The 115,343-nt window shown below is 40.2% G+C and carries 111 protein-coding genes, 1 other RNA gene, 1 pseudogene and 1 riboswitch (1 of these 114 cut by a window edge); of the genes and pseudogenes, 47 read left to right on the top strand and 66 right to left on the bottom strand.

What is annotated here, in order from left to right:
- Positions 1-973 carry the 3' portion of an ATP-dependent RNA helicase RhlB gene (gene rhlB / locus HMPREF2732_RS01550; RefSeq protein WP_049384600.1) on the top strand. 287 nt of this gene lie to the left of the window's left edge, so 973 of the gene's 1,260 nt are visible here — the last part of the coding sequence; its start codon lies off the left edge, out of view; it ends in the stop codon at positions 971-973.
- A 41-nt stretch (positions 974-1,014) separates the two neighbouring features.
- Here rhlB and mreD read toward each other — a convergent pair whose 3' ends face one another.
- The 4 genes from mreD to HMPREF2732_RS01530 all read right to left on the bottom strand — a co-directional run bounded on the left by mreD (position 1,015) and on the right by HMPREF2732_RS01530 (position 5,671).
- Positions 1,015-1,503, bottom strand: coding sequence for a rod shape-determining protein MreD (gene mreD, locus HMPREF2732_RS01545; protein WP_049384525.1), 489 nt, complete (start codon positions 1,501-1,503; stop codon positions 1,015-1,017).
- On the bottom strand, positions 1,503-2,567 hold the full coding sequence (mreC, locus tag HMPREF2732_RS01540) for a rod shape-determining protein MreC (protein ID WP_049384526.1): 1,065 nt from the start codon (positions 2,565-2,567) through the stop codon (positions 1,503-1,505). Before mreC ends, mreD begins: the two co-directional genes overlap by 1 nt.
- Before the next feature lie 86 nt (positions 2,568-2,653).
- Complete coding sequence (locus HMPREF2732_RS01535) at positions 2,654-3,709, bottom strand: rod shape-determining protein (protein WP_070590492.1); 1,056 nt, start codon at positions 3,707-3,709, stop codon at positions 2,654-2,656.
- Between the two features lie 171 nt (positions 3,710-3,880).
- Positions 3,881-5,671 (bottom strand): ABC transporter ATP-binding protein/permease, encoded by a 1,791-nt coding sequence (locus HMPREF2732_RS01530; protein WP_049384527.1) that lies wholly within the window; start codon positions 5,669-5,671, stop codon positions 3,881-3,883.
- A gap of 165 nt (positions 5,672-5,836) precedes the next feature.
- On the opposite strand from HMPREF2732_RS01530, the gene HMPREF2732_RS01525 reads away from it, so the two are divergent.
- From HMPREF2732_RS01525 to lipA, 10 genes and pseudogenes are all read left to right on the top strand, one after another.
- Positions 5,837-7,489 (top strand): putative transporter, encoded by a 1,653-nt coding sequence (locus tag HMPREF2732_RS01525; RefSeq protein ID WP_070590490.1) that lies wholly within the window; start codon positions 5,837-5,839, stop codon positions 7,487-7,489.
- Between the two features lie 153 nt (positions 7,490-7,642).
- Positions 7,643-7,951: a ribosome silencing factor gene (gene rsfS / locus HMPREF2732_RS01520; protein ID WP_070582552.1), complete on the top strand. Its 309-nt coding sequence runs from the start codon at positions 7,643-7,645 to the stop codon at positions 7,949-7,951.
- Between the two features lie 39 nt (positions 7,952-7,990).
- Positions 7,991-8,458, top strand: coding sequence for a 23S rRNA (pseudouridine(1915)-N(3))-methyltransferase RlmH (gene rlmH, locus HMPREF2732_RS01515; protein ID WP_070590487.1), 468 nt, complete (start codon positions 7,991-7,993; stop codon positions 8,456-8,458).
- A gap of 15 nt (positions 8,459-8,473) precedes the next feature.
- The gene (mrdA, locus tag HMPREF2732_RS01510) at positions 8,474-10,450 is read left to right on the top strand and encodes a penicillin-binding protein 2 (RefSeq protein WP_049364924.1); all 1,977 of its coding nucleotides are present in this window, start codon (positions 8,474-8,476) and stop codon (positions 10,448-10,450) included.
- A complete protein-coding gene (gene rodA, locus HMPREF2732_RS01505; protein ID WP_049364923.1) occupies positions 10,450-11,565 on the top strand; it encodes a rod shape-determining protein RodA in 1,116 nt (371 codons plus the stop codon). The genes mrdA and rodA overlap by 1 nt, the downstream gene beginning before the upstream one ends.
- A 53-nt stretch (positions 11,566-11,618) precedes the next feature.
- Positions 11,619-12,480, top strand: a pseudogene (locus HMPREF2732_RS01500) (septal ring lytic transglycosylase RlpA family protein).
- Positions 12,481-12,498: 18 nt separating this feature from the next.
- Positions 12,499-13,686: a D-alanyl-D-alanine carboxypeptidase family protein gene (locus HMPREF2732_RS01495; RefSeq protein WP_049369508.1), complete on the top strand. Its 1,188-nt coding sequence runs from the start codon at positions 12,499-12,501 to the stop codon at positions 13,684-13,686.
- A 108-nt stretch (positions 13,687-13,794) separates the two neighbouring features.
- Positions 13,795-14,073 (top strand): DUF493 family protein YbeD, encoded by a 279-nt coding sequence (gene ybeD / locus HMPREF2732_RS01490; protein ID WP_070590485.1) that lies wholly within the window; start codon positions 13,795-13,797, stop codon positions 14,071-14,073.
- A 1-nt stretch (position 14,074) separates the two neighbouring features.
- Positions 14,075-14,716: a lipoyl(octanoyl) transferase LipB gene (lipB, locus tag HMPREF2732_RS01485; RefSeq protein WP_070590482.1), complete on the top strand. Its 642-nt coding sequence runs from the start codon at positions 14,075-14,077 to the stop codon at positions 14,714-14,716.
- Positions 14,717-14,777: 61 nt separating this feature from the next.
- Complete coding sequence (gene lipA / locus HMPREF2732_RS01480; protein ID WP_005695484.1) at positions 14,778-15,740, top strand: lipoyl synthase; 963 nt, start codon at positions 14,778-14,780, stop codon at positions 15,738-15,740.
- A gap of 70 nt (positions 15,741-15,810) precedes the next feature.
- Here lipA and HMPREF2732_RS01475 read toward each other — a convergent pair whose 3' ends face one another.
- The 4 genes from HMPREF2732_RS01475 to galE all read right to left on the bottom strand — a co-directional run bounded on the left by HMPREF2732_RS01475 (position 15,811) and on the right by galE (position 21,047).
- Positions 15,811-17,835 carry a hypothetical protein gene (locus HMPREF2732_RS01475; protein WP_070590478.1) on the bottom strand — a complete coding sequence of 675 codons (2,025 nt, stop codon included), beginning with the start codon at positions 17,833-17,835 and terminating at the stop codon, positions 15,811-15,813.
- A gap of 97 nt (positions 17,836-17,932) precedes the next feature.
- Positions 17,933-18,577 (bottom strand): adenylate kinase, encoded by a 645-nt coding sequence (gene adk / locus HMPREF2732_RS01470; protein WP_005695482.1) that lies wholly within the window; start codon positions 18,575-18,577, stop codon positions 17,933-17,935.
- Positions 18,578-18,675: 98 nt separating this feature from the next.
- The gene (locus HMPREF2732_RS01465) at positions 18,676-19,950 is read right to left on the bottom strand and encodes an MFS transporter (RefSeq protein ID WP_070590475.1); all 1,275 of its coding nucleotides are present in this window, start codon (positions 19,948-19,950) and stop codon (positions 18,676-18,678) included.
- A gap of 80 nt (positions 19,951-20,030) precedes the next feature.
- Complete coding sequence (galE, locus tag HMPREF2732_RS01460; RefSeq protein ID WP_014064082.1) at positions 20,031-21,047, bottom strand: UDP-glucose 4-epimerase GalE; 1,017 nt, start codon at positions 21,045-21,047, stop codon at positions 20,031-20,033.
- A 204-nt stretch (positions 21,048-21,251) separates the two neighbouring features.
- Here galE and HMPREF2732_RS01455 point away from each other — a divergent pair, with 204 nt between their 5' ends.
- Positions 21,252-24,485, top strand: a complete 3,234-nt coding sequence (locus HMPREF2732_RS01455; protein WP_070590472.1) for a S8 family serine peptidase — start codon at positions 21,252-21,254, stop codon at positions 24,483-24,485.
- A gap of 177 nt (positions 24,486-24,662) precedes the next feature.
- Here HMPREF2732_RS01455 and HMPREF2732_RS01450 read toward each other — a convergent pair whose 3' ends face one another.
- From HMPREF2732_RS01450 to HMPREF2732_RS01440, 3 genes are all read right to left on the bottom strand, one after another.
- Positions 24,663-25,136, bottom strand: coding sequence for a hypothetical protein (locus HMPREF2732_RS01450; RefSeq protein WP_070590469.1), 474 nt, complete (start codon positions 25,134-25,136; stop codon positions 24,663-24,665).
- A 291-nt stretch (positions 25,137-25,427) separates the two neighbouring features.
- Positions 25,428-26,255 carry an S-formylglutathione hydrolase gene (fghA, locus tag HMPREF2732_RS01445; RefSeq protein WP_070590465.1) on the bottom strand — a complete coding sequence of 276 codons (828 nt, stop codon included), beginning with the start codon at positions 26,253-26,255 and terminating at the stop codon, positions 25,428-25,430.
- An 8-nt stretch (positions 26,256-26,263) separates the two neighbouring features.
- Entirely contained in the window at positions 26,264-27,373 is a 1,110-nt protein-coding gene (locus HMPREF2732_RS01440; protein WP_197542873.1) for an S-(hydroxymethyl)glutathione dehydrogenase/class III alcohol dehydrogenase, read from the bottom strand.
- Between the two features lie 148 nt (positions 27,374-27,521).
- Here HMPREF2732_RS01440 and HMPREF2732_RS01435 point away from each other — a divergent pair, with 148 nt between their 5' ends.
- Positions 27,522-27,929: a MerR family transcriptional regulator gene (locus HMPREF2732_RS01435; RefSeq protein ID WP_049367164.1), complete on the top strand. Its 408-nt coding sequence runs from the start codon at positions 27,522-27,524 to the stop codon at positions 27,927-27,929.
- 540 nt (positions 27,930-28,469) lie between these two features.
- On the opposite strand, the gene HMPREF2732_RS01430 is transcribed toward HMPREF2732_RS01435, so the two are convergent.
- Complete coding sequence (locus HMPREF2732_RS01430) at positions 28,470-29,000, bottom strand: inorganic diphosphatase (RefSeq protein ID WP_005695476.1); 531 nt, start codon at positions 28,998-29,000, stop codon at positions 28,470-28,472.
- Positions 29,001-29,202: 202 nt separating this feature from the next.
- Here HMPREF2732_RS01430 and HMPREF2732_RS01425 point away from each other — a divergent pair, with 202 nt between their 5' ends.
- The 9 genes from HMPREF2732_RS01425 (at position 29,203) to secF (ending at position 38,695) form a co-directional block, all read left to right on the top strand.
- The gene (locus HMPREF2732_RS01425) at positions 29,203-30,519 is read left to right on the top strand and encodes an NCS2 family permease (protein ID WP_070590458.1); all 1,317 of its coding nucleotides are present in this window, start codon (positions 29,203-29,205) and stop codon (positions 30,517-30,519) included.
- A 179-nt stretch (positions 30,520-30,698) separates the two neighbouring features.
- Positions 30,699-32,078 (top strand): prephenate-dependent tRNA uridine(34) hydroxylase TrhP, encoded by a 1,380-nt coding sequence (gene yegQ / locus HMPREF2732_RS01420; protein ID WP_070590453.1) that lies wholly within the window; start codon positions 30,699-30,701, stop codon positions 32,076-32,078.
- A gap of 193 nt (positions 32,079-32,271) precedes the next feature.
- Positions 32,272-33,363 (top strand): tRNA preQ1(34) S-adenosylmethionine ribosyltransferase-isomerase QueA, encoded by a 1,092-nt coding sequence (queA, locus tag HMPREF2732_RS01415; protein ID WP_070590447.1) that lies wholly within the window; start codon positions 32,272-32,274, stop codon positions 33,361-33,363.
- Between the two features lie 112 nt (positions 33,364-33,475).
- A complete protein-coding gene (tgt, locus tag HMPREF2732_RS01410; protein WP_014064085.1) occupies positions 33,476-34,648 on the top strand; it encodes a tRNA guanosine(34) transglycosylase Tgt in 1,173 nt (390 codons plus the stop codon).
- A gap of 52 nt (positions 34,649-34,700) precedes the next feature.
- Entirely contained in the window at positions 34,701-35,213 is a 513-nt protein-coding gene (locus HMPREF2732_RS01405) for a hemerythrin domain-containing protein (protein ID WP_070590444.1), read from the top strand.
- 3 nt (positions 35,214-35,216) lie between these two features.
- Positions 35,217-35,444 carry a sulfurtransferase TusA family protein gene (locus HMPREF2732_RS01400; protein WP_014064087.1) on the top strand — a complete coding sequence of 76 codons (228 nt, stop codon included), beginning with the start codon at positions 35,217-35,219 and terminating at the stop codon, positions 35,442-35,444.
- Positions 35,445-35,545: 101 nt separating this feature from the next.
- Positions 35,546-35,836: a preprotein translocase subunit YajC gene (yajC, locus tag HMPREF2732_RS01395; protein ID WP_070590440.1), complete on the top strand. Its 291-nt coding sequence runs from the start codon at positions 35,546-35,548 to the stop codon at positions 35,834-35,836.
- Between the two features lie 23 nt (positions 35,837-35,859).
- Positions 35,860-37,710 carry a protein translocase subunit SecD gene (secD, locus tag HMPREF2732_RS01390; RefSeq protein WP_070590434.1) on the top strand — a complete coding sequence of 617 codons (1,851 nt, stop codon included), beginning with the start codon at positions 35,860-35,862 and terminating at the stop codon, positions 37,708-37,710.
- 10 nt (positions 37,711-37,720) lie between these two features.
- Positions 37,721-38,695 (top strand): protein translocase subunit SecF, encoded by a 975-nt coding sequence (gene secF, locus HMPREF2732_RS01385; protein ID WP_070590428.1) that lies wholly within the window; start codon positions 37,721-37,723, stop codon positions 38,693-38,695.
- Between the two features lie 82 nt (positions 38,696-38,777).
- Here the strand turns inward: secF and HMPREF2732_RS01380 are convergent, their stop codons facing one another.
- The 7 genes from HMPREF2732_RS01380 to HMPREF2732_RS01350 all read right to left on the bottom strand — a co-directional run bounded on the left by HMPREF2732_RS01380 (position 38,778) and on the right by HMPREF2732_RS01350 (position 45,250).
- Complete coding sequence (locus HMPREF2732_RS01380) at positions 38,778-39,818, bottom strand: AI-2E family transporter (RefSeq protein ID WP_070590424.1); 1,041 nt, start codon at positions 39,816-39,818, stop codon at positions 38,778-38,780.
- Positions 39,818-40,156 (bottom strand): nitrogen regulatory protein P-II, encoded by a 339-nt coding sequence (gene glnB, locus HMPREF2732_RS01375; protein ID WP_005697836.1) that lies wholly within the window; start codon positions 40,154-40,156, stop codon positions 39,818-39,820. The genes HMPREF2732_RS01380 and glnB overlap by 1 nt, the downstream gene beginning before the upstream one ends.
- Position 40,157: 1 nt before the next feature.
- A complete protein-coding gene (mog, locus tag HMPREF2732_RS01370) occupies positions 40,158-40,751 on the bottom strand; it encodes a molybdopterin adenylyltransferase (RefSeq protein WP_049362318.1) in 594 nt (197 codons plus the stop codon).
- Between the two features lie 112 nt (positions 40,752-40,863).
- The gene (gene clpB, locus HMPREF2732_RS01365) at positions 40,864-43,434 is read right to left on the bottom strand and encodes an ATP-dependent chaperone ClpB (protein WP_070590420.1); all 2,571 of its coding nucleotides are present in this window, start codon (positions 43,432-43,434) and stop codon (positions 40,864-40,866) included.
- Positions 43,435-43,569: 135 nt separating this feature from the next.
- On the bottom strand, positions 43,570-44,142 hold the full coding sequence (locus HMPREF2732_RS01360) for a 5-formyltetrahydrofolate cyclo-ligase (protein ID WP_070590682.1): 573 nt from the start codon (positions 44,140-44,142) through the stop codon (positions 43,570-43,572).
- Between the two features lie 26 nt (positions 44,143-44,168).
- Positions 44,169-44,366: non-coding RNA, 6S RNA (gene ssrS, locus HMPREF2732_RS01355), on the bottom strand.
- Positions 44,367-44,458: 92 nt separating this feature from the next.
- Complete coding sequence (locus HMPREF2732_RS01350; RefSeq protein WP_070590416.1) at positions 44,459-45,250, bottom strand: outer membrane protein assembly factor BamD; 792 nt, start codon at positions 45,248-45,250, stop codon at positions 44,459-44,461.
- 109 nt (positions 45,251-45,359) lie between these two features.
- Between HMPREF2732_RS01350 and rluD the strand changes: the two genes are divergently transcribed.
- Positions 45,360-46,334: a 23S rRNA pseudouridine(1911/1915/1917) synthase RluD gene (gene rluD / locus HMPREF2732_RS01345; protein WP_070590409.1), complete on the top strand. Its 975-nt coding sequence runs from the start codon at positions 45,360-45,362 to the stop codon at positions 46,332-46,334.
- A gap of 1 nt (position 46,335) precedes the next feature.
- Positions 46,336-47,073, top strand: coding sequence for a peptidoglycan editing factor PgeF (gene pgeF, locus HMPREF2732_RS01340; protein ID WP_070590406.1), 738 nt, complete (start codon positions 46,336-46,338; stop codon positions 47,071-47,073).
- Between the two features lie 48 nt (positions 47,074-47,121).
- Here the strand turns inward: pgeF and ruvX are convergent, their stop codons facing one another.
- The 4 genes from ruvX to fadR are packed head-to-tail and all read right to left on the bottom strand — an operon-like array spanning position 47,122 to position 49,621.
- The gene (ruvX, locus tag HMPREF2732_RS01335) at positions 47,122-47,541 is read right to left on the bottom strand and encodes a Holliday junction resolvase RuvX (protein WP_070590403.1); all 420 of its coding nucleotides are present in this window, start codon (positions 47,539-47,541) and stop codon (positions 47,122-47,124) included.
- Positions 47,541-48,101 (bottom strand): YqgE/AlgH family protein, encoded by a 561-nt coding sequence (locus tag HMPREF2732_RS01330; RefSeq protein ID WP_070590400.1) that lies wholly within the window; start codon positions 48,099-48,101, stop codon positions 47,541-47,543. The genes ruvX and HMPREF2732_RS01330 overlap by 1 nt, the downstream gene beginning before the upstream one ends.
- On the bottom strand, positions 48,101-48,835 hold the full coding sequence (gene rsmE, locus HMPREF2732_RS01325) for a 16S rRNA (uracil(1498)-N(3))-methyltransferase (RefSeq protein ID WP_049384563.1): 735 nt from the start codon (positions 48,833-48,835) through the stop codon (positions 48,101-48,103). Before rsmE ends, HMPREF2732_RS01330 begins: the two co-directional genes overlap by 1 nt.
- Positions 48,836-48,892: 57 nt before the next feature.
- Positions 48,893-49,621 (bottom strand): fatty acid metabolism transcriptional regulator FadR, encoded by a 729-nt coding sequence (gene fadR / locus HMPREF2732_RS01320; protein WP_070590678.1) that lies wholly within the window; start codon positions 49,619-49,621, stop codon positions 48,893-48,895.
- 134 nt (positions 49,622-49,755) lie between these two features.
- On the opposite strand from fadR, the gene nhaB reads away from it, so the two are divergent.
- Both nhaB and dsbB read left to right on the top strand, forming a co-directional pair.
- A complete protein-coding gene (gene nhaB / locus HMPREF2732_RS01315) occupies positions 49,756-51,294 on the top strand; it encodes a Na(+)/H(+) antiporter NhaB (RefSeq protein ID WP_070590397.1) in 1,539 nt (512 codons plus the stop codon).
- A gap of 19 nt (positions 51,295-51,313) precedes the next feature.
- A complete protein-coding gene (gene dsbB / locus HMPREF2732_RS01310) occupies positions 51,314-51,847 on the top strand; it encodes a disulfide bond formation protein DsbB (protein ID WP_070590393.1) in 534 nt (177 codons plus the stop codon).
- A gap of 75 nt (positions 51,848-51,922) precedes the next feature.
- Here the strand turns inward: dsbB and HMPREF2732_RS01305 are convergent, their stop codons facing one another.
- The 9 genes from HMPREF2732_RS01305 to HMPREF2732_RS01265 all read right to left on the bottom strand — a co-directional run bounded on the left by HMPREF2732_RS01305 (position 51,923) and on the right by HMPREF2732_RS01265 (position 61,608).
- Positions 51,923-52,198 carry a DUF1294 domain-containing protein gene (locus HMPREF2732_RS01305; RefSeq protein ID WP_049372809.1) on the bottom strand — a complete coding sequence of 92 codons (276 nt, stop codon included), beginning with the start codon at positions 52,196-52,198 and terminating at the stop codon, positions 51,923-51,925.
- Positions 52,198-53,460, bottom strand: a complete 1,263-nt coding sequence (gene glyA / locus HMPREF2732_RS01300; protein WP_070590391.1) for a serine hydroxymethyltransferase — start codon at positions 53,458-53,460, stop codon at positions 52,198-52,200. The genes HMPREF2732_RS01305 and glyA overlap by 1 nt, the downstream gene beginning before the upstream one ends.
- A 115-nt stretch (positions 53,461-53,575) precedes the next feature.
- On the bottom strand, positions 53,576-54,148 hold the full coding sequence (locus HMPREF2732_RS01295; protein ID WP_261673757.1) for a hypothetical protein: 573 nt from the start codon (positions 54,146-54,148) through the stop codon (positions 53,576-53,578).
- A gap of 79 nt (positions 54,149-54,227) precedes the next feature.
- A complete protein-coding gene (locus tag HMPREF2732_RS01290; RefSeq protein ID WP_070590383.1) occupies positions 54,228-54,773 on the bottom strand; it encodes a hypothetical protein in 546 nt (181 codons plus the stop codon).
- Between the two features lie 63 nt (positions 54,774-54,836).
- On the bottom strand, positions 54,837-56,060 hold the full coding sequence (locus HMPREF2732_RS01285) for a DUF711 family protein (protein WP_070590380.1): 1,224 nt from the start codon (positions 56,058-56,060) through the stop codon (positions 54,837-54,839).
- Positions 56,061-56,089: 29 nt separating this feature from the next.
- Positions 56,090-57,373 carry a phosphoribosylamine--glycine ligase gene (gene purD, locus HMPREF2732_RS01280; protein ID WP_070590376.1) on the bottom strand — a complete coding sequence of 428 codons (1,284 nt, stop codon included), beginning with the start codon at positions 57,371-57,373 and terminating at the stop codon, positions 56,090-56,092.
- A 183-nt stretch (positions 57,374-57,556) separates the two neighbouring features.
- Positions 57,557-59,155: a bifunctional phosphoribosylaminoimidazolecarboxamide formyltransferase/IMP cyclohydrolase gene (gene purH, locus HMPREF2732_RS01275; RefSeq protein WP_070590373.1), complete on the bottom strand. Its 1,599-nt coding sequence runs from the start codon at positions 59,153-59,155 to the stop codon at positions 57,557-57,559.
- A 171-nt stretch (positions 59,156-59,326) separates the two neighbouring features.
- The gene (locus tag HMPREF2732_RS01270; protein ID WP_070590369.1) at positions 59,327-59,725 is read right to left on the bottom strand and encodes a DoxX family protein; all 399 of its coding nucleotides are present in this window, start codon (positions 59,723-59,725) and stop codon (positions 59,327-59,329) included.
- A gap of 116 nt (positions 59,726-59,841) precedes the next feature.
- On the bottom strand, positions 59,842-61,608 hold the full coding sequence (locus HMPREF2732_RS01265; RefSeq protein ID WP_070590366.1) for a protein-disulfide reductase DsbD: 1,767 nt from the start codon (positions 61,606-61,608) through the stop codon (positions 59,842-59,844).
- A gap of 179 nt (positions 61,609-61,787) precedes the next feature.
- Between HMPREF2732_RS01265 and arcA the strand changes: the two genes are divergently transcribed.
- The 4 genes from arcA to ykgO all read left to right on the top strand — a co-directional run bounded on the left by arcA (position 61,788) and on the right by ykgO (position 63,670).
- Positions 61,788-62,501, top strand: coding sequence for a two-component system response regulator ArcA (gene arcA / locus HMPREF2732_RS01260; protein ID WP_070582579.1), 714 nt, complete (start codon positions 61,788-61,790; stop codon positions 62,499-62,501).
- Positions 62,502-62,613: 112 nt separating this feature from the next.
- On the top strand, positions 62,614-63,096 hold the full coding sequence (smpB, locus tag HMPREF2732_RS01255; protein WP_070590363.1) for an SsrA-binding protein SmpB: 483 nt from the start codon (positions 62,614-62,616) through the stop codon (positions 63,094-63,096).
- A gap of 160 nt (positions 63,097-63,256) precedes the next feature.
- On the top strand, positions 63,257-63,523 hold the full coding sequence (locus tag HMPREF2732_RS01250; RefSeq protein WP_005695437.1) for a type B 50S ribosomal protein L31: 267 nt from the start codon (positions 63,257-63,259) through the stop codon (positions 63,521-63,523).
- A 9-nt stretch (positions 63,524-63,532) separates the two neighbouring features.
- Positions 63,533-63,670, top strand: a complete 138-nt coding sequence (gene ykgO, locus HMPREF2732_RS01245) for a type B 50S ribosomal protein L36 (protein WP_005695435.1) — start codon at positions 63,533-63,535, stop codon at positions 63,668-63,670.
- Positions 63,671-63,720: 50 nt separating this feature from the next.
- Here the strand turns inward: ykgO and cgtA are convergent, their stop codons facing one another.
- The 4 genes from cgtA to rplU all read right to left on the bottom strand — a co-directional run bounded on the left by cgtA (position 63,721) and on the right by rplU (position 66,604).
- Positions 63,721-64,893: an Obg family GTPase CgtA gene (cgtA, locus tag HMPREF2732_RS01240; protein ID WP_005697855.1), complete on the bottom strand. Its 1,173-nt coding sequence runs from the start codon at positions 64,891-64,893 to the stop codon at positions 63,721-63,723.
- Positions 64,894-64,920: 27 nt separating this feature from the next.
- A complete protein-coding gene (locus HMPREF2732_RS01235; protein ID WP_070590360.1) occupies positions 64,921-65,838 on the bottom strand; it encodes a DMT family transporter in 918 nt (305 codons plus the stop codon).
- A gap of 176 nt (positions 65,839-66,014) precedes the next feature.
- Positions 66,015-66,272, bottom strand: a complete 258-nt coding sequence (gene rpmA, locus HMPREF2732_RS01230; RefSeq protein WP_005539872.1) for a 50S ribosomal protein L27 — start codon at positions 66,270-66,272, stop codon at positions 66,015-66,017.
- Positions 66,273-66,292: 20 nt separating this feature from the next.
- Positions 66,293-66,604 (bottom strand): 50S ribosomal protein L21, encoded by a 312-nt coding sequence (rplU, locus tag HMPREF2732_RS01225; protein ID WP_005695431.1) that lies wholly within the window; start codon positions 66,602-66,604, stop codon positions 66,293-66,295.
- Between the two features lie 229 nt (positions 66,605-66,833).
- Between rplU and ispB the strand changes: the two genes are divergently transcribed.
- Complete coding sequence (gene ispB, locus HMPREF2732_RS01220; protein ID WP_070590356.1) at positions 66,834-67,823, top strand: octaprenyl diphosphate synthase; 990 nt, start codon at positions 66,834-66,836, stop codon at positions 67,821-67,823.
- 1 nt (position 67,824) lies between these two features.
- A complete protein-coding gene (locus HMPREF2732_RS01215) occupies positions 67,825-68,565 on the top strand; it encodes an epoxyqueuosine reductase QueH (RefSeq protein ID WP_070590353.1) in 741 nt (246 codons plus the stop codon).
- 48 nt (positions 68,566-68,613) lie between these two features.
- Here the strand turns inward: HMPREF2732_RS01215 and HMPREF2732_RS01210 are convergent, their stop codons facing one another.
- The gene (locus HMPREF2732_RS01210) at positions 68,614-68,919 is read right to left on the bottom strand and encodes a cell division protein ZapA (protein ID WP_005695425.1); all 306 of its coding nucleotides are present in this window, start codon (positions 68,917-68,919) and stop codon (positions 68,614-68,616) included.
- 160 nt (positions 68,920-69,079) lie between these two features.
- On the opposite strand from HMPREF2732_RS01210, the gene polA reads away from it, so the two are divergent.
- The 5 genes from polA (at position 69,080) to HMPREF2732_RS01185 (ending at position 74,967) form a co-directional block, all read left to right on the top strand.
- Positions 69,080-71,878, top strand: a complete 2,799-nt coding sequence (gene polA, locus HMPREF2732_RS01205) for a DNA polymerase I (protein WP_070590349.1) — start codon at positions 69,080-69,082, stop codon at positions 71,876-71,878.
- An 11-nt stretch (positions 71,879-71,889) separates the two neighbouring features.
- Positions 71,890-72,204, top strand: coding sequence for a cupin domain-containing protein (locus HMPREF2732_RS01200; RefSeq protein ID WP_005695423.1), 315 nt, complete (start codon positions 71,890-71,892; stop codon positions 72,202-72,204).
- 18 nt (positions 72,205-72,222) lie between these two features.
- A complete protein-coding gene (locus HMPREF2732_RS01195; protein ID WP_070590343.1) occupies positions 72,223-73,527 on the top strand; it encodes an L-cysteine desulfidase family protein in 1,305 nt (434 codons plus the stop codon).
- A gap of 165 nt (positions 73,528-73,692) precedes the next feature.
- The gene (locus HMPREF2732_RS01190; RefSeq protein WP_049369552.1) at positions 73,693-74,736 is read left to right on the top strand and encodes a YeeE/YedE family protein; all 1,044 of its coding nucleotides are present in this window, start codon (positions 73,693-73,695) and stop codon (positions 74,734-74,736) included.
- A 9-nt stretch (positions 74,737-74,745) separates the two neighbouring features.
- Complete coding sequence (locus HMPREF2732_RS01185; protein WP_005631077.1) at positions 74,746-74,967, top strand: sulfurtransferase TusA family protein; 222 nt, start codon at positions 74,746-74,748, stop codon at positions 74,965-74,967.
- A 67-nt stretch (positions 74,968-75,034) separates the two neighbouring features.
- Here the strand turns inward: HMPREF2732_RS01185 and nanQ are convergent, their stop codons facing one another.
- Positions 75,035-75,502 carry an N-acetylneuraminate anomerase gene (gene nanQ, locus HMPREF2732_RS01180; protein ID WP_014064125.1) on the bottom strand — a complete coding sequence of 156 codons (468 nt, stop codon included), beginning with the start codon at positions 75,500-75,502 and terminating at the stop codon, positions 75,035-75,037.
- Positions 75,503-75,744: 242 nt separating this feature from the next.
- On the opposite strand from nanQ, the gene pnp reads away from it, so the two are divergent.
- The 5 genes from pnp (at position 75,745) to HMPREF2732_RS09830 (ending at position 82,505) form a co-directional block, all read left to right on the top strand.
- Positions 75,745-77,883, top strand: coding sequence for a polyribonucleotide nucleotidyltransferase (gene pnp / locus HMPREF2732_RS01175; RefSeq protein ID WP_070590340.1), 2,139 nt, complete (start codon positions 75,745-75,747; stop codon positions 77,881-77,883).
- Positions 77,884-77,947: 64 nt separating this feature from the next.
- Entirely contained in the window at positions 77,948-78,889 is a 942-nt protein-coding gene (gene nlpI / locus HMPREF2732_RS01170) for a lipoprotein NlpI (protein WP_070590338.1), read from the top strand.
- Positions 78,890-78,965: 76 nt separating this feature from the next.
- On the top strand, positions 78,966-80,810 hold the full coding sequence (locus HMPREF2732_RS01165; protein ID WP_070590334.1) for a DEAD/DEAH box helicase: 1,845 nt from the start codon (positions 78,966-78,968) through the stop codon (positions 80,808-80,810).
- Positions 80,811-80,911: 101 nt separating this feature from the next.
- On the top strand, positions 80,912-82,306 hold the full coding sequence (gene mltF / locus HMPREF2732_RS01160; RefSeq protein ID WP_070590331.1) for a membrane-bound lytic murein transglycosylase MltF: 1,395 nt from the start codon (positions 80,912-80,914) through the stop codon (positions 82,304-82,306).
- Positions 82,307-82,361: 55 nt separating this feature from the next.
- Positions 82,362-82,505 carry a hypothetical protein gene (locus HMPREF2732_RS09830; protein WP_005697833.1) on the top strand — a complete coding sequence of 48 codons (144 nt, stop codon included), beginning with the start codon at positions 82,362-82,364 and terminating at the stop codon, positions 82,503-82,505.
- A gap of 46 nt (positions 82,506-82,551) precedes the next feature.
- Here the strand turns inward: HMPREF2732_RS09830 and hpf are convergent, their stop codons facing one another.
- From hpf to HMPREF2732_RS01140, 4 genes are all read right to left on the bottom strand, one after another.
- Positions 82,552-82,875: a ribosome hibernation-promoting factor, HPF/YfiA family gene (gene hpf, locus HMPREF2732_RS01155; RefSeq protein WP_005695412.1), complete on the bottom strand. Its 324-nt coding sequence runs from the start codon at positions 82,873-82,875 to the stop codon at positions 82,552-82,554.
- Positions 82,876-83,117: 242 nt separating this feature from the next.
- Positions 83,118-84,488 (bottom strand): alanine/glycine:cation symporter family protein, encoded by a 1,371-nt coding sequence (locus tag HMPREF2732_RS01150; RefSeq protein ID WP_070590327.1) that lies wholly within the window; start codon positions 84,486-84,488, stop codon positions 83,118-83,120.
- Between the two features lie 87 nt (positions 84,489-84,575).
- Positions 84,576-84,701, bottom strand: a riboswitch (glycine riboswitch).
- A 310-nt stretch (positions 84,702-85,011) separates the two neighbouring features.
- On the bottom strand, positions 85,012-87,009 hold the full coding sequence (tkt, locus tag HMPREF2732_RS01145; protein ID WP_070590323.1) for a transketolase: 1,998 nt from the start codon (positions 87,007-87,009) through the stop codon (positions 85,012-85,014).
- Between the two features lie 85 nt (positions 87,010-87,094).
- Positions 87,095-87,772 carry a YtjB family periplasmic protein gene (locus HMPREF2732_RS01140; protein ID WP_032804031.1) on the bottom strand — a complete coding sequence of 226 codons (678 nt, stop codon included), beginning with the start codon at positions 87,770-87,772 and terminating at the stop codon, positions 87,095-87,097.
- A 68-nt stretch (positions 87,773-87,840) separates the two neighbouring features.
- Here HMPREF2732_RS01140 and serB point away from each other — a divergent pair, with 68 nt between their 5' ends.
- Genes serB through HMPREF2732_RS01125 form a run of 3 tightly spaced genes read left to right on the top strand, consistent with a single transcriptional unit; the run spans position 87,841 to position 89,778 of the window.
- A complete protein-coding gene (gene serB / locus HMPREF2732_RS01135; RefSeq protein WP_070590317.1) occupies positions 87,841-88,785 on the top strand; it encodes a phosphoserine phosphatase in 945 nt (314 codons plus the stop codon).
- Between the two features lie 20 nt (positions 88,786-88,805).
- Positions 88,806-89,297, top strand: a complete 492-nt coding sequence (locus tag HMPREF2732_RS01130; protein ID WP_049384590.1) for a YajQ family cyclic di-GMP-binding protein — start codon at positions 88,806-88,808, stop codon at positions 89,295-89,297.
- Between the two features lie 4 nt (positions 89,298-89,301).
- Positions 89,302-89,778 (top strand): hypothetical protein, encoded by a 477-nt coding sequence (locus tag HMPREF2732_RS01125; protein WP_261673756.1) that lies wholly within the window; start codon positions 89,302-89,304, stop codon positions 89,776-89,778.
- Positions 89,779-89,837: 59 nt separating this feature from the next.
- On the opposite strand, the gene argH is transcribed toward HMPREF2732_RS01125, so the two are convergent.
- Complete coding sequence (argH, locus tag HMPREF2732_RS01120) at positions 89,838-91,211, bottom strand: argininosuccinate lyase (RefSeq protein ID WP_070590312.1); 1,374 nt, start codon at positions 91,209-91,211, stop codon at positions 89,838-89,840.
- 230 nt (positions 91,212-91,441) lie between these two features.
- On the opposite strand from argH, the gene rho reads away from it, so the two are divergent.
- Entirely contained in the window at positions 91,442-92,704 is a 1,263-nt protein-coding gene (gene rho / locus HMPREF2732_RS01115; protein WP_005695393.1) for a transcription termination factor Rho, read from the top strand.
- Between the two features lie 60 nt (positions 92,705-92,764).
- Here the strand turns inward: rho and rplS are convergent, their stop codons facing one another.
- The 23 genes from rplS to HMPREF2732_RS01000 all read right to left on the bottom strand — a co-directional run bounded on the left by rplS (position 92,765) and on the right by HMPREF2732_RS01000 (position 114,370).
- Positions 92,765-93,115: a 50S ribosomal protein L19 gene (gene rplS / locus HMPREF2732_RS01110; protein WP_005697898.1), complete on the bottom strand. Its 351-nt coding sequence runs from the start codon at positions 93,113-93,115 to the stop codon at positions 92,765-92,767.
- Between the two features lie 36 nt (positions 93,116-93,151).
- Positions 93,152-93,892: a tRNA (guanosine(37)-N1)-methyltransferase TrmD gene (trmD, locus tag HMPREF2732_RS01105; RefSeq protein WP_070590309.1), complete on the bottom strand. Its 741-nt coding sequence runs from the start codon at positions 93,890-93,892 to the stop codon at positions 93,152-93,154.
- 37 nt (positions 93,893-93,929) lie between these two features.
- A complete protein-coding gene (gene rimM, locus HMPREF2732_RS01100; protein ID WP_070590304.1) occupies positions 93,930-94,457 on the bottom strand; it encodes a ribosome maturation factor RimM in 528 nt (175 codons plus the stop codon).
- Between the two features lie 44 nt (positions 94,458-94,501).
- Entirely contained in the window at positions 94,502-94,747 is a 246-nt protein-coding gene (rpsP, locus tag HMPREF2732_RS01095) for a 30S ribosomal protein S16 (RefSeq protein WP_005697005.1), read from the bottom strand.
- Positions 94,748-94,973: 226 nt separating this feature from the next.
- Entirely contained in the window at positions 94,974-96,323 is a 1,350-nt protein-coding gene (gdhA, locus tag HMPREF2732_RS01090; RefSeq protein WP_070590301.1) for an NADP-specific glutamate dehydrogenase, read from the bottom strand.
- A gap of 233 nt (positions 96,324-96,556) precedes the next feature.
- A complete protein-coding gene (gene hemB / locus HMPREF2732_RS01085) occupies positions 96,557-97,579 on the bottom strand; it encodes a porphobilinogen synthase (RefSeq protein ID WP_070590298.1) in 1,023 nt (340 codons plus the stop codon).
- Positions 97,580-97,635: 56 nt separating this feature from the next.
- Positions 97,636-98,418 carry a twin-arginine translocase subunit TatC gene (tatC, locus tag HMPREF2732_RS01080; RefSeq protein WP_070590294.1) on the bottom strand — a complete coding sequence of 261 codons (783 nt, stop codon included), beginning with the start codon at positions 98,416-98,418 and terminating at the stop codon, positions 97,636-97,638.
- Between the two features lie 9 nt (positions 98,419-98,427).
- Positions 98,428-99,033, bottom strand: a complete 606-nt coding sequence (gene tatB / locus HMPREF2732_RS01075) for a Sec-independent protein translocase protein TatB (RefSeq protein ID WP_070590291.1) — start codon at positions 99,031-99,033, stop codon at positions 98,428-98,430.
- A gap of 2 nt (positions 99,034-99,035) precedes the next feature.
- Positions 99,036-99,266, bottom strand: a complete 231-nt coding sequence (gene tatA / locus HMPREF2732_RS01070) for a twin-arginine translocase TatA/TatE family subunit (RefSeq protein WP_005695386.1) — start codon at positions 99,264-99,266, stop codon at positions 99,036-99,038.
- Positions 99,267-99,432: 166 nt separating this feature from the next.
- On the bottom strand, positions 99,433-101,352 hold the full coding sequence (locus HMPREF2732_RS01065; RefSeq protein WP_070590670.1) for a BCCT family transporter: 1,920 nt from the start codon (positions 101,350-101,352) through the stop codon (positions 99,433-99,435).
- Positions 101,353-101,416: 64 nt separating this feature from the next.
- Complete coding sequence (locus HMPREF2732_RS01060) at positions 101,417-103,444, bottom strand: BCCT family transporter (protein ID WP_070590288.1); 2,028 nt, start codon at positions 103,442-103,444, stop codon at positions 101,417-101,419.
- 273 nt (positions 103,445-103,717) lie between these two features.
- Positions 103,718-104,539: a hypothetical protein gene (locus HMPREF2732_RS01055; RefSeq protein ID WP_014064151.1), complete on the bottom strand. Its 822-nt coding sequence runs from the start codon at positions 104,537-104,539 to the stop codon at positions 103,718-103,720.
- Between the two features lie 81 nt (positions 104,540-104,620).
- Positions 104,621-105,772 carry a tRNA 2-thiouridine(34) synthase MnmA gene (gene mnmA, locus HMPREF2732_RS01050; protein ID WP_070590285.1) on the bottom strand — a complete coding sequence of 384 codons (1,152 nt, stop codon included), beginning with the start codon at positions 105,770-105,772 and terminating at the stop codon, positions 104,621-104,623.
- A 168-nt stretch (positions 105,773-105,940) separates the two neighbouring features.
- Positions 105,941-106,378, bottom strand: a complete 438-nt coding sequence (locus HMPREF2732_RS01045; protein ID WP_070590280.1) for a hypothetical protein — start codon at positions 106,376-106,378, stop codon at positions 105,941-105,943.
- Between the two features lie 4 nt (positions 106,379-106,382).
- Complete coding sequence (gene nqrM, locus HMPREF2732_RS01040) at positions 106,383-106,643, bottom strand: (Na+)-NQR maturation NqrM (RefSeq protein ID WP_049379890.1); 261 nt, start codon at positions 106,641-106,643, stop codon at positions 106,383-106,385.
- Positions 106,644-106,645: 2 nt separating this feature from the next.
- On the bottom strand, positions 106,646-107,686 hold the full coding sequence (locus HMPREF2732_RS01035) for an FAD:protein FMN transferase (RefSeq protein WP_070590276.1): 1,041 nt from the start codon (positions 107,684-107,686) through the stop codon (positions 106,646-106,648).
- 132 nt (positions 107,687-107,818) lie between these two features.
- Positions 107,819-109,054, bottom strand: a complete 1,236-nt coding sequence (gene nqrF / locus HMPREF2732_RS01030) for an NADH:ubiquinone reductase (Na(+)-transporting) subunit F (protein WP_005698140.1) — start codon at positions 109,052-109,054, stop codon at positions 107,819-107,821.
- A gap of 10 nt (positions 109,055-109,064) precedes the next feature.
- Positions 109,065-109,661 carry an NADH:ubiquinone reductase (Na(+)-transporting) subunit E gene (gene nqrE / locus HMPREF2732_RS01025; protein ID WP_049362633.1) on the bottom strand — a complete coding sequence of 199 codons (597 nt, stop codon included), beginning with the start codon at positions 109,659-109,661 and terminating at the stop codon, positions 109,065-109,067.
- A gap of 3 nt (positions 109,662-109,664) precedes the next feature.
- Complete coding sequence (locus HMPREF2732_RS01020) at positions 109,665-110,294, bottom strand: NADH:ubiquinone reductase (Na(+)-transporting) subunit D (RefSeq protein ID WP_049379887.1); 630 nt, start codon at positions 110,292-110,294, stop codon at positions 109,665-109,667.
- On the bottom strand, positions 110,294-111,085 hold the full coding sequence (locus HMPREF2732_RS01015) for a Na(+)-translocating NADH-quinone reductase subunit C (RefSeq protein ID WP_005695373.1): 792 nt from the start codon (positions 111,083-111,085) through the stop codon (positions 110,294-110,296). Before HMPREF2732_RS01015 ends, HMPREF2732_RS01020 begins: the two co-directional genes overlap by 1 nt.
- Positions 111,078-112,313, bottom strand: a complete 1,236-nt coding sequence (locus HMPREF2732_RS01010) for an NADH:ubiquinone reductase (Na(+)-transporting) subunit B (RefSeq protein ID WP_070590272.1) — start codon at positions 112,311-112,313, stop codon at positions 111,078-111,080. The genes HMPREF2732_RS01015 and HMPREF2732_RS01010 overlap by 8 nt, the downstream gene beginning before the upstream one ends.
- Positions 112,314-112,315: 2 nt before the next feature.
- Positions 112,316-113,659 (bottom strand): Na(+)-translocating NADH-quinone reductase subunit A, encoded by a 1,344-nt coding sequence (locus HMPREF2732_RS01005; protein WP_070590268.1) that lies wholly within the window; start codon positions 113,657-113,659, stop codon positions 112,316-112,318.
- 399 nt (positions 113,660-114,058) lie between these two features.
- Positions 114,059-114,370, bottom strand: a complete 312-nt coding sequence (locus tag HMPREF2732_RS01000; protein ID WP_070590264.1) for a BolA family protein — start codon at positions 114,368-114,370, stop codon at positions 114,059-114,061.
- A gap of 84 nt (positions 114,371-114,454) precedes the next feature.
- Here HMPREF2732_RS01000 and HMPREF2732_RS00995 point away from each other — a divergent pair, with 84 nt between their 5' ends.
- Positions 114,455-115,054: a YajG family lipoprotein gene (locus HMPREF2732_RS00995; RefSeq protein WP_070590260.1), complete on the top strand. Its 600-nt coding sequence runs from the start codon at positions 114,455-114,457 to the stop codon at positions 115,052-115,054.
- Positions 115,055-115,343 lie beyond the last annotated feature (289 nt).

The following is a 115,343-nucleotide window of genomic DNA, read 5'->3' as shown; positions in this document are numbered from 1 at the left end:
ACAAATTAATCATGATGCAGAATTATTAGCAAAAACAAGTGGATTACGAACCGCACTGGCTTATGGTGGTGATGGCTATGATAAACAACTTAAAGCGATTGAAGCCGGTGTGGATATTTTAATTGGTACCACTGGTCGTGTAATTGACTACGTGAAACAAGGGATCATCCGTTTAGATGATATCCAAGTCGTAGTATTGGACGAAGCGGATCGTATGTTTGATTTAGGTTTCATTCGTGATATTCGTTATTTATTACGTAAATGTCCTTCTCCGCAAGAACGACTCACCATGCTCTTTTCTGCAACGCTCTCTTACAAAGTACGAGAACTTGCCTTTGAAGATATGAATTCCCCAGAATACATTGAAATTGAACCAGAACAAAAAACGGGGCATCGAATTAAAGAGGAACTGTTCTATCCGTCAAATGAAGACAAAATTCCTCTCTTGCTCACGTTAATGGAAGAGGAATGGCCAGAGCGTTGCATTGTTTTTGCGAATACTAAACATAAATGTGAAGAAATTTGGGGCTATTTAGCCGCAGATGGTCATCGAGTGGGATTGCTCACGGGTGATGTAGCACAGAAAAAACGTCTTTCATTGCTCAAACAATTTACCGATGGGGAACTCGATATTCTTGTCGCAACCGATGTTGCCGCACGTGGGTTACATATTCCAGATGTGACACACGTCTTTAACTTTGATTTACCTGATGATCGAGAAGATTACGTTCACCGTATTGGCCGTACTGGTCGAGCGGGTGAAAGTGGTGTATCTATCAGCTTTGCTTGTGAAGAATATGCGATGAATTTACCGGCAATTGAAGAATACATTGGGCATTCTATTCCCGTCAGTCAATATGACCCGAATTCATTGATTACTGATATTCCAAAACCTTATCGTTTAAAACGCAATCCTACGCCTCAAACGAGAAATACTACGACAAGAAAAACAAACTATCGTCGTAAAAACTAAAAAGAAAAGCTGATGAATATCTTCATCAGCTTTTTTTATGATTAATGCAATCCGACTCGTCGGCGTGCAGTGCGCATCAATAAGAATACCCACGGCCATAATACGCCTGATGCAATGGCACCAAAGATTTCCTGCCAGTTAAAAAATGCCCCATGTAAAGAGAATTCAACCAAGAAAATAGCCACTCGAATGGCAAAAACGAAAAGAAGGACCAATAAACTTTGAAACCAAAGGGAAAGATTGCGCAACATTAAGTAATATTTGGAAACAAAATAGAAGGCGACAGAAAGCACTAATCCATGCACGCCTAGAATAGAGCCTAGCACAATATCCCATAAAACCCCGAGTAAAAACGCCCAACCAATGCTTACTCTATCAGGTAAAGCAAGAGTCCAGTAAAGCAAGACTAAAATCAACCAAGAAGGTTTAAAGGCTTGAAAGCCTGCTGGCCATGGTGCTAACTCCATCACTAATGCTACAACAAAGAAGCATAAAATGGTCGCCCATTGAAAAATAAAACGCCCTTGCATTAGTCTTCATCCCTATGTTCTTGTTGATCTGGAGAAACCGGTTCCTCTTGTTGAGGCATTGTGGTTGGAATTTCAGGATCCAAGATTTCTTTTCCTGTATGCGGTTGAGTGCTATCCGCTTGGTCATCCGTAATCTTGGTTTTACTCACAGAATGTGTCGCTTCATGGGCTTGGCTTTCTAAACGTTGCTGTACTAAACGACGCACTTCTTCTGGTGACATGGATTTCACTTTCGACATATCAAGATTGCTCGGCCAAAGTAAAAGCAAATAACGTAAACGATCTAATTCGGCCAAAGGTTTCGCTTTTACCGTCGCAAAATAATTAGAACCATCACGAGACACACTTTGTACCACTGCCACTGGATAGCCTTCCACAAAACGGCCGCCCAAACCTGAAGTTACTAATAAATCGCCTTTTTCAATATCTACGGAACGAGGCACATTATCTAAGGTAAGTTCATCAGAATGCCCCGTACCACTCGCTATCACACGCACATCATTACGTAAAACTTGTACTGGAATTGAATGGGTTACATCCGTTAAAAGCAATACGCGACTCGTATTTTCACCCACAGATATAATCTGCCCAATCATTCCTTTTTCATCAATCACAGGCTGACCAACATAAGCGCCATCACGTTCCCCTTGATTAATCACCACTTGTTGACGATAAACATCAGTTTCAGCGGTAAGCACTTCGGCAATTTTTTTGTATTCATCGGTGCGTAAAGGCGAATTAAGCAGTAAACGAAGACGTTGGTTTTCTACTTTGAGTTGATCCAATAATAAAAGATCAGCATTTTTCTCACGCAATTGCTCACGCAATACTTTATTTTCAATAAGCAGTTTATTGGTATCAACCAAGTTGCTTGATACACCATCTAGAACTGTTCTTGGCCCATTCGCAAGGTAATACAATCCGCCAACGGCAGTTTCCATGACACTACGCGCCTTCGTCATTGATGAAGTTTGTCCATCAACTAAAATGAGCGTCATCGAAGCAATCACCGCTAATGCGAGTCGGATACCTAATGGTGGTGCTTTACCAAAAATGGGTTTCATTCACTGTCCTAGGGTTGAAAGGAAAAGTGCGGTCAAAAAATCAGACGAATTAAAAACGCCGATTTTTCTGACCGCACTTTTAGAGATTAAATTTCGTCGCTAAAAATATCGCCGCCGTGCATATCGATCATTTCGATTGCTTCACCGCCGCCACGAGCCACACAAGTCAATGGTTCTTCTGCAATGATTGCCGGTACGCCACATTCTTTTGATAACAATACATCAATGTTGCGTAATAAGGCACCACCACCCGTTAACACCATACCACGTTCAAAAATATCCGCTGCGTGTTCTGGTTGGCATTCTTCAAGCGCTGTGCGTACCGCTGCAACAATACCATTTAATGGTTGTTGAAGAGCTTCTTGTACATCACGAGAGGTTAATTTGAATGAGCGAGGCGCACCTTCAGCAAGGTTATGACCGTGCACTTCCATTTCTAAAATTTCATCACCTTCTTGAATGTAAGCTAAACCAATTTCGTGCTTGATACGCTCTGCAGTTGGTTCACCAATCACAGAACCAAAAGTACGACGAACATAAGAAATGATTGCTTCATCAAAACGGTCACCACCAATACGTACCGAAGAGGAGTACACGATACCGTTTAAAGAAATCACTGCGACTTCAGTGGTACCACCACCGATATCAATGACCATTGAACCGATCGCGGTAGAAACCGGCAAGTTTGCACCGATTGCTGCCGCCATTGGCTCTTCAATTAAATAGACCTCACGCGCACCTGCACCTAATGCTGATTCTTTGATTGCACGACGTTCAACTTGAGTTGCACCAGCCGGCACACAAACGAGTACACGCGGGCTAGGACGCATGAAGTTACCGCTATGTACTTGTTTAATAAAATATTGCAACATTTTTTCAGTCACAGAGAAATCGGCAATTACACCATCTTTCATCGGACGAATAGCTACAATGCTTTTTGGTGTACGACCAAGCATTTGTTTTGCTTCTTTACCTACTGCCGCAATGCTTTTGTATGCGCCCATACGATCTTGACGAATTGCCACCACAGAAGGCTCATCAAGTACGATACCTTGGCCTTTCACATAAATTAATGTATTTGCTGTACCTAGATCGATAGAAAGATCGTTTGAAAATAAACCACGAATTTTTTTGAATAACATAAGAATTCCGTCATTAGTTTGGTGAAAAATTACTCATTTCTGAGCATAGAAAAAAATTGTGCTAAATGTACCAAAAAATCGAGCTTGATAACAGGATTTTTTGCCTTGATCCTCTACACTTACCTCGCTATTTTTTCTAACAAGGTAAGTGCAGTCAATTTTAGTGGTATTTTATACCTGATTTTGATCAGTGAATTGCCACTTACCGTTACCTAAAATCATCAATTGTTGCTGATGGAAAGCCTGCAAGGTTGAACGATGCCCTACGCTAATAACCGTTGTATGAGGTAAGCGTTCTTTTAATAGACGATACATCGTATCTTCTAAACCTTCATCCATACTCGCCGTGGCTTCGTCCAGAAAGGCGACTTTCGGCTTATGTAATAGCAAACGAGCAAAAGCCAAACGCTGTTGCTCACCTAGCGAAAGAATACGTGTCCAATCTTGTTCTTGATCTAAACGATCTTGTAAATGCCCTAAAGACACTTGTTTTAATACCTCAATCATCTCATCACAATTAAAGTCCTTTTCTTCATTCGGATAAGCCAGTGCCGTTAACAAACTACCTTGCGGTAAATAAGGCTTTTGCGATAAGAACAGCTGATGAGTAGGACAATACACATCCCCTTTAGAATATGCCCAAAGCCCTGCCACAGTTCTCAACAACGTGGTTTTACCCACGCCTGAATTACCTTGAATTAATAGAGTTGAACCTTGTGGCAACGTCAAATTTAAATTCTCAATTAAGGTTTTTCCAAATGGATTACTGATGGTTAAATTCTTAAAGATCACGTCAGTTTCATGTTCGTGTAAATGGGAAGTAGATTGACGATTTGCCATATCAATCGCATAACTAAAGCCCGTTAAACGATCTAATGTGGCTTTGTATCCGGCAAAACCATCGTAAGAATTACGGAAGAAGGAAAGATTTGAATGCAACTTACCAAATACTTGTAGCGTTTGCATCAGATCGCCGAGTTTAATTTGCTTCTCGAAATAACGCCCCACTTGAATTAACAAAGGGAACACAACAGAAACTTGGCTTACTACTAGGTTAAAACCAGAGAATTTTAAGGTTCGATAAACAATATCCCACATGTTATTGATCACTGCGCCAAATTGTTTATAAAGTTGGCTACTCTCAACTTTCTCACCCGCATAAAATGCCACACTTTCCGCATATTCTTTGATGCGAATTAAAGAATAACGATAGTTAGCGTTTAAGCGTTCGTTGACAAAATTCAACATAATTAACGGACGCCCTAAACGGAATGCAATCGCGGTAGTGATAATCACATAAGCAAATACCAAGAACACCATCATGCGTGGAATTTCAGTACCAAATACCATCATTGGTCCCGCTAATCCCCACAATAAGATCGTATAAGAAATCATGGAGGTGACGGCATCAATCACCCCAGTACTTAAAGAGAGCGTAGTTCGCACATAGGATTGCACATCTTGTTGAATACGTTGATCAGGGTTGTCTAAGTTAGCGGAAACATACTGCGTTTTGTAGTACGCGCGATTATTCATCCATTTATCGACTAGCTGACCATTCAACCATTCTATCCAATCAATAGAAAAACGTTGCTCTAAATAATAGCTCAGCAATGCAGCAATCACTGAGCTTGTCGCAATCACACAAAACAGCACCATTTGATCCCAAAACACAGGTTCATTAAATTCCTGCAAGGATGTGTACATATTGTTATACCACTCAGAATGCACTAAGCTAATACGCACACTGACTAATGTCATCGCCACAATTAATAAGAAAAATAGCAAAGGTTTAATACTTCGGCGTGGTGAAAGATACCCACCCGCAAATTGCCAAAATTGTTTTCCCCAATGGGTAAAACGGACTAATAAGAAAATACCAAAGCTAAACACAATAGCCGTCATCGCTAATGTTTTTGCTATCCATAAAAGCGAATTAATGGCCTCTTGAGCGTAATCCATAATCAACCTATAAAATCAAAAAAGTGCGGTCATTTTAGGCGGTGTTTATTTTTAAGCAAGAAAAAATGTGATGGAGATAACATTTTTTGACTTTGTCACAAGCGGGTAAGAAATCTAATTGATATAATCCGAAATAGTTAAATTTTTAATAAATTAGAGGTCGGTATGAGTGAAACTGCGATTACCATTAGTTTGCTTGCCCTCGTTGCCGTGATTGGCCTATGGATCGGGCATTTTAAAATTAAAGGTGTAGGACTGGGTATTGGGGGTGTGCTATTTGGTGGGATTTTAGTTGCCCATTTTACCACTCAATATGGCATAAAATTAGATAGCCATACATTACATTTCGTGCAAGAGTTCGGCTTAATTCTGTTTGTTTATACGATTGGTATTCAAGTGGGGCCGGGCTTTTTTGCTTCCTTACGAAAATCAGGCTTAACCTTAAATGGATTAGGCATTTTAATCGTTGCACTTGGTGCAGTAGTGACAATTCTCATTTATAAGCTTGCGGATATTCCTCTTGATGTCGCACTTGGTATTTACTCCGGTGCGGTAACCAATACCCCCTCTCTCGGTGCGGGTCAGCAAATTCTTTCTGAATTAGGTATGTCGCAAACGACATCTAACATGGGGATGGCCTATGCAATGGCTTATCCTTTTGGAATTTGTGGCATTTTACTTTCTATGTGGCTTATTCGTCTTTTCTTTAAAATTAAAGTGGATGAAGAAGCAGCAAATTTTGAAAAAGAAAGTGGTCATGACAAAGAAGCACTCAAAAGCATGTCTCTGAAAGTCACCAATACTAATCTCAATGGTATCCATTTGATTGAAATTCCAGGTTTTGATGATGAGGATGTCGTCTGCTCTCGCTTGAAACGGGGCGAGCTTGTTATTGTGCCGAAAGCGGATACCGATGTTCAACTTGGGGATATTTTACATTTGGTCGGCAATCCTGAAGGCTTGAAAAAAATGCACCTTATCATTGGGGAAGAGGTTGATATCCCGGTAGCAAGCTTGAGTGGCGAAATTCGTTCTGAGCGCGTGGTCGTCACCAATGAAAAAGTATTAGGAAAACAAATTCGTCATCTTGGCATTCATCAAAAATACGGTGTCGTCATTTCACGTTTAAATCGTGCGGGCGTGGAACTGGTACCAACTGCACATACAACACTTCAATTTGGTGACGTATTACACATGGTGGGAAAAACTGACATTCTCAACCAAGCTATTTCAGTGATCGGGAATGCCAAACAGAAACTGCTACAAGTGCAAATGCTGCCGGTATTTATTGGGATTGGCTTAGGGGTATTACTCGGCTCTATTCCTTTCTATATTCCAGGCTTCCCTGTGGCATTAAAATTAGGGCTAGCAGGTGGACCATTAGTCGTCGCATTGATCTTGGCTCGAATTGGCTCTATCGGTAAACTCTATTGGTTTATGCCGCCAAGTGCGAACTTGGCGTTGCGTGAAATTGGTATTGTGCTCTTCCTTGCTGTAGTCGGGTTAAAATCTGGCGGTAGCTTTGTGGACACACTCACCAATGGTTCAGGTCTCGAATGGATGGGATACGGTATTTTTATCACCCTTGTACCATTAATGATTGTAGGTATCATTGCACGTTTATATGTAAAATTAAATTATCTTTCTCTTTGTGGCCTGTTAGCTGGTTCGATGACGGATCCACCAGCGCTTGCTTTCGCCAATGAACTGAAAGAAGGAAGCGGTGCCGCTGCACTCTCCTATGCGACAGTCTATCCGCTCACCATGTTCTTACGGATCATTTCACCACAATTATTAGCCATTCTTTTATGGGCTTAATACCCTCTAAAACTTGGGGCAGAATAACTGCCCCAAGTTTTATTACTAAGCAGCATTACGACCATAAAACAATTCAAATAAAATCAGCCCCAAGCCTACCCCTTTCCCTCATTCAATGATAGAATTCATCGCTTCATTTAGATAGGAAAAGAAATGTCATTAATTGAATTTGTAATTGATAAACTCGATGATTTAAAAGGCACCGAAATTGTGCATTTTGATGTAAAAGGTAAATCATCGATTACTGAAAATATGATTATTTGTACCGGCACATCTAGCCGCCAAGTCGCAGCTATGGCCGATAACCTTATTGCAGAATGTAAAAAAGCCGGTTATGAAACCTTTGGTGAAGAAGGTCGTAATACAGCTGATTGGATCGTGGTGGATCTCGGTCAAACCATCGTACATATTATGCAACGTGATGCACGTGAAATGTATCAGTTAGAAAAACTTTGGGCATAAAGTGCGGTCAATTTTGACTGTGTTTTAAAAGGGAAAAGGATGAAAATCACATTAATCGCTGTAGGCACAAAAATGCCGGCTTGGGTGACAACTGGATTTGAAGAATACCAACGTCGTTTTCCTAAAGACATGCCTTTTGAACTCATTGAAATTCCTGCAGGCAAGCGTGGCAAAAATGCGGATATTAAACGCATCTTAGAACAAGAAGGCAAAGCGATGCTCGCAGCTTGCGGAAAAGGCAAAGTTGTCACATTAGATATCCCTGGCAAACCTTGGACAACGCCACAACTTGCTGAGCAATTAGAGGGTTGGAAAAATAATGGTCGCGATGTGTGCTTGCTTATTGGGGGGCCCGAAGGCTTATCCCCTGAATGCAAAGCGGCAGCAGAACAAAGTTGGTCACTTTCACCACTCACACTTCCCCATCCGTTAGTGCGAGTTGTCGTGGCAGAAAGTTTATACCGCGCGTGGTCACTAACGACAAACCACCCTTATCACAGAGAATAACGTATTACATTACCGATGAATTTAAAAAAATTCTTTTCTGCACCAACCAATGAGCCGATCCGCGATAAAAAAGCGGAACGGAACTTATTTGCACGTCGAACATTGGTGGCATTCATCGGTATTTTAGCCCTAAGTGGCGTGCTATTTGCCAATATTTACCATCTTCAGGTGGTGAATTACGACATGTATCAAACTCGCTCTAATGGTAACCGTATTAAATTGCTTCCGCTTCCTCCTACTCGCGGATTAATTTACGACCGTTACGGCGAATTACTGGCTGAAAACCTCACTTTTTTCGGTTTATATATCGTGCCGGAAAAAACGGAAAATTTAGACCGCACTTTTGAAGAATTGCGCTATGTTGTGGGACTCACTGATGAAGACATTGAACATTTCAAAAAAGAGCGTCGTCGTGGTACTCGCTATACGCCGATTTTACTCAAGCCTAGCCTAACGGAAGAACAAATTGCCCGTTTTGCGGTAAATCAATATAAATATCCAAGCCTTGATGTACGTCCTTATTTCAAACGAAATTACCTATATGGCGAAGCCATGACTCATATATTGGGTTACGTTGGACGCATTAATGACCGAGATGTTGAGCGCCTAAAAAAAGAAGAAAAATTTGCTAACTATTCCGGTTCTACGGACATGGGGAAACTGGGTATTGAACGTTATTACGAAGAACAACTCCATGGTACAACCGGTTTCGAAGAGGTTGAAATTAATAACCGTGGTAAAGTTATTCGTAAACTACGTGAACAACCAGCCACTGCGGGTAAAAGTATTCATCTGACTATCGATTTTACCCTTCAACGCTATATTATGTCGCTCCTTTCAGGTCAAAAAGGCGCTGTTGTCGTGCTTGACCCGAAAGACAACAGCGTATTAGCGATGGTTTCAACACCAAGCTATGACAATAATTTATTCGTCGATGGCATTTCTTCTAGTGATTACAAACGTTTACTCGAAGATCCAACTCGACCACTTTATAGTCGTGCGACACAAGGTGTGTACCCGCCTGCCTCTACTGTAAAACCATTCGTTGCTGTTGCGGCATTAACTGAAGGGGTGATTACGCCTAATACCACAATTTTTGACCCTGGTTACTGGACATTGCCAAACTCAACAAAACGTTTCCGAGATTGGAAAAAAACGGGGCATGGTTATACAGATTTAAACAAAGCTATTACTGAATCATCGGATACTTTCTTCTATCAAACCGCTTTTAATTTAGGTATTGATCGTTTCTCCATGTGGATGAAACGTTTTGGGTTTGGTATGCCAACAGGTATTGAAATTCAAGAAGAAGCCACGGCTAATATGCCAAGTAAAGAATGGAAACAAAAACGTTACAAAAAACCGTGGGTGCAAGGCGATACAATCTCAGTGGGGATTGGTCAAGGTTATTGGACAGCGACACCATTACAAGTGGCAAAAGCAACCTCTATTGTGGTCAATAACGGTAAAATTCATACGCCACATTTAATGAAATCCGTTGAAGGTGCCACCATTGAACCATATCAAGACCCACTTTTATATGAAGATATTACCGATCCCAAACAAGCTTATTGGGATGCGGCTAAGCGCGGTATGTTTAATGTGGTAAATTCAGGTGCAGGGACAGGACGAAAAGCCTTTATCGGCACGAATTACCACGTAGCGGGGAAATCCGGTACCGCACAAGTGTTCAGCTTAAAGGAAAACCAAAAATATAATGCAGCGGGATTGAAAAAAGAATTACATGACCATGCTTGGTTTACGGCTTATGCGCCTTATGAAGATCCGAAATTAGTTGTGACGATTATTTTAGAAAACGCGGGTGGTGGTTCAAGTAATGCAGCACCAATTGCACGTCAAATTATGGATTTCTATTTGAATAAACGCTTGCCACAAATTGAACGTCAAGAAAATGCTGAAAAAGAGAAAAAGACGGACCAAACTGATTTAGATGCGCCAGCACTAGAATCTCAACCAAGTGAGAATGAATAATGGAAGAAAAAGTGCCTTTATGCTTGCGATTATGGCAACGCTTACATATTGATTTTTTATTATTTATTGGATTAGCCGCTATTACGGCTTATGGCATGCTTGTGCTTTATAGTGCATCAGGCGCCAGTGAAGTCATGTTCCAAAATCGTATTATTCAGGTCATATTAGGTTTTGCCGTGATGATGATTATGGCGCAACTTCCTCCTAAATTTTATCAGCGACTCGCCCCTTACTTATATTTGGTGGGTTTTATCATGCTGATTTTGGTTGATGCTATCGGTACAACCAGTAAAGGGGCACAACGTTGGTTAGATCTTGGATTTATTCGCTTTCAGCCTTCTGAAATTGTCAAACTCGCGGTACCATTAATGGTCGCGGTATATTTAGGTAACCGTCCATTACCACCGAAAATGAGCGAAACCTTTATTGCTATCGCCATGATTATTGTGCCAACTTTACTTGTGGCTATTCAACCAGACTTAGGTACATCAATTCTGGTTAGTGCATCAGGCTTATTCGTGGTATTCTTAGCAGGGATGAGTTGGTGGCTTATTCTTGCTGCAGTAGTTGGCTTAGCGGCATTTATTCCTATCATGTGGATGTATTTAATGCATGACTACCAACGTATGCGAGTATTAACCTTACTTGACCCTGAGAAAGATCCACTTGGGGCGGGTTATCATATTTTGCAATCTAAAATTGCTATCGGTTCAGGCGGTATATCTGGCAAAGGATGGATGCAAGGGACACAATCCCAATTAGAATTTTTGCCTGAACCACACACTGATTTTATTTTTGCCGTGATGAGTGAAGAACATGGAATGGTCGGTTTTCTTATTCTGATGGCAATTTATTTGTTTATTATTATCCGTGGCTTAATAATTGCGGTAAATGCAGAAACCTCTTTCGGGCGTATTCTTGCTGGTGCAACCACACTGATATTCTTCGTTTATGTCTTCGTGAATATTGGTATGGTGAGTGGCATTTTGCCTGTTGTAGGGGTGCCTTTACCACTCTTTAGCTACGGCGGTACCTCATATGTCGCCATCATGGCAAGCTTTGGTTTAGTGATGTCCATTCATACTCACAAACCTCGCTTTATGAAAGGGAACTAATTTCCCTTTTGGCTTTCTTATGAAGAGCACCGATAATCTTGAAAGTAATAAGTATGACATTAAAAAACATCTTAAAAACGACCGCACTTTTTACCTTGATAAGCAGCTCAAGTTTTTCTGCTTTTGCCGATACGCAAAAAATGTATGGTATTCAAGGGGATTCGCTGTCGATTACTACGACCGTTCAAGCGCCACAAAGCTATGAAGTGAATGGTAAAACATACACCACACAAGGTGATGAGGCAAAGTCCTATTCAAAAGAAGGGACAGCAAGTTATTACCACCATAAATTTAATGGTCGTAAAACAGCTAATGGTGAACGCTATGATTCGGCACTTTTCACTGCCGCACATAAAACCTTACCTTTGAATTCTTATGCGGTTGTTACAAACTTACATAACAATCGCAAGGTGATTGTGCGAATTAATGATCGTGGTCCGTTTAGTGAGAAACGTATCATTGACTTATCTCATTCTGCCGCAAAAGAATTAGGCCTTATTGCTCGTGGTACAGGGCAAGTAAGAATTGAAGCTTTACATGTGGATCACAAAGGTCAAATTTCAGGTGCGGGAGCAAAAACGCTTGCCAAGCATGCTAAAACGCAAGAAGCCAGTGAGCGTTTAGTCGTCAATAAAAATAGCGAAAAAAAAAAATCAAAACTTAGACAGCACAAACGATGCAAAAACTGTTTTCAAGCTAAAACTACTCGCGCTGTCGTCAAAAAGCCAAGCAGAAAGCATCATCACAAAACTCGCGTTAGATGACATCAAAACGGAAATTAACCAAAATGGGCAAAACTATGAAATCCATTTTGGCCCATTAGCGGATCAAGCGGATATTAATCAATTAAAAACAAAATTACAAAAAACGATCAATGGGCAACCCGTAATCGTTTATACTTATAAAAACCAATAAGCTATTAAAGGAAATGCTATGTTAAAACAATCTGCAAAATTGAAAAAAATTGTACTCTTCTCGGGATTAATAGCAGCGTCAACATTTGCTGCCGCTGAAGATATTCAATACGGTATCGCTGTACCGGAAGTGAATGCGCAAACTTATGTTTTAATGGATTACAATTCTGGTGCGGTACTTGCATCACTTAACCCAGACCAACGCCAATACCCTGCCTCATTAACAAAAATGATGACTAGCTATGTGGTTGGTGCTGCATTAAAACAAGGTAAAATCCATAATGAAGATATGGTGACAATTAGCGAAAGCGCTTGGGGTAGAAATTTCCCTGATTCATCAAAAATGTTCTTAAATTTAAATCAACAAGTGTCTGTGGGTGATTTAAACAAAGGGATTATCATTGTTTCTGGTAATGATGCCTGTGTTGCTGTAGCTGAACATATTTCGGGTACCGTGGCTAACTTCGTTGATACCATGAATAAATACGTTCAACAATTTGGCTTAAAAAATACTAACTTCACCACACCACATGGTTTAGATGATCCAAACCAATATTCGACTGCACGTGATATGGCGATTATTGGTGCGCATATTATTCGTGATTTACCGGAAGAATATAAAATCTACGCAGAAAAAGACTTTACTTTCAACAAAATCAAACAACCTAACCGTAATGGCTTATTATGGGATAAAACCATTAACGTGGATGGTATGAAAACCGGTCACACAAGCCAAGCAGGTTATAACCTTGTCGCATCAGCAACAAGTCCAAACAATATGCGTTTAATTTCTGTTGTAATGGGTGTACCAACCTATAAAGGTCGTGAAGTAGAAAGTAAAAAACTCTTACAATGGGGTTTTGCTAACTTTGAAACCTTAAAAACTCAAAAAGCAGGTGAAGAAATTTCAAAACAATCTGTTTACTACGGTGATAAAGGTGACGTTAAACTTGGTGTCTTAGAAGATGGCTTTATCACTGTGCCAAAAGGTAAACAAACTGACTTAAAAGCACGTTATGAATTAGATAACAAATACTTACAAGCACCTTTAGCAAAAGGCCAAGTGGTAGGTAAAATCGTTTATCAATTAGACGGCAAAGATGTCGCTACCGTAAATCTTCAAGCATTAGAAGATGTACAAGAAGGCGGTTTCTTAGGTAAAGGTTGGGACTGGTTAGTATTAACAGTTAAAGGATTATTTGACTAAACACCTTGAAAATTAACCGCACTTCCCCATTTATATCACATCAATAAATCCGTAAGGTGTATGAATTTAACTGATTCACGCACCTTATTCTTAAATTAAGGAAACAACATGGCAACCGAAAACGATTATGAAAAACTAAAAGAAGTAATGGAATTCCCTGCTGCAATGACATTTAAAGTCGCAGGTGTTAACCGTGAAGGTTTAGCGCAAGACATCGTAGCAGTGATACAAAAATATTTACCGGGTGATTATATTCCAAAGGAAAAATGCAGTAGTAAAGGCACTTATAATTCAGTTTCGATTGATATCGTCGCGCAAAACTTTGAGCAAGTAGAAACACTTTACAAAGAACTTGCAAAAGTTGAAGGCGTCAAAATGGTTCTCTAAGATGAACAAGACTGATTTAATTGTCCGTCAATTAGGATTACAAGATTATCAGGAAATCTGGCATAAAATGCAGGAATTCACGGATAATCGAAATGCAGAAACCACCGATGAAATTTGGCTAGTTGAGCATCATCCTGTTTTCACACAAGGCCAAGCTGGCAAACCAGAACACTTATTACAACGAAGTGATATTCCTGTTGTTCAATCGGATCGTGGTGGTCAAATTACCTATCATGGTCCTGGTCAGCAGGTCATGTATGTGCTCATTGATATTAAACGTCATGAACATTTAAATGTTCGCCAATTAGTGACCGCACTTGAACAATCTGTTGTAAAAACCCTTGCAGACTATGGTATTGAAGGTTATCCCAAACCAGATGCACCTGGTGTGTATATTGATGGCAAAAAAATCTGTTCATTAGGTTTACGCATTCGAAAAGGCTGCTCTTTCCATGGGCTTGCGTTTAATATCAATATGGATCTCAATCCTTTCCACTACATTAATCCTTGCGGCTATGCAGAGCTTGAAATGTGTCAGCTTGCTAATTTTATCGGTAAAGAAGAGGCAATACTTGACAAGGTTTCCCCAAAATTAATTAAACACTTTGCCGAACTTTTGGGCTATAATGTTACAAATTTATAACATTCACTTTTATAACTCATTTAAAAATGCCTGAATCAGGCATTTTCTTTAGGAAAGAAAAATGTCAACGCCTTTTAAAATGGAACGCGGTGTGAAATACCGTGATGCAGCCAAAACATCAATCATCCCTGTTAAAAACATCGATCCTAATCAAGAATTATTGAAAAAGCCAGAATGGATGAAAATCAAATTGCCATCTAGCTCATTAAAGATCGAAACCATCAAAAACGGGATGCGTCGTCATGGCCTACATTCTGTCTGCGAAGAAGCGTCTTGTCCAAATTTACACGAGTGCTTTAACCATGGTACGGCAACCTTTATGATTTTAGGGGCGATTTGTACTCGTCGTTGCCCATTCTGTGACGTTGCACATGGTAAACCATTACCGCCCGATCCGGATGAACCACGTAAATTAGCTGAAACTATCCAAGATATGAAGTTGAAATATGTGGTGATTACCTCTGTAGACCGTGATGATTTACCTGATCGTGGTGCAGGTCATTTTGCTGAATGTGTAAAAGAAGTGCGAGCATTAAACCCTGGCATCAAAATTGAGATTTTGGTTCCTGATTTCAGAGGACGTATTACTCAAGCCTTAGAAAAATTAAAAGACAATCCACCAGATGTGTTCAACCACAACTTAGAAAATGTACCACGTTTGTATAAAGAAATTCGTCCGGGCGCTGATTATCAGTGGTCTTTAAAATTGCTTCATGATTTCAAAGAAATGTTCCCAAACATTCCAACTAAATCAGGTCTAATGGTTGGATTGGGTGAAACCAATGAGGAAATTCTTCAAGTGATGGAAGACTTACGTGCAAACGGTGTAACCATGTTGACACTTGGACAATATCTCCAACCAAGTCGCCATCACTTACCAGTTGCGCGCTATGTGCCACCAGCAGAATTTGATGAGTTCCGTGATAAAGCCAACGCAATGGGCTTTGAACACGCAGCCTGTGGCCCATTTGTTCGCTCTTCCTACCATGCTGATTTACAAGCAAGTGGTGGATTAGTGAAGTAATCAAAAACAGATAAAAAAATGACCGCACTTTGAATCTCAAGTGCGGTCATTTTTTATATTATCCTTTCAGCTAGTCAGTTGCAGCTGGCTTATCTTCTTCGCCCTCATCAGTCTCCATCATGCTTTCTTGACGAAGATCTTCAAGCGTACGCCCATTAATTAAGTAACCATTTTCCGTTTTTTCCACTCTAGAAACGTAATTATCACCTTCTTCTACAAATTCTCGGTGAAGTTTTCCATCATGTTTCACAAAGCTACTTAAATATTGCCAAAAGTATGAATTTTCCTTAATGGCTAAGGCTTTTTCATTTTGATCATCAAACAACATTTTACTTAATGTCAGATTAAATGTGCCTTCAATATTATCTGGAATCATGTCTGATGAATCATCTTCGGGCACTTGAGGCACAATACCACTCACTTCCAATTTTACAGGATAAGCATTGGTCTCTGGATAAGTATTTAGATTTAAATTCAATGTTGCATTATCAACGATTAAATCAAGCTCTTTCCAAGAATTTTTGATATATTTATCGAATGTGGCTGACGTTAAATGCGTGCTGCATAAGGCCCCATAAAACGGTGCTGAGCAAAATCTTGCTGATAAATGCGCTTTGCTATGATTAATTTTAAATGGTGCATCAATCGCTAATTTTTCAAATTGGAAGCCTGCACTTGGGTAACTGGCTTTATTCGCTGACAATGTGATATGTTCATTATATTGATCATTGTCTAGTGTTTCCGTCTTATCACTGGCTGATACGTCATCAAGCACTAAATCAGCCATATTAAATGATTTTAAGGCTGCCTCAATATTGGTTTTGCCACTAAATTCTTTCACCCATTTATCTTTGGCATTCAAGAAGTCTTTATTATCTTTTGAGGGTGCCTCTTTCTCAGCAAAAGCATCTAATAAAAATGGTACAAACGCCAATTCGTTTGCCACGTTGTAATCATCTAACTGAATATTAACTTTACCGCCTTTAGCTTCCCATTTACGCGCTTCATCGGCAGGGGTTTGTTTCACACTATCAACATTCAGTTTAAAATCTACATTAGCCTTGGTTAAATCCGTATTCGCCAACTTAAGTTCAAGACCGGCATTTTGTAAGTTAAAGTAAGGTTGATTATTTTTAGGCACATTGACAGAAAGCACGGATAATGAACCATCAAAACGATCGTTTTGTGTAAAAATTTTCGTTAACAAATTGACGCCATCTTTAATGTCTAGTGAGCCATCACTTAATTTTTTAAATTCATGATGAAAATTGACTGCACTTGGCACGCCATTTTGTTTAATCAATAAATTCAAACCACCAGCTGTTGCTTGGCTTTCTTCTGTCGTACGGCTTTTATTGGCAATACGTAAAATATCACTACTGAATTTCGTACTCAGATCACGTTTATCTGCCTCACCTGATTTCACGTCAAAGTGGTACGTCGCATTTTTCATATAAACATGGGTGTTTTCGCCATTTAACAACGCCACTTCGGCATTTTTCGCGGTTAAGTCAATACTTGATAGATCGTATTGATTTGCGCCGACAGGCACTAGGCGAGCTTCACCCTCAATTTGTTCCAGTTTAGTGTCTTTATCGTAATTAAAACCACTTAGAGTTGTTTTTAGCTCAACTTCTTTATTTTTTAAGAAATGAAGACCGATAGAAAGGTTTTGGGACTTATTCGCAAAATCACGGAATTCCGTCAAAATATCAGACTGTAAATAATCCCCTACCGGCGAAAATTTACTATTAATCGTGTTTTTATCAATCGTGATATTTAATGTTTTATTTAATTGACGAACTAATTGATCAGATAACTGAGACTCCGCTGTAATGAAGAAAGGCAGTGCGGTGAGCTTAGTTGAAATCACATTTGTGCTTTTCGCATCGCTATCTTTTACACTAAAGATTAACTCGCGAATAAAAAAGTTTTTCGCGGTTTGCGTCACATTCAATGTTGCTTGATTATCCAAAGAGTAAGGGAAATTTTTTAATACCTGATCGATTTTGTGATTGGTATAAAATTGTGCGCCGATCCCAAGTGCCACTGCGATAGCCGAAATCGTCAATGCTATTGTTCTTTTCTTGCTCATAATGTCCCCAAATACGATCTCAATTTACGATCTCAAAATCCTTTTGAAAAATTAACCGCACTTTTCTCTTCAAAGTGCGGTCAGTTTCCAGTCTATTTTAGCCTAAGATTTTATCTAATTCTTGGCTTACAGCTTCCACTTTTTGAGTACCATCTAAACGGAAATATTGCGTATTACCTGCTTTCGCTTCAGCTTGGTAATAATCAATTAATGGGCTGGTTTGTTTGTGGTAAACCGCTAAACGATCTAACACCGTTTCTGGTTTATCATCGGCACGGATAATTAAATCTTCACCCGTTACATCATCTTTACCTTCCACTTTTGGTGGGTTGTAAACGATATGATAAGAACGGCCCGATGCTTGGTGTACGCGACGACCACTCATACGTTCAACGATCACTTCATCCGGTACATCAAACTCTAAAACGTAATCAATTTTCACGCCAGAATCTTTTAATGCATCCGCTTGTGGAATCGTACGTGGGAAACCATCTAATAAGAAACCATTTGCACAATCTGGTTGAGAAATACGATCTTTTACTAATGCAACGGTTAATTCATCCGGTACTAATTTTCCTTCATCCATTAATGCTTTTGCTTGTTTGCCTAATTCTGTCCCCGCTTTAATCGCTGCACGGAACATATCCCCTGTTGAAATTTGTGGGATACCAAACTTGTTCATAATAAATTGTGCTTGTGTGCCTTTTCCTGCACCTGGTGCACCTAAAAGAATGATTTTCATACGAATCTCCAATAAATAATAGACCTGTTTAAAATACCGTTAAAGCCTTGTTTGGTCAAATGATTTTGCTGTTAATTTTGACCGCACTTTATTTTATTTTAAGCTTTTTCATTTCCTTTTTTATTCCATGGTGCCACCCAGAATAAACAAATCATTCCTGGGATAGCAAGGAATAAACAAATCCAGAAAAAATGATAGTAGCCCACTGCTTTAACCAAGTAACCAGATAACATACCAAGCCCTTTACTCGGTAAAGCGGAAAGGCTGGTAAATAAGGCTAATTGAGTGGCTGTATAAAGCGGATTCGTTTCGCGAGCCATAAAGGCGACAAAGGCAGCTGTACCTAAACCGACACCGATATATTCAGCCGCAATAACGAAACCTAATTTCCAAAGTTCTGCGGCACCGATATGGTCAAAATGCCCAAATGCAGCTAACCAAATAAATCCACCAATAGTAATCAATTGGATGAAACCAAATACCCATAATGCGCGGTTAATGCCTAGGCGTAACATAATCACCCCCCCCACGAGACCGGCAGAGATACTTGCCCAAAGTGAGGTACTTTTTACCACCAACGCAATATGCTCTTTTTCAAAGCCCATGTCATAGACGAATTTCGTTTGTAACGTGGTGGCAAATGAATCACCAAATTTATACAAGAACAAAAAGAGTAAAAAACCGATGGCTTGGGCGACACCTTTGCGTTGGAAGAACTCTTTCAAAGGTATCCAAAATACCATATAGAAAGGTTGATCACGATCGACCTGGGCAATATTTGGTTCTTTCGCTAAAAAGAGTGTCATAAATATGCCCGCTAGCATACAAAGTGCGGTCAATAAAAAGACGGTTTCCCATGGATAAATCGTCGCTAAATAAAGCGAGAGCCCCCCAGGAATTAAACCTGCAACACGATAAGCATTAATGTGGATGGTGTTCCCCAATCCTAATTCATTATCCGTTAAAATTTCACGACGATAAGCATCGAGTACAATATCTTGTGTCGCAGAGAAAAAGGCAATAAATGTGGCAATTTTAGCTACCGTACTTAACTCAGCCACGGGATCAAACTGACTTATTGCATAAAGTGAAATCAGCAAAATCACTTGAGAAATCAATAACCAACTACGACGACGCCCTAAAAAATGTGGGAAATAGCGATCTAATAACGGCGCCCATAAAAACTTCAAACCATATGGCACCATCACCCCTGTCAATGCACCGATTAATTCAACGGAAAGCCCTTTATCTGTCAACCATACAGGCAACATTTGCAATAACACGAAAAGTGGTAAACCCGAACTAAATCCAGTGAAAACACAGATCAGCATTTTGCGGGTAAATATTTGACTAGAAAGGGATTGTTCTGACATAAAGTGCGGTTATTTTTGAGCGTGTTTTATCTGATTAAAATATTAAGGGCGGAATGATGCTCCGCCCAACAAGAGTGAGATTAATCTCGATATCCTTTCGGATTATTTTTTTGCCAATTCCAGGTATCTTTCATCATTTGCTCAAGACCACGTTCAGCTGTCCAATTTAACTCTTTTGCAGCAAGGCTTGGATCGGAATAGCAGGTTGCAATATCACCCGGACGACGTGCCACAAGGCGATATGGAATTTTAATATTGTTCGCTTGCTCGAACGCTTTCACCATATCAAGCACAGAATAACCAGTACCTGTACCTAAGTTATAAATGTGTAAACCTGCGTCATTTTCATGGCGATTTAATGCTTTTAAGTGACCAATCGCTAAATCCACCACGTGAATATAATCACGTACACCTGTGCCGTCATGAGTATCATAATCGCTACCAAACACGGAAAGTTGCGGTAATTTACCGATCGCAACTTGGCTGATATAAGGTAATAGGTTATTTGGAATACCATTTGGATCTTCACCAATCAAGCCACTTGCGTGTGCGCCCACTGGGTTGAAATAACGTAAGATCGTCATACTAAATTGTGGTTCAGCTTTCGCAACATCGGTCAGAATTTGTTCGACCATGTATTTAGAGGTACCGTAAGGGTTGGTTGTACCGCCCACTTTGCAATCTTCTGTAATTGGAATAATTTCCGGATCACCATAAACCGTTGCAGATGAACTAAATACAAAGTTCCACACACCTGCTTTTTTCATTTCTTGAATGAGAACAATCGTACCAGCAACATTATTCATATAGTATTCAGCGGGTTTCTGAACACTTTCACCCACAGCTTTTAAACCTGCAAAATGGATTACCGACTGAATGCTGTTTTCAGCAAAGATTTTTTGTAATAAAGCACGATCTAAAATATCGCCCTCATAAAATTTCACGTCTTTGCCCGTGATTTCTTTTACGCGTTCTAAAGATTTTGGGGATGAATTACATAAATTATCCAATACTACCACTTCTTTATTTGCATTTAATAATTCCACTACAGTGTGTGAACCGATATAGCCTGCGCCACCCGTTACTAAAATAGCCATGAGTTACTCCTTAATCATTTTGTTCGCAAATTATAACATTGATTTCTACGATACATAAATTTATCCCCTCTTTTGACCGCACTTTGGTGTGATCGTTGTCACAGAATAAACATTTTTCTCTGAAATTTTGATTTGAGTCATTGAAGCGCTTCGCGATGAGGCGAATAATAGCCTCCTAAAATCAAAAAGATAAAGGAAGACAACATGAAACCTCAAACACTTCAAAAAACCGCACTCGCACTACTTGTTGGTTGGTATGCTGCTAATGCAGCCGCTTATTCTGAACAAGGCCAAGCCGGTAATACCAAAAGTTGGGAAAGCGCTGAATACCTCAAAGATTGGGGCTTAACCTCAATGAATGCCTCCACGGCTTATGCTCTTAGCTTTAATGGCTCAGGCGTGAAAATTGGTGTGATGGATTCAGGTGTGCTATTAAACCATCCTGAATTTCAAGACGGTCGAATCCACGTTGTAAAAACGGAAGGGACTTATAGTAAAGATGGCATGCGTTATCCCGATGCATCGGTGGGAAATGGTCCAATTAATAAAAATGAACCCGTAAAAAACGGCAAACGCAATTTCGATAAAACAGATAATGGCATCTTCACTAAAGGTGAAGCCTTCAATATTGACGGGGCATGGCATAAATATACCAATGATGCGCACGGTACGCACGTTGGCGGTACAATGGCGGCAAGCCGTGACGGCAACGAAATGCACGGTGTAGCATTCGGCGCCAATCTCTATTCTGCCAACACGGGTGGTAACGACAACATGACCTATGGTCCAAATCAAGACTATAGTTTCTTCTTACAAGGCTACTCTGCCCTCGCGGATGCGGGCGCAAAAGTAATTAATAACAGTTGGGGGTCAAACCGTCGTGTTAATTCATCCTTTGCCGGTGCATTAGGCTATAAACCAAAATATGATTGGCGTGATGTACCAGAATATGGCGTGCAATATTATGATGTACCAAAAGCACCTGAGCCAATTTCCAGTCCTGCAGCACATATTTATTTAAGTAATTTAGGCGAAGCTGAAAAAGCTTATTATCAATTTGTCACGAGTGGTGAGAAAAACTTTGTTGATGCGGCTTATGAAGTGGCAAAAAATAAACAAGTGATTCAAGTCTTTACAGCGGGTAACCGTAGTATGATGGCTGAGTCCTTTACGCGCGCGATGTTGCCTTATTTTAGACCTGATGCAGAAAAATACTGGGTAAACGTTACTGGACAAGTGGGTGGTGAAGGCTATCCAAATGATTCAAATGACGATGTGAGTGATGAAAAAGCAGGCGCAGATATTCAAGAATTTAACCTCGCCGGCCATTCAAAATGGTGGACGATTGCGGCGCCATCCGCCAACATCTATTCCTCCTACATTCAATTACAAGACAACAATACTTATGGTGACCCTATTTACAAATCAGCCGGTGGTACTTCAATGGCTGCCCCACACGTAAGTGGTGCATTAGGTGTCATTCTTTCTCGCTATCCATACATGACAACCGATCAAGCGCGTGATGTCATGCTAACCACAGCAAGACAAACCACGCTTCGTAAAGGGCTTGAAGGTAAACCATTAGAACGTTGGGAAACTGAACAAGGTGTACCAAGTAACGTTTGGGGCTGGGGGATTTTAGATCTTGGCAAAGCGATGTTTGGCCCAGGTCAATTCTTAGGAAACATGAAAATCAACCTCAATCAAAATGATGTTTGGTCAAATGATATTAGCGATAAAGCCATCAAAGCACGTCAAGTCGAAGATCAAGCTGAAGCGACGACTTGGGCAACACGCAAAGCAGAATTAGAAGCATTAATGCAAAATCGTGCAGGTGCGACAGCTGAAGAAAAAGCAGAATATCAAGTAGGTTTAGCGCGTGAAGCCGCTCGTAATGAACGTGCTGCACAAGGCTATGTTGGTGCATTAACTAAAAATGGGGCTGGCACCTTAACCCTCACCGGTAATAACAGCTTCACTGGTGCAATTACTGTAAATGAAGGTCAACTTTCAGGGTTAAATCAATCCCTTGGTTCGGCACAACAAGTCATCGTAAAACAAGGTGCAACATTGGAAGTGTTACCAAAAGCGGAAGTCACTAAACCAAGTGAGAATGGATTTGTTACCGAAACCTTAACCAGCACCGCGAAAACGGTCACTGCGACAGTGGAAAAAGGTGGTCGTTTCTTACTGAATAATGGTATTGCTAACGTCAATGCAACCTTTGCAGACGGTTCTGTTTTAGTGCCAAATAAATTTGACGAAGAAATTCTGCCTCAATTACAAAAAGATCCACAAAAAGCGGTATCTGTGCAAGGTACAGGCTCATTTGTAGGGGCTGAAAATGCGATAGTTGAAACACCTCGCACTTATGATTTCTTTGCCGTTAAAAATGAAAGTAATGCGAATACGTTGAAAGTGACCGTTCAGAAAAAAGCCCTTTCATCTGCAGCAACGACTGAAAATGAAGTGGCTATCGCCAATGCCTTAGATGCAGCAACAAGCAGTGCAGCATATCAAAGCCTCATTTGGGGAACAAAAGAGAATGCTCGCCAAGCCTTTGCTCGTTTAAGCTATGATGAAGATCTCGCTGCCGAACAACACAATGTGTTAAATGGCTTATTGCTTCGTCAGCAACTTGCCCAACCAGGTGCAGTAAGAGCACAACTTAATACCGGCACACAAATTTGGACAAGTGGCACCTTCACCCACTTCAGCACGGATAGTTTAAGCAGCCATGCGTACAACCAACTTGTGGGTATTGATACAACAATAGATACAAACAAACATTTAGGTGTATTTGTTGGTTCAACACAAAATAGCCACAAAATTGACCGCACTTCGAAAGATCGTGCCGTGCATTTAGGCTTAACGGCTGAACATCGTTTCAACGTGTTAACACCGAAAATTGGATTTATTCAAAGCTGGGGTAAACACGAACAACGTGCTGAATTTGCACAAGGTGTGAAAACCCATAGCCAAACACAAAATGTCTTTGCTGAACTTGCCTACACTGGCTTAAAAGGCGAACATTTTGCGCTTGAACCTTATGCTGGCGTAAGCTATATGCACATCAAAAACAAAGGCGTGACAAAAGGCGAAGTGCAGTTAAAAGACAACAATCGTGATTTAATCGTCACCTCTGTCGGTTTACGTCCATCCATTCCATTTGCAATTGGTGGCGTTCAATTAAATCTATTAGGTGATGTGGCTTATCATCGTTTCCATAAAGATAAAGCCGCTGAAGGCAGCTTGGTTATCAATAATCAAGGCGTAGCAAATCTTTATGGTAAAGAATTGAAAAATGTCGTCACGACAGGTGTGGCATTACAAGCTCAATTTACACCAGTATTGAGTGTGAAAATCGGCTATCAAGGTGCTTACAACCACGATACCAAAGCGAATAATGTTAATGCAGAATTACGTTTCTCATTTTAACGATATTCAATAAGACAAAAAGTGCGGTCAGTTTTAGAGAAGTTTTAAAACTCTTTGAAAATTGACCGCACTTTGTATTAGATACTTTTAGTTATATGCATTTCAGATATCTAAAAACTTAGTCCTACAATGCTCAATTCTAAGGGATATATTTCTGAAACATCTAGCCATTAAAATTCAATTTAATATTTCCATATATATTTCATCCTCAAAGTTATCAATACTAGAAATATCTAAAATACACTCACCAATCCTTTTAACATGAAAACTGAATATAGAACTAAAACCAAACTCATTACTTTTAAAACACAAAAACAAGACACAAGGCTTATTAGGAAAGACTTTATTCCATTTATCCTTGAAAGCATTAACAAAACAAAATGATTCTTTCTTAACATTCTTATGGATGTAATCTTCAATATATATTTTATTAATAGAAAACTCATACCCAGAGAAATCTAAAAATTGTTCTTTAATATTATCAATGGTTATATCATTACTATACTCACCTCTCCATAACCAACTAAAAAAAACACATTTATTTATCTCAACAAACCCCTTATCTAATATGCAAGATAATTCTGTAGATAAATTTTCATGACTACAAACCTCATTAAACGAATCTCTCATTTTTGAATTCATATAAATCATTTTTCCTCCAAAAATAATTTAAACCTTTATCTATATCCCTCTAAAATTGGGTTATTCAATGTTTCTTGTATATAAACCAAAGGTTCACTACCACATTTTGCTATGATTCTTTGCTTTTATTTTCACAACAGAGAATATCACATAAGTATTCGCTGAACCCACTCCAACATTCGCATTTTTAATACTAATAGATAAAAACAAAAGGCATCAATCTGATGCCTTTTAAATTCATTAAATGAACAATTAACGTTCGCTCCAACGTTTTATCAATTAGCGAATCACTTCTTTAGCTTACTTCAAAAATGCCGCATGATAGGCAATATGCTCACCAATAAAACTGGCGATGAAGTAATAGCTATGATCGTAGCCTTTGTGGAAGCGCACATCGATCGGTTGATTTGCCGCACGACAGGTTTCGATAAAATCTTCGGTGCGTAATTGTGTTGGCAAAAACTCATCTTCTAAGCCCTGATCAATACGCATACCTTGCACTTTATAGCCTTGTTGAATGAGTGAGCTGGCATCATATTGCTGCCATTTTTCACGATCTTTCCCTAAATAAGCAGTAAAGGCTTTTTCTCCCCAAGGCACGAGGCTTGGCGATAAAATAGGCGAAAAAGCAGAAACACTTTGATAACGTTCTTGGTTTCGTAGTGCCAATACCAATGCACCGTGCCCGCCCATTGAATGCCCCATAATGGAACGTTTGCCGTTGGTAGGGAAATTTGCTTCAATCAGACCTGGCAATTCATTCAAAATATAATCATACATTTGATAATTCGTCACCCAAGGCTGCTCGGTCGCATTAAGATAAAAGCCCGCACCTTGCCCTAAATCGTAAGCTGCATCGTTCGGCACTTGCTCTCCACGAGGGCTAGTATCAGGCGCAACCACAATCACTTGATGTTCTGATGCATAACGTTGAAAGCCCGATTTGGTAATGAAATTTTGTTCCGTACACGTTAAGCCGGAAAGCCAATAAATCACACCAAGCGGTCGATTTTCCGGATTATTTGGCAAATAGGCGGCAAATTTCATTTCGCATTGAAGCGTTTGGGCATCATGTGCCCAAACTTGTTGCAAACCGCCAAAAATTTGATGTTGTTCAATCAGTTTCATAGCGTACCTTAGTAATGAATAACCGTGCGGATCGATTTACCTTCGTGCATTAACTCAAATGCTTCATTGATTTGATCGAGTGTCATTGTGTGAGTTACAAACGGTTCTAACTGGATGTCACCTTTCATTGAATCTTCCACCATTTTCGGAAGTTCAGAGCGACCTTTCACGCCACCAAATGCCGTGCCTTTCCAAACACGACCTGTTACCAACTGGAACGGACGAGTTGAAATTTCTTGTCCAGCACCCGCTACACCGATGATAATGGATTGTCCCCAACCACGGTGTGCACTTTCTAATGCTTGACGCATTACGTTTACATTGCCGATACATTCAAAGGTATGGTCAATGCCCCATTTATTGATGTCTAACAACACATCTTTAATCGGTTTATCGTAATCGTTAGGGTTTAAACAATCCGTTGCACCAAACTGTTTTGCCAACTCGAATTTTGCAGGATTGGTATCGATAGCAATAATACGACCCGCTTTAGCTTGACGTGCACCTTGCACCACAGCTAAACCAATCGCTCCCAAGCCAAACACCGCAACAGAGTCACCTTCTTGCACTTTTGCTGTATTATGTACCGCACCAATACCTGTGGTAACGCCACAGCCAAGTAAACATACTTGTTCGTGGTTCGCTTCTGGGTTGATTTTCGCCAGTGACACTTCTGCAACAACAGAATATTCACTAAAGGTTGAACAGCCCATATAATGATAGATTGGCTGACCTTGATAAGAAAAACGCGTCGTGCCGTCCGGCATTAAACCTTTACCTTGTGTATCACGCACTGAGACGCATAAGTTGGTTTTACCTGAACGACAAAACTCACATTCACCACATTCTGCGGTGTAAAGCGGAATAACGTGATCACCTGGTTTTACGCTTAACACGCCTTCGCCCACAGCAACGACTACACCGGCACCTTCGTGCCCAAGCACTACTGGGAATACGCCTTCAGGATCACTTCCTGATAATGTAAATGCATCAGTATGGCACACGCCCGTGTGAGTGTTGCGGATTAACACTTCGCCTTTGCGTGGCATTTCTACGTCGATTTCTACAATTTGTAAAGGTTGATTTGGGGCGAATGCCACCGCTGCTCGAGATTTGATCGTTGAATTGATTTGTTTAATTTCCATTGTTTTTCCTCTTAATTCATTGACAAAGTTGCCTTGCCTAAGCAAGATAGTAATAGTTTATACTTTAGAGCTCACTCTAAGGCAAGAGTTTTTTGCAACTTTTTATTTGGAAGGAAGGGAAATGACTTACACCACAGCTAAAGCTGCCGAAAAAATCGGTATTTCTGCCCACACTTTACGCTTTTACGACAAAGAGGGCTTATTGCCTAACGTTGGACGCGATGAACACGGTAATCGCCGTTTTACAGATAACGACTTGCAATGGTTGAGTTTATTACAATGCTTGAAAAATACAGGCATGAGCTTAAAAGACATCAAACGCTTCGCTGAATGCACCACTATTGGCGACGATACCATTGACGAACGCCTTGCATTATTTGAAAGCCAAACAGAAAATGTGAAGCGCCAAATTGCCGAATTAAAACGCTATCTAAACTTGCTGGAATACAAGTTAGCATTTTATCAAAAAGCCAAAGCATTAGGCTCGGTGGAAGCCGTGAATTTGCCACAGATTCCTGAAACGACTTAAGTTAAGAGTTTGGTTCAACTTTTTGGGTGCAGGTCAAAATTGACCGCACTTTATACCAAGAAATAATGCAAAAAGTGCGGTTAGGTTCTCTGGTGTTTTTGTTTAAAGGTTTAAGATCCAGCGTAAACAATTAATTATTTACACACATTATCTTGTTACTTGAAACTCCTTCTACCATAAAGAAAAAAAATAAAGTAACCACTTGATACAAATAATGTCATTTTTATTAAAAATGAGAGGTTCTTTATACCAAAATCAATCTATTCTAGCTCAAAAATAGATATTGAATTATCAATATTATAAAGCAATCTACCAACTATTAACGATAATAATGAAAAAGAGACTCCAATAAAAATAGAAAATAGAATATCTAGTATTAGCCTTTTCATTACTTACTTCCTCTTTGATACTCATTACAAGTACGATTAAAAACATTCTGATTCTAGGAGTGTATGCAGCTCATTTTAATAATACTTTATATTCATCTATAAAAACAAAAGGCATCAACGTGATGCCTTTTCAATTCATTAACATGAAAAATTAACGTTCATTCCAACGTTTGATTGATTCACGAATCACTTCTTTCGCTTCTTCTACATCGCCCCAGTGAGTCACTTTCGTTGAACCTGGTTTTTTCAATGCTTTGTAGTTATTGAAGTGGAATTCAATTTGTTTGATTAATTGCGCTGGCACATCTGCAAGGCTGTTGTATGCATTGCCGGTATCGCGGTCATCTGCTGGCACACAAACGATTTTATCGTCCACTTCGCCATCATCGACGAATTTCATTACACCGATAACTTTTGCTTCAAGGAATACACCAGTTGCAAGTGGTTGACGAGTTAATAATAAAACGTCTAACTCATCGCCATCTTCGTCTAAAGTTTGTGGAATGAAACCATAGTTAGTTGGTTTTGCGAAGATCGCTGGCTCAACACGGTCTAATTGGAATGCCGCAACTTTACGGTTCCATTCGATTTTGTGGCAGCTACCTTCTGGAATTTCATTTACCACATTGATAATGCCGGCATCTACATCGCCTGGCGTTAAAATTTGATTAAAATCAGCCATTGTTTTTCCTTTTTTTGATTACGTTAAAAACTTTCAGAGTATAGCAGTTTTTAGTCGATAAAAAAACATGCGAAAAACATCCTCAAAACTGACCGCACTTTCCCGTCAGCCTGACAAAAAAAACGATTGCGCAAACGTTTACTTTTAAATAATTTGCTATAAAATAGCACGTCTTTTTTTGATTATTAACCTAGGGGACTTTATGTCAAGTTTAGAAAAAACCTTTGAACTCAGCAAACGCGGTTCAACGGTTCGTCAAGAAATCATCGCGGGTTTAACCACCTTCTTAGCCATGGTGTATTCCGTGATTGTTGTGCCTAAAATGCTTGGTGATGCAGGCTTTCCGGCTGAATCAGTGTTTATCGCAACCTGTTTAGTAGCAGGTCTTGGTTCGATTTTAATCGGCTTTTGGGCAAATGCGCCAATGGCGATTGGCTGTGCCATTTCACTAACTGCTTTCACTGCATTTAGCTTAGTCATTGGGCAAGGTGTTTCTATTCCTGTGGCATTAGGTGCCGTATTCCTCATGGGTTTGGTGTTCACCTTAATTTCGGCAACAGGTATTCGTTCATGGATTTTACGTAATCTACCGTCAAGCATTGCACACGGTGCGGGGATCGGGATCGGCTTATTCTTACTTTTAATCGCCGCAAATGGCGTAGGCTTAGTGGTCGGCAACAAAGCGGGTTTACCGGTTAAATTAGGTGATTTCACTTCGTTCCCTGTGATGATGTCTTTAATTGGCCTTGCATTCATTATCGGCTTAGAAAAAATGAAAGTGAAAGGCGGGATTTTATGGGTCATCATCGCGATTACTATCGTAGGTTTAATCTTCGATCCAAACGTCACATTCAATGGCCAAATCTTCAAAATGCCAACCTTTGGTGAAAACTCACTTTTCTTACAATTAGATTTACAAGGTGCATTACAACCTGCCATTTTACCCATTGTCTTTGCGTTAGTGATGACTGCCGTATTTGATGCAACAGGTACTATTCGTGCCGTTGCAGGACAAGCGGACTTATTAGATAAAGACGGACAAATCATCAACGGCGGTAAAGCCTTAACCTCTGACTCTGTAAGTAGCTTATTCTCAGGCTTATTCGGTACTGCTCCAGCCGCCGTTTATATCGAATCAGCAGCAGGGACAGCCGCAGGCGGTAAAACGGGTATCACCGCTATCATCGTCGGCGTATTATTCTTATTAATGTTATTCTTCCAACCACTTGCATTCTTAGTGCCTGGTTATGCAACTGCACCGGCGTTAATGTATGTAGGCTTATTAATGCTAAGCAATGTAAGCAAATTAGACTTCGATGATTTCGTGGGCGCAATGAGCGGATTAGTTTGCGCGGTATTCATCGTGCTAACTGCAAACATCGTAACCGGTATCATGCTTGGCTTTGCGGCATTAGTGATTGGCCGAATCGTGAGTGGTGATGTGAAAAAACTCAACATCGGCACGATTATCATCGCCATTGTCCTTGTCGCATTCTATGCTGGCGGTTGGGCGATTTAATTAAATACAATTTTGATAAGGCGAACGAATGGTTCGCCTTTTTTATTTCTAGCCTAAAAAACAATCGAAAAACCAACCGCACTTTTACTTTACAAATCCCTAAATCCGCCTAAAATACAGGCCTTTAATACGGCTTGCCAAAAGCAAGCTACTGACTTGAAATCAGACAAGAGAATATTATGACAACCCCATTTAAACCTGAATTACTCTCCCCTGCGGGCTCCCTTAAAAACATGCGTTACGCCTTCGCGTATGGCGCGGATGCCGTTTATGCAGGCCAACCACGTTACAGCTTACGTGTACGTAACAATGAATTTAATCATGCCAATTTAAAAATCGGGATTGATGAAGCCCATGCACTTGGCAAAAAATTCTATGTGGTCGTAAACATTGCACCGCATAACTCCAAACTCAAAACCTTTATCAAAGATTTACAACCTGTGATCGACATGGGCCCTGATGCCTTAATTATGTCTGACCCAGGCTTAATCATGTTGGTGCGTGAAAACTTCCCTGATATTGATATTCACCTTTCTGTACAAGCGAATGCGGTAAACTGGGCGACCGTCAAATTCTGGAAGCAAATGGGGTTAACTCGTGTGATTTTATCGCGCGAATTATCAATCGAAGAAATCGCTGAAATTCGCCAACACGTGCCAGATATCGAACTCGAAATTTTCGTACACGGTGCGTTATGTATGGCGTATTCTGGTCGTTGCTTACTTTCTGGCTATATCAACAAACGCGACCCGAACCAAGGTACTTGCACCAATGCTTGCCGTTGGGAATACAAAATGGAAGAAGGCACTACGGATGAAGTGGGCAACATCGTGCCAAAAATCGATCCAGCTCAACAAATCGAAGTGAAAAATGTGGCGCCAACCTTAGGTGAAGGTGCGGTAACGGATAAAGTTTTCCTTTATACCGAATCACAAAAGCCAGATGAGCAAATGACCGCGTTTGAAGATGAGCACGGCACCTACTTTATGAACTCAAAAGATCTACGTGCAGTACAACACGTGGAAAAATTGGCCGCACTTGGCGTCCATTCTTTAAAAATTGAAGGTCGTACTAAATCCTTCTATTACTGTGCAAGAACGGCACAAGTTTACCGCAAAGCCATTGATGATGCGGCAGCAGGCAAACCATTTGATGAAAGCTTAATGGATACGTTGGAATCCCTTGCTCATCGTGGTTATACCGAAGGTTTCTTACGTCGTCATACGCACGATGAATACCAAAATTACGAATACGGCTACTCTATCTCTGAACGCCAACAATTTGTCGGTGAATTTACCGGTAAACGTAATGAACAAGGTATGGCTGAAGTGGCGGTAAAAAATAAATTCTTGCTTGGTGATGAAGTGGAAATGATGACACCACAAGGCAATATTGTCTTTAAGATTGAAAAAATGCTCAATCGCAAAAACGAAAATGTGGAAGCAGCACTCGGCGATGGCCATTTTGTCTTTTTAGATGTGCCACAAGACATCCAACTTGATTATGCATTGTTGATGCGTAACTTGGTCAACACCAATACACGCAATCCACACAATTGACTTGTTAAAAAATTGTTGCATTTATTAACAAATTCGCTATAATGCGCTCCATACCTGATTTGTTAATTCAACAACTCATAGTATGACTCCAAATATTTTGCCCTTTCACCTTTTTGAAAGGGCTTTTTTTCTTGTTCTTTCCTCCGAATAGCTCTAGACTATGCCCCATTTTTAGCTTTCATGATTTACAATTATGCGTGTTTCTGACTTTCATTTTGACTTACCTGATGAGCTCATTGCTCGTTATCCTAAAGAAGATCGCTCTTCTTGCCGTTTGCTACAACTCAATGGTGAAAATGGGGAGATATCTCACCGCACTTTTACTGATGTATTAGATTTAATCGATGAAGGGGATTTGTTGATTTTTAACAATACGCGCGTGATCCCTGCTCGTATGTTTGGTCGTAAAGCCAGTGGTGGAAAAATTGAAGTGTTGGTGGAACGTGTTTTAAGTGAACATCATTTCTTAGCGCATATTCGTTCGTCAAAAGCTCCGAAAGAAGGTGCTGAATTATTTTTAGGTGAAGATAAACTCGGTGAAAATAATGGCGTAAAAGCCATTATGATTGGTCGTCAAGATGCACTTTTTGAAGTGGAATTAGCGGATAAAAACCGCAATGTACTTGATGTGTTGCAAGAAATCGGTCATATGCCTTTGCCGCCTTATATTGATCGCCCAGATGAAGAAGCGGATCAAGAATGCTATCAAACCGTGTATAACAAAGTGCCTGGTGCAGTCGCGGCACCGACGGCAGGCTTGCATTTTGATGATGAACTTTTACAAAAACTACACGAAAAAGGTGTTAATTTTGAATTTGTGACTTTGCACGTGGGCGCAGGCACATTCCAACCTGTACGTGTTGAAAACATTGAAGATCACATTATGCATGCAGAATATGTGGAACTTTCTCAAGAAGTCTGCAATGCGATTATTGAAACGAAGAAAGCGGGTAAACGTGTCATTGCGGTAGGCACAACATCGGTGCGTTCTGTCGAAACCGCTGCTCTATCGGCAGAAGAAAATGGTAATCCAGATTTAATTGAACCTTATTTTTCAGATACATCCATTTTTATTTACCCGGGTAAATCCTTCCGTGTGGTGGATGCGTTAATTACCAACTTCCACTTACCAGAAAGTACATTGATTATGTTGGTATCTGCCTTCGCAGGCTTTAGCCACACTATGAACGCCTATAAAAGTGCGGTCGAAAATCGCTACCGTTTTTTCAGTTATGGCGATGCGATGTTCATTACCAAAAATCCCAATGTGAAAGGCTTAGAATAAGTGGTTTGACTTATTTTCAACCAACTCATAAAATACCTATCAAGAAGCCTGTACTAACAGGCTTTTTTATTGAACAACAACCTACGAACTGTTTATTCGTTGAGGAAAGAAAATGAAATATGAATTAGATAAAACCAGCGGTAGTGCTCGTCGTGGTCGCTTGGTGTTTGAACGTCCACAAGGCACGTTCAGCGTAGAAACCCCCGCATTTATGCCAGTGGGTACTTATGGCACCGTAAAAGGCATGACGCCTGAAGAAGTACGTGCGACAGGTGCAGAAATTTTATTGGGTAATACCTTCCATTTATGGCTTCGTCCAGGTCAAGAAGTCATGCGTAAACACGGTGATTTACATGACTTTATGCAATGGCATCGTCCGATTTTGACTGACAGTGGCGGCTTCCAAGTATTTAGTTTAGGTAAATTACGTAAAATCACCGAAGAAGGCGTGAAATTCCAAAATCCAATTAATGGTGAGCGCATTTTCCTTTCGCCTGAAAAATCCATGGAAATTCAATATGATTTAGGGTCTGACATCGTGATGATTTTCGATGAATGTACGCCTTATCCTGCAACTTTCGATTATGCGAAAAAATCCATGGAAATGTCTCTTCGTTGGGCAAAACGCAGCCGCGATCGCTTTGATGAATTAGGCAATAAAAATGCCCTATTCGGTATTATCCAAGGCGGCGTATTTGAAGAATTACGTAAAGTATCATTAGAAGGCTTAGTCAATATTGGCTTTGACGGTTACGCGGTGGGCGGTTTAGCGGTAGGCGAACCAAAAGAAGACATGCACCGTATTTTAGAATACATCTGCCCACAAATCCCTGCAGACAAACCGCGTTATTTAATGGGCGTGGGTAAACCTGAAGATTTAGTGGAAGGCGTACGTCGTGGTATTGATATGTTTGACTGTGTAATGCCAACCCGTAACGCTCGTAACGGTCATTTATTCGTGACAGACGGCATTGTCAAAATCCGTAATGCAAAATACCGTGATGATACTAGCCCGTTAGATCCAGAATGTGATTGCTACACCTGTAAAAACTATACCAAAGCGTATTTATATCATTTAGATAAGTGTGGTGAAATTTTAGGTGCGCGCTTAAATACCATTCACAATTTACGCTATTATCAACGTTTAATGGCGGAAATTCGTCAAGCTATCGAAGACGATCGTTTTGATGATTTTGTGGTGGAATTCTATGCTCGTATGGGCAAACCTGTTCCACCATTACAGTTAGATCCTACTCAATCTTCTGAAACACAATTATCAGAATAACACATGCAAAGTGCGGTCAAAAATGACCGCACTTTTTAACAAAGGAAACCTTATGCAAATCCTTGAACCTCAACAATTTGCCACTTGGAATGAGCCGATTGATATGCTTTATGCTTGTCATAGCAAAGTGAAACGCTTTTGCAAACAGCTCACCATTCTTCCAGGCTACTTAGAAAAAAATGGCGTGAATCAAGCCGTATTAAATGATGTAAAAACCATTTTGCAGTATTTTAATCATGCGGCGCCCCTTCATCATGATGATGAAGAAAAAGACTTTTTCCCTGCTTTAATTGAAAAAGCACCTCAAGCGAAAGAATCGGTGGATGAATTAGAACGACAACACGTTACCTTGCATGAAAATTGGACAAAACTTTCTGAGCAACTAGAAGAATTGATTGCAGAGAAACGTACTGATGTAGATGAAAGACTGATTACGCTGTTTGTAGCGAGCTATGATAGACATCTTGCCCTTGAAGAGCCGCTATTTGAGCTTGGTAAGCAATATTTATCCGCAGAACAACTCACAGCTATGGGCAAAATTATGTTTGCTCGTCGTCAAGCTTAAATCATGAAATATCAATTAAATTTGACCGCACTTTCCTGCCCAATTCCGCTTTTAACGGCGAAGAAAGCTTTGGCAAATTTAGCGCCAAATGATGAATTAGTTTTGCAATTAAATCGTCAAAGTGCGGTAGAAAATTTTGTTGTTTTTTGTGAAGAAAATCAATGTGAATTAGTGGATCAACATTGGCTTTCCGAGCAAATCTTCGAAGTTTGCTTGAAAAAAATCAATTAATCCTAAAATTCTAGTTGTTATTGCCTTCATCGGCTTTTACTGAATGCCGTTTTATGGTATTTTACGCACACTTTTAACTTTTCATTTATAAGGAAAACACAATGGAAGCACAAAGCCCAATGTCCACGTTATTTATTTTCGTGATCTTCGGTTTAATTTTTTATTTTATGATTTACCGTCCACAAGCGAAACGTAACAAAGAACACAAAAAATTAATGTCTGAATTAGCGAAAGGCACTGAAGTATTAACCGCTGGTGGTTTGATTGGTAGAATCACCAAAGTCACTGAAGGTGCTGAAATTGTTATCGCGTTAAACGATACTACTGAGATCACGATTAACCGTAACTACATCGTTTCAGTATTACCGAAAGGTTCTGTAAAATCTCTCTAATTTAAATTCCTAAAGGGAAAACTATGTTAAATCGTTACCCATTATGGAAGAATCTAATGGTGATCCTTGTGGTCGCCATTGGTGCTTTATACTCTCTTCCAAATATCTATGGTGAAGATCCAGCGGTGCAAATTTCCGGTACTCGCGGACAACAAGCAGACACCACCGCATTAACTGAAGTACAAAATGTACTGAAAGAAAATAACCTTCCAACTAAATCTATCGTTCTTGAAAATGGCTCTATTCTTGCCCGTTTCAATAACACAGATGACCAACTTCTTGCCAAAGATAAAATTGCAGAAAAACTAGGCAACAACTACACCACGGCATTAAACCTTGCACCGGCAACACCAGCTTGGTTAAGCAGCATTGGGGCTAACCCGATGAAATGGGGTTTGGACTTACGTGGTGGCGTACGCTTCTTAATGGAAGTGGACATGAATTCTGCGCTTGCTAAACGTCAAGAACAGTTACAAGACACATTACGCAACGAATTACGTAAAGAAAAAATTCAGTTTACGGCGATTAAAAATGGCGACAAATTTGGTACAACGGTCACATTAGAAAACGCAGACCAAATGTCAAAAGCAGCGCGTATTATTCGTCAGTTACACCCAACATTAGACGTGTCTGACATTGGTGACAACACCTTAAACCTTGCCCTTTCTGAAGCGGCATTAACAGAATCACGTAACTTAGCGATCGAGCAAAACTTAACGATTTTACGTAAACGTGTCGCTGAATTAGGCGTAGCTGAAGCGGTTATCCAACGTCAAGGTGCTGAACGTATCGTAATCGAATTACCGGGTGTTCAAGATACTGCGCGTGCAAAAGAAATCTTAGGGGCAACCGCAACACTTGAATTCCGCATTGTGAATTCGTTGGTGAACCCAGAATCAGCAGCGCGTGGTATGTTGCCTTCTGACACAGAAATCAAATATGACCGTCAAGGTAGACCTGTTGCACTTTACAAACGAGCGGTATTGGGTGGTGAACATATCATCAACTCAAGCTCGGGTTTAGACCAAAACACCAGTACGCCACAAGTAAGTGTGACCTTGGATAGTGAAGGCGGCGAAATCATGTCGCAAACGACCAAGAAATATTACAAAAAACCGATGGCAACCTTGTATGTAGAATACAAAGATAATGGTAAAAAAGACGAAAATGGCAAAACCATTTTAGAGAAAAATGAAGAAGTGATTAACGTCGCAACAATTCAAGGTCGCTTTAGTTCTAACTTCCAAATTACGGGTGTAAGCAGTTCTGCAGAAGCACAAAACCTTTCTATGTTATTAAAATCAGGTGCATTAATCGCGCCAGTGCAAATTGTTGAAGAACGTACAATCGGTCCTTCTCTTGGTGCACAAAACGTAGAACAAGGTATTGATGCAAGCTTTTGGGGCTTAATTGCCGTCATAGTCTTCATGCTGATTTACTATAAAATCTTCGGTATTATCGCAAGCTTCGCCTTGGTGATTAATATCGTTTTATTAGTCGGTTTGATGTCTATCCTACCTGGTGCAACACTCACCATGCCAGGGATTGCGGGTATCGTATTAACACTGGGGATGTCGGTGGATGCCAACGTACTTATTTTTGAGCGTATCAAAGAAGAGATTCGTAATGGTCGTCCAATTCAGCAAGCCATTAACGAAGGTTATAACGGTGCATTCACCTCTATCTTCGATGCGAACTTAACCACAATTTTAACGGCAATCATTCTTTATGCTGTGGGTACCGGTCCTATTCAAGGCTTCGCGGTAACCCTTGCATTAGGTGTGGCAATTTCAATGTTTACAGCGATTACTGGAACACGTGCTATCGTGAACTTCCTATACGGCGGTAAACGTCTTGAAAAATTATCAATTTAGGTAGGATAAGATGAGATTATTTGCAAAAGATAAAAACGGACATTTTATCCGTGAAGTGAATGGGATTAAATTGCCATTCCCTCTCACTGAATTTATGAAAGTGAGATTTGTAGGGTATGCATTTTCCGCAATTTTAATGGCGATTTCCCTCTTCTTCATTGTGACAAAAGGCTTCAACTGGGGCTTGGATTTTACCGGTGGTGTGGTATTTGATACTCACTTCTCACAACCGGCTGATTTAGAGAAAATCCGTAGCACATTAAATCAAAATGGTATTGCAAGTCCAATTGTACAAACAACGGGTTCTGTACAAGACGTGATGATCCGCTTACCAGCTGATAATAACGATTCTGCTATTGGTGATCACGTTAAAAGCATGCTCCAAACGATTGACCCTAATATTCATATTAACAGTATCGAATTCGTCGGTCCAAACGTTGGTGAAGAACTGGCTCAAGGTGCGGTTTATGCCACCCTTGCGACCTTGGCAATGATGTTAATTTACGTGGGTTCACGTTTTGAATGGCGTTTAGGTTTTGGTGGTATTGCCTCACTTGCGCATGACGTGGTGATTACACTCGGTGTATTCTCTGCATTACAAGTCGAAATGGATTTAACCTTCGTGGCGGCGATTCTTTCCGTTGTAGGTTATTCTATCAACGATAGTATCGTGGTATTCGACCGTGTGCGTGAAAACTTCCGTAAAATTCGCCGTGTAGAAACCATCGATATTATTGATATTTCCTTAACGCAAACCTTATCGAGAACCATCATGACATCTCTCACAACGCTTCTTGTTGTGATTGCCTTGTTCTTCTTTGGTGGTCCATCAATTCATAACTTCTCATTAGCGTTATTAATTGGTATCGGTTTTGGTACTTATTCATCAATCTTTATCGCGATTGCGATTGCTTATGATATCGGCCTACGCCGTGAACATATGATTCCACCAAAAGTAGATAAGGAAGTAGATGATTTACCTTAATCTATTAAACATCTGATAAAAAGAAAGCCACCATAACGGTGGCTTTCTTATTGCTAAAATTATGACATTTTATGACCGCACTTTAGTCGTTTACATCACCTAATAAAGCCGCATATTTCTTCGTTGATTCAGAGCTTTCCAAGGTAATTTTAAACGCCATTGTTAGCGGCACTGAAAGTAACATACCGACTGTACCGAGTAACCATCCCCAGAAAAGCAACGAAAAGAATACGACCAAGGTAGAAAGCCCTAAGGTTTTTCCCATCATTTTTGGTTCAATAATATTACCAATCACAATATTTGATGCAATGATACCAACTGTCACGCCCATACCCACACCAAATCCATTCAGCAATAATGCTTGAACAATAATCGGCACGGCTGCAATAATCGAACCAATATTTGGAATGTAATTTAATAGGAAGCTTAAGGTTGCCCATAAAATCGCATATTGGACATCCATTACATCCAACAAAATCCACGTCGAGACGCCGGTAAGCAGACTAATCACCGTTTTCACACCAAGATAACTAATCACACCGTCTAAAATACGATCGATGTGATGTTCTTCCGCGACAACATCATGTTCATTATCACTTAAAACTAAAGCAAGTTTATGCTTCATGGTTGGCGCTTCAAGCAGCATAAAAATCACCGCTAAGATCAACACAAAAACATTCGTCACCACGCCAGAAAAGTTTAATAATAAACGGCTCACAAAGTTCATGATCACACTTGGATCAAAATGCTCCATAATGGCTTCGCGAGAAATCACAATCGGCAATTTCAGTTTTTGAGCTAACGCCATGACGTCATTTATACGCTCTGAAAGTAGCACTTGATATTGCGGAATAGAACGTGTGAATTCCTGCACGCTGCTGTTAATTAATCCCGCCAGGAAAAAGAATACGATTAAAATTAAGATAAACAACAAGGCTATGGCGATGCCATGTGGCACTTTGCGTTGTGTCATCGCTTTAATTACCGGCGAACAAATAATGGCGATAAATAATGCCAATAAAAAAGGCACGACAATCTCCGCCGCCAATTTAATTCCCGCAAATACAATCACTAAAGCTGCCATTGCGACTAAAGTGCGGTTAAAATTTAAGTTTTTTTCCACTAAATGGCTTCCTCATTTTCTTCGCCTGTACGAACACGGATCACGCGTTCTACATCATAAACAAAGATCTTCCCATCACCGATTTTCCCTGTTTGGCAAGTTTCAACAATGGTTTCAAGACATTGTTCAAGTAAATCATCCGGCACGACAATTTCCATTTTCACTTTAGGTAGAAAATCCACCATATATTCCGCACCGCGATAAAGCTCTGTATGCCCTTTTTGGCGGCCAAAACCACGGACTTCAGTCACGGTCATTCCGCTAATACCGATATCAGATAAATTTTCACGCACATCATCTAATTTAAATGGCTTAATAATGGCTTCGATTTTTTTCATCTTATTTCTCCAAATTTTCACGGCGCGCGGCTTTCGGGCGGAAGCTTGTAATCACTTCAGGTTTGGTATCAATATAAATACCATCAATTAATTGCAAACAGTAAGGCACTGCACTAAAAATCCCTTTCACTAAGACTTTGCCTTGTTCATCTTTCACGCCTTCTAAGGTTTCTTTGATGGCTTTTGGTTGACCAGGTAAATTCAAGATGAGACTGTTTTTACGAATCACACCAACTTGACGAGATAGAATCGCTGTTGGCACAAAATGTAAACTCACTTGACGCATTTGCTCACCAAATCCAGGCATTTCACGATCGGCTACTGCTAACGTGGCATCAGGTGTCACATCACGTTTTGCCGGACCTGTACCGCCCGTTGTGAGCACTAAATGACAATGGTGCTCATCCACTAATTCTTTCAAAGTTTGTTCGATTAATGGTTGCTCATCTGGAATTAATCGCGTTTCCACTTCAAAAGGGTCTACCAACGCTTGCTCTAACCATTGTTGTAATTCTGGAATCCCTTGATCTTGATACACACCACTTGATGCACGATCTGATACTGAAACCAAACCAATTTTTAAAAGTGCGGTCATTTTTTTCCTCATTTTTATACGCAATACACAGCGTCATTCTACCCTATTTTATCTTTTACCAAAGCATAAAAAAGCCATTTAGCTTTCACTAAATGGCTTTTCATTTTACAAATTATTGTCTGGCTTGAACTTTGCCATCCACATAATCCACTGTGACTACTTTACCTGGTAATAATTGACCAGATAGAACTTGTTGTGCCAAGCTGTTTTCGATCTCTTGTTGGATTGCACGTTTTAATGGACGCGCCCCATAAATTGGGTCGTAACCCACTTCACCAATGAAATCTAATAAAGCTTCAGTAAACACTAATTCGTAACCACGAGTTTCCATACGTTTTGCTAAACGTTCTAATTGGATGCTTGCAATCGCACGGATGTTGTCTTTACCAAGTGGGTGGAATACCACAGTTTCGTCAATACGGTTGATGAATTCCGGACGGAAATGTTGGCTCACCACTGACATCACTAAGGCTTTCATTTCGCCATAGCTTTCGTCTTTGCTACCTTGGATCAAATCAGAACCCAAGTTAGAGGTCATAATCACCACGGTGTTACGGAAGTCCACAGTACGACCTTGACCATCAGTTAAACGACCATCATCCAATACTTGTAACAAGATATTGAATACATCCGCATGGGCTTTTTCCACTTCATCAAGCAAAATCACCGAATATGGACGACGACGAACTGCTTCAGTTAAGTAACCACCTTCTTCATAGCCTACGTAGCCTGGAGGTGCACCCACTAAACGAGATACGCTGTGTTTTTCCATAAACTCTGACATATCGATACGCACCATCGCATCTTCACTGTCAAAGAGGAATTTTGCTAAGGTTTTGCAAAGCTCTGTTTTACCTACACCCGTTGGCCCTAAGAACAAGAATGAACCAATTGGACGGTTTGGATCAGAAAGCCCTGCACGGCTACGACGAATTGCGTTCGCGACGGCATCAACTGCTTCTTCTTGACCGATCACACGTTTGTGCAATTCTTCTTCCATACGTAAGAGTTTTTCTTTCTCTCCTTCCATCATTTTGGAAACAGGAATACCCGTTGCTTTAGAAAGTACTTCCGCAATTTCTTCATCTGTCACACGATAGCGTAATAGGCTCATTTCTTTGCCTTCACCGGTTTCAGCGGCTGCAAGTTGTTTTTCCAATTCAGGAATACGACCATATTGAAGCTCAGACATTTTGCTTAAATCGCCAGCACGACGCGCTTGTTCCATTTCGGTTTTCGCTGCATCTAACGCTTGTTTGATGTGTTGAGAACCGGAAAGCGCCGCTTTTTCTGATTTCCAGACTTCTTCAAGTTCAGCATATTCACGTTCTTTGTCAGAAAGTTCTTTTTCTAACATGTCTAAACGTTTACGGCTTGCTTCGTCTTCTTCTTTTTGTAATGCCTGTTGTTCCAATTTTAATTGGATGATACGGCGCTCAAGACGATCGAGCGGCTCAGGTTTAGAGTCAATTTCCATACGGATGCTAGAAGCGGCCTCATCGATTAAGTCGATAGCTTTATCCGGCAATTGACGATCGGAAATATAACGATGCGAAAGTGTTGCTGCTGCCACGATTGCCGGGTCAGTAATATCTACATGGTGATGGATCTCATAGCGCTCTTTCAAACCACGTAAGATCGCGATGGTATCTTCTACACTTGGTTCATCTACAAAGACTTTTTGGAAACGACGTTCAAGCGCCGCATCTTTCTCGATATATTGACGATATTCGTCTAACGTTGTTGCACCCACACAGTGTAATTCACCACGAGCTAAACTTGGTTTTAATAAGTTACCTGCATCCATCGCACCGTCAGTTTTACCTGCACCAACCATGGTATGGATTTCATCAATAAAGAGGATCACGCGGCCTTCTTCTTTTGCAAGTTCATTTAATACCGCTTTTAAACGTTCTTCAAATTCACCACGATATTTTGCACCTGCAATCAAGGCCCCCATATCTAAAGAAAGGACTCGTTTATTTTTCAAGCCTTCTGGCACTTCACCATTGACAATACGTTGTGCCAACCCTTCCACGATAGCGGTTTTACCTACACCAGGCTCACCGATTAATACTGGGTTGTTTTTGGTACGACGTTGCAATACTTGAATGGCTCGACGAATTTCTTCATCACGACCAATAACCGGGTCGAGTTTGCCACTCTCAGCACGAGCAGTTAAATCAATCGTATATTTTTCAAGAGCTTGTCTACTTTCTTCTGCATTTTGATCGTTCACGCTTTGTCCTCCGCGAATATGTTGAATCGCTTGTAAAATTTGTTCTTTTTTCGCACCACATTTTTTCAAAATGTCATTTAATGCGCCTCGCTCTTCAAGCGCAGCTAATAAGAACAATTCACTGGAAATAAATTTATCTTGGTTTTGTTGAGCTAATTTGTCACATAAATTCAATAAGTTAAGTAATTGACGGGAAATTTGCACATCACCGCCATTACCCGACACTTGTGGCAATTTATTCAATTCGGCATTTAATTCATTACGCAATAATGCCACGTTCACGCCACTGGTCGTTAAAATTGGTGCAATTGAACCGTCTTGTTGATTTAAAAGTGCGGTCAATAAATGCACTGGTTCGATAAACTGATTATCTTTACCTAGCGCCAATGATTGTGCTTCACTGAGTGCTTGTTGAAATTTTGTGGTAAATTTTTCAATATTCATATGCTTATCTTCTCCTGATTAAATTCTTGGGGTCATCCCCTTTACGAGTTATTAAATAAGACCCTTTTTTGGTATTTCAAGAGAAAAAATCAACAATTTTTAATTTTTTCTATCAAACTTTACTTCTTGATAGGTTTAAGCGACTAAGATTTGATGAAGTGGCACATCCCACGCTTCTGTTGGAAGCTGTTCGACTTGCTGACATTGATGGGCTAATCCCACAGGAATAAAAGAAGCATTTTGCCAATTTTGTAAGGTACGGTCATAAAAACCACCGCCCATGCCAAGACGATTCCCTTGTTTATCAAAAGCGACAAGTGGCGTAAAAAGAATATCTAATTCCTCTAAAGGCAATACGTTTTGCACATTGAGTTTTGGCTCCCAAATGCCAAATTTATTTTTCAGCATTGGTGTATCTGGCAAATAACGTAAGAACAAAAGATGATTAGGATTGAAAGGGTGCAATACCGGCAAATAAACGTGTTTATCTTGTGCCCAAAGGGTTTTAATAAGTTTATCTGTGGAGATTTCACCATCAAAGGAAACATACAAGGCAATATGCTGCGCATTTCGTTCTTCAATTAATGCAAGGGCTTGTTGAGTGATGGAATCTTCCGCCTGTTGTTGCTGAAGTGCGGTCAAATTTGCTCGTGTTTTACGAATTTGTTGACGGAGTTGATTGCGAAGCGCTTGCTGTGTTGATTTCATTCGATTAGAAAGAATGGATTTTAAAGGAAGGTCCCAGAGTGCCGCTACGAGTAGTAGTCCTTGAACCCGACGGTCCAAGGAAACCGGTAAGGCCATTTTTAGGTTTCTTTAGTCCAATGACAAAGTCAAAGGTCAAGCCTACACACCAATGGCGGGAAACCGATTTATAAAGTTCTAAGTATCGGCTCAGGGACATAACCCATCCACGAACACCCCAGGAAATCTTTTAAATTTATACTAGCTCAATTTGATTAGTTTGACTAGCCTTTATTTGAATAATTTTGCTTATTCAAGCTCGTCCCACAAGGGGCGAGAATTATTTTTTAACCGGTTGAGTTAAATCAGATTCTTCCGGTTTTTTCACTTCCGCAAATTGTTTATCTTTATTCGCATCGATAACTTGCTGAGTTTGGTTCGCTAATTGTTGTAAACCCATTTTCTCGTATGCCTCTTTCATTAAGAATAAACCTTCGTAAGTCGCTTTGGCATCTGGATATTGTTGTAACATACCCACTACACGGTTTGCTACAGCTACCCATGCATCACGTTTTGCATAGAATTTAGCAATTTCTAATTCATGACGTGCTAATGAGTCTTTGATATACGCCATACGTGCTACTGCATCTTGTGAATATGGACTATTTGGGAACGCACGCACTAAGCTTTGGAAGTTTGAAAACGCGGTTTTCATTGATGTTGTTTCACGCGTTGCACGATCGATGCCAAAGAAATCTTGGATCATGTTATCAGCCGTTGCTAAGTTTGTTAAACCCGCCATATACACTGCATAGTCACGGTTTGGGCTTTGTGGGAATTGCTGTAAGAAGTTATCTACAGTAACCAACGTTGCTGTGTAATCTTGTGTTTTATAGTTTGCATAAATTAAATCAAGCATTGCTTGTTCTTGGTAAGTACTACCAGGGAAACGCTCTGTCGCTGCTTTTAAATAACGAATCGAGTCAGAATAGCTTCCTTCTTGTAATGCAGCCGCGCCTTTTGCATAAAGCTCATCAACAGAAGCTTGCTCCACTTCTTTATTACCACTGCTGCAAGCTGCAATAGCGAATGAGGTAAGTGCAATAAGCGCGAGAGATTTTATTTTACGCATTCTTTTTTCCTTAATTTTTACGAAAATCAATAAATAAGTTACAATTAACGAATATTGTATAGAACATTACACAATAAGCCAACTTTTTAAATTTTTAGATGGATTTTTTATGCCACAAATGACCTTAACGGCTGAAGTTCAGCCCGAACAAATGGGACTGCGTTTAGACCAAACCCTCGCAGAGTTGTTCCCAGAATATTCCCGTTCGCGTTTAAAAACCTGGATTGAAGCAAAACAGGTAAAAATGAACGGTGAAATTGCCGATATTCCCCGTGCAAAAGTTTATGGCGGAGAGCAAATTGAAATTTCGGTAGAAGTGGAAGATGAAAACCGTTTTGAACCACAAAATATTCCGCTTAATATCGTTTATGAAGATGACGATATTATCGTGATAAACAAACCTAAAGATCTTGTGGTTCACCCTGGTGCGGGCAATCCGGATGGCACGGTACTTAACGCGCTACTCTATCACTATCCACCTATTGCCGAAGTACCGCGCGCAGGAATTGTGCATCGTTTAGATAAAGACACAACGGGTCTCATGGTTGTCGCTAAAACAATTCCAGCCCAAACGAAACTTGTGCGTGATTTACAAAAACGTAAGATTACTCGTGAATATGAAGCCGTCGCCTGTGGCATTATGACCAAAGGTGGCACTGTAGATCAGCCAATGGCTCGTCACGCCACCAAACGCACATTGATGGCGGTTCACCCAATGGGCAAACCGGCTGTGACGCACTATCGCATCATGGAGAATTTCCGTAATTACACCCGCTTACGCTTACGTTTAGAAACAGGCCGTACTCACCAAATTCGTGTGCACATGGCACATATTGCGCATCCACTATTGGGTGATCAAACTTACGGAGGCCGCCCTCGCCCACCTAAAAATGCAAGCGAAGCCTTCACTGAAGTACTACGCAATTTTAAACGCCAAGCCTTACATGCGGTTATGTTGCGTTTAGCTCACCCGATTACAGGAGAAATGATGGAATGGTATGCACCATTGCCAGATGACTTTGTCGAATTACTTCATGCCTTAAAAGCGGATTACCTCGAACACAAAGACGAATTGGATTATTAAGATGAAAACTATTGTTCCAAACTGGAATGTTCCACCACATATCCAAGCTTTTACAACCACTAGAGGAGGTGGTGTAAGCCTGCCGCCTTTCGAGAGTTTCAATTTAGGCGATCATGTCGAGGATGATAAAAGTGCGGTCAAAACTAACCGCACTTTATTGGTCGAAAAATTTAATCTGCCCCACTTTCCATTGTTTTTAACTCAAACACACAGCACTCGTGTAATTACGCTGCCTTATGAGGGCAATGATTTAGAGGCTGATGCAGTTTACACCAATCAACCTAACCAAGTCTGTTTGGTGATGACGGCTGATTGCTTGCCAGTTTTATTCACCAATAAGCAAGGTACTGAAGTGGCTGCGGCACATGCGGGCTGGCGTGGACTCTGTGATGGTGTATTAGAAGAAACAGTGAAATGTTTCCAATCTGCCCCCGAAGAGATTATTGCATGGTTTGGTCCAGCTATCGGCCCTAATGCATTCCAAGTTGGCAAAGAAGTGATTGCGCAATTTATGGCTTTTGACCCGATTGCAGAAACGGCTTTTCGACCCGATCCGAATGAATCAGGAAAATACCTCGGCAATCTTTATCAAATCGCCACACAACGCCTCAATAAATTAGGGATTACCCAAATTTACGGTGGGGAGCATTGCACATTCAATGAAAAAGAGAGCTTCTTTTCCTACCGTCGAGATGGCAAAACAGGTCGAATGGCGAGTCTGATTTGGATAAAAAAATAAACTCATAAATACAACAAACCGCACATTAAAGTGCGGTTTATTTTTGGCTTATTCTGAATAACTTTCGAACCAACTTTCTAAAATCAAGCAAGCAGAAATCCCATCGACTTTACCTTTATTGAGAGCACGATAACCGCCACGTTGGAAAATTTCATCTCGAGCAGAAACCGTCGTTAAGCGCTCATCTTGCAGTTCTACTTTGATACCGAAACGACCATTTAAGCGGTTGGCAAATTTTTTCGCACGAAGTGTTAACTCTTGCTCAGTGCCATCCATATTTAAGGGCAATCCCACCACAATAACATCAGGTTTCCAGTCTTTTAAGCATTTTTCAATAGCATCCCAGTTTGGAATCCCATCTTGCGCTTTAAATGCAGGCAAGGCTTGCGCTGTACCCGTGATACTTTGCCCGACTGCACAACCAATGCTTTTTGTGCCAAAATCAAATGCGATTGCCGTGATGCCCATTAACTATGCCCTACTTGTGAAAAGACAAAATTATGAGGATTAATCCCCAATAATTGATTCGCTGCAGGATAACGATCTTCATAAATCGTTTCAAATAAAATGGTGTCTGAAGCAGGTGCCACTAACCACGCATTATCTGCAATCTCTTGTTCTAACTGTCCTGCGGTCCAACTTGCACAACCGAGAGCCACAAGATATTTTTCGGGCGCATCCTCTGAACCAAAGGTTTCTACAATATCTGCCGAAGTGGTCAGAAACATCTCATCGGTAATTTTATAACTGTGCTCAAATTCTTTCGCAGCTTTCTTATGCAGAATAAAACCACGCTCGGAATGTACTGGGCCACCCGCAAGTACAAGTTCATTGCTAAAAGTGCGGTCATTTTTCATCATAAAATTCATTTTTGAATATAGCTCAGCAATGCTTAAATCAGTGGGCTGATTAATCACTAAGCCCATCGAACCTTGCTCATTATGCTCGCACATATACACCACGGTATTTTGGAAATAATCCTCCAACTGTGGCATCGCAATTAAAAATTGTCCTTGTAAATCCATCATTATCCCAAATCTCCAAAACAAATTTGTAATGCACTAATGGCTGCTAAAGAAGCCGTTTCTGTGCGTAGCACACGCTTTCCTAATAAAATTTCAGTAAATCCTTGTTGTTCAGTTTGTGCGATTTCTTGAGGTGATAAACCACCTTCTGAACCAATAAGCAAACGAACCCCTTCTTTTGGAATGGAAGGCAAGGTTTTAATAGAATATTGGGCTCTTGGATGTAAATTCAATTTCAGTGCACCATCATTTTCTGCACACCAATCTTGCAACTTCATTAACGGACGAATTTCTGGCACAACGTTACGGCCACATTGTTCACAAGCCGCAATAGCAATTTTTTGCCATTGCTGGATTTTCTTATCCATGCGTTCGCCGTCTAGCTTCACGCCACAGCGTTCTGACCATAATGGTGTAATCACGTTCACGCCTAACTCTACAGATTTCTGAATGGTGAATTCCATTCGATCACCACGGGAAATAACCTGCCCTAAGTGAATCGATAAATTCGACTCTTTATCACTCAATTCACAGCCTAGAATTTCCACTTTAACGGCTTTTTTGCTCGCTTCAATAATTTTTGCCGGATAAATATGATTACTTCCATCAAATAATTCAATTTGCTCACCTTCCGTCATACGCAATACACGACCTACGTGATTAGCCGCATCCTCTGAAAGTTGGCAAGTAGATTGATTTTTAAGGGATTCTGGATGATAAATTCTTGGAATACGCATAATATTGAGTCTTTGATATAAGGAAAAAGTGCGGTCATTTTCAACCGCACTTTCATATTATTCTGTTTCTAAATCTTTTGGCAAACTTTCTAAAATAGTTCGCCAGTAAGCAGAAGTCACTTGCTTGTGTTTGCGAATACAACCTACCACTAAATCGGATTGGCTACTTTCACAAATATCGCGCAATTCGACATAGAAATCATGCGTGACTTGGCGATGTTTTTCTTCGCTGAAAAACAATAAGCCAATTTTATGATAAACCCCACGTAAACTATTAAAAATCAAACGATAGAAAGGTTTATTCGCCATGACTGTAAATTGGCGGAATAAGGCATAATCGAATTCCATATAGCTCTCTGCCGTATTTTCTAATGAATCTAATCCTTTAAACAAAGCAACTGAAGCTTTAGGTGAATTTTTGACAGCTTCATAAATATAAGATTCAGACATACGACTACGCAACGAAAGCATATTTTCAATGATTAATGGCGCACTTTGACGATCTAAGGTAATTAAGGTTTCAATAATGCTTGGACCGGCTGTATCCCAAATATCATTGACTTTTGTCGGCTTGCCGTGTTGAATGGTAAGCCATCCATCTCGTGCTAAACGCTGTAATACTTCACGTAATGTGGTGCGTGTCACACCGATTTTATCGGCTAAATCACGTTCAGAAGGAAGGTTAGTGCCGGCAGGAAATACATCATCCCAAATACTTCTAACAATATATTCTTCGGCAAGCGCGGCTGGGCTTTGAGCCCGTAAAAGGGTATTATCTGTTTGCATGAGTATGAAATAAATATAAAAAAGTCTAAAAAGATCAAAAAAATGTGATTTATTCACTAAATCTTCAACTGGTCTATTATCCTTTAAAGCAGTATATATTACAATGACAGGACTATAAAAAAACGGAGTTCGATATGACTTACACACAAGCATTTATGAAAAACTTTCTGGGCTCGAGCCCTGATTGGTATAAATTAACTATTATTACCTTCTTGGTAATTAATCCCATTTTATTCTTTTTTGTCAGCCCATTTTTTGCAGGCTGGTTACTCGTCGCAGAATTTATTTTCACCCTAGCCATGGCATTAAAATGTTACCCTCTTCAACCAGGTGGTTTATTAGCATTTGAAGCCATTGCTATTGGTATGACAAATGCGGAACACGTTAAAGCCGAGATCATGGCAAACTTTGAAGTGGTTTTACTTTTAATCTTCATGGTGGCTGGTATTTATTTTATGAAGCAACTTTTGCTTTATGTGTTCACCAAATTATTAGTCCGTATCCGTTCTAAAATCGTACTTTCCTTAGCATTCTGTTTCAGTGCAGCATTTCTTTCAGCTTTCTTAGATGCGCTTACTGTTGTTGCTGTAATCATCAGTGTTGCTATGGGTTTCTATGGGGTTTATCACAAAGTCGCATCCGGTAAAACACTACAAGATGCGCTTGATATTTCTGATGATAACAAAATCAATAATCATGAAACCTTAGAAAAATTCCGCTCTTTCTTACGTAGCTTAATGATGCATGCTGGTGTGGGTACTGCACTCGGTGGCGTAATGACTATGGTGGGCGAACCACAAAACTTGATCATTGCAGAACAAGCTAAATGGAATTTCATTGAATTCTTCTTCCGTATGGCGCCTGTGACTATTCCTGTCTTTATCTGTGGATTACTCACTTGTGTTTTAGTTGAAAAATTTAAAGTGTTCGGCTATGGCGAAAAATTACCAGAAGAAGTATGGCAAGTCTTAGCGGATTTAGATCGCGAAAATGCAAAAAAAATGTCTAAACAAGATAAGATTCGTCTTTCTGTCCAAGCTATTATCGCGGTTTGGTTAATCTTAGGCTTAGCCTTCCACTTAGCGGCTGTCGGCTTGATTGGTTTAAGTGTGATTATTCTTGCAACAACCTTTACAGGTGTAACTGATGAACATGCCATTGGTAAATCATTCCAAGAAAGTTTACCTTTCACTGCGTTATTAGTGGTATTTTTCTCTATTGTTGCGGTGATTATCGATCAAAAACTCTTTGCGCCAATTATTCACTTCGTATTAAGTTCTGAAGAGAAAACACAGTTAGCGCTATTCTACGGTTTCAACGGTTTACTTTCCGCAATTTCGGATAACGTATTCGTTGCAACGGTTTACATTAATGAGGCGAAACATGCGCTTGCGACAGGTGCTATTGCACCGCATCAATTTGAATTACTTGCTGTAGCAATCAATACAGGGACAAACTTACCTTCTGTTGCGACACCAAACGGTCAAGCCGCATTCTTGTTCTTATTAACATCATCGCTTGCACCGTTAATTAAACTTTCTTATGGTAGAATGGTCTATATGGCATTGCCTTACACTATCGTATTAACGCTAGTTGGTTTCCTTGCAATCGAATTTATTCTACCAGAAATGACAATTTGGCTTGCAAACCTTGGCTTAATTCTTCCAATTTAATGAAGCATAAGGAGAAAGAATGCTCGACTTTTTTAAGCAATTGTCCCTTAAGCGTTCGGCGTGGATCTTTTTGGCATTTACTGCATTTGCCTTAGAGTCGACCGCACTTTATTTTCAATACGGCATGGGTTTGCAACCTTGCGTACTTTGTGTTTATGAACGTTTAGCTGTTGTGGGTTTATTCGTCGCTGGTCTTATCGGTGCCTTAGCGCCAAGTTCGCTTATTATCCGCATTCTTGCTCTTATTGTTGGTTTATTTAGTGCAATCAAAGGATTAATGATCTCCATTCGACACCTCGATTTACAAATGAACCCAGCGCCCTGGAAGCAATGTGAATTTATACCAAACTTTCCAGAAACATTACCATTACATAAATGGCTACCTGCGGTCTTCAATCCGACAGGTAGCTGCAACGAAAGCCAATGGTCACTTTTCGGTATCACCATGGTGCAATGGTTGGTATTTATTTTCGCTGTCTATGTCATTGTGTTGGGATTAATTACACTTTCACAAGTGAAGAAAAGTCGAAATCGACGCCTCATTTTTAAGTAGTCTAATCGCATACTAAAAAGCCTAGAGATATTCTCTAGGCTTTTTTTATTACTGAAAGTCATTCTGTACTCAACATTATTCAAGAAAGAAATACCAATAAGGCATTAAGATCAACCAAATAAAGGCACTGAGAATAACAACAAATTTAAAACTGAAATGTTTGGTTTTATGACGAAAGCGTTTCATCCCGCAATAAACACCAATAAACCCACCAAGCAGGCTTAATAGAAAGAAAGTATTTTCAGAAATTCGCCAGCCATGACGAACCGCGCGGACTTTGTCTTTCCACATTAAAAAATAAGCGGCGATATTCACCGCCGCTAACATCACAAATAAAAGCTGAATCAGCATTATGCGTAAACTGGAAGACGTTTGCAGATTGCCAATACTTTTTCTTTGGTTGCTGCAATCACTTGTTCTTCGTTTTCTTTGCCTAATGCATCTAATACATCACACATCCAGCCGGCTAACTCACGACAGTCTTGTTCGTTAAAGCCACGACGAGTCACCGCTGGTGTACCAACACGAATACCAGAGGTCACAAATGGTTTTTGTGGATCATTTGGTACAGAGTTTTTATTCACTGTGATGTTCGCTTTACCTAACGCAGCATCAGCTGCTTTACCGGTTAAGCCTTGTTTAATGAAGCTCACTAAGAATAAATGGTTTTCTGTGCCATTTGAAACCACGTCATAACCGCGTTGTTTAAACACTTCTACCATTGCTTTCGCATTTTTAATCACATTCGCTTGGTATTCTTTATAAGCTGGCTCTAACGCTTCTTTGAAACATACTGCTTTCGCCGCAATAATGTGAACTAATGGACCACCTTGGTTTGCAGGGAAAACAGAAGATTGTAAGCGTTTATAAAGCTCTTCATCACCGCAAGAAGAAAGGATTAAACCGCCACGTGGACCACCTAAGGTTTTATGGGTAGTTGTTGTGACAACATGTGCATATGGTAATGGGTTTGGATATAAACCTGCTGCGATTAAACCTGCAACGTGCGCCATATCCACAAATAAATACGCGCCCACTTCATCCGCAATTTCGCGCATTTTTTTCCAATCTACAACCTGAGAATAAGCAGAGAAACCCGCCACAATCATTTTTGGTTTGTACTCTAATGCTTTTTGACGGACATCTTCATAGTCAATTAAACCATCAGCAGTGATACCATAAAGTACAGAATTATAGATTTTACCAGAGAAGCTCACTTTCGCCCCGTGGGTTAAGTGACCACCGTGTGCTAAATCCATCCCTAAAATAGTATCGCCAGCATTGATTAATGCGCCATATACCGCCGCATTGGCTTGTGAACCTGAGTGTGGTTGTACGTTTACATAATCCGCACCAAACAACTCTTTAGCACGATCAATCGCTAACTGCTCAACAATGTCTGCGTACTCACAACCGCCGTAGTAACGTTTACCTGGGTAGCCTTCAGCATACTTGTTAGTAAACTGTGAACCTTGCGCTTCCATTACGCGTGGACTTGCATAGTTTTCAGATGCGATAAGCTCGATATGCTCTTCTTGACGACGATTTTCGCCCTGAATAGCTTGCCATAGAACCGGATCGTAATCAGCGATGTTCATACTTTTTTTAAACATTGTGTTTTCCTCGTTGTTTGAATTATTTGTGTATAGTTTACCTGTTTCCAAGTAAAAACTTAATCAAAAATTTCGATCATATTTTTCATTATTACAATGAAAAACATTCATTTATCTAAATCGAGCCTTTTTCTTTCACTAATTTCTCAATTAGTTTAACTTCTTTTGTTTTCTCGCCAGCACCCAGTTTATGGCATTGGCTGGTTTCTTTCGTATAGGTATTAAAATTAGTCATCCTTGTTGGGCTTTTCATTTTAATCTTCATATCCAAATGATTACCGCAGTTATTACAAGGTGAAACAAATTCCTTATCTAATTCTTTAAATTCTGGAGATTGTTCAATAATTTTCGCGACTTGTGGTGAATGCGCTGTTTTAAATAGACGATCCGTAAAGTCATAACTTAACTTGCCATCATTCACCTGCCATTTGGCTTTAGCTTGCAATAAATAACGCATCCAGCCTTCTTTTGTATCAATCTGTGAAATACCACGTAGAAGCACAGTTTGATCTGCGTGATAGGTGACATAATCAAAATGCTCAACAGGTAAAGGGGATTTGGCTGCAGGTTTTACATGGCAAATCCAATCGCCGATTAAGGCTTTTTCCTGTTCAGTTTGTTGATGCGCCGTTGCACATCCTGATAACAATACAGCGATAAGACTACTTAATACTAATTTTCTCATCATAACTCTCCTTTTATTAATCAGATCCCCGTACCTAAAAATAAAGTGCGGTTGAAATCGTATTTGTTTTTCTTAATCGACCCTATTTCTTTACAAACCACTTATTCAATAACTGAATATCCTTGTCATTCTCTGTTACTCGTCGGCAGGTCGCATAATCCTTACCGAGAATAAGTTGATTGCCATTTTGTTTCAGCTCAATTGGCATATCTGTATGATTAGCAGACTTACTATAAAATGCTGCCAACTCTTCTTTTTCTTGTTTTTGTAGGGCTTTATTTTGCTTGATGACTTTAGCCACATTTTTACTATGAGCCGGCGCCATAGAACGATTGATAAAATCAAAACTCAAAATATTATTTTGAGCCTGCCATTTCACCTTGCCTTTGGTTAAATAACGAATTGTGTTTTCTTTATCTAATTCGATACTCGAAATACCTCGCAACATACCTGTTCCATCAGATTTCAAGACAAAATGATCTAAACGATCATAAGTTTGTTTATCTTTCGTCGGGATAGTATGACAAATCCATTCGCCATCTAACGTTGAGCTTTGTGAAACATTTGAAGCCCCTGCACAACCTGTTAATAATACTGCTACAAAACTACCCAATATTAACTTTCTCATAAGATACTCCTTTTATTGTCAGTAGGGATAACATTCATCACAACAAAGTAGGGAAATTTTTATTTAATCCGGAATACGCAAAAGGCGGCAGTTACATAAATCATCACTCTCAAATTCTGATATTTCACCTGCAACCTTATTCGGAATGGGAAATAAACGCACAGTTAGCGGTTTATTTAAGCGGAATGCCATCGTCCCCGTATCACGCATAATAGCTGCTATGCTTTCAGCCTTAGCATTTCCCGCCACAGGAACTGTATCTAAACCAATACCGCATACCGCGCTATACGTCAGTAAAGCACGAATATCAAAATATTGTTTTTGCGTCCCTTCGGCTAAACCTAAATCTTCTGTCACTGCCAACATTAATCCGGAAAACCCAGCCAATGGCACACGTTGGATTGATTTAAACACTTTTGTCAGTAAGGCAGAAACCTCTACTGAACCAGCTGCACCAAAATAAGGCAATCCCATTAATTCATAGATTTTTGTCATGGATGAACAATTTTTTGATGGCGCCGCCGAACTATCAATGCCTGCAAACTCAAATTCACCCGATAATTTGACCGCACTTAACATCTCTAATACTTGATCTACATGATATTGCAGCGCTTTCGACATAGCCTGATAACAATCCGCATAAAATTGATTATGAGGCGATTTTGGTACAGATTTTAATACTTCGACTAATAAATCGGGCGTTTCGAACCCAATGACAAAACTGTTTGGCAAATGACTTAGATGATAACCGGCAGGGAAATAAGGAATAAATGGCTTGCAGTTAAAATTCACCGTAAAGTTAAAATTACCTTCGCCACGTGGTGTAATATTTGCAATTCGTTGTACGGCATAAACAGATTGTTCGATAAGTTCATTATCTAACACGCCATTTTCATCTAATGGCACATTAACACAAGCATTACACAAGTCGCCATAAGCTGCGATTAACTCTGGCAATAACGAAATTTCCTCTTTATTTCTCGCCGCACCTATCGCAAATCGAAGACGAATGCCACTTTCATTAAACTTATTCAGTAACTCTGTTAAATACTGCAAATCTGCTTTTGCTGTTTGCAAATTGGTTAAATCCAAATATTCACCAAAAGGATTGGTAATTACTCGAATCGATTGCAAGGTATAACCTGCTTTCTGCACAGCTGGCAATAACAAATCTACATCACGTTTTACCGAATAAAGGGCGTCTTCCCATTGCGTTTTATCTTTATGTAACGTCAGAAAAAAACTTATGGTACGAAGACGACATAATTCCTTATTTTTATAATCCATTCGAGCCCTTACCATTAAAGTAGTTAATTTTATTGTTCACGAGCGACGGCACGATGACCAATATCTCGACGATAAAAACGTCCTGTCCATTGAATTTGCTCAGCAAGCTTTAAGGCTTTTTGTTGTGCTTCAAATACGCTTTCGCCTAACGCAGTAGCACAAAGTACGCGACCGCCATTCGTAACTAATTTGCCTTCTTTTTCTGCTACACCCGCTAAGAAAACTTTCTCATTTTCGACCGCACTTTGTGGTAAACCGCTAATCACATCGCCTTTACGATAATCGCCTGGATAGCCTTCCGCGGCTAACACAATACCTAAGGACGCTTTTGGATTCCATTGGGATTTCACTTCATCCAATTTTCCCTCGCAAGCTTTAAGGCAAAGCTCAACGAGATCTGATTCAAGGCGTAGCATAATTGGCTGTGTTTCTGGATCGCCAAAACGGCAGTTAAATTCAATTACTTTCGGCTGAGCATTTGGCATGATCATTAATCCCGCATACAAGAAACCGGTGTAAACATTGCCTTCTGCCGCCATACCATTAACCGTTGGATAAATCACTTCACGCATAATACGCTCATGAATTTCAGGTGTCACCACTGGTGCAGGCGAATACGCCCCCATGCCACCAGTATTTAAACCTGTATCATTTTCGCCCACGCGTTTATGATCTTGACTGGTTGCCATAGGCTCGACGTTTTTACCGTCCACCATGACGATAAAGCTGGCTTCTTCACCATCTAGAAACTCTTCAATCACCACTCGGCTACCCGCTTCACCAAAGGCATTGCCTGAAAGCATATCACGTACAGCCTCTTCCGCTTCTTGCAATGTCATTGCAACAATTACCCCTTTACCCGCCGCTAAACCATCCGCTTTAACGACAATTGGTGCGCCTTTTTCACGCAAATATGCTAACGCAGGCTCAACTTCGGTAAAGTTTTGATATTCTGCTGTTGGGATTTTATGACGAGCGAGGAAATCTTTGGTGAATGCCTTTGAACCTTCTAATTGAGCTGCCGCTTGAGTTGGGCCAAAAATTTTCAATCCCGCCTCACGAAATGCATCAACCACACCAATCACTAATGGAGCTTCAGGGCCAACAATGGTTAATCCAATTTGTTTATCTTGAGCAAATTTCACTAAGGCAGGGATATCTGTTGCAGCAATATTCACGTTTTCTACTTTTTGTTCTAATGCTGTACCCGCGTTGCCTGATGCGACGAAAACTTTGTCCGCTAATGGAGATTGTGCAGCTTTCCAAGCCAAGGCGTGTTCACGACCGCCATTTCCGATGATGAGGATGTTCATGTTATAGTCCTTGCGTATGCCTAATTTAAAAAAGTGCGGCTATTTTTTCCTGTAATTTCCCCTCTTTTGTAAAGAGGGGGCTAGGGGGAGATTTAAACGATATTGAATTTAGTATGAGCTTGAGATCACTTCTGCCAAATCTCCCCTTCCCCTCTTTGCTAAAGAGGGGGATAGTTAGATAAATTAATGTCTAAAATGTCTCATTCCAGTTAATACCATCACCATATTATGTTCATCCGCTGCATCAATGACTTCTTGATCGCGCATTGAACCACCTGGATGGATAACGCATTGAATCCCTACTTTCGCCGCTGCATCAATACCGTCACGGAATGGGAAGAATGCATCAGAAGCCATTACACAACCGGCTACGGTTAAACCTTCATCCTGCGCTTTAATACCCGCAATCTTCGCAGAATATACACGGCTCATTTGGCCTGCACCAATGCCGATAGTTTGATTATCTTTAGCATAAACAATGGCATTGGATTTCACAAATTTCGCCACTTTCCAGCAGAATAATAAGTCTTTTAATTCTTGTTCAGTTGGCTGACGTTTACTTACCACTTTTAAGTCATCCACGCCAACCATGCCTAAATCCGCATCTTGTACTAATAAACCGCCGTTTACACGTTTGAAATCTAAACGCTCGGAACGAGAAGTCCATTCACCACATTCAAGCAAACGAACATTTTTCTTACGTTTCACCACTTCTTGTGCTTCAGCAGAAACTTTCGGTGCAATAATCACTTCAACGAATTGACGCTCCACAATTTCATTCGCGGTTTTTTCGTCTAATTCACGGTTGAACGCAATAATGCCGCCAAATGCAGAAGTTGGATCGGTTTGGTAAGCTCGATTATAGGCGTCTAAAATATCTTTACCTAAAGCCACACCGCATGGATTAGCGTGTTTCACAATCACACAAGCTGGCTCATCAAATTCTTTCACGCATTCAAGTGCTGCATCGGTGTCTGCAATATTATTGTAAGACAAGGCTTTACCTTGGAGTTGATGAGCCGTAGCGACGCTCGCTTCTTTCACATTCAAATCAACATAGAAAGCTGCATTTTGATGGGCATTTTCGCCGTAACGCATGGTTTGTTTACGCACGAAGTTAAGGTTTAAAGTCCGTGGGAATTGACCGCACTTCGCATTTGCGTCTTCTTCCTCTGCCACATGATACGGTTTCACCATTTGTCCAAAATAGTTGGCAATCATAGAATCATATTGAGCGGTATGTTCAAATGCTTTAATCGCAAGGTCAAAACGAGTTTCAAGTGTTAGGCTGTTGTGGTGTTTATCCATTTCAGCAAGAATGTTGTTAAAATCATGATTATTCACCACGATCGCCACATCTTTATGGTTTTTCGCGGCAGAACGTACCATGGTTGGGCCACCGATATCGATATTTTCTACCGCGTCTTCTAACGTACAATTTGGCTTCGCTACTGTTGCGGCAAATGGATATAAATTCACAACGATCATATCAATGCCTTCAATGCCATGTTGCTGCATGATAGCGTCATCTGTACCACGACGACCAAGAATACCGCCATGTACTTTTGGATGTAAGGTTTTCACACGACCGTCCATCATTTCTGGGAATCCCGTGTAATCAGACACTTCTGTCACCGGTAAACCATGTTGCTCCAATAATTTTGCGGTACCGCCTGTGGAAAGTAGTTTTACACCACGCTGTACTAAGCCTTGAGCAAATTCTACGATACCGGTTTTATCAGAAACACTCAGTAAAGCCTGACGAATTGGACGATCTGTCATTACATTTTCCTTTCATTAAATGGTTAAAAATAGGCGGGTGGAATTATAGCGCAAACGTTTGCGTTTATATAGAAAAAATTTTTCTGGTAAGCGCACTTAAAAGTGCGGTGATTTATTTAAACGATTTTAAAAATAAAAAAGCCCGCGAATGCGGGCAATCTAACAATATGATTAACGTTTACGGTTATCTAAAGAAAACGCTCCGGCACCGGCAAACACAAAATAGAAGAACACGAGAGAGTAAAGTAAAGCAAGTTCACCACCGTTCGAGATTGGGAAGAATAAATTCCCTTGACCAGCTGCGTGCATAAAGAAATACGCATAAGCCATTTGACCTGAAAGAATAAATGCCGCTGGGCGAACAAATAAACCTAAAATTAATAGGATTGAACCGACAATCTCAATTACCCCACCGACAATCATCAGTGGATCGCCCACTGCGCCGTTACCGCCCGTCATTGAAATTGGGAATTCCCAGAATTTCGCTATGCCGTGTAAGATAAACATATACGCGGCGACGATACGTAATAAAGCTAAAACATACGGAGAGTATTTTTCTAAGTTTTTCATAAAGTTTTCCTAATAAAAATAAAAAGTGATTTGAGAACGGGGTGTATGTTAATGATTAACTCGAAGCCAAACAATACCTCAAATCGAAAAGGACTTTTTACTATTAGGAAATAATTTTACGCTTTACTGATTTTCTCAATCCATTGTAAAAACTCAACGGGCGGCATGAATCCGTTAACACGACTCCCCTCAATTTCTTTTCCATCTCGGTTAAAGAACAAAATAGTCGGTAAACCTAACACTTTATATTTTGTCATCAAAGCGCGGTTTTCTTCGGAGTTTTTTGTCATATCAACTTGAAGAAGCAGCATGTCGCCAAAGGCTTTTTGGACACTTGGATCACTAAATGTTTCTTTTTCAAACTCTTTACAAGCGACACACCAATCCGCATAAAGATCGAGCATCACAAGTGGTTTGTTATTTTCAGCAAGTGCTTGTTGCAATTCAGCTTCGCTTTTCACTTTCTTAAATTCAATATGAGAAAAAGCCTTATTTTCGACCGCACTTGGTGCTTGGCTTTCCCCCCAAACCCAAGTTTGAAGCGGTTTAACACTAATCATGGCTGCCACTAAAAAGAGAATTCGGAATACCCAACCGGTACCATTTTTTGGCATTTGGAAAGCAAACCAAATAAAGAATGCGGTACCAAGCATCGCCCATAATCTTGGCGTCCATTCATCAGGCAAAATACGAGAAATTAAGAATACTGGTAACGCAAGCATCACAAAGCCAAAGAGCTTTTTAACGGTTTCCATCCACATGCCTGATTTAGGCAGGATTTTATTCCCAAATAAAGTGATTAAAATCAGAGGGACGCCCATACCCAACGCGAGCAAATAAAGCGTGATCGCACCAGTAAATAAATCTCCACTCTGCGCCACGTAAAGCAAGGCGCCAGAAAGCGGTGCAGATGTGCAAGGCGAAGCCACAAGCCCCGCAATCATCCCCATTAAGAACACGCCACCAAAGGCGCCGGCTTTTTGCTGTTGACTAAGTAAAGACAGTTTTGTTTGTAAGGAACTTGGGAGCTGTAAGGTAAATAGGCCGAACATCGACAATGCTAACAAGACAAAGATGATTGATAAGCCAATCATCACATAAGGATGTTGTAAAGCGACTTGGAATGGCAAACCAATTGCAGCCACAATCAAGCCTAGCAAGGTATAAGTCAGCGCCATCCCCTGCACATATACAAAACTTAATGCGAAAGCGCGCCACATATTAGGGCGTTGATTTTGACCAATCACTATCGCTGAAAGCAACGGCAGCATTGGCAACACACAAGGGGTAAAAGCCAAACCTAAGCCCAATAAGAAAAAGCCAAATACGGCATATTTGCTATTAAATAAGCTTTCCGCTAAACGATCTTGCTCTGCTTTAGGTTGTGCGGAAAGTGCGGTCGATTTTTCCGATGTTTTTTCAGTATTAGCAACCTGTGCGATAGGCAAATCAGCTACTTTAATTTCTTTCACTTCAGGCGGATAACAAAAGCCCGATGTACAACCTTGGTAAGCAATTTCAACCACATCTTCGGCTTTTAATGGCGGATGGCTTGCTTTAAAAATAGCTTGCACGGGCTTTTTGAAAATCTTCATTAAGCCAAAATAAGGATCGTTATAATCTTCAGGTGAAATAGAAAATGTCGGCACATCAAATGATGAGGCTTCCTCTTGGTTGAGTTTCACGGAAATTTTCTCTTGATAGAGATAATACCCTTCTGCTATCGACCAATTGACGATCACATTTTCTTGATTCTCGCTTTTCGCAGCTGAAAATTGAAAAGCGTCATCCACAGGTAAGAAAGCCGGTTTCTTATCAAAAAGAGCGGCTTGAGTGGAAAGAGCGGTAAAAATAAAAAATAAAAAAAGAAGAATTCGCTTCATCATAAAGTCCCAACTATTGTTCCTACTAAAATTCTAGCATAGATCAAAAGAATGTTAATAATTTATGACTTAGATCATAAAATTAAATGTAATTTAAACAATGACCGCACTTTTCTGTTGTTACAGCAATGTTACAATTATAGAATATGCCCATAACAAAGTATAACAAGGAGCAACGAATGGCTACCCCAAAAATTCTCATCGTGGAAGATGAAGCGGTAACCCGTAATACGTTAAAAGGAATTTTTGAAGCTGAGGGCTATGAGGTATTACAAGCACAAGATGGTGCCGAAATGTATCGTCAGTTAAGCTCGGAAACGGTTAATCTCATCGTATTAGATATCAACTTACCCGGTAAAAATGGTTTATTACTGGGCCGTGAATTGCGTGAAAAAACACCTATCCCTCTGATTTTTCTCACGGGGAGAGATAATGAAGTTGATAAAATTTTAGGTTTAGAAATCGGAGCCGATGATTATCTCACTAAGCCATTTAACCCAAGAGAACTCACCATTCGTGCAAGAAATTTATTGCATCGCACGATGACATTAAATGGCAAAGAGGCCCATTTACAACGCGAGAACTATCGTTTTAATGGTTGGACACTGGATTTAAATAGTCATAATTTAATTACGCCTGAAGGCACTGAGTTTAAGCTACCGCGTAGTGAATTTCGTGCCATGTTGCATTTCTGTGAAAACCCAGGAAAATTGCAAACTCGCGAAGAATTATTGCTAAAAATGACGGGACGTGAATTAAAACCACAAGATCGTACCGTGGATGTCACAATTCGCCGCATTCGAAAACATTTTGAAGATCATCCTAATACCCCAGAAATCATTGCTACCGTGCATGGTGAAGGCTATCGTTTCTGTGGTGAATTAGAAGAATAATCGATCATCTAGTAATAAAAGGCTGAGTCAAATCAGCCTTTTGTTTTTTGCTATCCACGACGAGATTCGGTAAAATCAACGCCAATTTACGATTAATAAACAACGGATAACAATGACCAAGAAGAAAGTCAAAGTCGGCTCCAACACCATTGCGTTAAATAAACGAGCTCGACACGAATATTTTATTGAAGATGAAATTGAAGCCGGCCTTGAATTACAAGGTTGGGAAGTAAAATCAATGCGCGCAGGTAAAGCCAATATCAGCGACAGCTACATCATTTTTAAAAACGGTGACGCCTATTTATTTGGTGCAACCATTCAACCATTAAGCTTGGCTTCTACCCACGTGGTTTGCGATCCGACGCGTACGCGTAAGCTTTTATTGAATAAACGTGAACTGGATAATCTTTTCGGTAAATCAAGCCGTGATGGTTTTACCATTGTTGCCCTTTCTCTTTATTGGAAAGGTGCTTGGGCAAAGATCAAAATCGGTCTTGCGAAAGGTAAAAAACAACATGATAAACGTGATGATATTAAAGAGCGTGAATGGAAAGTAGCGAAAGAGCGTATTATGAAAAACGCACATCGTGGATAACTCTCCCTCCAAACTGACAAAATGCCTTTCAATCGAAAGGCATTTTTCTTTTTCTCAATATGAAAAAAATTCTCATAGCTATGAATAAAATTATATTGATAATCATTATCTTTTGAATTAGTATCTTCGCCCAATTCTTTTCGTTATATAAGGAGCTCTAATGAAAAAAGGCATTCACCCTGAAAATTATCGTACCGTTTTATTTTACGATTCCAACGCAAAACAAGGCTTTCTCATCCGTTCTTGTGCTAAAACCAACAACACCATGAAATGGGAAGATGGTAATGAATACCCTGTATTTATGTGCGATACCTCATCAGCCTCTCACCCATTTTATACTGGTAAAACTCGTCAAATTGGTAACGAAGGTCGTGCAAGTGAATTTGCAAACCGCTACGGTAAATTTGGCGCATTTAAATCAAAATAGGAATGTTCAATGAAAGTATTATCTTCACTCAAAAGCGCAAAAAACCGTCCTGGCTGCAAAATTGTTCGTCGCCACGGTGTCGTCTATGTCATTTCGAAAACCAACCCTCGCTTTAAAGCGCGTCAAGGTGGGAAAAAGAAAGGTTAACCCCAATAAAAAAAGAGCGGTCAAATTTCCGCTCTTTTTTCATTTAGGCATTAAGGTTTGTAAATAAACTCAACACCTTCTTCATCTTCTTCGTCCCAATCATCCCAGTCATCATCTTCATCATCAAATTGATGTTCAGCAAGCTGTTCTTGATGGTAGTCTTCCCATTTGAATTTCACTTCTTCTGGTTTATTTTCTTCTACTTCCGCATCACGTGGATTCGCTTCAATGAAATCCATAATATCACGACAAAGTGGCGGCACATTTTTACCGGTTGCGGCAGAAATGAGGTGATAGCCTTCTTCCCAACCAAGACGTTCGGTAATCTCTTGAGCACGTTCATGCGCCTCTTCTTCTGTCATCGTATCAATTTTATTGAAGACTAACCAACGTGGTTTATCTGCCAATTTTTCACTATATTGGAATAATTCTGACTCAATGATCGCAATATTATCAGCAGGATCGGATTCATCAATTGGGTTAATATCCACTAAATGAATTAACACACGACAACGTTCTAAGTGCTTTAAGAAACGAATACCCAAACCCGCACCATCCGATGCACCTTCAATCAATCCAGGAATATCGGCCACTACAAAGCTATGGCTCTCATCCACTTTCACTACGCCTAAACTTGGCACTAAAGTGGTAAATGGATAATCCGCAACTTTTGGTTTTGCGGCTGAAACGGCACGAATAAAGGTGGATTTACCTGCATTTGGTAAACCAAGCATCCCGACATCCGCAAGAAGCATCAATTCTAATAATAAATCACGTTTTTCCCCAGGTGTCCCCATGGTTTTTTGGCGAGGTGCACGGTTCACTGAAGATTTAAAACGTGTATTACCTAAACCATGATAACCACCTTTCGCCACTAACATTTTGGCGCCATGCTTTGTCAAATCGCCAAGCACTTCTTTGGTATCATTATCAATTGCACGCGTTCCCACCGGCACACGTAACGTAATATCTTTACCGCGGCGACCGGTACAATCTGAACTATGACCATTCTCACCGCGTTCTGCAGCAAAACGTTTCGTAAAGCGATAATCGATCAAGGTATTTAAGTTTTCGTCTGCAACCAAATAAACATCACCGCCATCACCGCCATCACCGCCATCAGGACCACCTTTGGGGATAAATTTTTCACGGCGGAAACTTACACAACCGTTTCCACCATCCCCTGCTTCCACACGAATCAAGGCTTCATCAATAAATTTCATAAAAACTCTCCAATATTTAACCGCACTTTACTTTGATTGCGGTAATAACTTATGTCCGATTGCCGACAAAATTGCTCCGCATACTACAACAAACGCCCCGATATAGCTAATCATATTTAATTCTGGCGCGGCAAAATTATCAGGGCTCGCATAATGCGCAAAATGAGCAAAGAAAATGGTAAATAGTGGCACTAAAGTTATCACAACGCTTACTTTAGAAACCTCCCAGCGATTAAGGGCTTCAGCATAAGCGCCATAACCAAATAAGGTATTTAAGCAGCAATAAACAAAACAACCGAATGCAAACGGGGTGAGGTTACTTACTTGTGAAAATTCAGCAACAGGTGTAAAGACTAAAAGACAGCCGAAATACATCATTAATAAAATTTGTTGCGAACTAAAACGACGGAGCATGAGCTTTTGTGCCATACCATAAGCAACCCAAACTAATGAAGCAGTCAGGCTGAGTAAGACACCTGTTAAATAACCACTCTCTCCTTTAAAAACCTCAAGCTTGTCATTAAAGAAAAGCCCCAACCCAGCCAATAACAAACCTAAACCAATCTTTTGATGTAATCCGAGCTTTTCTTTAAAAACAAAAATACCGCAAATTAACATACCAAAAGAAGAAAAATGAATAAAAATTTGAGCTGAAGAAGGATCGATAAAATTAAGTGAGCTATTGAATAAAAAGAAATTACCCGCTAATCCTGCTACACCGATGAGTACAAGCCAAATAAAACGACCACCTTTCGAAAATTGTGGCAGTTTTTTCTTGTAACCTAACAGAATCAATAGTGCAAGAGAAGCTACCACAAATCGATACCAAACGATCGTTTGTGGTGTCATCACTGATAGAACCTGTTTTAACGCAATAGGTAAAGATCCCCACGCCATCGCTGTAATTAAAGCGAAGAGAAAACCTAAAAGCGGTTGTTGTTTCATGATATCTTCCTTTATTTTACTAAAGTGCGGTTAGGAATTAAGATAAATTTCGACTAAGAAATATCAAGATAAGCAATAGTGCCAGAATAACAAATGTGATTGATGATTGTAAATTGCTGGAAACAAAAGAAAACGCCCCACAGATAATGCGGGGCGTTTAAAAATCAGATGTAAAATTACTCAGTTACAATACTTACGTATTTACGGCTTTTCTCGCCTTTAACTTCAAATTTTACTTTACCGTCAGCGGTAGCAAATAAGGTGTGGTCACGACCCATACCTACGTTGTTACCTGCGTGGAATTTAGTACCACGTTGACGTACAATGATGCTACCTGCTAATACAGATTCGCCACCGAAACGTTTAACACCAAGGCGTTTAGCTTCAGAATCACGACCGTTACGAGTTGAACCACCAGCTTTTTTAGTTGCCATCTACTTGATCTCCTCTGAAATTATGCTTGAATCCCAGTGATTTTCACTTCTGTGAACCACTGACGATGACCTTGTTGTTTACGGCTGTGTTTACGACGACGGAACTTAACGATTTTAACTTTATCGCCACGACCTTGTGCCACAACTTCAGCCACTACTTTCGCGCCAGCTACTACTGGTGCACCAATTTTAACATCTTCACCATTAACGACCATCAACACTGAGTCGAACTCAACTGTTGCGCCAGTTGCAAGTTCAAGTTTTTCTAAACGAACTACTTGACCTTCGCTCACACGGTGTTGTTTACCGCCACTTTGGAAAACTGCGTACATAAATACTCCGCTATAATTGTGCTTCTCCGTTACTATTTTCGGTCCGCACTTCAAAATTCATATAAATAGGTCGCAAATTCTACGGAAAAAACAACTCGATCGCAAGCACTTATTTGCAATAAAATAAAAAAAAGCGCTTTTCCTCGAGTTTAATTTCAGAAACCCTGAAAAATCGGGTAAAATTCACCGCACTTTTCTTTTATATACACAACCATCGAACCAAATGAAGATGAACAAACAAGATTTAATGGATATGCATGCAATCCAAGCATTAACAGATGCGGATATGCAGAAAGTCAACCAAGCCATTTTAGCACAAATTAACTCCGATGTGCCGATGGTTAATCAGCTTGGTTTTTATATTGTGCAAGGTGGCGGAAAACGTATTCGACCACTTATTGCGGTTTTAGCGGCGCGTGCATTAGGCTACGAAAGCGATAAAGTGGCCACTTGTGCTACCTTTGTAGAATTTATTCACACCGCTTCTTTATTACATGATGATGTGGTAGATGAATCGGATATGCGTCGTGGTCGAGCAACGGCAAACTCAGCCTTTGGTAATGCGGCTAGCGTATTAGTGGGAGACTTCATTTATACTCGTGCCTTCCAATTAGTGGCGCAGTTACAATCGCTAGATATTCTTCGCATTATGGCGGACGCCACCAACGTGTTGGCTGAAGGTGAAGTTCAACAATTAATGAACGTGAACGATCCGGATACCACTGAAGAAAGCTATATGCGCGTGATTTATAGTAAAACGGCACGATTATTTGAAGTAGCGGCGCAATCTGTTGCGATTGTTGCGGGTGCTGAAAAATCAATTGAAACCGCATTTCAAGAATATGGTCGCTATCTCGGTACCGCATTCCAATTAGTGGATGACGTACTAGATTACAGCGCAAACGCTACAGCATTAGGTAAAAATGTGGGTGACGACCTCGCCGAAGGTAAACCGACTCTTCCTTTATTACACGCAATGCGTCATGGTAATCCACAACAAGCCGCGCTTATTCGCGAAGCCATTGAACAAGGCGGAAAACGTGATGCGATCGATGACGTACTTGCGATTATGGCAGAACATAAATCTCTCGATTACGCAATGGATCGTGCGAAACAAGAAGCTCAAAAAGCGGTTGATGCCATTGCCTTATTACCTGAAAGCGAATACAAAAAAGCCTTAATTTCACTGGCTTATCTATCGGTAGACCGAACTTATTAATATGACAGAAGAACAAATTCAACCGCAAAGTGCGGTCGATTCTCAACCTAAATTTCAAAAAACGCGTAAACAAAAAGTGCGTAAGGATCCCAATGCGCCTTTTATTCGTGAAAAACTCGCATTACCTGAAGGGCATAATAAACTACTTCTCCACTCTTGCTGTGCACCTTGCTCAGGTGAGGTGATGGAAGCCATTTTAGCCTCAGGTATTGAGTTTACGATTTATTTTTATAACCCGAATATTCATCCATTAAAAGAATATTTAATTCGTAAAGAAGAAAACATCCGTTTTGCCCAAAAATTTGGGATTCCGTTTATTGATGCAGACTACGATCGCCAACAATGGTTTGATCGCGCAAAAGGTATGGAATGGGAACCTGAACGAGGCATTCGTTGCACCATGTGTTTTGATATGCGTTTTGAAAAAGCCGCTGAATATGCTCATGAACATGGTTTCCCTGTATTTACTAGCTGTCTTGGTATTTCCCGTTGGAAAGATATGGATCAAATTAATGGTTGTGGTCACCGTGCGGCTGAAAAATATGATGATGTGATTTATTGGGATTACAACTGGCGTAAAGCAGGTGGATCGCAACGCATGATCGAAATCAGTAAACGTGAACGTTTTTATCAACAGGAATATTGTGGCTGTGTTTATTCTTTACGAGACAGCAATAAATGGCGTGAAGAAACAGGGCGACAAAAAATTGAAATTGGTAAACTCTATTACACGCCAGACTAAAAAACACATAAAAAAGAACCGCACTTTCAACATGCGGTTCTTTTTTATTTAATCTACGATGGTTCGCCCGCCTAATGCATTCTCTAAAGAATGATCTAACTGTTGAATTCGCGTACATAACACGTTTTCAATCTGGGCATTTTTATTTTTTTCTTGGGTTAATTCAAAACTTAAATTCAAGGCAACAATAGAAAGCACTCGGTCTAATTGTAATAAACCTGTACGCTCTTTCATTTCAGACACTTGAAGATCTAAATTACGCGCCGCTTGACGCAAAATCTCTTCTTGTTCTGCGGGGACATTCAAGCGCAGCACTTGCCCTAATACAACAACTTCAACCAGTTTTAATGACATGTTATTCCCTTATGTTGAATGCTCAAGTAATCCTATTATGCCACAGCCAAATGCCTTCGTCATACTTTTTACGTTTAATTGACCGCACTTTATCCGTTCGCCCCATTTCGCAATTTACGCTATAATGCGACACTTTTCATTATTTTTGAACGGAATATTTATGCCAACTATCGCTCCTAATCCATTAGTCCTAGTGGACGGTTCATCTTATTTATATCGTGCTTTTCATGCTTTTCCACCGCTCACCAATTCTGCTGGCGAACCGACAGGCGCTATGTACGGTGTATTAAATATGCTCAAAAGCCTAATTTCGCAAGTGCAACCGAGCCATATTGCAGTGGTCTTTGATGCGAAAGGCAAAACTTTCCGTGATGAAATGTTTGAGCAATATAAATCCCATCGTCCACCGATGCCAGACGATCTGCGCAAACAAATTCAGCCATTGCACGATATTATCCGAGCCCTTGGCATTCCTCTTTTAGTCATTGAAGGTGTAGAAGCCGATGATGTCATCGGTACCTTAGCGGTAGCCGCTTCCAAAGCCAATCAAAAAGTCTTGATCAGCACCGGTGATAAAGATATGGCGCAACTAGTGGATGACAACATTATGTTGATCAACACCATGAATAACACCTTATTAGATCGCGAAGCCGTGATTGAAAAATACGGTATTCCACCAGAACTCATCATTGATTACTTAGCGCTAATGGGTGATAGTGCCGACAATATTCCAGGCGTGGCGGGTGTCGGTGAAAAAACCGCACTTGGTCTATTGCAAGGTATCGGCAGCATGGCAGAAATTTATGCTAACTTAGACAAAGTGGCTGAATTGCCAATTCGTGGGGCAAAAAAATTAGGTGATAAATTATTGGCTGAAAAAGAAATGGCCGATTTATCCTATCGCCTTGCCACGATCAAAACCGATGTCGCTCTCGATATCACTCCGGAACAACTTACCCTTGGTGCAAGCAATAACGATCAACTTACCGAATATTTCGGCCGTTATGAATTTAAACGTTGGCTCAATGAAGTGATGAATGGTGCTGATTCCATCACCAATAATACCGAACAACCGACCAAGATTAATCACTATCAAGCTACACCAGCGCTCGCTCAAGACAATAGCGATGAAGCATTGCCAGCAATTCAAATTGATCGTAGCCGTTATGAAACCTTGCTCACTGAAGCAGATTTAAATCGTTGGGTGGAAAAACTCAATCAAGCCAAACTTTTTGCCTTGGATACAGAAACCGATAATTTAGATTATATGGCTGCCAACTTGGTGGGTATTTCCTTTGCGTTAGAAAACGGTGAAGCCGCTTATTTACCGCTACAATTAGATTATTTAGGCGCACCAAAAACTCTCGAAAAAACAACCGCACTTACGTTGTTAAAACCGATTTTAGAAAATCCTACTATTCAAAAAGTCGGGCAAAACTTCAAATACGATCTCACCATCTTCGCCCGTAATGGCATCGATGTGCAAGGTGTGGCTTTCGACACTATGCTTGAATCCTATGTACTCAACAGCACAGGCCGTCATAATATGGACGATCTGGCGAAACGTTATTTAGGGCATCAAACCATCAGCTTTGAAGAGATTGCAGGCAAAGGTAAAAATCAGCTGACCTTTAACCAAATTCCGTTGGAAAAAGCCGCAGAATATGCTGCTGAAGATGCTGATGTGACAATGAAACTGCAACAAGTGCTATGGGAAAAACTCTCTAAAGAACCCACTCTGGAAAAACTCTTTAAAGAAATGGAATTGCCGTTGTTAGGCGTACTTTCCCGTATGGAGCGTCGCGGAGTTTTAATTGATAGCGATGCACTATTCCTACAATCTAATGAAATCGCTAATCGTTTAAGTGAATTAGAAGAACAAGCCTATGTCTTGGCGGGGCAGCCATTCAATTTGGCCTCCACCAAACAATTACAAGAAATTTTGTTTGATAAATTAGGTTTACCGATTATTCAAAAAACACCAAAAGGTGCGCCATCCACTAACGAGGAAGTATTGGAGGAACTCGCATTTAGCCATGAATTGCCGAAAGTGTTGGTAGAACATCGTGGTCTAAGCAAACTAAAATCCACCTACACTGACAAATTGCCACAAATGGTAAATCCGCAAACGGGTCGAGTGCATACTTCCTACCATCAAGCGGTGACAGCCACAGGTCGTCTTTCATCAAGCGATCCGAATCTGCAAAACATTCCGATTCGTAATGAAGAAGGCCGCCGTATTCGTCAGGCATTTATTGCGCGCGAAGGCTTTACTGTTGTGGCAGCCGACTATTCGCAAATCGAGCTACGCATTATGGCGCACCTATCACAGGATCAGGGCTTAATTAATGCCTTTACCCAAGGCAAAGATATTCACCGCTCTACTGCGGCAGAAATCTTTGGGGTGGCACTGGATGAAGTAACCTCCGAGCAACGCCGCAATGCTAAGGCAATTAACTTCGGTTTAATTTATGGTATGTCTGCCTTTGGCTTATCGCGCCAACTCGGTATTGGCCGCGCCGATGCCCAGAGCTATATGGATTTATATTTCAAACGCTATCCGGGCGTACAAACTTTTATGCACGATATTCGCGAAAAAGCCAAAGCCCAAGGCTATGTGGAAACCCTATTCGGCCGTCGTTTATATCTGCCGGATATCAACTCCTCTAACGGTATGCGCCGTAAAGCTGCCGAGCGTGTAGCAATCAATGCGCCAATGCAAGGCACCGCCGCAGATATTATTAAACGAGCCATGATTCAATTGGATCAAAAACTACAAAACGATCCCGATATTGCGATGATTATGCAGGTGCACGATGAATTGGTGTTTGAAGTGCGGTCAGAAAAAGTCGAGTTTTATAGCAAACTCATCAAAACACACATGGAAAGCGCAGCTGATTTAGTGGTGCCATTGATTGTAGATGTGGGGCAAGGCACTAACTGGGATGAGGCGCACTAAGGAATTTAGTCATGAATAAAGTTATTCAAAGTCAGCACTTTACGGCAGAACGTGCTTGGGGAGCACTGGATATTACCAATATGAATGGCATTTCCGTGCGTCTTCACTGGACAGATAAACCTTACAAATGGCATATCAATGACGGTGAAGAAGTCTTTGCTGTCATGGATGGTACGGTGGAAATGCGCTACAAAGAAGACGGCCAAGAGAAAACCGTATTGCTCCATACAGGTGATATTTTTTATGCGGGTATCGGTACCGAACATGTTGCTCATCCACAAGGTGAAGCGCGCATATTAGTCATAGAGAAAGAAGACAGCATTTAACATATTAAAAAGAATTTTATGAATCAAGAAAGACTCAATGAAATCGAAAAACCATTACTTCATCTTGTGGAACGTGATGTGGTTCCCGCACTTGGCTGTACTGAGCCTATCTCTTTAGCGCTTGCCGCAGCAACGGCGGCTAAATATTTAGGCAAAACACCGGAGCGTATTGAAGCCAAAGTGTCACCAAACTTAATGAAAAATGGCTTAGGTGTTGCAGTTCCTGGAACCGGCATGGTGGGCTTACCTATTGCCGCGGCGATTGGTGCTTTAGGCGGTGATCCTGAGAGTGAGTTGGAAGTATTAAAACACATCACGCCAGAGCAAGTTTCCCAAGCCAAGGCAATGCTTGATAAAAAACTCGTTAATGTGGATATTCATCAAACCGAGCATATTTTATATTCTGAAGCGGTGTTATTTGCGGATAATGACCGAGTGAAAGTAGCGATTCAAGATCAACACACCAACATCATTTTGATTGAAAAAAATGGCGAGGTCATTTTTGAGAAAGAACACGATGAACGTGCGGATTGCGATCCCTATGATATTTTCAAACAGGTGAGTGCACGTGAAATTTTTGAATTTTCTTGTGAAGTTGAGCTAGATAAAATCCGTTTTATCGGACAAGCTGCCGCGCTCAACCGCGCGCTGTCTAACGAAGGATTGCGCGAAAATTACGGTTTACATATTGGCAGAACATTACGCAAACAAGTTGGCAGCGGTTTAATGTCAGATGATTTACTCAGTAAAATCATGATTGAAACCACTGCTGCTTCTGATGCCCGTATGGGCGGTGCCACATTACCGGCAATGAGTAATTCAGGTTCAGGCAATCAAGGTATTGCCGCCACTATGCCCGTGGTTGTGGTCGCTGATTATTTAAACGTGAGTGAAGAAAAACGTCTCCGCGCCCTCTTCTTATCACACTTAATGGCCATTTATATCCACAGTAAATTACCCAAACTTTCTGCCCTTTGCGCAGTAACCACTGCCTCTATGGGAAGCTGTGCAGGTATCGCTTATTTACTTACGGGAAAATTCGAAACCGTGAGCATGGGGATTTGTAGCATGATTGGTGATATTAGCGGAATCATCTGCGATGGCGCATCTAATAGCTGTGCAATGAAAGTCTCCACTAGCGTGGCTTCTGGCTATAAATCAGTTCTCATGGCCATGGATGAAACCCATGTTACGGGCAATGAAGGTATTGTTGAACACGATCTCGATCGTACCATCGATAATCTATGCTCAATCGCTTCTAAAAGTATGCACCATATTGATCGCCAAGTAATTGAAATTATGGTGAGTAAACCCTGTCCTTAACATCAAGATAACTTATGATAAAGTGCGGTCAGAAAAACATACCAATTTCTGACCGCACTTTTTTTATATCAAAAAAACATATTTTCTAGCCAAAAGTTATTGGCGCTACCTTCTTATTTTTTTAGAAAATACCGACCTACTTAGTTCTAAAAGAAAGGAATAGTTATGCTTTTAACCGGATTACTTTGCGGAATTTTACTCGGATTTGTCATGCAGCGTGGGCGCTTTTGTATTACCGGCGCATTTCGCGATATGTATGTCACCAAAAATAACAAAATGTTTGTAGCCCTTCTATTGGCGATTACCGTGCAATCCATTGGTTTCTTCCTCTTAAAAGAAATCGGTGTTTTAAATGTCGATCCAGCTGAAAATTTTGCCTTTTTAGCGGTGATTATCGGTGCCTTTGTATTTGGTATCGGCATTGTTCTTGCTGGCGGTTGTGCGACAGGTACATGGTACCGTGCGGCAGAAGGTTTAGTCGGTAGTTGGGTCGCGTTATTCACTTATATGTTATTAAGTGCCATCATGCGTACCGGTCCATTAGGTGAATTCAATAAAACTTTACGCAGCATCAATATTGAACAGCGCAACATTTACGATACATTCGGTATTTCCCCTTGGTGGTTAGTGGCACTATTAACTTTAGTGACAGCCTTTTATGTATACAAACATCTCAACAAACCAAGCGTAAAAGTCGCAGCATTAAAACCAAAGAAAACAGGACTTGCCCACTTATTATTTGAAAAACGCTGGCATCCATTTTTCTCTGCCGTATTAATCGGATTAATCGCTCTTGCCGCTTGGCCACTCAGTGTCGCTACGGGTCGTGAGTTTGGACTTGGGATCACGGGTCCATCAGCCAATATCATGCAATTCCTCGTTACTGGCGACGGTAAATTTATTAACTGGGGCGTATTCTTAGTTTTAGGGATTTTTATCGGGTCATTCATCGGCGCTAAAGCAAGCAATGAATTTCGTGTCCGTGTACCGGATGCTACCACGATTCTACGCAGCGGACTCGGCGGTATTCTTATGGGTATTGGTGCAACCCTTGCAGGTGGCTGTTCTATCGGTAACGGTCTAGTCGAAACTGCCTTTTTCTCTTGGCAAGGTTGGGTCTCATTGCCCTTGATGATTCTCGGCACTTGGGTAGCCGCCTACTTCACTATTATCCGTCCACAACGTTTAAAATTAGCAAAAGCATCATAAGGAGCTTATATGATCGTTAAATTACCTACACTTGGCCTTGTTTGTCCATTTCCTCTCGTTGAAGCTAAGGAAGCCATGGCTAAGTTAAATAAAGGCGATGGTCTAGAAATTGAATTTGACTGCACACAAGCCACTGAAGCCATTCCCGCTTGGGCGGCTGAAGAAGGTTATGAAGTCACAAACTTCGAGCAAATTGATGATGCCAAATGGTCAATTACGGTGATTAAATAATAAAAAAGTGCGGTCAGAAAAACACTCAAATTTCTGACCGCACTTTTGCTTTAATGAATTGAAATAATTAAATTAACTCTACCGGTACTTTCACCACAAGTTTTTTCACGAAACTTGATTTGCCGTTTACAGTGCAGCCTGGTTTATGAGGTTCATAAGGGAAAAAGACGGCAAACATTTTTGGCAAAAGTGTTACGGTGCTTTTATCTTCAATTTGTGGGGTAAGTTGGTAATCATCGGCATCACGATATTCATCGTATAAGCTGAGGTTTGGATAAGTCGCGCTTACTTCAACATTCTCTTCACCTCGAATAAGTAATTGAATATCTAGATATTTATGATGAAGTTCAGCTTGTTTGCTATCCGCTTCAACCGTATCAAATTCCATGACATTCATATAAACTTGCTCGCTTAAATCATGACGACCATTTTCTAATGCTTCAAGATCTAAGGTATTGAGATGATCGCAAATGTCCGCGATAACTTTTGGTAAACCCACTTTGAAATTTGGGTTATTTAATGCACTGATAATCATAGTGTCTCCTTACGTATGTATTTGTATGAGAATATGATAACAAGTTGCTTATATTAAATAAAGTTACCAATAAATTTAAAACTCTGTATAATAAGCGAGCTTTATTTTCTGTATTAGCGTGCGGCTATCAAAAGAGATTTTTAAACGCCCAAAGTGCGGTCATTTTTTCGAAAGATTTCTTTTGCTAGTCGCAATCTGGAAAATAAAGCTTTGTTTTAAATATTATTTTGAAGGAAAACATTGTGAATCCAATTGTTAAACAATTTAAATACGGTCAACATACCGTTACTCTAGAAACCGGCGCGATTGCACGTCAAGCAACCGCTGCGGTCATGGCAAGCATGGACGATACCACGGTATTCGTGACTGTTGTGGCTAAAAAAGATGTGAAAGAAGGTCAAGACTTCTTCCCATTAACCGTAAACTATCAAGAGCGTACTTATGCGGCGGGTAAAATCCCTGGTGGTTTCTTCAAACGTGAAGGTCGTCCATCTGAAGGCGAAACCTTAATCGCACGTTTAATCGACCGTCCAATTCGTCCATTATTCCCAGAAGGTTTCTTCAACGAAATCCAAGTTGTGGCAACTGTAGTTTCTGTAAACCCACAAATCAGCCCAGACTTAGTGGCAATGATCGGTGCTTCTGCAGCATTAACCTTATCTGGTGTACCTTTCAATGGCCCTATCGGTGCAGCACGCGTTGGTTTTATCGACAACCAATTCGTATTAAATCCAACCATGGCTGAACAAAAACAAAGCCGTTTAGACTTAGTAGTTGCAGGTACTGACAAAGCCGTATTAATGGTTGAATCTGAAGCTGATATTTTAACTGAAGAACAAATGTTAGCGGCGGTAGTATTCGGTCATCAACAACAACAAGTTGTAATCGAAGCGATCAAAGAATTTGCAAAAGAAGCAGGCAAACCACGTTGGGATTGGGTTGCGCCACAACCAAACACAGATTTAATCAACAAAGTAAAAGCGATTGCTGAAGCACGTTTAGGCGATGCATACCGCATTACTGAAAAACAAGCACGTTACGAACAAATCGATGCGATTAAAGCGGATGTGATTGCACAAATCACAGCTGAAGACGAAGAAATCAGCGAAGGTAAAATCGTAGATATTTTCACCGCACTTGAAAGCCAAATCGTTCGTGGCCGTATCATTGCAGGTGAACCACGTATTGATGGTCGTACCGTTGATACCGTTCGTGCATTAGATATCTGTACTGGTGTATTACCGCGTACTCACGGTTCTGCAATTTTCACCCGTGGTGAAACGCAAGCATTAGCCGTTGCGACTTTAGGTACTGAACGTGATGCACAAATCATTGATGAATTAACGGGTGAACGTCAAGATCACTTCTTATTCCACTACAACTTCCCTCCATACTCTGTAGGTGAAACCGGTATGATCGGCTCACCAAAACGTCGTGAAATCGGTCACGGTCGTTTAGCAAAACGCGGTGTTGCTGCGGTTATGCCAAGCCTTGCAGAATTCCCGTATGTAGTGCGTGTTGTGTCTGAAATCACTGAATCTAACGGTTCTTCTTCTATGGCATCTGTATGTGGTGCGTCTTTAGCATTAATGGATGCGGGTGTCCCAATCAAAGCCGCTGTTGCGGGTATTGCAATGGGCTTAGTGAAAGAAGAAGAGAAATTTGTAGTTCTTTCAGATATCTTAGGTGATGAAGACCACTTAGGTGATATGGACTTTAAAGTGGCTGGTACACGTGAAGGTGTCACCGCACTTCAAATGGATATCAAAATTGAAGGTATCACCCCTGAAATTATGCAAATTGCATTAAACCAAGCAAAAGGTGCACGTATGCACATTCTTGGCGTAATGGAACAAGCAATCCCTGCGCCACGTGCGGATATTTCTGACTACGCGCCGCGTATTCACACCATGAAAATTGATCCGAAGAAAATTAAAGATGTTATCGGTAAAGGTGGTGCAACTATCCGTGCATTAACTGAAGAAACCGGTACGTCTATCGATATCGATGATGATGGTACAGTGAAAATTGCTGCAGTAGATAGCAATGCAGCGAAAAATGTGATGGCACGTATTGAAGAAATCGTTGCTGAAGTTGAAGCGGGCGCAATTTACAAAGGTAAAGTGACTCGTCTTGCTGACTTCGGTGCATTCGTCGCTATCGTAGGAAATAAAGAAGGTTTAGTTCATATTTCTCAAATCGCTGAAGAGCGTGTAGAAAAAGTGAGTGATTATCTTCAAGTGGGTCAAGAAGTGACTGTTAAAGTGGTTGAAATCGATCGCCAAGGTCGTATCCGCTTAACCATGAAAGATCTTGCACCAAAACAAGAAACTGAAGCAGAATCTGCACCCGCAGAAGAGACTTCTGTAGAACAAGAATAATCTCACAGGGTGTGTAAAAAAGCCTTACACACCCGTTTTGATTATCAAACTAACTTATAAAACAATGCAATATTTTCGGTTATTCCGTTTTCTAGTTTCATTATCTAGCCTAAGTCTGACTTTATTTATTTCCGGTTGTGTGCAATCGGGAAACGTGTTTGTCGCACCAAATAAAGTCGTACTCGCAGATCAAACGCCGAATACGCACTTTGAGCAAGAAGTGATGATTACCCGAATCGGGCAAGTTTTATTAGTTGGTAAAATGAGTAATGAAGAACGGGCGACGCTTCACTTTGAACGTGGCGTTTTATATGATTCCCTCGGTTTATGGGGCCTCGCACGTTATGACTTTACACAAGCCCTTGCGTTACAGCCAAAGATGGCTTCCGTTTATAATTACTTAGGGCTTTACTTACTGCTTGAAGAAGATTACGACAGCGCATTAGAAACCTTTAATGCGGTGTTTGAGTTGGATCCAAGTTATGACTATACCCACCTTAATCGTGGTTTAAATTTTTATTACGTCGAACGCTATAATCTTGCTGAAGACGATTTTATGAAGTTTTACGAAGCCGATACCAAAGATCCCTATCGCGTACTCTGGCTCTATTTGAACGAACAAAAATTAAAACCACAAGAAGCCCATGCCAACCTTGTTGAACGAGCTAAAGGGCTATCTAAGGACTTCTGGGGAACAAATATCGTTCAATACTATTTAGGTAATATTTCTGTGAGTGACTTGCAAGAACGGGCAACTAAATTTGCAGAAAACTCGCAACAATATGCAGAAATATTAACCGAAACCTACTTTTATCTAGCAAAACAAAAACTCAATTTGGGGCAAATTGATGAAGCTGCGGCTTTATTCAAACTTGCTATTGCGAATCAGGTGTATAACTTTGTTGAGTATCGTTTTGCCGTGTTAGAGCTGATGAAATTGAAACCGGCTCAAACTGAAGACGAAAAAGAAGAAAAAAGTGCGGTCACAAAAACAGCTGTTTTTTAGACTTGCCTCTTTCTTGTGTAACAAATAAACCTGAAAGCTAAATTGAGCTTTCCTTAAATTATATTCGAGCATTTTAATGACAGACAAAATCACTTTTAATGATTTAGGCTTGCCTGAATTCATTCTAAAAGCCGTTTCTGACCTTGGTTTTGAAACACCTTCGCCAATCCAACAAGCTTGTATTCCTGCTCTTCTAGAAGGCAGAGATGTACTTGGTATGGCACAAACCGGTAGTGGTAAAACCGCCGCATTCTCTTTACCTATTTTGGCAAAAATTGATCCTGCCGCAAAACATCCACAATTATTGGTGATGGCACCAACGCGTGAACTAGCCATTCAAGTTGCTGATGCTTGTGAACACTTCATGAAATATGCCAAAGGCATCAACATCGTGACCCTTTATGGTGGTCAACGCTATGACATTCAATTACGTGCATTAAAACAAGGTGCACAAGTTGTTGTGGGTACACCAGGCCGTATTTTGGATCACATCCGTCGTAACACATTAAATCTATCTGAATTAAAAGCTATCGTACTTGATGAAGCGGATGAAATGCTTCGCATGGGCTTTATTGATGATGTAGAAACCGTTATGGCGGAATTACCTGAAGAGCACCAAACAGCCCTTTTCTCAGCAACCATGCCTGAGCCAATTCGTCGCATCACAAAACGCTTCATGAACAATCCGCAAGAAGTGAAAATCAAAGTAAATAACGATAATGCACCTGATATTGAGCAAAATTGTTGGTATGTTCAAGGTTTCCGTAAAAATGATGCATTATTACGCTTCTTAGAAGTAGAAGATTTTGATGCGGCAATCATTTTTACCCGTACTAAAACGGGCACACTTGATGTGACTGAATTATTAGAAAAACACGGTTTCCGTGCTGCGGCATTAAACGGTGATATGACCCAACAATTACGTGAACAAACCTTAGATCGCTTACGTAATGGTAGCCTTGATATCGTCGTTGCAACCGATGTTGCTGCGCGTGGTATCGATATTGAACGAATCAGTCTTGTGGTGAACTATGATATCCCTCTTGATGCAGAGTCTTATGTTCACCGTATCGGCCGTACTGGGCGCGCAGGTCGTTCTGGTCGTGCATTGTTATTCGTTGAACCACGTGAACGCCGTTTACTTCGTAACATCGAACACTTGATGAAAAAGCCAATCAATGAAGTTGAATTGCCAAATCATGAAGTGTTACAAGCCTGTCGTCGTAAAAAATTCCAAGACAAGATTACCAAGCAATTGGAACATCACGATCTGGAAATGTATCGCAGCTTATTGGAAGATTTATTCACCGCAGATCAGGATCAAGAAGATATTGCTGCGGCGATGTTGATGTTGATTCAAGGGAAACAAAAACTCATTCTTCCACCTGATCCACCGATGGATAAACGCCGTCGTGACCGTAACGATCGCGGTGATCGACGCGAAAACCCACGCTCAGCTGAACGTCGTGGTGAGCGTAAAGGCTATGGCAACCAACAACCGATGGATTTATATCGTATCGAAGTAGGTCGTGCAGATGGTGTAGAAGTGCGTCATATCGTAGGCGCTATCGCAAATGAAGGTGATATTAATAGCCGTTACATTGGTCATATCAAACTTTATGATGACTACTCTACCGTTGAATTACCACAAAGCATGCCGAAAGAATTGCTTCAACAATTCGGTAAAACACGCGTTTTAAACAAACAAATGCAAATGAGCTTTATGGGTTCGACACAATCAGACAGCGGACGTGGTGGCAATGACTTTGGTGGAAAAGGCCGTCGTGATGGTCGCCGTAATGAGCGTGGAGATCGAGGCCAAGATCGCTTCCGTGGTGAGCGTAATGGTGAACGTCGTCAGCGTAAATTTAACGATAAAAACGACCGCACTTTTAATGAACGTGGTCGCCGAGATCGCTAACGTTAATCCTTATTTAACAGCCCCTTGAAGTAAAAGGGGCTTTTTTATTGTCTTAATTCTCGTTACAATCGTTTCTTATCTCAATTTACAAGGTTTATCTATTGAAAGGTCTATTTTTACGTATTATTGCTGCCTTTGCATTATTACTTTGGGCAGTGGATATGGTGTTCCCTTGGCAAAAAATTATGCAATCGGAGCAAAACCCTTACACTGCGATCAAAAATCGCGGTAGCCTTATTGTCGGCACCATTAACAATCCCATTTACTATTTTATTGGGAATGAGGGCGAATCTGGCTTGGAATACGAATTAGCAAAAAACTTTGCGGATTATTTAGGGGTTCGTTTACAAATTAAAACCTTAGAAAATAACGATCAACTTTTTAACGAATTAGAAAACAACAATATTGATATTGCTGCTGCGAATCTTTTGTTCCAGCCTCAACGTGCTGAAAAATTTCAGTTAGGGCCCTCTTATACTTCTGCCTCTTGGCAACTTGTGTATAAAAAAGGGGAAAATCGCCCGAAAGATTTAGCTCAAGTCCAGCAAGAAATTATCATTTCTGCGGGGGAAGATTTAGAAAAATTATTATCCCTTGCGCAGAAAAAACTTCCTGCACTTAAATGGCAGAATAACAAGCAGTTGACCCAAGAAGAATTATTGATTCAAGTGGCAGAAGGAAAAATTCCTTACACCATTGCCAATAGTATTGATGTGGCGGCTGCACAACAAATTCGCCCTAACTTAGCAATTGCATTTGACCTAACGGATGAAATGACTGTGCACTGGTATCTTTCCAATAAATCCTATAATGAGCTACAAGCAGGCTTATTGGATTTTATGAATAATGCCATTGAAACGGGATTAATTGATCGTATTGAGGAAAAATATTTCCGCCACATTACTGCCTTTGATTATGTAGATACTCAGGCTTATTTAGAGGCGGTTGAAAAAATCCTTCCTCAATATCAACCGCTCTTTGAAAAATACAAAGGGAATTTAGACTGGCGATTATTAGCTGCTGTAGCCTATCAAGAATCGCATTGGGACCCTTATGCTACCTCTCCAACAGGTGTGCGCGGGATGATGATGCTTACCAAAGATACGGCTGTGCGGATGAATATTAATAATCGCACTGATGCCGAACAAAGTATAAAAGCGGGATCGGAGTATTTGCATTGGCTACTCGACCAAATGCCAGACAGTATTCCAGAAGAAGATCGAATTTGGTATTCTTTAGCAGCATATAATATGGGATTAGGGCATATTTTGGACGCACGTCGCTTAACAAAAAAATTAGGTGGTAACCCAGATAACTGGTTAGATGTAAAAAATAATCTTCAACTATTATCGGAAAAGCGCCATTATTCAAACTTAAAATATGGCTACGCCCGAGGCTATGAAGCCTACCAATATGTCGAAAATATTCGCCGTTACATGAACAGCATTGTGAATTATCATCGCGTTCAAGAAAACCAAGCGACTGCAACAGAGTAAGTGCGGTCAGAAAAAGCAACGTTTTATTGAACTCAAAGAAAACAAGGAGAAAAAGATGTTAAAAAGAAAAACTTTTTTAAAGAAAAAAGCATCAAGAGATATCTCTGCCTCACGCAACTTGCGTTTAAGACGCTTAAAACACCGTAAAGCAAAACAATTCCAACGCCATGCATTACAATTAGTGATTCAAGATATCTAAAAAAGGGCGAACATCATGTTCGCCCTTTTTATTTATTCATTATCCTTTATTTTTCAAAAGAATCTTTTAAACGCTCATCTGCTCGGCGGGATTCGCCTTTATGTTGAAGTTTATTTAATTGGCGTTCTAATTTTTCTTCGACTTCATTGATCGCTTTATACATATCATCAGCCGTTGCAGTGGCTAACAGATTACCTAATGGAGTTCCAATTGAAGCCTCTACAGAAAAGCCGTTTGGCACTTTACTTAAAACAAAATGCGGGCTAATCAGTTGAGTGTGCCATTTCTCTAATTTTGCAAGTCTTCCCTCCACATGTTCACGAATTGCAGGGGTGATTTCCATTTGTTTACTTGTGATATTGAGTGTCATAGCATTTACCTCTTTTGCTTAAATGAACCCTTCGGTTCCGTTCATCTTTAATAACAAAATATCGACCTTGAACCACTTTTTCAAGTGCTTTTAGGTAAATAAAAAAACAAATGTTCAAAAATATGATCGGGATCTAATTTCTGAAAAAATGTGATTTCATTTCCGTGTAAACTTGTTATGATGTAAAGCTGTAAACAACAAAGGGAAGCACTCGGCTTCCCTTTTCTTTTTATGAATCTAAATTAGGTTAATTCATCTTGATCATGTTGCGTCGCTTTTAAACGTTCGAAGTAATCTTTGGTTTCTGAAATAATCTCTTTGCGTAACCCAATTAATGCAACTAAGTTCGGGAAGGCCATTAAACCATTCACGATATCCGCTAAGATCCAAATTAAATCTAAAGTCAGGAATGAGCCTGCCCCAACCAGAACAATAAACACGAAGCGATACAATTTAATACCACGAATACCGACTAAGTAAAGGAAACAACGCTCACCGTAGTAGCACCACCCTAAAATTGTGGTGAAAGCAAAGAATAATAAGCCAACAGTTACAATGGTTGCACCAAATGATGTACCTAATCCCTGCGCAAAAGCATAGTTAGTCACACTTGCACCTGAAAGCTCAGGATTACTCCATGCTCCTGTAATCACAAGCACTAAGCCTGTCATCGTACATACGATGATAGTATCTAAAAATGTCCCCATCATCGAAATTAAACCTTGTCGAACGGGCTCTTTCGTTTGCGCTGCTGCGGCTGCGATTGGCGCACTTCCTAAACCTGATTCATTTGAGAAAATACCGCGCGCCACACCCGATTGAATGGCTTTCATCACGGTAAAGCCAACTGCACCACCTAAAGCTGCCTGAGGATTAAACGCACTCTGAATAATTAATGAAATTGCAGCAGGTAATTTGTCGTAATTAACGATTAAGATGATAATTGAGGTCGTCACATAACTCAGCGCCATAAAAGGCACAATGACTGCAGAGGCTCTCGCAATACGTCTTACTCCACCAAGAATAATCATCGCGACCAATACCGTCACCACTGTTGCAGTAATCACAACAGGCACGTTAAAGGTGTCTTGCATCGCATGCGTAATCGCATTCACTTGAGGAAAAGTACCGATACCAAAAAAGGCCACCAACACCCCAAATAACGCAAATAATTTCGCTAACCATTTGATACCAAGACCACGTTCGATGTAATACATTGGTCCACCAGCCATAAAACCGTATTTATCGCGCACACGATATTTCACTGCAAGCAAACATTCGGCATATTTGGTTGCCATGCCTAATAATGCAACTAGCCACATCCAAAAAATCGCGCCAGGTCCACCCGCTTGTACTGCGGTCGCTACACCCACGATATTCCCTGTACCAATGGTTGCCGCTAATGCGGTACAAAGTGCAGCAAAAGAAGACACGTCCCCTTTGCCTTTATTTGCACCACGAGCAAATAAATAGCCCAAGGCACGAGGCAAATAACGAATTTGCAAAAAACCTAAACGAAGGGTGAGATAAAGTCCGGTTCCGGACAAAAGAATAAGTAGGGGCGGTCCCCATATAAAGCTACTAATAGCCGATAAGATTGTCTGTAATGACATTGATGATTCCTCGTCGTTTAAAATACAAATAAACTCGACAAGGAGACAAGAAGAATCCCGATAGAAATATATTGATAATACGGATTGTCTTTTGCCCCTGTCCTTTTGCCTGAGCGTTTGGAAAACAATCGAAAAATCGACCGCTCTTTTGCGCCTTCGGCGTCCATTTACATCAATCAATAAAATGCAATGGATCTCTCCAAGGGTTCGTCCAGTAACAGTCCCTGCAATCTTGCGATTGCGCCTGAAAGATTTTACCTCGTCGGCGTAGGGGCAATTCCCTACTCTCCAGCTACCTTCTTCCGAACTCACTTTTTACGTTTTATTTTTTATCGCAAAAAGTGTCGCGAATTTTAGCAAACTTGAAAGGCTAACTCAATGGATTGACGAAAAAAGGCTTAGATAACAAGGTGAAAGCAGATAAAAACAAAGTGCGGTCAAAAATTTTCTTATTTTTTGACCGCACTTTTTTTAAATCAAAAAAGAAAGGCAGGTCATTGCCTGCCTTTATCTATTTTAATAATTATAAAATCTCTTTTGCTTTTGCTACCACGTTATCCACGGTGAAACCAAAGAGTTTGAATAATTGATCTGCTGGTGCTGATTCACCAAAGCTATTCATACCAACCACGCGACCTTCAAAGCCAACGTATTTATACCAGAAGTCTGCAATACCTGCTTCGATTGCAACACGTTTGGTTACGGCTGCAGGTAACACACTTTCACGGTACGCTGCATCTTGTTTGTCGAAACGGTTAGTACTTGGCATAGAGACGACACGCACTTTTTTACCTTCAGCAGTCAATACATCTGCTGCTTTCACTGCCAATTCCACTTCAGAACCTGTCGCAATGAAGATTAACTCTGGTGTACCCTCACAGTCTTTTAACACATAAGCACCACGTTTAACGGCATCTAATTGTGCAGAAGTGCGGTCCATTTGTGCTAAGTTTTGACGGGTAAAGATCAACGCACTTGGGCCATCTTGACGTTCAACCGCTTGTTGCCATGCGATGGCTGATTCCACTTGGTCACATGGACGCCATGTTTCAAGATTTGGAATTAAGCGTAATGAGGTGGTTTGCTCAACTGGTTGGTGAGTTGGACCATCTTCGCCTAAACCGATCGAGTCATGAGTATAAACGAATAAAGTGCGTTGTTTCATTAATGCTGCCATACGCACTGCATTGTGTGCATATTCGTAGAACATTAAGAAGGTTGCGCCATAAGGAATGAAACCGCCGTGTAAAGCAATACCATTCATAATCGCTGACATACCGAACTCACGCACACCATAGTTGATATAGTTACCACCTACGTTTTCGTGTGCACGAATTGGTTTAGAACCGCTCCATAACGTTAAGTTAGAGCTTGCTAAGTCTGCGGATCCACCTAAGAATTCAGGTAATACATGTGCATAAGCTTCGATTGCATTTTGTGATGCTTTACGGCTTGCAATGCTTGCAGGATTCGCTTGTAATTTTTCAATGAACGCTTTAGATTCTGCCGCCCAATTTGATGGTAATTCACCGTTTACACGACGTGTAAATTCTGCCGCAAGTTCTGGATATGCTTTTGCATAAGCGGCAAATTTTTCTTCCCAAGATTTTTCTGCTGCCGCACCTTTTTCTTTTGCTGACCATTCCGCATAGTACTCTGCTGGAATTTCAAATGGACCATATTCCCAACCAAGTGTTTTACGGGTTAGTGCGATTTCTTCATCACCTAATGGTGCACCGTGACAATCATGAGAACCTGATTTATTTGGTGAACCGAAGCCGATGATGGTTTTACAAATAATTAACGTTGGTTTTTCTTTTTCAGCTTGAGCAAGAATGGTTGCGGCACGAATTTGTTCTGCATCATGGCCGTCCACATTACGGATTACTTGCCAGCCATAAGCTTCAAAACGTGCTGCGGTATCATCACTGAACCAGCCATCTACATGACCATCAATCGAAATATTGTTGTCATCGTAGAAGGCGATTAATTTACCTAGGCCTAATGTTCCTGCTAAAGAGCAAGCTTCGTGAGAAATCCCTTCCATTAAACAGCCATCGCCTAAGAACACATAAGTGTGGTGATCGACAATTTCATGGCCTTCACGGTTAAATTGACCTGCTAATGTTTTCTCCGCAATCGCCATACCCACAGCATTAGTGATACCTTGGCCTAGTGGACCTGTAGTGGTTTCAACACCTGGCGCGTAACCATATTCTGGGTGTCCTGGGGTTTTAGAATGTAATTGACGGAATTGTTTTAAATCTTCGATAGAAAGATCATAGCCTGTTAAATGTAATAAGCTATAGATCAACATTGAACCGTGGCCATTAGAAAGCACAAAACGGTCGCGATCGGCCCATTTAGGATTGTTTGGGTTGTGTTTTAAGAAATCGCGCCATAATACTTCAGCGATATCCGCCATTCCCATCGGTGCACCTGGGTGGCCTGATTTCGCTTTTTGTACTGCATCCATTGATAGTGCACGAATTGCGTTGGCGAGTTGTCTACGAGTTGCCATGTTTTTCTCCTATCTAAATAATTCTCAGTATTCTACCCTATTTACTGATTGGCTTAACCAATATTTGCAATTTTATTTACCTTGATCAAATTCTTCGACGACGTTGATGGAAACGTTGGCTACTCGATTTACCTTGTAAATTTACCACCGTTTTAGTTTCCACTGGTTTTCGATATGTTCGACGATAATGACTTAAAAAATAATGAATGGAACTGGCGAATAAAGCGCCTAATAAAAAGACCACGACAATTTCACCATATAAGCGATGAAACACTTGATTGATTTTGTTCTGTGTTGTTTGAGCATATTGGGCGTCAAACGTCACACGCAAAAAGCCACGAACCGCGTTATTAGAAGCTGAATAAATAGGCTCAACAATTTGTTGTGTTGAAAACTCACCTTCATTTTTATGTTCTAGGCCTAGTTGCTCACGAAGGTTGCCTGTATTGGTACTTTGTGCCAATTCTTTACCGTTATAATCATAAATAGTCGCATCGAGCACAAAGTTTTCTTTGACTAAATTATCTAAATTTTCGACGAGCTGATCGGATTTCGCATTATTGGTTAATAAAACTGAAAATAAATTGGCTTGCTGACGAACCAAAGTATGCGATAAATTCGCTACTTGATTCACACTTGAAAGCTGTGAACCAATCTTAAATTGTTTCACACCAAACAAAATCACCGCCATGGCACCGATACAAAGCAGCACGATGAGCCCAAACATCAGTGATTTTTGAAGTTTTTCTTTAATTAATTGCACGTTGTTTTTCCATTTTTTCGCCAAGATCGGCTAGAATAGACGAGTATTCACAATTTACAGGATTTTCTATGCAAATTCAAAACCTTGCAAGCATTACCCAAAAATATCCCCAATTTCCCACCGCACTTTCGTCTGATTTGCCTCATCCCGATGAAACTCATGCGTTTATTTTATACGGCACAACGCTGAATTTAGCAAAATTACTCGAATTCCAACAAAAGTGCGGTCAATCTTTCCTGTGTTTTGATGCATGGAACGTTGAAAAAAATACCGTTGTCCTTTTAAAAGGCAAATGGCTCACCGATTTTATTGCCCATTCTCACGACCTGCAATTAGACATCGCTAAACTGGATTTTGATGCAAAATTATCAGAAAAAGGTTTATTGGTGATGGATATGGATTCTACTGCCATTCAAATTGAATGCATTGATGAGATCGCTAAACTGGCTGGCACGGGTGAATTAGTTTCTGCCATTACTGAAAGCGCCATGCGTGGCGAGCTCGATTTTGAACAAAGTTTGCGTCGTCGTGTCGGTACGCTTAAAGGCGCACCAGAAACTATTTTGCAACAAGTACGTGAAAAATTGCCTTTAATGCCAGGCTTAATTGAAACCATTAAGACATTACAACAACATGGTTGGAAAACTGCCATTGCTTCTGGTGGTTTTACCTATTTCGCCGATTACTTAAAAAGTTTATTAAACCTCGATTTTGCGGCGTCTAATCAATTTGAAATTATTGATGGCACGCTGACTGGCAATGTAAAAGGTAGCGTGGTCGATGCACAATACAAAGCGAATACCTTGCAAAAACTCGCTGAAGAATACAACATTCCACGCAAAAATACCCTTGCTATTGGTGATGGCGCTAATGATTTGGCGATGATGAAAGTCGCAGGATTAGGCGTAGCATTTCATGCCAAACCGAAGGTGCAACAACAAGCACAAATTGTGGTAAACTTTGCTGACTTAACCGCACTTTTATGTCTTTTAAGTGCAAATGATCGAATTTAATTCATTTTGGGAGAAAACTTATGCCATCTTTTGACATCGTATCTGAAATTACTATGCACGAAGTGCGTAATGCGGTTGAAAATGCAAACCGCGTATTAAGTACACGTTATGATTTCCGTGGCGTGGAAGCCGTCATTGAATTAAATGAAAAAAGCGAAACCGTGAAAGTGACCACCGAATCTGATTTCCAATTAGAGCAATTAATTGAAATCTTAATTGGTGCGTTTGTAAAACGTGGCATTGAGCATAGCTCATTGGATATTCCAACAGAAAGTGAACATCACGGTAAACTTTACACCAAAGAAATCAAATTAAAGCAAGGGATTGAACCTGATATGGCGAAGAAAATCACTAAATTAGTGAAAGATTCAAAAATCAAAGTTCAAACTCAAATTCAAGGTGAACAAGTACGCGTAACCGGTAAATCCCGTGATGATTTACAAGCTGTTATTCAATTGGTGAAAGGGGCTGAATTAGGCCAACCATTCCAATTTAATAACTTCAGAGATTAATTTAATGAAAAAATATCTGTGGGTATTTTTGGCTGCAGTTCCAGCATGTTCGCTCGCAAATGAGAATGCCATGAGTCTCGGTGAGAGCGTCATTGATGTTGTAAAATGTGAAGGCACCAAAGGCGAAAAGATTTGGGTCGCGCTAAATAATCTTAAAACATTCACTTACATGAAAAATAATGTAAATGTGGCTCATCAAACGATAGATAATGCTTACTTACAAGCTTATGCCACAGAAGCAACGCTTTTTCTTCCACCAACAGAAAATAATCAGTTGTGGACGATAATAAAAGAAAGAGCTGTAGATAAAACGAGCATCAGTCAAGTTACTATCGATTTGCGTAATAAGAAAGGTAAGCTAATTTCTCATGCTGCTTGCAAACGAAATGACGAGACTTTTTCATTATTAATGGGATCGAGTTTCGATATAAAAGAGCCTACCGATAAAATCCTTGAATTAATGGATCCACCTACGCCATAAAAACGAAAGCGCGGTCAAAAAAAAACAATATTTTTTGACCGCTCTTTTATTTGCGCTAATTAAGCTAATCTCGCTTTTGCTTCTGCAATCGCTTCTGCTACACGAAGTGGTGAAACCCCACCTTTCGCACAACGTTTATCTAAACAAGATTGTAGCGAAAGAATGTCATAGACATCATCCCCTACCACATCACTGAATTGACGGAATTCAGGAATGGTTAAGTCTTCCAAGGCTTTTCCTTTTTCAATGGCATAAACCACGATTTCACCGACAATATGATGAGAATCACGGAATGGCACGCCTTTTGCCACAAGGTAATCCGCTAGCTCTGTTGCATTTGAATAACCTTTTAAAGCGGCTTCGCGTGTACGGTCGGTATTCACTTTTAATTCATCTAGTACAAAAGTCGCCATATCTACGCAATCTTGCCAGGTATCTAATGCATCAAAGATCCCTTCTTTGTCTTCTTGCATATCTTTGTTATACGCTAATGGTAAACCTTTTAAGGTCATCAACATACCGGTTAATGCACCCATGACACGGCCCGCTTTACCACGAATCAATTCACAAGCATCTGGATTTTTCTTTTGTGGCATTAAAGAGGAACCAGAAGTCACACGATCCGATAATTCCACAAAATTCGCTTCACCACTGTTGAAAATAATCATATCTTCTGCGAAACGAGAAAGGTGAGCCATGCTTAAAGATGCCGTTGAAAGTAATTCTACAATATGATCGCGATCTGATACGCTATCCAAACTATTACGCGTCGCAAAAGCAAAACCCAGATCAGCGGCTAATTGTTCACGATCAACTGCATAGGCTGTCCCCGCAAGTGCACCACTGCCTAATGGGCAGCTATTCATGCGTTTATAAGCATCGGCGAGACGTGAATAATCACGCTCAAACATTTCCACATAAGCCATACACCAATGGGCAAAAGTGATGGGTTGAGCACGTTGTAAATGAGTATAACCCGGCATCACTGCATCTTGCGTCTTTTCCGCTGTTTGCACCAAATGACGTTGAAGATTACGAATAGATGCTTGCAACTCCGTTACACGTTGTTTGCACCACATTTTAATATCAAGTGCAACTTGGTCATTACGGCTACGGCCTGTGTGTAATTTTTTACCTAAATTACCCACTTTATCGATAAGCTTACTTTCCACCCAACTATGAATATCTTCTGCATCATCTTGCAAAATCGCCTGTGGATTTGACCGCACTTCAATTAATAATTCATTTAAGGCAACTTCTAGCTGTTGTTGCTCTTCAGCACTTAATACACCAACGTTGACTAACGCTTTAGACCAGCCAATAGAGCCCTCAATATCTTGCTCTGCCAAACGATAATCAAAACGCAGGCTATCATTAAAATCTTTAAAACGTTTATCTGCCGCTTGTGTAAAACGACCACCCCAGAGAGCCATAAGTTATCCTTCTTTTAATTTTAACATTGATTAATTATTCAATTATTACGCATAATTAATCAGTATGCAATAATAATCTCTTTATAATCTGCTATTTTACTCTGTTTTTTCTAACAAAAACTAGACAGTATTAGATTTTAGTGGTAATTTACGCACCATTCTTAAGGGCATTGCCCACCATTCAAACAATTCAGTATTATCAACTCTTATTCGTTCCAACATTATTAATTATGCATCTTACAGAACTTAAAAATACGCCTGTTTCTGATCTTGTGAAACTTGGCGAAGAACAAATGGGTTTGGAAAATCTTGCCCGTTTACGTAAACAAGATATTGTTTTTGCTATTTTGAAACAACATGCAAAGAGCGGTGAAGATATTTTTGGCGGTGGCGTGTTGGAGATTTTACCCGATGGTTTCGGTTTCTTACGCTCCGCAGATAGTTCCTACCTTGCTGGTCCTGATGACATCTACGTTTCTCCAAGTCAAATTCGTCGCTTCAATCTTCAAACTGGTGATAAAATTGAAGGCAAAATCCGTCCACCAAAAGAGGGCGAACGCTATTTTGCACTTTTAAAAGTCGACCAAGTCAATGATGACAAACCTGAAGTCTCTCGTAGCAAAATCCTTTTCGAAAACTTAACCCCATTACATGCGAATTCCCGTTTAAGAATGGAACGTGGTAATGGTTCAACCGAAGACTTAACTGCGCGCATTTTGGATTTAGCCTCTCCGATTGGTAAAGGTCAGCGTGGTCTTATCGTGGCTCCGCCAAAAGCTGGTAAAACCATGTTGCTACAAAATATTGCACAAAGCATCACGCACAACTACCCAGAATGTGAACTTATCGTACTTTTAATTGACGAGCGTCCAGAAGAAGTAACGGAAATGCAACGTTCAGTAAAAGGTGAAGTGATTGCTTCAACCTTTGATGAACCAGCTGCTCGTCACGTTCAAGTGGCTGAAATGGTTATCGAGAAAGCAAAACGTTCTGTTGAGCATAAAAAAGACGTAGTGATTTTACTCGACTCTATTACACGTTTGGCACGTGCTTACAATACCGTTACACCAGCGTCTGGTAAAATTCTTTCTGGGGGTGTGGATGCAAATGCTTTACATCGACCAAAACGTTTCTTTGGTGCTGCACGTAACGTAGAAGAAGGCGGGAGTTTAACCATTATTGCAACCGCACTTGTAGATACCGGCTCAAAAATGGATGAGGTTATCTTTGAAGAATTTAAAGGTACAGGTAACATGGAATTACATCTTTCTCGTAAAATTGCAGAAAAACGTGTGTTCCCAGCGATTGACTTCAACCGTTCTGGTACGCGTAAAGAAGACTTACTTACCACACCAGATGAATTACAAAAAATGTGGATTCTTCGCAAAATCCTTAACCCAATGGGTGAAGTGGAAGCGATGGAATTCCTCATCGACAAACTTATGGTGGCGAAAACTAACGATGAGTTTTTTGAAATTATGAAGCGGTCTTAATTCTGACCGCACTTAAAAACAAAAAAGGCTTGGAAAACCAAGCCTTTTTTATTTTGCGAATTATTCGCCCAAACGCTCTTTAATACGAGCAGATTTACCTGAACGTTCACGTAAGTAGTAAAGTTTAGCTTTACGTACTGCACCTTTACGTTTAACAGCGATAGAATCTACTGCTGGAGAGTGAGTTTGGAATACACGCTCAACACCTACGCCGTTAGAAATTTTACGTAAGGTGAATGCTGAGTGCAAGCCACGGTTACGAATTGCAATAACCACGCCTTCGAATGCTTGCAAACGACGTTTGCTACCTTCAACTACCCATACTTTAACTTCTAAAGTATCACCTGGGCGGAAGCTAGGTACGTTTTGTTTTAATTGTTCTTGTTCAAGTTGTTTGATAATGTTAGACATTGTTTGATCCTTTATTGATCCTAGATGTAACTGAAACTAACTGTTATGCTCGACTTGCGCCTCTTTTAACAGTTTACGTTGTTCGTCAGTCAGAGCTAGGCCTTCTAAGAGCTCAGGGCGTCGGAGCCACGTTCTTTGTAGCGATTGTTTTAATCGCCATTTCCGAATTTCTTCGTGATGTCCCGACATCAGCACGGGTGGTACAGTTAATCCTTCTAACACTTCCGGTCTGGTGTAATGCGGACAATCTAATAAACCATCTACAAAAGAATCTTCTTCTGCAGAGGCTTGCTTGCCTAATACACCGGGAATAAAACGCGCAACAGCATCAATTAATGTCATTGCAGGCAATTCCCCACCGGTCAGAACGTAATCACCAATTGACCATTCTTCATCAATTTCAGTTTGAATCAATCGCTCATCAATACCTTCGTAACGTCCACATACCAAAATCAATTTCTGATTTTGAGCAAGCTCGGTTACGCCGCCTTGATCGAGTTTACGTCCTTGTGGCGAAAGGTAAATCACCTTTACGCCTTCTCCTGCCGCTGCTTTCGCAGCATGAATCGCATCCCGTAAAGGTTGCACCATCATCAGCATTCCTGGACCACCACCATAAGGACGGTCATCCACGGTTTTATGCTTGTCGAATGTAAAATCTCTTGGATTCCAACATTCTACTTGCAGAAGATTATGTTTTACGGCTCTACCTGTAACCCCAAATTCCGTAATCGCTTTAAACATTTCGGGGAACAATGAAATTACCCCTATCCACATAAAAAGCCTACTACATTACGTTTGTGCATACTTGAGATTAGAAACCAGCGTCCCAATCCACTTCAATTGTTTTCGTGGTGAGATCGACTCTTTTAACTACTTGTTCATACAAGAACGGAATTAACCGCTCTTGTTTTCCAAAAGCATCTTTAGTATTGGCTTTAACCACTAACACATCATTAGAACCGGTTTCCATCATCTCTGTTACAGTTCCCATTGTATAACCTTCTAGGTTGACGACTGAACAACCGATTAAATCGTGCCAGTAATAATCGCCTTCTTCCAGTTCAGGGAAAACAGATAAATCCACACCAATTTCAACATTTGCTAAAGTTTGTGCGGCTTCACGATCATCAACGCCTTTTAATTTAACGATGATTTCGTGATTATGATGACGCCAGTTTTCTAATTCCGTTGGCTGCCATTCGCCTTTGATTTTTAAAAACCAAGGTTGATATTCAAAAATGCTTTCAGCTTGTTCTGTTGATGAATAAATACGTAACCACCCACGGATACCGTAGGTTGAGCCTAATTTGCCCACAACTTCAATACGTTGTTGTTCCATATTTTTCACCTATCTTAGTTTAAGAACTAAATCAAAAAGCGAGATTATGCTTTTTGAGCTTCTTTTACCAAAGTTGCAACACGATCTGAAAGTGATGCACCTTGAGCAACCCAGTGGTTTACACGCTCAAGATCAACACGAAGACGCTCTGCATTACCTTGTGCGATTGGGTTGAAGAAACCTACACGCTCAATGAAACGACCGTCACGTGGTGAACGACTGTCAGCTACTACGATTTGATAAAATGGGCGTTTTTTAGCTCCGCCACGAGATAAACGAATGGTTACCATAACCTTCCTCTAAATGTTTAATTACTAAAAGAATATTCTCAAACTCGAAAGTAATTTAAGAATATAGCTTACTTTTTTCTCTGTATATATAGACAAAAAGCCTGAAGATTTTACACTTTTTGAGCAAAAAAGCAAGCCAATAGCCTATTTCTACTTGAGAAATTCACCATAAAAAATGACCGCGCTTCATCACAAAGTGCGGTCAATTTTTCATTCATTTATTGGATTAATAAACCCCTTGAGCCAACATTGCATCGGCTACTTTTACAAAGCCTGCTACGTTTGCGCCAACTACATAGTTAATGTTTGCTTGGCCTTCTGCTGAACCGTATTTTTTACAGTTTGCATGAATATCTAACATGATACGATGAAGCTGTCTGTCCACCTCTTCAGCTGTCCAGTATAAACGTTGTGAACTTTGCGCCATTTCTAAACCTGATGTTGCAACACCACCTGCATTAGCCGCTTTACCAGGGCCAAATAATACACCAGCTTCTAAGAATGCTTCTGTCGCTTCGATAGTGGTTGGCATGTTTGCACCCTCAGCAACCAATTTCACACCGTTTGCAATTAGAGCTTTAGCGTCTAAAATCTCTAATTCGTTTTGGGTTGCGCAAGGAAGTGCAATATCTGCTTTCACTTCCCAAGGGCGTTTACCCGCAACATATTGCAAACCAAACTGTTCCGCAAATTCTTTTACGCGACCACGTTTTACGTTTTTGAGTTCTAATAACGCGGCTAATTTTTCACGATCAAAACCTTCTGGTAAATACACATAACCCGCTGAGTCAGAACAAGTTACGACTTTCGCACCGAGTTCCATCGCTTTTTCAATGGCATATTGAGCCACGTTACCCGAACCAGAAACTAAAACCGTTTTATCTTGGAAGCTATCCCCTTTCTCTGCAAGCATTGCTTGGGCAAAATAAACCAATCCATACCCCGTTGCTTCAGGGCGTATTAAGCTCCCACCGAATGAAAGACCACGACCAGTAAAGACACAAGCAGCTTGGTTTGATAATTTTTTCATATAGCCTGCAAGATAACCGACTTCGCGACCACCCACACCTATATCTCCCGCAGGCACATCGGTATCCGGACCTACATGACGATACAATTCAGCCATTAATGCTTGGCAGAAACGCATCACTTCAGCATCTGATTTGCCTTTAGGATCAAAATCAGATCCCCCTTTTGCACCGCCCATTGGCAATGTGGTTAAGGCATTTTTAAAGATCTGTTCAAAACCTAAGAATTTTAAGATTGATAAGTTAACGGATGGATGAAAACGCATACCCCCTTTAAAAGGCCCAATTGCACTGTTGAATTGCACGCGGAAAGCACGGTTTACTTGAACTTGACCTTTATCATCAGTCCATGCCACACGGAATTGGATTGCGCGCTCTGGCTCAACTAAACGCTCTAATAAAGCTTCTGAACGGTATTTAGGGTTTGCTTCCAAGAAAGGCCAGATTGACGTGAAGACTTCACGAACGGCTTGTAAAAATTCAGGTTGGTGACCGTCGCGTTGAGCCACTTTTTCAAGAAATGCGTCTAATGATGCTACTGCTGACATAGGATTTTCCTTCTAGTAGTGAGTTAATATGATGTGTGTAACGTTATTTTATTTATCACCGTCTTGTTGCGGCGTGTCATCAATATAACAATAGAAAAATCAACTAGGCAATAGTTTTTTTATAGAAAAAATGAAAAAAAAATAAAAAACGAGAAAACATTTAATATTTTCTCGTTTTTATTAGATGAAATCTAAAATTAGCTCCTAGATTAGCACTTCAAGTTAAAAAGTGCTTATTTATTTTTACCTTCTAAGTAAAGCCATTCAGCGACTTGCTTCGCAAAATACGTCAAAATACCATCCGCACCCGCACGCTTAAAGCAAAGCAATGATTCCATAATGCATTCTTTTTCTTTCAGCCAACCATTTTGAATGGCTGCCATATGCATCGCATATTCACCAGAAACTTGATAAGCAAAGGTTGGCACGCCGAAATAGTCTTTCACACGATATACCATGTCTAAATATGGCATACCTGGTTTCACCATCACCATATCCGCGCCTTCTTGTAAATCAAGAGCCACTTCTTGCAAGCCTTCATTACCGTTGGCTGGATCAAGTTGATAGGTTTTCTTGTCACCACCTTTAAGGTTGCCGGCAGAACCAACGGCATCACGGAATGGACCATAATAATTAGACGCATATTTTGCAGAATACGCCATAATTTGCGTATTGATATGACCATTTTCTTCCAATGCCTGACGAATACGACCAATACGTCCATCCATCATATCACTCGGAGCCACAATATCAGCACCTGCTTCAGCGTGTGAAACAGCCTGTTTAATCAGGATATCTGTTGTAATATCGTTTAATACATAGCCTTCTTCATCAATGATCCCGTCTTGTCCATGTAGTGTATAAGGATCGAGTGCGACATCGGTTAATACCCCTAATTCTGGATAAGCGGCTTTCAATGCTCTCACTGCACGCTGTACCAAACCATTCGGGTTAAATGCCTCATCCGCCATTAAAGATTTTTTATCTTGCTCAACTACAGGGAATAATGAGATCACTGGCACGCCGTATTTCACTAAAAGACCTGCTTCGATTAATAACTGATCGATCGTTAAACGTTCAACTTTAGGCATAGAAGGAACTGGTTCACGATGATTTTTACCTTCAATGATAAATACCGGATAAATTAAATCATTCGCGGTTAAAGTATTTTCTGCCACTAAACGGCGACTAAAATCATGTTTACGTAAACGACGAAGACGACGGGTTGGAAAACCGCCTAAAATTTGTTGAGTCATAATAATATTTCCTGTTTTTATGATATTAAAAGGGCGTATCACCTACGCCCATTTTCTTAATCTTTGTGATTCAAATCACCCTGATTTTCTACCGCACTTGCCTCTTCTTCATCCTCTTTCGGTTGATAGAAACGTGCAACTAACAAGCCTAATTCAAAGAGAAGACACATTGGTACAGCAAGTAAAGTTTGAGAGAACACGTCTGGTGGCGTTAAGATCATGCCAACAAAGAATGCTCCCACAATAATATAAGGGCGTTTTGCCGCCAATGCTTTCGTTGTTGTGACACCTGTCCAGCAAAGCAAAATAATGGCAACGGGTACTTCAAAGCACACACCGAAAGCCAAGAATAATGCTAGCGCAAAATCAAGGTAACTGCTGATATCTGTTGCGATAGCTACCCCTTCTGGTGCAGTTTGCGTAAAGAAACTAAACACGAAAGGGAAAACAACATAATAAGCAAACGCTACACCGCAATAGAATAAAACTGTACTGGAAAATAATAACGGATAAATTAAACGTTTTTCATGTTGATACAGTGCTGGTGCAACAAATGCCCAAATTTGATAAAGCAAATAAGGTACAGAAATAAACACCGAAACAATCGCGGTTAATTTAATTGGCGTAAAGAAAGGCGTTTGGATATTGGTTGCAATCATCGTTGCACCTTTTGGCATCACCGCTGTTAAAGGTGCGGCGACAAAATGATAAATATCATTAGAAAAATAAACCAACGCCACAAAAACCACTAAAATACAAATTACACAACGTAATAAGCGGTTTCTGAGTTCAACAAGATGGGTAATTAACGGTTGGGAATCGTCCGTCGTATTGCTCATAATTATTCTCTAGGACTTAGCTTCAGATTTAGGTGCTGGCTGTAGCTCCACATCATCCGGCGAATAGTAATCGGATAAACGCTCAGTTAATTCAGCTTGTTCATGAGGTTCAAGTGCGGTCAAATCCACTTCTGTTTTTTCAGATTCCAAAACTTCGGCAGTTTCATTCTCTGCATGTTCTGTGGATGCTGTTTCAACCGGTTTCTCTGCTGTTTCTTGTACGCTTACCTCAAGTTTTTCCGCAGAATCAGTCGGATTTTCAGCCGCACTTTTAATTTCTTTAATTTGCTCTTCTACCGTTGTACCTGCTGCAGCTGCTTTTTCTTCTAACTCTACGCGCATTTTTTGAGCTTGCTCTTTCAGCTCTTCAACGGTTTTACTTAAATCTGGGGAAAGCTGTTTGAGATTAAGTTGTTCCGCTTTCTTAATACTATCTTGCAACTCTTGCAATTTAAGCTCTTGTTTTAATTCATTTTGAACATTAGCTGCCAATCCACGGATCGTTTTCACCCAGCCCATTACCGTGCGAATAGCCACAGGTAAACGCTTAGGGCCTAGCACTACTAAGCCCACAAGCATCAATAAAACAAGTTCGGAAAAACCAATATCAAACACGGTTATGCCTGTTCTTTATCTTTTACAGTTTCAGTTTTTTCAGCGGTGGTTGTACCGTCTTTAATTTGAGTAAACTCCGCATCTTTTTTCGGCTCGTCATCAGACATCGCTTTTTTAAAGCCTTTTACTGCTGCGCCAAGATCAGATCCCGCATTGCGTAATTTTTTGGTACCGAATACTAATAAAATTACGACTAATAAAATAATCATTTGTGCTGGGGATAAACCAAACATAGAAAAACTCCGTTAGAATTAAATTGAAAATTTGGGCTTGAATATACTCTTTTTATGCATTTGTCTCAAGAGGTAATTTTAAAAGTGCGGTCAAAAAAATTAGAGGATTTTCAACCACACTTTAGTCTTATTATTCAGCCAGTTCTGTTTGCTCATGAGACAGGAATTATGAAATAACAAAATCCAGTTCTTTCATGTATCGCTCATAACATTGCAAGATGTCCACGATCAAATCCTCTTCATTTGTAATACTCAAAGGATAACCTTCCAATTGAATATTGGTTGAAACCATTAATGCATGATGAACTTGTGCTGTTTCAGATACGGGCTTCTCAAACAAGGTGATTTGGTAAAAAAAATCCTCTGCTAGTCCATTTTCAATAGAAAGAACCAGTTGATTATTATCGCGGTCAAAATGTTGCTGTAATATCACATTTAAACCATAGGTACCAATGAATAACTGGCGTAACTCTCTCATTGCTAAAAGTGCCGTTGTTTTTAAATGGAAAATGGCGTCATCTCGCTTAGGTTCAATCACTAGCTGTCTTAAACGACTACGCCAGTTTGCACCTGTCCACAAATCTGAAACCTCTGTGGAATAATATTGTCGTTCAAATCGTAAACCTTTTAACAAACTCCATGCCATCACTGACATCAACAGAGCAAAAGGTAAAGAGAAAAACAACATCGTTGATTGTAGTATTTCAATACCGCCAAAAAGATAAAGAACAAATGTAACAGCTGACAATAAACCACCCCAAAACATAGATTGCCAACGAGGTGAAACCTGGCTTTTGTCTTCAATTGCGATATTATTAAGCGTATAAATACCAAAGTTAATGGTTACAATAAAAAAGAGTGTGATAATAAATAAAGCTAACGTTTTAGTTAAGCCGGAATAGGGTAAATAACTCAGAAAATCAAAAAGGAGTGACCCCACATTATTTACAGCTTGACCTAATGCTCCCTTAGCAAGATGTTCATTGACCCAAATGGCCCCATTACCAAATACAGTGAACCATAAAACGAAGAATAAACTTGGCACCATCAATACGCCGAAAATAAACTCCCGTAAAGTTCGTCCACGAGAAATCCGTGCGATAAAAATTCCAAACCCAGGCGCCCATGAAAACCACCATGCCCAGTAAAAAACCGTCCAATCCATAAACCAGTCTAAATGTTCTACATCATAGGCATAAGCCTTGAAACCGACTCTAATTAAACCGCTTAAGTAGGTACCAATATTTTCTGTAAACGCAGAAATTAAATATATCGTCGGACCGAATAGCAAAACCAGTAGCATAAAGAGAAATGTGACGCCTAGATTAAGCTCACTAAGAATGCGGAATCCCTTAGCTATGCCCTGCAGTGAAATTAAAATAGCAATGATAAAAACACTCACCAAAATAAGGGGAACCAAATACGGTGAGTTATCCAATAAATGCATGGAATGGAACGCTGCCGCCAACCGAATTGCACTGTAACCTAAGGTTGCGACCACGCCAAATAAGGTAGTGCAAATTCCGAGAATATCAATGATATCCCCGACTCTTCCATTAATCTTTTCTTTCAGTAAGGGATAAAAACAAGAACGTAAAGAAAACGGTAATTTATAGCGAAATCCGAAGTAAGCAATCGTAAGTGCGATCAATCCATAAATAGCCCAAGCACTGATGCTCCAATGAAAAATACTAAAAAATAATGCCGTTCTAACTTTCTCATATTCACCTATTGGTGAAAGAAAATGTGAAAGCGGTTCAGCAACACCGAGAAAAACAATGCCAATACCAATTCCAGAGGTGAAGAGTAATGCAATCCAAGAGCCTAATTTAAACTCTGGTTCTTCCTCATCACTACCAAGTTTAATATCGCCGTATCGTCCTAACGCCAAGAAAAGTAAAAAGAATAGAAAAAATGCACTCAGTAAAATATAAAACCAGCTAAATTGAGAGAAAATAAAGGCTTTCGCCGCAGCAAGATAAGATATCGTTTGCTGCGTATCAAATAAAAGGGCTGCAATAATCGCTAAACTAAAACCTAAACTGCCCCAAATAACATTTGCTTTGAAAGTATTTTGTATCTTCATATTTGTTTTAAGATAAAAAGTACGGTTAAAAATTAAGAGGATTTTCAACCGCACTTTAGTCTTATTATTCAGCCAGTTCTGTTTGCTCATGTGCCATCAATTCTTGACCCACATCGTCGAGCAAACTTAAGTAACGTTCATAATGTTTCAACATATCGGCAATCAATTCATCTTGGTCCATATATTGCACATCATAACCCACTCGACCATCAAAGAAATAAGTGTATGGCTCATAGGTCATACTATGTTGGATATGTGGCAAGTTATCATCATTAATTAATTGCTCTGACACCTCACGGCCGATAGATTTGACTCCATACATAAAATCTCGCATAGAATCCTTCTGAATCACTAACTCTACTGCAGGTTCATCTTGCTCAAACAAAGTATTCACCTGTACGCTTAAGTCATATTTACCAATCAATTCTTGGCGTAGCTCACGCATTGCCGGTAATACCGTATGTTTAAGGAAGCGTAAAATATCTTTTTCTTGCGTTTGGTTCATCATCTGCTCCAAACGTTCTTTCCACTTATCCCCCGTCCAGAAAATACTGGTTGGATTAACTTTGGTATCAAAATATTTTTTGTCCGCATTTAAGCCTTTCCATAAACTAAAACACATCAACAACATCAACATGGCGAAAGGTAACGCCACTAATAGCGTCATTGCCTGTAGATTAGCCAAGCCGCCTGATTGCATCAAAACAATGGCGACAACTGACATTAATATGCCCCACATCACCGCTTGCCAACGTGGTGCAGCAAGACTTTTATCACGTGATGCAATGTTATTTAATACATAAATACCGGAGTCTGCTGAGGTGATAAAGAATAAAGAAATCACCACCAAACTCACTAAACCCGTTACACCAGAAAGCGGTAAATAATCTAAGAACTTAAAGAGCAACGTTTCAGGCGAGGAAATCATTTGTCCTAACATACCTGCAGCTTCACCATCATTTAACCAAATGGCCGTATTACCAAATACGGTAAACCACAAGATACCGAACATGCTAGGAACCACCAATACGCCGAAAATAAATTCGCGAATGGTGCGTCCTTTTGAGATACGAGCAATAAATAAACCTACAAATGGTGCCCAAGAACACCACCATGCCCAATACAGAATCGTCCAACCACTAAACCAACTAGTATGTTCTTGTTCATAAACATAGGTTTTGAAGCTTAATTGTACTAAGTTGCTGAGATAAGTTCCGATGTTGTCGCTGAACGCTGATAACAAATAAAGTGTTGGCCCCGCCACTAATACGAAAATCAACAAACAGAAAGCTAATGTTAAATTCAGCTCACTTAAGATTTTTACCCCTTTCCCTACGCCAGAAATCGCGGAAAATATGGCTAAACTCATCACCACAGTAATCACGACAATTTGCAAGCTGAAGCTATTTTCACTAATCCAGCCTAATTGATGTAAGCCTGCCCCCAATTGAGAAGCACCGAAACCTAACGTTGTAATAATACCGAATAAGGTGGCAAGTAACGCCATAATGTCGATAAGATCGCCTAACTTGCCATTAATACGCTCTTTCAATAATGGATAAAAACAAGAGCGTAACGCCAAAGGTAATTTGTAACGGAATCCAAAGTAAGCCAATGCCAAGGCAATCGTGCCATACACTGCCCAGGCATGAATTCCCCAGTGGAATACGGTGTGTAACAAGGCTTCTTGTTGCTTATGCTCTGCACTGCCTGTAGTAATATCAGATAAGTAATGTGTTAAGGGCTCTGCCACACCAAAGAACATCAACCCCACCCCCATACCGGCGGCAAATAACATCGCTAACCAAGACAGAAAACCGAATTCAGGCTCTTCTTCATCATTGCCTAATTTGATATTACCTAGGCTACTGACTGATAAAATGACTAAAAAGCCCAAAAACACTGAGAATGCTAAGACGTAAAACCAACTAAAGTTGGCAAAAATGCCCGATTTGGCGGCATTTAATAAAGTTTGTGTTTGTTCCGGTACAATTAAAATCATTGCTACCAGTAACACCACAAAAAATAACGTTGCACCAATCACTAAAGGATTGAACGACGTTTGCTTTTCCATAAATTTAGATAAAGACAACGCTTTCCCCTTAAAAATTAAGTGAATAAAAATAAAATCAGATTAAATAAAACAAGACCTTAAGCCCTAAATAGTGCGATGGAACCATCGCAAATGACAGCACGGAGAAGTGCGATTTTGAAGGAAACCCTCAGTAGGATTTGAGTGGATTGTTTCCAAATACGAAATTTATAATATCAAAATATCAATATTTTTTCAAATTAACGAAAATTAAAATACGATAAAGAAAAAGTGCGGTCAGAAAAATCGTTAAATTTTTGACCGCACTTTAACTTAATAATACTCATATGAATGTTCAACAATAGTGCTGCTAGGTTCATTAGCCTCATCAAACTCTTCATCCTTCAACACGTTGCCATAGTTATCAACAGTCTTTTTCCAACGTTTTACAGAAGATTTTGAACCATCTCCAAATCCCAAAGGTGGGAATTCTTCAAATTGAATTTGATGTCCATTAGCATCAAAAGTCCTCACCTCTTTTCCACCATAACTGAATTCTGTCTGTTCAATTAGTTTTCCATCAGAGTATTTATTGGTATATTTTACAGGCTCAACAGCAAAAAGCTCATTCTTAAATTCTACAACATTGCCATGTTCATCATAATGGTAGCTATATTTGTTCATGCCATTTTCAAGTTTCTCGCACTCATTCTCACAAGAGTCATCTGTTTCTTTTTTAATGATTAATAATCCATTTTTATCATAAGTATTTTCAGATATAACTCGAGATTCGCTATCTTTAAATTTCTGTTTCTCTATAACCGTCAAAGTACCATCTGAATTAGTACGATAGCTATATTCGAGAACAGCGTCATCATCACTCCAAAAAATTTTAATCAATCGCCCTTGTTCGTCATACACAAAGTTTTTTGTTTGAGCAGAAGAATCTAATGTTTCTTCTTTGATTTTAAATCCCTTTGGATTAAAGTGAGTAATCTTATGTTCCAAAACAGAAGAATTACGTAGATCTGTTATTTTCATTTCCCATTTTTTTACTGGTCCTTTCAAATTTAATAAGGCTAAATCTGTTTTTAAGTGGGCAAAAAGTGTAGTGGAAAACAAAGTTAACAGACATCCCAATACGATGTGACGCATAAAAAGCTCCATTAGGTAAATAATTAAAAAGTGCGGTCAGAAAAATCGTTAAATTTCTGACCGCACTTTATTGAATGTTGATTAAATTCGTTCTTCGATAATGCCGCCACCCAAGCAGACTTCATCTAGGTAAAACACGGCTGATTGACCTGGCGTGACCGCGGCTTGCGGTTCGTCAAAAATCACTCGGATGCAATCGTCATCAATTGGCTCAACTAAACAAGCGATGTCCGTTTGGCGATAACGAGTTTTTACCGTACAACGGAACGCTTCACGCACGGGTTCGCGACTCACCCAATGTAGCTGCTTGGCAATTAAGCCTTTGGAGAACAAACGTGGATGATCATGGCCTTGTGCCACAATTAATTCATTATTTTCCACATCTTTATCTACTACATACCAGGCTTCATCACCGGCATTTTTTAATCCACCGATACCTAATCCTTTTCGCTGCCCCAGTGTGTGGTACATCAAGCCTTCATGGCGACCAATAATCTCGCCATCTACGGTACGGATGTCACCTGGTTGAGCCGGCAAATAACGCGCTAAGAAATCTTTAAATTTACGCTCACCGATAAAGCAAATCCCAGTAGAGTCTTTTTTCTTCGCGGTAATTAAACCTAAATCTTCTGCAATAGCACGCACGATTGGCTTTTCGATTTCACCTACAGGGAAAAGGCTTTGACCTACCTGATGTTTACTCAACGTGTAAAGGAAATAGCTTTGGTCTTTGTTGCTATCTAAGCCGCGTAATAGCTCTGCTTGATTATCTGCACCACGACGACGCACATAATGGCCGGTAGCAATATAGTTAGCGCCCAAATCTTCCGCTGCATATTCCAAGAAAGCTTTAAATTTAATTTCTTTATTGCATAAAATATCCGGGTTTGGCGTACGACCAGCTTTGTATTCTGTTAAGAAATGTTCAAACACGTTATCCCAATATTCCGCCGCAAAATTGATTTTATGTAGCTTAATACCTAGCTTGTCACATACTGCCTGCGCATCAGCAAGATCCGCTGCGGCTGTACAATAATCGGTATCGTCATCTTCTTCCCAGTTTTTCATAAACAGGCCTTCCACTTGGTAGCCTTGCTGTTGAAGAATAAATGCGGAAACGGAGGAGTCTACCCCACCAGACATACCGCAAATAACCTTTTTAGTGGCATTTTGGGCAAGTTGTTCTGCACTCAAAGGTGCGAAATGTTGATTATAAGTATTTGAAGTTAACATAAGTCTCCCGTAACTTCGGTTAAGGCGAAGCACATTGGTTGTTGATAAATAATAGCTACTTTATTGCTGAATAATTGATGTATCTTCTTTTAAAATATAAGAAGGCTCATCATTAAAAGAAATTTTATAAAACGTTTTACCCGATTCGCCGACAACCTCCTTGAAAGTTTAGCAAGGAATATCGGTTGCTTTTAATGTAAATAAAGTCGGCATATTTTCAATTTCAGCCTCTGTTTTACTCAATACCGATTTACTATAAATAGGTGTATCTTTTTGGATAAGTACATCAGGATAAGAATTAGAGGTATCGGGTTCCTCATCATCAAAAATACCTTTTTCAAGCACTAATGATTTTTTATCACCTAATTTTATTTGATCCTGTTCAGTCATATAAACTGAGCTTGTTCCATAACGAATCTCGGTAGCAGAAAACATCGGCATTGTATTTAACCATGCTCCTGCTTTTACAAGAATAACGGGTTTATTAAATTCAGAATCTGCATATAAATTAAGATCTGCATTTACCTTTGCGGGGTAATATCCTGCAAAGGAAAAAGATGAAACCGTCAATAAAATTAATGTATAAACAAATTTTAATAATTTCATCTATTTATTTCACTTCATAAAATTGCGAATCATCGTCTTTCTTCGCAAATTTTTGTTCGTACTCAGCTTTGGCATTTTCATCACCAGCATCTAATTTTTCTTGTAAAGTGTCGCAAGGTTTATCGCAGTCACAGGCTTTGGCGATACCGAGTGATGAAAGTCCGCCACAGCTGCCCTTTAAGCTTTGTTTTTTAAAGATAAAGCCCACAGACATTAATACAATAATGGCCACAAAAGCGATTAGGGTAAAAAATAAAGTTTGCATGATTATTCCTTATTTGCGAGTAATTTTTGGAAGGCTGAGGACATTTTCGTTTCAAAGCCTTGTTCGGTTTTCATAATTAAATAAACCGGAATATTCTCTTTCTCGGCCACTTCAAGTGCTTTATTTTCACCGAGTACAAATAAACCTGTAGATAAACCATCAGCCGTCATTGAACTTGGTGCAAGCACGGTAATTGAGGCCAAATGATGCTGAATTGGATAGCCTGTTTTCGGGTCAATTTCATGTGCAAAACGTTGGCCATTTTCCTCAAAATAAATACGGTAATCACCTGAAGTTGCCATCGCCATATTATTTAAACCAATCACTTCTTGAACTGCTCTTTCCCCTGTATTATTCGGTTTTTCAATGGCGATTTGCCAGGCTTTATTCTCAGGATTTTTACCTTTAGCGCGAATTTCCCCGCCAATTTCCACCATATAGTTTTGTACGTGATTTTGCTCTAAGACATCCGCAACTTGATCCACACCAAAACCTTTAGCAATAGATGATAAATCAATATAAACCTGTGGCACGGCTTTACTTAATGTTGGGGTTTTACCACTCATATCAAGGTGAATCTTATCAATTCCGACCCAACTTTGACGTTCAGCAAGTTGCTCTGGGGTTGGCTTACGCTCTGGGCGTTTTTCTGGTCCAAAGCCCCATAAATTCACTACAGGCCCCACAGTCACATCCAATGCTCCTTCAGTAACCGTATTTAAACGAATCGCCTCTTGTAAGACTTTGGCAAAATCAGCCGATATTTCAATCGGTGTATTCACTTGCGTATTTTGATTAAAACGGCTCAATTCGGAATCTTTAATGTAAGTGGACATTTTCTGATTTACGTCTTTTAAAACTACTTCAATTTGTTCATGTGTTTTTTGTACGTTTTCGCTAACAGAATCATCTTCAATGTAGCGGATATGGTAAGTGGTTCCCATGGTTTTGCCGCTAAGTGAAATAATTTCGGGATCTTTTTTACAAGCACTTAATGAACAAGCCAAGGCAATTGCAATCAATCCGCTTAATATTTTTTTCATCTATTCCTTCCTAAATATATGAATTACAGGCAAACCGACTCTTCCATCAGCTTGCCTGTAATCCATCTTAAATATTGACCGCACTTCATCACAAAGTGCGGTCAGTTTTAATGATGTTTTGATTAACTAAAATCAACCACCGAAGTCATCTAATAAGATGTTTTCATCTTCAACACCGAGGTCTTTCAACATTTTGATTACCGCCGCATTCATCACCGGAGGTCCACACATGTAGTATTCACAATCTTCTGGTGCTTCATGATTTTTCAAGTAGTTTTCATAAAGTACGTTGTGAATAAAGCCAGTGTAACCTGTCCAGTTATCTTCTGGTAACGGATCAGATAATGCCACGTGCCATGTAAAGTTCGGATTTTCTGCTTGAAGCTGATCAAAATCTTCTACATAGAACATTTCACGTTTAGAACGTGCACCATACCAGAATGACATTTTACGTTTAGAGTGTAAACGTTTTAATTGGTCAAAGATATGAGAACGCATTGGTGCCATACCTGCACCACCACCGATGAAGACCATTTCGTTGTCGGTTTCTTTCGCGAAGAATTCACCAAATGGACCAGAAATTGTCACTTTATCACCTGGTTTTAATGACCAAATGTAAGAAGACATTTGACCTGGAGGTGCATCAGGTTGACGTGGTGGAGGCGTTGCAATACGCACGTTAAGCATAATGATGCCTTTCTCTTCTGGATATGAAGCCATTGAGTAAGCACGGATAATATGCTCGTCCACTTTAGACACATAACGCCATAAATCGTATTTATCCCAATCTTCGTGGTATTCTTCTGGAATATCAAAATCTTTATAGTAAACCGTATGTGGATCAGCTTCGATTTGGATATAACCACCTGCACGGAAAGGTACTTCCTCACCTTCAGGAATCGCTAATTTAAGCTCTTTAATAAAGGTAGCTTTGTTATCATTAGAAATAACGGTACATTCCCATTTTTTCACGCCGAAGATTTCTTCTGGAAGTTCAACGTCCATATTGCCTTTTACATTCACTTGACAAGCTAAACGATAACCTTCTTTTGCTTCACGTTTATTAATGTGAGAAAGTTCGGTTGGTAGAATTTCACCACCGCCACTTTTCACTTTCACTACACATTGACCACAAGAGCCACCGCCACCACAAGCAGAAGAAACGAAGATACCTTTACTTGCTAATGCACCAAGCAATTTGCCACCAGCAGGTAAAGTGATCGCTTTTTCAGGATCGTCATTAATAGTAATGGTGATATCACCAGAATCCACTAATTTTGATTTAGCGAATAAAATAATCGCAACGAGCACTAAAAGGATAACCGTAAATGCCGCAACACCTAATAATAAAATTGAAGATTCGCTCATTTATGCCTCCTTATAACTGAATTCCAGAGAATGACATAAAGCCAAGCGCCATCAAGCCAGCAGTAATAAAGGTAATCCCTAATCCTTTTAAGCCTGCCGGTACATCGGCATATTTCATTTTTTCGGTTAAGCCTGCAAGCGCAACGATTGCTAACATCCAACCAAGCCCCGCACCTACACCATAAACTGCAGATTCTGCAAAAGTGTATTCACGTTGTACCGCAAAAGATACACCACCAAAGATCGCACAGTTTACGGCGATAAGTGGAAGGAAGATACCTAATGCGTTATAAAGTGCTGGGAAGAATTTATCTAAAGTCATTTCAAGTAATTGAACAAGACCCGCAATAATCCCGATAAAGGTAATGAAGTTTAAAAACTCAAGGCTTACACCTTCTACCAATGCGCCATCTTTTAATACATGTTCATACACAAATTGGTTCGCTGGTACCGCAATACCAAGTACTACTGTTACCGCAACACCAAGGCCAAATGCCGTAGAAACTTTCTTAGAAACCGCAAGGAAAGTACACATCCCTAAGAAGAAAGAGAGCGCCATGTTTTCAATGAAGATCGCCTTCACGAATAGGCTAATATAATGTTCCATTGATTATTTCTCCTGTTGCTCAGGTTTCCACGTTCTTAAGCCCCAAATAACGAAGCCGATAATAAAGAACGCACTTGGTGCAAGAAGGAATAAACCGTTTGGTTGATACCAACCGCCGTCTTGAATCGTTTGGAATACAGGGAAACCAAACAAACGACCAGAACCGATTAATTCACGTAATGTGGCGACAATTAATAAGATCGCACCATAACCTAAACCGTTACCGATACCGTCAACAAAGCTTTCTAACGGTGGTGATTTCATCGCAAACGCTTCTGCACGGCCCATTACGATACAGTTTGTAATGATAAGACCGACGAATACAGAAAGCTGTTTAGATAAACCATAAGCATAAGCTTTTAATACTTGGTCAACCAAGATTACTAAAGACGCGATAATCGCCAGTTGCACAATGATACGGATACTATTTGGAATATAGTTACGAATCAATGAAATGAACAAACTGGAAAAACCGGTTACCAAACTTACCGCAATCGCCATAACGATCGCTGTTTGTAATTGGGTTGTTACCGCTAATGCAGAACAGATACCCAAAATTTGCAAGGCAATCGGGTTATTTTTAGCAATAGGATCTAATAAAAGACCTTTTAAATTTACTTTTGCATCAGCCATTATTTGATTTCTCCTGCTTTAAATTTCGCTAAGAATGGACCAAAGCCATTTTGGCTGAACCAATAATCAAATGAACCTTGAACACCATTACTGGTTAAAGTTGCACCTGATAAACCATCTACACCGTGCTCTTTATCTGCAGCAGAGCTACCTTTATAGATTTTGAATTTTTGGTTACCTTGTTCATCGAATAATTTTTTATCAACGAACTGTGCTTGCCAACGTGGGTTCGCAATTTCGCCCCCAAGACCAGCTGTTTCACCTTGATCATAGTAAGTAATACCTTTGATGGTATTTGCATCTGGTGCAACAGAAACAAAACCATACATGGTTGACCATAAACCACGGCCATACATTGGTAATACCACTTGGGTTACATTGCCTTGTTCATCTTTTACAAGATAAACACGCGCTTGGTTTGCACGAACCTTAATTCCTGCTTTATCAGCCTCAGCTGGGATAGCTTGGCTTTTAGCTGGATCTTTAACGGCATCTTTAGGTTCAAATTTATTAATTTCTTCTGCTGAAGCTTGAACGTAATCACCACTTTGCAAATCCACTAAACGTGGTTCAATAAATTTGCTGTAAGTGTCTTTAATTACTGATGCATTATCTTCTTTCATTAAGCCAGCAACAGTTAAAATGTTACGTTGAACGTCGAGTGCTTTTTGTTCATCTTGTTTGGATTTTAATGCTACTGCAGCACCAGAAACCACGATAGAACACACTAAACTTAGCAACACAACAACGGTAACTGTACCGCTAACGCTATCTTTATTAAATTTAGCCATTTGTTCTTGCTCTCCGACGTTTGATATTTGCTTGAACCACGATGTAGTCGAAAATTGGTGCAAATAAGTTTGCAAATAAAATCGCTAACATCATCCCTTCTGGATAAGCTGGGTTCACTGTACGAATTAATACAGCCATCACGCCAATTAACGCACCGTACCACCATTTACCCGTGTTGGTAAATGAAGCGGATACAGGGTCTGTAGCCATGAAGATCATACCAAGTGCAAAACCACCTAATACAAAGTGCCAATGCCAAGGCATTGAGAACATTTGGTTAGAATCAGAACCGATTAAGTTGAATAAGGTTGCAGTACCAATCATACCGATCATGACACCAGCCATAATGCGCCAAGAAGCAATTCGAGTGAATACAATCACTGCACCACCGATTAATAACGCAAGCGTTGAAACCTCACCCATTGAACCTGGGATATTACCAATGAATGCATCCATCCAAGTAATAGGTTGACCGGTTACAGTGTGTTGTAATGCAGCTTGACCACCTTGAGACCATTGTGAAAGTGCGGTTGCACCAGAGAAACCATCTGCAGCAGTCCATACTAAGTCACCCGAAATTTGAGCCGGATAAGCAAAGAATAAGAATGCACGACCAGCAAGTGCAGGGTTCATAAAGTTACGACCTACACCACCGAAGATTTCTTTCGCTACCACGATACCAAAGCTGATACCAAGCGCTGCTTGCCATAATGGCAATGTTGGTGGAACGATTAACGCAAATAAAATGGTTGAAACGAACATCCCTTCATTTACTTCGTGACCACGCACCACTGAAAACAATAATTCCCAAATTGTACAAACAGTAAATACTACTAAGTAAATTGGTAAGAAGAAGATCGCCCCTAACGCCATTTTTGAGCCCCAAGTTGCATTATTGGTTAAATCTAAACCTAATGAACTTGCAAGCGCATAGTGCCAATCGTTAGCAATTAATTGATCTAAATTGCCTAATTGATTTAAAGCTGGGATCGCTTGGTTACCCACATTGTACATCCCGTAAAAAATCGCTGGGAACAACGCAAGGAAAACCGTAATCATCATACGTTTTGAGTCTAACGCATCACGAACGTGTGTGTTTTTGTGCGTTACCGTACCTGGTGTATAAAGCAAGGTATAAATCGATTCAAAGATCGGATAAAGCTTGCTGTATTTACCGCCTGGTAAAAACGCGGGTTCCATTTTTTCAAAAAGATTTTTTAAACCCATTTTTAACCTTCCTTCTCAATCTTATCCAATACTTGACGCAAGATTGAACCGTATTCATATTTGCCCGGGCAAACGAAAGAACATAATGCTAAGTCTTCTTCATCTAATTCAAGACAACCTAACGCTTGTGAACCATCGGTATCGCCCACGATTAAATCACGTAATAATAATGTCGGTAAAATATCCAACGGCATCACGCGCTCATAGCTACCGATTGGTACCATTGCACGCTCACCACCATTTTCTGCGGTAGTGAAGTTGAATAATTTTTTACCAAAGTGACCCAATACGGTACGGGTAATCGAATATTTGTTCGATTGTGGTGTGATCCAACCTAAGAACTCTTTCTCATTACCTTCTGCAATCACAGACACTTGTAATGCATAACGACCTAAATAGTCATGAGCATCTTTTGCAGTTTGACCACAAAGCACAGAACCAGAAATCACACGGTTATTACCGTCTTTTAACTCACCTGCCGTTAATTGAGAAAGGTTAGCACCGATTACTGTACGAACTAAACGAGGTTCTTTCACTTGCGGACCAGCAAGAGAAACAACGCGCTCAACATAAAGTTCGCCTGTAGTGAATAATTTACCTACAGCAATCACATCTTGGTAATTGATGTGCCATACGGTTTTATGAGCACCAACCGGATCGATAAAGTGGATATGTGTCCCCACTAAGCCAGCAGGATGAACACCACCAAAATCATGTACTTTTAGGTTAGCTAAATCCACGGTTGGGATATTGCTATCGCCAGCTTTACATAGATTTAATGGTTTATTTGGGAATAGACGACTTAACACGGTCAAACCGTCAATAAAATCTTGCCAATGCTCTTTTAATACCACCTCTGGATTTGCTGCCAAAGGATTGGTATCCATCGCATTTACAAACAGAGAAGAAGGTTCTGCATCTAAGGCAGGCACTTTGCTGAACGGACGGGTGCGGAACGCTGTCCACAAACCGGATTCAACGAGGTTTTGTTTAACTTGTTCAGAAGAAAGCGTATTGAGCTCACCTGCGTTATATTTAGCGAAAGTAACTTGATCGTTACCTTGCACATCAATGACCACAGATTGTAATACACGTTTTTCGCCACGATTAATTACAGTGATAGTACCGCTCGCAGGGGCTGTGAAAACCACTCCAGGGTTTTTCTTGTCTTCAAAAAGCACTTGGCCTTTTTTCACAACATCGCCTTCACGTACCTTCATAGAAGGACGCATACCCACATACTCTTCACCAAGAATCGCAACCTGATTCACAGCGTTACCGCTATGGATTACTTGTGCTGGTTTTCCTGCAATAGGAAGATCCAAGCCTTTTTTGATTGTAATCATACTGTTTGCACTACTTTTCTAGGTTAAAAACACGATTGCGATTAAAGCATACACTCTAAAAGCAATCTCGCGATTGAGCGTGACAGAAAACACTTTTAAGATCAAAGCGTTATTAACTGACACATAAATTTAAAAACTCAAATCTGTTTAATTCCTCGACGAGTAAGGGATTACTTACACATCCAGAAATTGAAATTCGAAAATTAAAAGCGCTTCATTCTAGCGGAAAATGGGCTTTTTTTCTACTTTTAGCCGATACTTTTTGTGAAATATTTGTGAAGTTTTTAGAGTAACACTCATTAGGAGTTAAAAATAAATTCACGTTAAAATAAAAAGAGAGAAAGCCTCTTGCCTTCTCTCTTATTATTGAAATGGAATACAGGGAACGTAAGGAAATACTTACTGTCCAACACCAAGACAATTTGGTGATTTTGGAAATGCTTCACCTAGGCTCTCCCATTCGCTTTTTGTATAAAGATGAAGCGCTAATGCGTGAATACCATTTTTTAAATCATCGGCAAAAAGTTGATAAAGTTTTTGGTGGCGTTGCACCTTGCGCATGCCTTCAAAAGCATCGCTGACAATCACTAATTTAAAATGAGAATCAGACCCGCGACCGGAACTGTGCATATGGCTTTCATTTTCCACGGTGGCAAAGTGCGGTTGAAATTCGGCCTGAATTCTCTCTAATAATTCTTGCTGTTTTGACATAAATAAACTCCCTAACTTTTTGCTATACATTCAGCGTTAAGTTTGTAAGAATAACACAAATTAACCTAATTCAATGAGGAAATTATGAAAGTAACAAACAAAATCAAAGCATTATCAACAATAACGTTGGCGGCAGCGACATTATTTTTAGCGGGTTGCCAAGCGCAATCTAATACCTTAACTTTTGCGCCTCAATCTCCGACTGCATCAATGAATATTAACCAATCAGCAGTGGTAACAGTTAATACTCGCGATTCTCGTCCACAACAAGAAATTGCAACTTATACTAAATCAGGTGAGCTGATTAAATTAAACGCCTCACCAAGCGTTACTCAACTTTTCCAACAGGTGATGCAACAAAATTTGGTTAGTAAAGGTTTCCGTATTGGACAAGCGAATAATGCGAATGCTGGCGTAACTGTTGATGTAAAAGAATTTAACGCTAAAGTAGAGCAAGGTAATTTACGTTATACCTTGAACAGCAAAATTCAAGCGGTTGTTTATGTACAAGGTCCACGCGGACAATACAACAAAACCTTTAATGCAACCCGTTCACAATCTGGCGCATTTAATGCGAGCAATGATGAAATTCAAAAAGTGTTAGGCGAAACCTTCAAAGATATTGTTAATAATATTTATCAAGATCAAGAAGTTACTAACGCCATTAATCAATATACTAATTAATTAAAAGTGCCGTGTCCTTTTCAATAATCACTTGACGAATACGCCTTTCAAGCGTAACATTCGACCGATTTTTTAACGAGAAGGACACACACTTTGGACAGTCATAGTCGATACCGAATATCGCTTTAGACTCTCGCCTCTTATCAGCGAGAGTTCGCTGGTAATCAACTTACCTTTCTTCGGCATCTTTTATCGAACGAAACCCATTTTAAAACATTCAAAAATTTGACCGCACTTTTCTCTAGTGCTAATTTCGTTTGATCTTTTTTTGTTCACAGTTGGATCTTCA

This window comes from Haemophilus sp. HMSC061E01, from assembly GCF_001810345.1.
Taxonomy (GTDB): Bacteria; Pseudomonadota; Gammaproteobacteria; order Enterobacterales; family Pasteurellaceae; genus Haemophilus_D.
Note: the sequence above shows the minus strand (reverse complement) of the source record. Positions and strands in the feature narration are given on the sequence as shown.

Excerpts from the sequence above, each read along its gene's own strand:
- mreD (WP_049384525.1), bottom strand. The coding sequence starts at position 1,503 with ATGCAAGGGCGTTTTATTTTTCAATGGGCGACCATTTTATGCTTCTTT.
- mreC (WP_049384526.1), bottom strand. The coding sequence starts at position 2,567 with ATGAAACCCATTTTTGGTAAAGCACCACCATTAGGTATCCGACTCGCA.
- HMPREF2732_RS01535 (WP_070590492.1), bottom strand. The coding sequence starts at position 3,709 with ATGTTATTCAAAAAAATTCGTGGTTTATTTTCAAACGATCTTTCTATC.
- HMPREF2732_RS01530 (WP_049384527.1), bottom strand. The coding sequence starts at position 5,671 with ATGGATTACGCTCAAGAGGCCATTAATTCGCTTTTATGGATAGCAAAA.
- HMPREF2732_RS01525 (WP_070590490.1), top strand. The coding sequence starts at position 5,837 with ATGAGTGAAACTGCGATTACCATTAGTTTGCTTGCCCTCGTTGCCGTG.
- rsfS (WP_070582552.1), top strand. The coding sequence starts at position 7,643 with ATGTCATTAATTGAATTTGTAATTGATAAACTCGATGATTTAAAAGGC.
- rlmH (WP_070590487.1), top strand. The coding sequence starts at position 7,991 with ATGAAAATCACATTAATCGCTGTAGGCACAAAAATGCCGGCTTGGGTG.
- mrdA (WP_049364924.1), top strand. The coding sequence starts at position 8,474 with ATGAATTTAAAAAAATTCTTTTCTGCACCAACCAATGAGCCGATCCGC.
- rodA (WP_049364923.1), top strand. The coding sequence starts at position 10,450 with ATGGAAGAAAAAGTGCCTTTATGCTTGCGATTATGGCAACGCTTACAT.
- HMPREF2732_RS01495 (WP_049369508.1), top strand. The coding sequence starts at position 12,499 with ATGTTAAAACAATCTGCAAAATTGAAAAAAATTGTACTCTTCTCGGGA.
- ybeD (WP_070590485.1), top strand. The coding sequence starts at position 13,795 with ATGGCAACCGAAAACGATTATGAAAAACTAAAAGAAGTAATGGAATTC.
- lipB (WP_070590482.1), top strand. The coding sequence starts at position 14,075 with ATGAACAAGACTGATTTAATTGTCCGTCAATTAGGATTACAAGATTAT.
- lipA (WP_005695484.1), top strand. The coding sequence starts at position 14,778 with ATGTCAACGCCTTTTAAAATGGAACGCGGTGTGAAATACCGTGATGCA.
- HMPREF2732_RS01475 (WP_070590478.1), bottom strand. The coding sequence starts at position 17,835 with ATGAGCAAGAAAAGAACAATAGCATTGACGATTTCGGCTATCGCAGTG.
- adk (WP_005695482.1), bottom strand. The coding sequence starts at position 18,577 with ATGAAAATCATTCTTTTAGGTGCACCAGGTGCAGGAAAAGGCACACAA.
- HMPREF2732_RS01465 (WP_070590475.1), bottom strand. The coding sequence starts at position 19,950 with ATGTCAGAACAATCCCTTTCTAGTCAAATATTTACCCGCAAAATGCTG.
- galE (WP_014064082.1), bottom strand. The coding sequence starts at position 21,047 with ATGGCTATTTTAGTAACGGGTGGCGCAGGCTATATCGGTTCACACACT.
- HMPREF2732_RS01455 (WP_070590472.1), top strand. The coding sequence starts at position 21,252 with ATGAAACCTCAAACACTTCAAAAAACCGCACTCGCACTACTTGTTGGT.
- HMPREF2732_RS01450 (WP_070590469.1), bottom strand. The coding sequence starts at position 25,136 with ATGATTTATATGAATTCAAAAATGAGAGATTCGTTTAATGAGGTTTGT.
- fghA (WP_070590465.1), bottom strand. The coding sequence starts at position 26,255 with ATGAAACTGATTGAACAACATCAAATTTTTGGCGGTTTGCAACAAGTT.
- HMPREF2732_RS01435 (WP_049367164.1), top strand. The coding sequence starts at position 27,522 with ATGACTTACACCACAGCTAAAGCTGCCGAAAAAATCGGTATTTCTGCC.
- HMPREF2732_RS01430 (WP_005695476.1), bottom strand. The coding sequence starts at position 29,000 with ATGGCTGATTTTAATCAAATTTTAACGCCAGGCGATGTAGATGCCGGC.
- HMPREF2732_RS01425 (WP_070590458.1), top strand. The coding sequence starts at position 29,203 with ATGTCAAGTTTAGAAAAAACCTTTGAACTCAGCAAACGCGGTTCAACG.
- yegQ (WP_070590453.1), top strand. The coding sequence starts at position 30,699 with ATGACAACCCCATTTAAACCTGAATTACTCTCCCCTGCGGGCTCCCTT.
- queA (WP_070590447.1), top strand. The coding sequence starts at position 32,272 with ATGCGTGTTTCTGACTTTCATTTTGACTTACCTGATGAGCTCATTGCT.
- tgt (WP_014064085.1), top strand. The coding sequence starts at position 33,476 with ATGAAATATGAATTAGATAAAACCAGCGGTAGTGCTCGTCGTGGTCGC.
- HMPREF2732_RS01405 (WP_070590444.1), top strand. The coding sequence starts at position 34,701 with ATGCAAATCCTTGAACCTCAACAATTTGCCACTTGGAATGAGCCGATT.
- HMPREF2732_RS01400 (WP_014064087.1), top strand. The coding sequence starts at position 35,217 with ATGAAATATCAATTAAATTTGACCGCACTTTCCTGCCCAATTCCGCTT.
- yajC (WP_070590440.1), top strand. The coding sequence starts at position 35,546 with ATGGAAGCACAAAGCCCAATGTCCACGTTATTTATTTTCGTGATCTTC.
- secD (WP_070590434.1), top strand. The coding sequence starts at position 35,860 with ATGTTAAATCGTTACCCATTATGGAAGAATCTAATGGTGATCCTTGTG.
- secF (WP_070590428.1), top strand. The coding sequence starts at position 37,721 with ATGAGATTATTTGCAAAAGATAAAAACGGACATTTTATCCGTGAAGTG.
- glnB (WP_005697836.1), bottom strand. The coding sequence starts at position 40,156 with ATGAAAAAAATCGAAGCCATTATTAAGCCATTTAAATTAGATGATGTG.
- mog (WP_049362318.1), bottom strand. The coding sequence starts at position 40,751 with ATGACCGCACTTTTAAAAATTGGTTTGGTTTCAGTATCAGATCGTGCA.
- clpB (WP_070590420.1), bottom strand. The coding sequence starts at position 43,434 with ATGAATATTGAAAAATTTACCACAAAATTTCAACAAGCACTCAGTGAA.
- HMPREF2732_RS01360 (WP_070590682.1), bottom strand. The coding sequence starts at position 44,142 with ATGAAATCAACACAGCAAGCGCTTCGCAATCAACTCCGTCAACAAATT.
- HMPREF2732_RS01350 (WP_070590416.1), bottom strand. The coding sequence starts at position 45,250 with ATGCGTAAAATAAAATCTCTCGCGCTTATTGCACTTACCTCATTCGCT.
- rluD (WP_070590409.1), top strand. The coding sequence starts at position 45,360 with ATGCCACAAATGACCTTAACGGCTGAAGTTCAGCCCGAACAAATGGGA.
- pgeF (WP_070590406.1), top strand. The coding sequence starts at position 46,336 with ATGAAAACTATTGTTCCAAACTGGAATGTTCCACCACATATCCAAGCT.
- ruvX (WP_070590403.1), bottom strand. The coding sequence starts at position 47,541 with ATGGGCATCACGGCAATCGCATTTGATTTTGGCACAAAAAGCATTGGT.
- HMPREF2732_RS01330 (WP_070590400.1), bottom strand. The coding sequence starts at position 48,101 with ATGATGGATTTACAAGGACAATTTTTAATTGCGATGCCACAGTTGGAG.
- rsmE (WP_049384563.1), bottom strand. The coding sequence starts at position 48,835 with ATGCGTATTCCAAGAATTTATCATCCAGAATCCCTTAAAAATCAATCT.
- fadR (WP_070590678.1), bottom strand. The coding sequence starts at position 49,621 with ATGCAAACAGATAATACCCTTTTACGGGCTCAAAGCCCAGCCGCGCTT.
- nhaB (WP_070590397.1), top strand. The coding sequence starts at position 49,756 with ATGACTTACACACAAGCATTTATGAAAAACTTTCTGGGCTCGAGCCCT.
- dsbB (WP_070590393.1), top strand. The coding sequence starts at position 51,314 with ATGCTCGACTTTTTTAAGCAATTGTCCCTTAAGCGTTCGGCGTGGATC.
- HMPREF2732_RS01305 (WP_049372809.1), bottom strand. The coding sequence starts at position 52,198 with ATGCTGATTCAGCTTTTATTTGTGATGTTAGCGGCGGTGAATATCGCC.
- glyA (WP_070590391.1), bottom strand. The coding sequence starts at position 53,460 with ATGTTTAAAAAAAGTATGAACATCGCTGATTACGATCCGGTTCTATGG.
- HMPREF2732_RS01295 (WP_261673757.1), bottom strand. The coding sequence starts at position 54,148 with ATGATGAGAAAATTAGTATTAAGTAGTCTTATCGCTGTATTGTTATCA.
- HMPREF2732_RS01290 (WP_070590383.1), bottom strand. The coding sequence starts at position 54,773 with ATGAGAAAGTTAATATTGGGTAGTTTTGTAGCAGTATTATTAACAGGT.
- HMPREF2732_RS01285 (WP_070590380.1), bottom strand. The coding sequence starts at position 56,060 with ATGGATTATAAAAATAAGGAATTATGTCGTCTTCGTACCATAAGTTTT.
- purD (WP_070590376.1), bottom strand. The coding sequence starts at position 57,373 with ATGAACATCCTCATCATCGGAAATGGCGGTCGTGAACACGCCTTGGCT.
- purH (WP_070590373.1), bottom strand. The coding sequence starts at position 59,155 with ATGACAGATCGTCCAATTCGTCAGGCTTTACTGAGTGTTTCTGATAAA.
- HMPREF2732_RS01270 (WP_070590369.1), bottom strand. The coding sequence starts at position 59,725 with ATGAAAAACTTAGAAAAATACTCTCCGTATGTTTTAGCTTTATTACGT.
- HMPREF2732_RS01265 (WP_070590366.1), bottom strand. The coding sequence starts at position 61,608 with ATGAAGCGAATTCTTCTTTTTTTATTTTTTATTTTTACCGCTCTTTCC.
- arcA (WP_070582579.1), top strand. The coding sequence starts at position 61,788 with ATGGCTACCCCAAAAATTCTCATCGTGGAAGATGAAGCGGTAACCCGT.
- smpB (WP_070590363.1), top strand. The coding sequence starts at position 62,614 with ATGACCAAGAAGAAAGTCAAAGTCGGCTCCAACACCATTGCGTTAAAT.
- HMPREF2732_RS01250 (WP_005695437.1), top strand. The coding sequence starts at position 63,257 with ATGAAAAAAGGCATTCACCCTGAAAATTATCGTACCGTTTTATTTTAC.
- ykgO (WP_005695435.1), top strand. The coding sequence starts at position 63,533 with ATGAAAGTATTATCTTCACTCAAAAGCGCAAAAAACCGTCCTGGCTGC.
- cgtA (WP_005697855.1), bottom strand. The coding sequence starts at position 64,893 with ATGAAATTTATTGATGAAGCCTTGATTCGTGTGGAAGCAGGGGATGGT.
- HMPREF2732_RS01235 (WP_070590360.1), bottom strand. The coding sequence starts at position 65,838 with ATGAAACAACAACCGCTTTTAGGTTTTCTCTTCGCTTTAATTACAGCG.
- rpmA (WP_005539872.1), bottom strand. The coding sequence starts at position 66,272 with ATGGCAACTAAAAAAGCTGGTGGTTCAACTCGTAACGGTCGTGATTCT.
- rplU (WP_005695431.1), bottom strand. The coding sequence starts at position 66,604 with ATGTACGCAGTTTTCCAAAGTGGCGGTAAACAACACCGTGTGAGCGAA.
- ispB (WP_070590356.1), top strand. The coding sequence starts at position 66,834 with ATGAACAAACAAGATTTAATGGATATGCATGCAATCCAAGCATTAACA.
- HMPREF2732_RS01215 (WP_070590353.1), top strand. The coding sequence starts at position 67,825 with ATGACAGAAGAACAAATTCAACCGCAAAGTGCGGTCGATTCTCAACCT.
- HMPREF2732_RS01210 (WP_005695425.1), bottom strand. The coding sequence starts at position 68,919 with ATGTCATTAAAACTGGTTGAAGTTGTTGTATTAGGGCAAGTGCTGCGC.
- polA (WP_070590349.1), top strand. The coding sequence starts at position 69,080 with ATGCCAACTATCGCTCCTAATCCATTAGTCCTAGTGGACGGTTCATCT.
- HMPREF2732_RS01200 (WP_005695423.1), top strand. The coding sequence starts at position 71,890 with ATGAATAAAGTTATTCAAAGTCAGCACTTTACGGCAGAACGTGCTTGG.
- HMPREF2732_RS01195 (WP_070590343.1), top strand. The coding sequence starts at position 72,223 with ATGAATCAAGAAAGACTCAATGAAATCGAAAAACCATTACTTCATCTT.
- HMPREF2732_RS01190 (WP_049369552.1), top strand. The coding sequence starts at position 73,693 with ATGCTTTTAACCGGATTACTTTGCGGAATTTTACTCGGATTTGTCATG.
- HMPREF2732_RS01185 (WP_005631077.1), top strand. The coding sequence starts at position 74,746 with ATGATCGTTAAATTACCTACACTTGGCCTTGTTTGTCCATTTCCTCTC.
- nanQ (WP_014064125.1), bottom strand. The coding sequence starts at position 75,502 with ATGATTATCAGTGCATTAAATAACCCAAATTTCAAAGTGGGTTTACCA.
- nlpI (WP_070590338.1), top strand. The coding sequence starts at position 77,948 with ATGCAATATTTTCGGTTATTCCGTTTTCTAGTTTCATTATCTAGCCTA.
- HMPREF2732_RS01165 (WP_070590334.1), top strand. The coding sequence starts at position 78,966 with ATGACAGACAAAATCACTTTTAATGATTTAGGCTTGCCTGAATTCATT.
- HMPREF2732_RS09830 (WP_005697833.1), top strand. The coding sequence starts at position 82,362 with ATGTTAAAAAGAAAAACTTTTTTAAAGAAAAAAGCATCAAGAGATATC.
- hpf (WP_005695412.1), bottom strand. The coding sequence starts at position 82,875 with ATGACACTCAATATCACAAGTAAACAAATGGAAATCACCCCTGCAATT.
- HMPREF2732_RS01150 (WP_070590327.1), bottom strand. The coding sequence starts at position 84,488 with ATGTCATTACAGACAATCTTATCGGCTATTAGTAGCTTTATATGGGGA.
- tkt (WP_070590323.1), bottom strand. The coding sequence starts at position 87,009 with ATGGCAACTCGTAGACAACTCGCCAACGCAATTCGTGCACTATCAATG.
- serB (WP_070590317.1), top strand. The coding sequence starts at position 87,841 with ATGCAAATTCAAAACCTTGCAAGCATTACCCAAAAATATCCCCAATTT.
- HMPREF2732_RS01130 (WP_049384590.1), top strand. The coding sequence starts at position 88,806 with ATGCCATCTTTTGACATCGTATCTGAAATTACTATGCACGAAGTGCGT.
- HMPREF2732_RS01125 (WP_261673756.1), top strand. The coding sequence starts at position 89,302 with ATGAAAAAATATCTGTGGGTATTTTTGGCTGCAGTTCCAGCATGTTCG.
- argH (WP_070590312.1), bottom strand. The coding sequence starts at position 91,211 with ATGGCTCTCTGGGGTGGTCGTTTTACACAAGCGGCAGATAAACGTTTT.
- rho (WP_005695393.1), top strand. The coding sequence starts at position 91,442 with ATGCATCTTACAGAACTTAAAAATACGCCTGTTTCTGATCTTGTGAAA.
- rplS (WP_005697898.1), bottom strand. The coding sequence starts at position 93,115 with ATGTCTAACATTATCAAACAACTTGAACAAGAACAATTAAAACAAAAC.
- trmD (WP_070590309.1), bottom strand. The coding sequence starts at position 93,892 with ATGTGGATAGGGGTAATTTCATTGTTCCCCGAAATGTTTAAAGCGATT.
- rimM (WP_070590304.1), bottom strand. The coding sequence starts at position 94,457 with ATGGAACAACAACGTATTGAAGTTGTGGGCAAATTAGGCTCAACCTAC.
- rpsP (WP_005697005.1), bottom strand. The coding sequence starts at position 94,747 with ATGGTAACCATTCGTTTATCTCGTGGCGGAGCTAAAAAACGCCCATTT.
- gdhA (WP_070590301.1), bottom strand. The coding sequence starts at position 96,323 with ATGTCAGCAGTAGCATCATTAGACGCATTTCTTGAAAAAGTGGCTCAA.
- hemB (WP_070590298.1), bottom strand. The coding sequence starts at position 97,579 with ATGACTCAACAAATTTTAGGCGGTTTTCCAACCCGTCGTCTTCGTCGT.
- tatC (WP_070590294.1), bottom strand. The coding sequence starts at position 98,418 with ATGAGCAATACGACGGACGATTCCCAACCGTTAATTACCCATCTTGTT.
- tatA (WP_005695386.1), bottom strand. The coding sequence starts at position 99,266 with ATGTTTGGTTTATCCCCAGCACAAATGATTATTTTATTAGTCGTAATT.
- HMPREF2732_RS01065 (WP_070590670.1), bottom strand. The coding sequence starts at position 101,352 with ATGAAGATACAAAATACTTTCAAAGCAAATGTTATTTGGGGCAGTTTA.
- HMPREF2732_RS01055 (WP_014064151.1), bottom strand. The coding sequence starts at position 104,539 with ATGCGTCACATCGTATTGGGATGTCTGTTAACTTTGTTTTCCACTACA.
- mnmA (WP_070590285.1), bottom strand. The coding sequence starts at position 105,772 with ATGTTAACTTCAAATACTTATAATCAACATTTCGCACCTTTGAGTGCA.
- HMPREF2732_RS01045 (WP_070590280.1), bottom strand. The coding sequence starts at position 106,378 with ATGAAATTATTAAAATTTGTTTATACATTAATTTTATTGACGGTTTCA.
- nqrM (WP_049379890.1), bottom strand. The coding sequence starts at position 106,643 with ATGCAAACTTTATTTTTTACCCTAATCGCTTTTGTGGCCATTATTGTA.
- HMPREF2732_RS01035 (WP_070590276.1), bottom strand. The coding sequence starts at position 107,686 with ATGAAAAAAATATTAAGCGGATTGATTGCAATTGCCTTGGCTTGTTCA.
- nqrF (WP_005698140.1), bottom strand. The coding sequence starts at position 109,054 with ATGAGCGAATCTTCAATTTTATTATTAGGTGTTGCGGCATTTACGGTT.
- nqrE (WP_049362633.1), bottom strand. The coding sequence starts at position 109,661 with ATGGAACATTATATTAGCCTATTCGTGAAGGCGATCTTCATTGAAAAC.
- HMPREF2732_RS01020 (WP_049379887.1), bottom strand. The coding sequence starts at position 110,294 with ATGGCTGATGCAAAAGTAAATTTAAAAGGTCTTTTATTAGATCCTATT.
- HMPREF2732_RS01015 (WP_005695373.1), bottom strand. The coding sequence starts at position 111,085 with ATGGCTAAATTTAATAAAGATAGCGTTAGCGGTACAGTTACCGTTGTT.
- HMPREF2732_RS01010 (WP_070590272.1), bottom strand. The coding sequence starts at position 112,313 with ATGGGTTTAAAAAATCTTTTTGAAAAAATGGAACCCGCGTTTTTACCA.
- HMPREF2732_RS01005 (WP_070590268.1), bottom strand. The coding sequence starts at position 113,659 with ATGATTACAATCAAAAAAGGCTTGGATCTTCCTATTGCAGGAAAACCA.
- HMPREF2732_RS01000 (WP_070590264.1), bottom strand. The coding sequence starts at position 114,370 with ATGTCAAAACAGCAAGAATTATTAGAGAGAATTCAGGCCGAATTTCAA.
- HMPREF2732_RS00995 (WP_070590260.1), top strand. The coding sequence starts at position 114,455 with ATGAAAGTAACAAACAAAATCAAAGCATTATCAACAATAACGTTGGCG.